Annotated in this window: 113 protein-coding genes (1 of these 113 running past the window's edge); 66 read left to right on the forward strand and 47 right to left on the reverse strand. The window is 56.8% G+C overall.

Annotation, left to right across the window (positions count from 1 at the left end; genetic code table 11):
- The 6 genes in view from ACR0L3_RS12160 to ACR0L3_RS12185 are tightly spaced (at most 40 nt apart) and all read left to right on the forward strand, a layout consistent with a single transcriptional unit that may run on beyond the window.
- Nucleotides 1-1,331, forward strand: the 3' portion of a protein-coding gene (locus tag ACR0L3_RS12160; protein ID WP_480745988.1) for an ABC transporter substrate-binding protein. Its footprint begins 151 nt before the window's first position; 1,331 of the gene's 1,482 nt are visible here — the last part of the coding sequence; its start codon lies beyond the left edge, outside the window; the stop codon is at nt 1,329-1,331.
- 21 nt (nt 1,332-1,352) lie between these two features.
- Nucleotides 1,353-2,462, forward strand: a complete 1,110-nt coding sequence (locus ACR0L3_RS12165) for a ligand-gated ion channel (protein WP_480745989.1) — start codon at nt 1,353-1,355, stop codon at nt 2,460-2,462.
- 40 nt (nt 2,463-2,502) lie between these two features.
- Complete coding sequence (locus tag ACR0L3_RS12170) at nt 2,503-3,450, forward strand: ABC transporter permease (protein WP_480745990.1); 948 nt, start codon at nt 2,503-2,505, stop codon at nt 3,448-3,450.
- Entirely contained in the window at nt 3,447-4,262 is an 816-nt protein-coding gene (locus ACR0L3_RS12175) for an ABC transporter permease (RefSeq protein ID WP_480745991.1), read from the forward strand. Before ACR0L3_RS12170 ends, ACR0L3_RS12175 begins: the two co-directional genes overlap by 4 nt.
- Complete coding sequence (locus ACR0L3_RS12180) at nt 4,259-5,869, forward strand: ABC transporter ATP-binding protein (protein ID WP_480745992.1); 1,611 nt, start codon at nt 4,259-4,261, stop codon at nt 5,867-5,869. The genes ACR0L3_RS12175 and ACR0L3_RS12180 overlap by 4 nt, the downstream gene beginning before the upstream one ends.
- Before the next feature lie 19 nt (nt 5,870-5,888).
- Entirely contained in the window at nt 5,889-7,340 is a 1,452-nt protein-coding gene (locus ACR0L3_RS12185) for an aldehyde dehydrogenase family protein (protein ID WP_480745993.1), read from the forward strand.
- A 3-nt stretch (nt 7,341-7,343) separates the two neighbouring features.
- On the opposite strand, the gene pncB is transcribed toward ACR0L3_RS12185, so the two are convergent.
- On the reverse strand, nt 7,344-8,636 hold the full coding sequence (pncB, locus tag ACR0L3_RS12190; protein ID WP_480745995.1) for a nicotinate phosphoribosyltransferase: 1,293 nt from the start codon (nt 8,634-8,636) through the stop codon (nt 7,344-7,346).
- A 165-nt stretch (nt 8,637-8,801) separates the two neighbouring features.
- Here pncB and ACR0L3_RS12195 point away from each other — a divergent pair, with 165 nt between their 5' ends.
- A complete protein-coding gene (locus tag ACR0L3_RS12195; RefSeq protein ID WP_480745996.1) occupies nt 8,802-9,335 on the forward strand; it encodes a hypothetical protein in 534 nt (177 codons plus the stop codon).
- Here ACR0L3_RS12195 and pncA read toward each other — a convergent pair.
- A complete protein-coding gene (gene pncA / locus ACR0L3_RS12200) occupies nt 9,332-9,925 on the reverse strand; it encodes a bifunctional nicotinamidase/pyrazinamidase (RefSeq protein ID WP_480745997.1) in 594 nt (197 codons plus the stop codon). The two genes, ACR0L3_RS12195 and pncA, sit on opposite strands and share 4 nt — an antisense overlap.
- Before the next feature lie 115 nt (nt 9,926-10,040).
- On the opposite strand from pncA, the gene trhO reads away from it, so the two are divergent.
- Both trhO and ACR0L3_RS12210 read left to right on the forward strand, forming a co-directional pair.
- The gene (gene trhO, locus ACR0L3_RS12205) at nt 10,041-10,946 is read left to right on the forward strand and encodes an oxygen-dependent tRNA uridine(34) hydroxylase TrhO (protein WP_480745998.1); all 906 of its coding nucleotides are present in this window, start codon (nt 10,041-10,043) and stop codon (nt 10,944-10,946) included.
- A gap of 75 nt (nt 10,947-11,021) precedes the next feature.
- Nucleotides 11,022-11,525, forward strand: a complete 504-nt coding sequence (locus ACR0L3_RS12210; protein ID WP_480745999.1) for a potassium channel family protein — start codon at nt 11,022-11,024, stop codon at nt 11,523-11,525.
- 2 nt (nt 11,526-11,527) lie between these two features.
- Here the strand turns inward: ACR0L3_RS12210 and ACR0L3_RS12215 are convergent, their stop codons facing one another.
- Nucleotides 11,528-11,857, reverse strand: coding sequence for a hypothetical protein (locus ACR0L3_RS12215; protein WP_480746000.1), 330 nt, complete (start codon nt 11,855-11,857; stop codon nt 11,528-11,530).
- Between the two features lie 179 nt (nt 11,858-12,036).
- Here ACR0L3_RS12215 and betB point away from each other — a divergent pair, with 179 nt between their 5' ends.
- Nucleotides 12,037-13,491, forward strand: a complete 1,455-nt coding sequence (betB, locus tag ACR0L3_RS12220; RefSeq protein WP_480746001.1) for a betaine-aldehyde dehydrogenase — start codon at nt 12,037-12,039, stop codon at nt 13,489-13,491.
- Between the two features lie 168 nt (nt 13,492-13,659).
- Here betB and ACR0L3_RS12225 read toward each other — a convergent pair whose 3' ends face one another.
- From ACR0L3_RS12225 to ACR0L3_RS12245, 5 genes are read right to left on the reverse strand one after another with little or no spacing between them, the layout of a single operon-like run.
- Entirely contained in the window at nt 13,660-15,804 is a 2,145-nt protein-coding gene (locus tag ACR0L3_RS12225; RefSeq protein ID WP_480746002.1) for a hypothetical protein, read from the reverse strand.
- Nucleotides 15,801-16,670 (reverse strand): flagellar motor stator protein MotA, encoded by an 870-nt coding sequence (motA, locus tag ACR0L3_RS12230; RefSeq protein WP_480746003.1) that lies wholly within the window; start codon nt 16,668-16,670, stop codon nt 15,801-15,803. Before motA ends, ACR0L3_RS12225 begins: the two co-directional genes overlap by 4 nt.
- A gap of 38 nt (nt 16,671-16,708) precedes the next feature.
- On the reverse strand, nt 16,709-17,284 hold the full coding sequence (locus ACR0L3_RS12235) for a MotE family protein (protein WP_480746004.1): 576 nt from the start codon (nt 17,282-17,284) through the stop codon (nt 16,709-16,711).
- The gene (locus ACR0L3_RS12240; protein WP_480746005.1) at nt 17,281-17,793 is read right to left on the reverse strand and encodes a hypothetical protein; all 513 of its coding nucleotides are present in this window, start codon (nt 17,791-17,793) and stop codon (nt 17,281-17,283) included. Before ACR0L3_RS12240 ends, ACR0L3_RS12235 begins: the two co-directional genes overlap by 4 nt.
- 9 nt (nt 17,794-17,802) lie before the next feature.
- The gene (locus ACR0L3_RS12245; protein WP_480746006.1) at nt 17,803-18,300 is read right to left on the reverse strand and encodes a flagellar basal body-associated FliL family protein; all 498 of its coding nucleotides are present in this window, start codon (nt 18,298-18,300) and stop codon (nt 17,803-17,805) included.
- A gap of 119 nt (nt 18,301-18,419) precedes the next feature.
- On the opposite strand from ACR0L3_RS12245, the gene fliF reads away from it, so the two are divergent.
- From fliF to fliP, 4 genes are read left to right on the forward strand one after another with little or no spacing between them, the layout of a single operon-like run.
- Nucleotides 18,420-20,009, forward strand: coding sequence for a flagellar basal-body MS-ring/collar protein FliF (fliF, locus tag ACR0L3_RS12250; RefSeq protein WP_480746007.1), 1,590 nt, complete (start codon nt 18,420-18,422; stop codon nt 20,007-20,009).
- Nucleotides 20,009-20,605 carry a FliH/SctL family protein gene (locus ACR0L3_RS12255; RefSeq protein ID WP_480746008.1) on the forward strand — a complete coding sequence of 199 codons (597 nt, stop codon included), beginning with the start codon at nt 20,009-20,011 and terminating at the stop codon, nt 20,603-20,605. Before fliF ends, ACR0L3_RS12255 begins: the two co-directional genes overlap by 1 nt.
- Nucleotides 20,598-20,885, forward strand: a complete 288-nt coding sequence (locus ACR0L3_RS12260) for a FliM/FliN family flagellar motor switch protein (protein ID WP_480746009.1) — start codon at nt 20,598-20,600, stop codon at nt 20,883-20,885. The genes ACR0L3_RS12255 and ACR0L3_RS12260 overlap by 8 nt, the downstream gene beginning before the upstream one ends.
- The gene (gene fliP / locus ACR0L3_RS12265; RefSeq protein ID WP_480746010.1) at nt 20,885-21,616 is read left to right on the forward strand and encodes a flagellar type III secretion system pore protein FliP; all 732 of its coding nucleotides are present in this window, start codon (nt 20,885-20,887) and stop codon (nt 21,614-21,616) included. Before ACR0L3_RS12260 ends, fliP begins: the two co-directional genes overlap by 1 nt.
- A 7-nt stretch (nt 21,617-21,623) precedes the next feature.
- On the opposite strand, the gene ACR0L3_RS12270 is transcribed toward fliP, so the two are convergent.
- Nucleotides 21,624-23,075 carry a sensor histidine kinase gene (locus ACR0L3_RS12270; RefSeq protein ID WP_480746011.1) on the reverse strand — a complete coding sequence of 484 codons (1,452 nt, stop codon included), beginning with the start codon at nt 23,073-23,075 and terminating at the stop codon, nt 21,624-21,626.
- Nucleotides 23,072-23,809 (reverse strand): response regulator transcription factor, encoded by a 738-nt coding sequence (locus tag ACR0L3_RS12275; RefSeq protein WP_480746012.1) that lies wholly within the window; start codon nt 23,807-23,809, stop codon nt 23,072-23,074. The genes ACR0L3_RS12270 and ACR0L3_RS12275 overlap by 4 nt, the downstream gene beginning before the upstream one ends.
- A gap of 219 nt (nt 23,810-24,028) precedes the next feature.
- On the opposite strand from ACR0L3_RS12275, the gene ACR0L3_RS12280 reads away from it, so the two are divergent.
- The 4 genes from ACR0L3_RS12280 to ACR0L3_RS12295 are packed head-to-tail and all read left to right on the forward strand — an operon-like array spanning nt 24,029 to nt 28,205.
- Entirely contained in the window at nt 24,029-25,273 is a 1,245-nt protein-coding gene (locus ACR0L3_RS12280) for an ABC transporter substrate-binding protein (RefSeq protein ID WP_480746013.1), read from the forward strand.
- A 58-nt stretch (nt 25,274-25,331) separates the two neighbouring features.
- A complete protein-coding gene (locus tag ACR0L3_RS12285; RefSeq protein WP_170488259.1) occupies nt 25,332-26,204 on the forward strand; it encodes a carbohydrate ABC transporter permease in 873 nt (290 codons plus the stop codon).
- Nucleotides 26,197-27,102, forward strand: a complete 906-nt coding sequence (locus ACR0L3_RS12290; RefSeq protein WP_480746014.1) for a carbohydrate ABC transporter permease — start codon at nt 26,197-26,199, stop codon at nt 27,100-27,102. The genes ACR0L3_RS12285 and ACR0L3_RS12290 overlap by 8 nt, the downstream gene beginning before the upstream one ends.
- A gap of 5 nt (nt 27,103-27,107) precedes the next feature.
- The gene (locus tag ACR0L3_RS12295; protein ID WP_480746015.1) at nt 27,108-28,205 is read left to right on the forward strand and encodes an ABC transporter ATP-binding protein; all 1,098 of its coding nucleotides are present in this window, start codon (nt 27,108-27,110) and stop codon (nt 28,203-28,205) included.
- 66 nt (nt 28,206-28,271) lie between these two features.
- Here the strand turns inward: ACR0L3_RS12295 and ACR0L3_RS12300 are convergent, their stop codons facing one another.
- Both ACR0L3_RS12300 and ACR0L3_RS12305 read right to left on the reverse strand, forming a co-directional pair.
- Nucleotides 28,272-28,880, reverse strand: a complete 609-nt coding sequence (locus ACR0L3_RS12300) for an MlaC/ttg2D family ABC transporter substrate-binding protein (RefSeq protein WP_480746017.1) — start codon at nt 28,878-28,880, stop codon at nt 28,272-28,274.
- Complete coding sequence (locus ACR0L3_RS12305) at nt 28,870-29,685, reverse strand: MlaA family lipoprotein (RefSeq protein ID WP_480746018.1); 816 nt, start codon at nt 29,683-29,685, stop codon at nt 28,870-28,872. Before ACR0L3_RS12305 ends, ACR0L3_RS12300 begins: the two co-directional genes overlap by 11 nt.
- Before the next feature lie 291 nt (nt 29,686-29,976).
- Between ACR0L3_RS12305 and ACR0L3_RS12310 the strand changes: the two genes are divergently transcribed.
- From ACR0L3_RS12310 to ACR0L3_RS12325, 4 genes are read left to right on the forward strand one after another with little or no spacing between them, the layout of a single operon-like run.
- Nucleotides 29,977-30,432 carry a RidA family protein gene (locus ACR0L3_RS12310; protein ID WP_480746019.1) on the forward strand — a complete coding sequence of 152 codons (456 nt, stop codon included), beginning with the start codon at nt 29,977-29,979 and terminating at the stop codon, nt 30,430-30,432.
- Nucleotides 30,429-31,196 carry a glycerophosphodiester phosphodiesterase family protein gene (locus ACR0L3_RS12315; RefSeq protein WP_480746020.1) on the forward strand — a complete coding sequence of 256 codons (768 nt, stop codon included), beginning with the start codon at nt 30,429-30,431 and terminating at the stop codon, nt 31,194-31,196. The genes ACR0L3_RS12310 and ACR0L3_RS12315 overlap by 4 nt, the downstream gene beginning before the upstream one ends.
- A 45-nt stretch (nt 31,197-31,241) precedes the next feature.
- Nucleotides 31,242-32,429 carry a GNAT family N-acetyltransferase gene (locus ACR0L3_RS12320; protein WP_480746021.1) on the forward strand — a complete coding sequence of 396 codons (1,188 nt, stop codon included), beginning with the start codon at nt 31,242-31,244 and terminating at the stop codon, nt 32,427-32,429.
- A complete protein-coding gene (locus tag ACR0L3_RS12325; protein ID WP_480746022.1) occupies nt 32,426-32,719 on the forward strand; it encodes a 4a-hydroxytetrahydrobiopterin dehydratase in 294 nt (97 codons plus the stop codon). Before ACR0L3_RS12320 ends, ACR0L3_RS12325 begins: the two co-directional genes overlap by 4 nt.
- Here ACR0L3_RS12325 and ACR0L3_RS12330 read toward each other — a convergent pair.
- The 4 genes from ACR0L3_RS12330 to ACR0L3_RS12345 all read right to left on the reverse strand — a co-directional run bounded on the left by ACR0L3_RS12330 (nt 32,716) and on the right by ACR0L3_RS12345 (nt 34,229).
- Nucleotides 32,716-33,021, reverse strand: a complete 306-nt coding sequence (locus ACR0L3_RS12330; protein ID WP_480746024.1) for a hypothetical protein — start codon at nt 33,019-33,021, stop codon at nt 32,716-32,718. The two genes, ACR0L3_RS12325 and ACR0L3_RS12330, sit on opposite strands and share 4 nt — an antisense overlap.
- Before the next feature lie 15 nt (nt 33,022-33,036).
- A complete protein-coding gene (locus ACR0L3_RS12335; protein ID WP_480746025.1) occupies nt 33,037-33,384 on the reverse strand; it encodes an EF-hand domain-containing protein in 348 nt (115 codons plus the stop codon).
- An 11-nt stretch (nt 33,385-33,395) separates the two neighbouring features.
- Nucleotides 33,396-33,641, reverse strand: coding sequence for a glycine zipper 2TM domain-containing protein (locus tag ACR0L3_RS12340; RefSeq protein ID WP_480746026.1), 246 nt, complete (start codon nt 33,639-33,641; stop codon nt 33,396-33,398).
- A gap of 102 nt (nt 33,642-33,743) precedes the next feature.
- On the reverse strand, nt 33,744-34,229 hold the full coding sequence (locus ACR0L3_RS12345) for a redoxin family protein (RefSeq protein WP_480746027.1): 486 nt from the start codon (nt 34,227-34,229) through the stop codon (nt 33,744-33,746).
- A gap of 99 nt (nt 34,230-34,328) precedes the next feature.
- Between ACR0L3_RS12345 and ACR0L3_RS12350 the strand changes: the two genes are divergently transcribed.
- Genes ACR0L3_RS12350 through ACR0L3_RS12365 form a run of 4 tightly spaced genes read left to right on the forward strand, consistent with a single transcriptional unit; the run spans nt 34,329 to nt 36,929 of the window.
- On the forward strand, nt 34,329-35,540 hold the full coding sequence (locus ACR0L3_RS12350; RefSeq protein WP_480746028.1) for an NAD(P)/FAD-dependent oxidoreductase: 1,212 nt from the start codon (nt 34,329-34,331) through the stop codon (nt 35,538-35,540).
- Nucleotides 35,537-36,097, forward strand: a complete 561-nt coding sequence (gene rsmD, locus ACR0L3_RS12355; protein ID WP_480746029.1) for a 16S rRNA (guanine(966)-N(2))-methyltransferase RsmD — start codon at nt 35,537-35,539, stop codon at nt 36,095-36,097. The genes ACR0L3_RS12350 and rsmD overlap by 4 nt, the downstream gene beginning before the upstream one ends.
- Nucleotides 36,090-36,725: an HAD family hydrolase gene (locus ACR0L3_RS12360; protein ID WP_480746030.1), complete on the forward strand. Its 636-nt coding sequence runs from the start codon at nt 36,090-36,092 to the stop codon at nt 36,723-36,725. Before rsmD ends, ACR0L3_RS12360 begins: the two co-directional genes overlap by 8 nt.
- Before the next feature lie 24 nt (nt 36,726-36,749).
- Nucleotides 36,750-36,929 (forward strand): hypothetical protein, encoded by a 180-nt coding sequence (locus ACR0L3_RS12365; protein WP_480746031.1) that lies wholly within the window; start codon nt 36,750-36,752, stop codon nt 36,927-36,929.
- Here the strand turns inward: ACR0L3_RS12365 and map are convergent.
- On the reverse strand, nt 36,917-37,729 hold the full coding sequence (gene map / locus ACR0L3_RS12370) for a type I methionyl aminopeptidase (protein WP_480746032.1): 813 nt from the start codon (nt 37,727-37,729) through the stop codon (nt 36,917-36,919). The two genes, ACR0L3_RS12365 and map, sit on opposite strands and share 13 nt — an antisense overlap.
- A gap of 179 nt (nt 37,730-37,908) precedes the next feature.
- Between map and ACR0L3_RS12375 the strand changes: the two genes are divergently transcribed.
- Nucleotides 37,909-39,585 carry a sulfotransferase gene (locus ACR0L3_RS12375; RefSeq protein ID WP_480746033.1) on the forward strand — a complete coding sequence of 559 codons (1,677 nt, stop codon included), beginning with the start codon at nt 37,909-37,911 and terminating at the stop codon, nt 39,583-39,585.
- Nucleotides 39,586-39,941: 356 nt separating this feature from the next.
- The gene (locus ACR0L3_RS12380; protein ID WP_480746034.1) at nt 39,942-40,433 is read left to right on the forward strand and encodes a hypothetical protein; all 492 of its coding nucleotides are present in this window, start codon (nt 39,942-39,944) and stop codon (nt 40,431-40,433) included.
- Between the two features lie 106 nt (nt 40,434-40,539).
- Here the strand turns inward: ACR0L3_RS12380 and sfsA are convergent, their stop codons facing one another.
- Entirely contained in the window at nt 40,540-41,235 is a 696-nt protein-coding gene (gene sfsA / locus ACR0L3_RS12385) for a DNA/RNA nuclease SfsA (RefSeq protein WP_480746035.1), read from the reverse strand.
- 52 nt (nt 41,236-41,287) lie between these two features.
- Here sfsA and ACR0L3_RS12390 point away from each other — a divergent pair, with 52 nt between their 5' ends.
- Genes ACR0L3_RS12390 through ACR0L3_RS12410 form a run of 5 tightly spaced genes read left to right on the forward strand, consistent with a single transcriptional unit; the run spans nt 41,288 to nt 44,971 of the window.
- On the forward strand, nt 41,288-42,010 hold the full coding sequence (locus ACR0L3_RS12390; protein ID WP_480746036.1) for a competence/damage-inducible protein A: 723 nt from the start codon (nt 41,288-41,290) through the stop codon (nt 42,008-42,010).
- Nucleotides 42,007-42,717, forward strand: coding sequence for a GNAT family N-acetyltransferase (locus tag ACR0L3_RS12395; RefSeq protein ID WP_480746037.1), 711 nt, complete (start codon nt 42,007-42,009; stop codon nt 42,715-42,717). Before ACR0L3_RS12390 ends, ACR0L3_RS12395 begins: the two co-directional genes overlap by 4 nt.
- A 14-nt stretch (nt 42,718-42,731) precedes the next feature.
- Nucleotides 42,732-43,304 carry a peroxidase-related enzyme gene (locus ACR0L3_RS12400; protein ID WP_480746039.1) on the forward strand — a complete coding sequence of 191 codons (573 nt, stop codon included), beginning with the start codon at nt 42,732-42,734 and terminating at the stop codon, nt 43,302-43,304.
- Nucleotides 43,301-44,203: an OmpA family protein gene (locus tag ACR0L3_RS12405; protein WP_480746040.1), complete on the forward strand. Its 903-nt coding sequence runs from the start codon at nt 43,301-43,303 to the stop codon at nt 44,201-44,203. The genes ACR0L3_RS12400 and ACR0L3_RS12405 overlap by 4 nt, the downstream gene beginning before the upstream one ends.
- Before the next feature lie 48 nt (nt 44,204-44,251).
- On the forward strand, nt 44,252-44,971 hold the full coding sequence (locus ACR0L3_RS12410) for an SDR family NAD(P)-dependent oxidoreductase (RefSeq protein WP_480746041.1): 720 nt from the start codon (nt 44,252-44,254) through the stop codon (nt 44,969-44,971).
- 330 nt (nt 44,972-45,301) lie between these two features.
- Here ACR0L3_RS12410 and ACR0L3_RS12415 read toward each other — a convergent pair whose 3' ends face one another.
- On the reverse strand, nt 45,302-46,216 hold the full coding sequence (locus ACR0L3_RS12415) for a LysR family transcriptional regulator (protein WP_480746042.1): 915 nt from the start codon (nt 46,214-46,216) through the stop codon (nt 45,302-45,304).
- A gap of 228 nt (nt 46,217-46,444) precedes the next feature.
- Between ACR0L3_RS12415 and ACR0L3_RS12420 the strand changes: the two genes are divergently transcribed.
- Together ACR0L3_RS12420 and ACR0L3_RS12425 are read left to right on the forward strand one after the other, a co-directional pair.
- Entirely contained in the window at nt 46,445-46,885 is a 441-nt protein-coding gene (locus ACR0L3_RS12420; protein WP_480746043.1) for a DUF4399 domain-containing protein, read from the forward strand.
- Between the two features lie 76 nt (nt 46,886-46,961).
- Nucleotides 46,962-47,570: a LysE family translocator gene (locus ACR0L3_RS12425; RefSeq protein ID WP_480746044.1), complete on the forward strand. Its 609-nt coding sequence runs from the start codon at nt 46,962-46,964 to the stop codon at nt 47,568-47,570.
- Here the strand turns inward: ACR0L3_RS12425 and ACR0L3_RS12430 are convergent, their stop codons facing one another.
- Complete coding sequence (locus ACR0L3_RS12430) at nt 47,571-49,598, reverse strand: FAD-dependent oxidoreductase (RefSeq protein WP_480746045.1); 2,028 nt, start codon at nt 49,596-49,598, stop codon at nt 47,571-47,573.
- 136 nt (nt 49,599-49,734) lie between these two features.
- On the opposite strand from ACR0L3_RS12430, the gene ACR0L3_RS12435 reads away from it, so the two are divergent.
- The 5 genes from ACR0L3_RS12435 (at nt 49,735) to ACR0L3_RS12455 (ending at nt 53,819) form a co-directional block, all read left to right on the forward strand.
- Nucleotides 49,735-50,220 carry an RNA pyrophosphohydrolase gene (locus ACR0L3_RS12435; RefSeq protein WP_480746046.1) on the forward strand — a complete coding sequence of 162 codons (486 nt, stop codon included), beginning with the start codon at nt 49,735-49,737 and terminating at the stop codon, nt 50,218-50,220.
- 6 nt (nt 50,221-50,226) lie between these two features.
- The gene (sigZ, locus tag ACR0L3_RS12440) at nt 50,227-50,766 is read left to right on the forward strand and encodes an RNA polymerase sigma factor SigZ (RefSeq protein ID WP_480746047.1); all 540 of its coding nucleotides are present in this window, start codon (nt 50,227-50,229) and stop codon (nt 50,764-50,766) included.
- A gap of 64 nt (nt 50,767-50,830) precedes the next feature.
- The gene (locus ACR0L3_RS12445) at nt 50,831-51,541 is read left to right on the forward strand and encodes a glutathione S-transferase family protein (RefSeq protein WP_480746048.1); all 711 of its coding nucleotides are present in this window, start codon (nt 50,831-50,833) and stop codon (nt 51,539-51,541) included.
- A gap of 71 nt (nt 51,542-51,612) precedes the next feature.
- Entirely contained in the window at nt 51,613-52,986 is a 1,374-nt protein-coding gene (locus ACR0L3_RS12450; protein WP_480746049.1) for a radical SAM protein, read from the forward strand.
- Nucleotides 52,983-53,819: a DUF547 domain-containing protein gene (locus ACR0L3_RS12455; RefSeq protein ID WP_480746050.1), complete on the forward strand. Its 837-nt coding sequence runs from the start codon at nt 52,983-52,985 to the stop codon at nt 53,817-53,819. The genes ACR0L3_RS12450 and ACR0L3_RS12455 overlap by 4 nt, the downstream gene beginning before the upstream one ends.
- Before the next feature lie 4 nt (nt 53,820-53,823).
- Here ACR0L3_RS12455 and ACR0L3_RS12460 read toward each other — a convergent pair whose 3' ends face one another.
- Entirely contained in the window at nt 53,824-54,813 is a 990-nt protein-coding gene (locus ACR0L3_RS12460; protein WP_480746051.1) for an adenosine kinase, read from the reverse strand.
- Nucleotides 54,810-55,454, reverse strand: a complete 645-nt coding sequence (nth, locus tag ACR0L3_RS12465; protein ID WP_480746052.1) for an endonuclease III — start codon at nt 55,452-55,454, stop codon at nt 54,810-54,812. The genes ACR0L3_RS12460 and nth overlap by 4 nt, the downstream gene beginning before the upstream one ends.
- 118 nt (nt 55,455-55,572) lie before the next feature.
- Here nth and ACR0L3_RS12470 point away from each other — a divergent pair, with 118 nt between their 5' ends.
- On the forward strand, nt 55,573-56,424 hold the full coding sequence (locus ACR0L3_RS12470; protein ID WP_480746053.1) for a bifunctional helix-turn-helix domain-containing protein/methylated-DNA--[protein]-cysteine S-methyltransferase: 852 nt from the start codon (nt 55,573-55,575) through the stop codon (nt 56,422-56,424).
- A 72-nt stretch (nt 56,425-56,496) separates the two neighbouring features.
- On the forward strand, nt 56,497-57,372 hold the full coding sequence (locus ACR0L3_RS12475; RefSeq protein ID WP_480746054.1) for a cation diffusion facilitator family transporter: 876 nt from the start codon (nt 56,497-56,499) through the stop codon (nt 57,370-57,372).
- 44 nt (nt 57,373-57,416) lie between these two features.
- Here the strand turns inward: ACR0L3_RS12475 and ACR0L3_RS12480 are convergent, their stop codons facing one another.
- Nucleotides 57,417-58,856 (reverse strand): aldehyde dehydrogenase family protein, encoded by a 1,440-nt coding sequence (locus ACR0L3_RS12480; protein WP_480746055.1) that lies wholly within the window; start codon nt 58,854-58,856, stop codon nt 57,417-57,419.
- A gap of 183 nt (nt 58,857-59,039) precedes the next feature.
- Here ACR0L3_RS12480 and ACR0L3_RS12485 point away from each other — a divergent pair, with 183 nt between their 5' ends.
- Nucleotides 59,040-59,690, forward strand: a complete 651-nt coding sequence (locus ACR0L3_RS12485) for a peroxiredoxin (RefSeq protein ID WP_480746056.1) — start codon at nt 59,040-59,042, stop codon at nt 59,688-59,690.
- Between the two features lie 249 nt (nt 59,691-59,939).
- A complete protein-coding gene (locus ACR0L3_RS12490) occupies nt 59,940-60,575 on the forward strand; it encodes a DUF1326 domain-containing protein (RefSeq protein ID WP_480746057.1) in 636 nt (211 codons plus the stop codon).
- Between the two features lie 66 nt (nt 60,576-60,641).
- Here ACR0L3_RS12490 and ACR0L3_RS12495 read toward each other — a convergent pair whose 3' ends face one another.
- Nucleotides 60,642-61,574 carry a hypothetical protein gene (locus ACR0L3_RS12495; protein ID WP_480746058.1) on the reverse strand — a complete coding sequence of 311 codons (933 nt, stop codon included), beginning with the start codon at nt 61,572-61,574 and terminating at the stop codon, nt 60,642-60,644.
- 197 nt (nt 61,575-61,771) lie between these two features.
- Nucleotides 61,772-63,922 (reverse strand): polyribonucleotide nucleotidyltransferase, encoded by a 2,151-nt coding sequence (gene pnp / locus ACR0L3_RS12500; RefSeq protein ID WP_480746059.1) that lies wholly within the window; start codon nt 63,920-63,922, stop codon nt 61,772-61,774.
- 282 nt (nt 63,923-64,204) lie between these two features.
- Here pnp and ACR0L3_RS12505 point away from each other — a divergent pair, with 282 nt between their 5' ends.
- From ACR0L3_RS12505 to ACR0L3_RS12515, 3 genes are all read left to right on the forward strand, one after another.
- Complete coding sequence (locus tag ACR0L3_RS12505; protein WP_480746060.1) at nt 64,205-64,969, forward strand: DUF3299 domain-containing protein; 765 nt, start codon at nt 64,205-64,207, stop codon at nt 64,967-64,969.
- Between the two features lie 218 nt (nt 64,970-65,187).
- Entirely contained in the window at nt 65,188-66,789 is a 1,602-nt protein-coding gene (locus ACR0L3_RS12510) for a BCCT family transporter (RefSeq protein ID WP_480746061.1), read from the forward strand.
- Nucleotides 66,790-67,079: 290 nt separating this feature from the next.
- Entirely contained in the window at nt 67,080-68,000 is a 921-nt protein-coding gene (locus ACR0L3_RS12515) for an ABC transporter ATP-binding protein (RefSeq protein ID WP_480746062.1), read from the forward strand.
- A gap of 175 nt (nt 68,001-68,175) precedes the next feature.
- On the opposite strand, the gene rpsO is transcribed toward ACR0L3_RS12515, so the two are convergent.
- From rpsO to rbfA, 6 genes are all read right to left on the reverse strand, one after another.
- Entirely contained in the window at nt 68,176-68,445 is a 270-nt protein-coding gene (gene rpsO / locus ACR0L3_RS12520; RefSeq protein WP_050605082.1) for a 30S ribosomal protein S15, read from the reverse strand.
- Nucleotides 68,446-68,589: 144 nt separating this feature from the next.
- Nucleotides 68,590-69,612, reverse strand: coding sequence for a calcium-binding protein (locus ACR0L3_RS12525; RefSeq protein WP_480746063.1), 1,023 nt, complete (start codon nt 69,610-69,612; stop codon nt 68,590-68,592).
- Between the two features lie 91 nt (nt 69,613-69,703).
- Nucleotides 69,704-70,210, reverse strand: coding sequence for a DUF1643 domain-containing protein (locus tag ACR0L3_RS12530; protein WP_480746064.1), 507 nt, complete (start codon nt 70,208-70,210; stop codon nt 69,704-69,706).
- 21 nt (nt 70,211-70,231) lie between these two features.
- Nucleotides 70,232-71,137 carry a tRNA pseudouridine(55) synthase TruB gene (truB, locus tag ACR0L3_RS12535; protein WP_480746065.1) on the reverse strand — a complete coding sequence of 302 codons (906 nt, stop codon included), beginning with the start codon at nt 71,135-71,137 and terminating at the stop codon, nt 70,232-70,234.
- Between the two features lie 60 nt (nt 71,138-71,197).
- Nucleotides 71,198-71,935, reverse strand: coding sequence for a phosphodiester glycosidase family protein (locus ACR0L3_RS12540; RefSeq protein ID WP_480746066.1), 738 nt, complete (start codon nt 71,933-71,935; stop codon nt 71,198-71,200).
- The gene (gene rbfA, locus ACR0L3_RS12545) at nt 71,932-72,327 is read right to left on the reverse strand and encodes a 30S ribosome-binding factor RbfA (protein WP_010438628.1); all 396 of its coding nucleotides are present in this window, start codon (nt 72,325-72,327) and stop codon (nt 71,932-71,934) included. The genes ACR0L3_RS12540 and rbfA overlap by 4 nt, the downstream gene beginning before the upstream one ends.
- Nucleotides 72,328-72,419: 92 nt before the next feature.
- On the opposite strand from rbfA, the gene dapB reads away from it, so the two are divergent.
- Nucleotides 72,420-73,229, forward strand: coding sequence for a 4-hydroxy-tetrahydrodipicolinate reductase (gene dapB, locus ACR0L3_RS12550; protein ID WP_480746067.1), 810 nt, complete (start codon nt 72,420-72,422; stop codon nt 73,227-73,229).
- A 6-nt stretch (nt 73,230-73,235) separates the two neighbouring features.
- Here dapB and ACR0L3_RS12555 read toward each other — a convergent pair whose 3' ends face one another.
- The 4 genes from ACR0L3_RS12555 to tmpA form a co-directional block, all read right to left on the reverse strand.
- Nucleotides 73,236-74,093, reverse strand: a complete 858-nt coding sequence (locus tag ACR0L3_RS12555) for a hypothetical protein (protein WP_480746068.1) — start codon at nt 74,091-74,093, stop codon at nt 73,236-73,238.
- A gap of 87 nt (nt 74,094-74,180) precedes the next feature.
- On the reverse strand, nt 74,181-74,849 hold the full coding sequence (locus tag ACR0L3_RS12560) for an ureidoglycolate lyase (protein ID WP_480746069.1): 669 nt from the start codon (nt 74,847-74,849) through the stop codon (nt 74,181-74,183).
- Nucleotides 74,846-75,436: a (R)-1-hydroxy-2-trimethylaminoethylphosphonate oxygenase gene (gene tmpB / locus ACR0L3_RS12565; RefSeq protein WP_480746070.1), complete on the reverse strand. Its 591-nt coding sequence runs from the start codon at nt 75,434-75,436 to the stop codon at nt 74,846-74,848. Before tmpB ends, ACR0L3_RS12560 begins: the two co-directional genes overlap by 4 nt.
- Nucleotides 75,433-76,569 (reverse strand): 2-trimethylaminoethylphosphonate dioxygenase, encoded by a 1,137-nt coding sequence (tmpA, locus tag ACR0L3_RS12570; protein ID WP_480746071.1) that lies wholly within the window; start codon nt 76,567-76,569, stop codon nt 75,433-75,435. Before tmpA ends, tmpB begins: the two co-directional genes overlap by 4 nt.
- Before the next feature lie 99 nt (nt 76,570-76,668).
- Between tmpA and ACR0L3_RS12575 the strand changes: the two genes are divergently transcribed.
- On the forward strand, nt 76,669-77,523 hold the full coding sequence (locus tag ACR0L3_RS12575; RefSeq protein ID WP_480746072.1) for a LysR family transcriptional regulator: 855 nt from the start codon (nt 76,669-76,671) through the stop codon (nt 77,521-77,523).
- Between the two features lie 4 nt (nt 77,524-77,527).
- Here the strand turns inward: ACR0L3_RS12575 and ACR0L3_RS12580 are convergent, their stop codons facing one another.
- Complete coding sequence (locus tag ACR0L3_RS12580) at nt 77,528-77,710, reverse strand: DUF1674 domain-containing protein (RefSeq protein WP_480746073.1); 183 nt, start codon at nt 77,708-77,710, stop codon at nt 77,528-77,530.
- An 89-nt stretch (nt 77,711-77,799) separates the two neighbouring features.
- Here ACR0L3_RS12580 and ACR0L3_RS12585 point away from each other — a divergent pair, with 89 nt between their 5' ends.
- The 7 genes from ACR0L3_RS12585 (at nt 77,800) to ACR0L3_RS12615 (ending at nt 86,267) form a co-directional block, all read left to right on the forward strand.
- Nucleotides 77,800-79,056 (forward strand): RsmB/NOP family class I SAM-dependent RNA methyltransferase, encoded by a 1,257-nt coding sequence (locus ACR0L3_RS12585; RefSeq protein WP_480746074.1) that lies wholly within the window; start codon nt 77,800-77,802, stop codon nt 79,054-79,056.
- A 90-nt stretch (nt 79,057-79,146) separates the two neighbouring features.
- The gene (locus ACR0L3_RS12590; RefSeq protein ID WP_480746075.1) at nt 79,147-80,886 is read left to right on the forward strand and encodes a heparinase II/III family protein; all 1,740 of its coding nucleotides are present in this window, start codon (nt 79,147-79,149) and stop codon (nt 80,884-80,886) included.
- A 22-nt stretch (nt 80,887-80,908) separates the two neighbouring features.
- A complete protein-coding gene (gene purH, locus ACR0L3_RS12595; protein WP_480746076.1) occupies nt 80,909-82,498 on the forward strand; it encodes a bifunctional phosphoribosylaminoimidazolecarboxamide formyltransferase/IMP cyclohydrolase in 1,590 nt (529 codons plus the stop codon).
- Complete coding sequence (gene lspA, locus ACR0L3_RS12600) at nt 82,498-82,968, forward strand: signal peptidase II (protein ID WP_480746077.1); 471 nt, start codon at nt 82,498-82,500, stop codon at nt 82,966-82,968. The genes purH and lspA overlap by 1 nt, the downstream gene beginning before the upstream one ends.
- A gap of 50 nt (nt 82,969-83,018) precedes the next feature.
- Nucleotides 83,019-83,537, forward strand: coding sequence for a DUF3035 domain-containing protein (locus ACR0L3_RS12605; RefSeq protein ID WP_480746078.1), 519 nt, complete (start codon nt 83,019-83,021; stop codon nt 83,535-83,537).
- An 82-nt stretch (nt 83,538-83,619) separates the two neighbouring features.
- Entirely contained in the window at nt 83,620-84,960 is a 1,341-nt protein-coding gene (locus ACR0L3_RS12610; protein WP_480746079.1) for a M16 family metallopeptidase, read from the forward strand.
- A complete protein-coding gene (locus ACR0L3_RS12615; protein WP_480746080.1) occupies nt 84,957-86,267 on the forward strand; it encodes a M16 family metallopeptidase in 1,311 nt (436 codons plus the stop codon). Before ACR0L3_RS12610 ends, ACR0L3_RS12615 begins: the two co-directional genes overlap by 4 nt.
- Nucleotides 86,268-86,288: 21 nt before the next feature.
- Here ACR0L3_RS12615 and ACR0L3_RS12620 read toward each other — a convergent pair whose 3' ends face one another.
- The 3 genes from ACR0L3_RS12620 to deoC are packed head-to-tail and all read right to left on the reverse strand — an operon-like array spanning nt 86,289 to nt 90,471.
- The gene (locus ACR0L3_RS12620; protein ID WP_480746081.1) at nt 86,289-87,104 is read right to left on the reverse strand and encodes an SDR family oxidoreductase; all 816 of its coding nucleotides are present in this window, start codon (nt 87,102-87,104) and stop codon (nt 86,289-86,291) included.
- A 24-nt stretch (nt 87,105-87,128) separates the two neighbouring features.
- Nucleotides 87,129-89,462, reverse strand: a complete 2,334-nt coding sequence (locus ACR0L3_RS12625; RefSeq protein ID WP_480746082.1) for an aldehyde dehydrogenase family protein — start codon at nt 89,460-89,462, stop codon at nt 87,129-87,131.
- Between the two features lie 10 nt (nt 89,463-89,472).
- The gene (gene deoC, locus ACR0L3_RS12630) at nt 89,473-90,471 is read right to left on the reverse strand and encodes a deoxyribose-phosphate aldolase (protein ID WP_480746083.1); all 999 of its coding nucleotides are present in this window, start codon (nt 90,469-90,471) and stop codon (nt 89,473-89,475) included.
- 198 nt (nt 90,472-90,669) lie between these two features.
- Here deoC and ACR0L3_RS12635 point away from each other — a divergent pair, with 198 nt between their 5' ends.
- The 6 genes from ACR0L3_RS12635 to ACR0L3_RS12660 all read left to right on the forward strand — a co-directional run bounded on the left by ACR0L3_RS12635 (nt 90,670) and on the right by ACR0L3_RS12660 (nt 97,991).
- On the forward strand, nt 90,670-91,623 hold the full coding sequence (locus ACR0L3_RS12635; RefSeq protein WP_480746084.1) for a metal ABC transporter solute-binding protein, Zn/Mn family: 954 nt from the start codon (nt 90,670-90,672) through the stop codon (nt 91,621-91,623).
- Nucleotides 91,624-91,626: 3 nt separating this feature from the next.
- On the forward strand, nt 91,627-92,430 hold the full coding sequence (locus ACR0L3_RS12640; protein ID WP_480746111.1) for a metal ABC transporter ATP-binding protein: 804 nt from the start codon (nt 91,627-91,629) through the stop codon (nt 92,428-92,430).
- A gap of 3 nt (nt 92,431-92,433) precedes the next feature.
- A complete protein-coding gene (locus ACR0L3_RS12645; RefSeq protein WP_480746085.1) occupies nt 92,434-93,639 on the forward strand; it encodes a metal ABC transporter permease in 1,206 nt (401 codons plus the stop codon).
- The gene (locus ACR0L3_RS12650) at nt 93,636-94,565 is read left to right on the forward strand and encodes a metal ABC transporter permease (protein ID WP_480746086.1); all 930 of its coding nucleotides are present in this window, start codon (nt 93,636-93,638) and stop codon (nt 94,563-94,565) included. Before ACR0L3_RS12645 ends, ACR0L3_RS12650 begins: the two co-directional genes overlap by 4 nt.
- Before the next feature lie 281 nt (nt 94,566-94,846).
- Nucleotides 94,847-96,709: a DNA mismatch repair endonuclease MutL gene (gene mutL / locus ACR0L3_RS12655; RefSeq protein WP_480746087.1), complete on the forward strand. Its 1,863-nt coding sequence runs from the start codon at nt 94,847-94,849 to the stop codon at nt 96,707-96,709.
- Nucleotides 96,710-96,761: 52 nt separating this feature from the next.
- The gene (locus tag ACR0L3_RS12660; protein ID WP_480746088.1) at nt 96,762-97,991 is read left to right on the forward strand and encodes a DNA recombination protein RmuC; all 1,230 of its coding nucleotides are present in this window, start codon (nt 96,762-96,764) and stop codon (nt 97,989-97,991) included.
- A 3-nt stretch (nt 97,992-97,994) separates the two neighbouring features.
- Here the strand turns inward: ACR0L3_RS12660 and ACR0L3_RS12665 are convergent, their stop codons facing one another.
- The 3 genes from ACR0L3_RS12665 to ACR0L3_RS12675 are packed head-to-tail and all read right to left on the reverse strand — an operon-like array spanning nt 97,995 to nt 99,776.
- Nucleotides 97,995-98,399 (reverse strand): hypothetical protein, encoded by a 405-nt coding sequence (locus ACR0L3_RS12665; RefSeq protein ID WP_480746089.1) that lies wholly within the window; start codon nt 98,397-98,399, stop codon nt 97,995-97,997.
- A gap of 59 nt (nt 98,400-98,458) precedes the next feature.
- Nucleotides 98,459-99,109, reverse strand: coding sequence for a ChrR family anti-sigma-E factor (locus ACR0L3_RS12670; protein ID WP_480746090.1), 651 nt, complete (start codon nt 99,107-99,109; stop codon nt 98,459-98,461).
- Between the two features lie 10 nt (nt 99,110-99,119).
- Nucleotides 99,120-99,776 (reverse strand): sigma-70 family RNA polymerase sigma factor, encoded by a 657-nt coding sequence (locus ACR0L3_RS12675; protein ID WP_480746091.1) that lies wholly within the window; start codon nt 99,774-99,776, stop codon nt 99,120-99,122.
- Nucleotides 99,777-99,922: 146 nt separating this feature from the next.
- Here ACR0L3_RS12675 and ACR0L3_RS12680 point away from each other — a divergent pair, with 146 nt between their 5' ends.
- From ACR0L3_RS12680 to ACR0L3_RS12695, 4 genes are all read left to right on the forward strand, one after another.
- On the forward strand, nt 99,923-100,696 hold the full coding sequence (locus ACR0L3_RS12680) for a DUF1365 domain-containing protein (protein ID WP_480746092.1): 774 nt from the start codon (nt 99,923-99,925) through the stop codon (nt 100,694-100,696).
- An 85-nt stretch (nt 100,697-100,781) separates the two neighbouring features.
- The gene (locus tag ACR0L3_RS12685) at nt 100,782-101,099 is read left to right on the forward strand and encodes a DUF3775 domain-containing protein (RefSeq protein ID WP_480746093.1); all 318 of its coding nucleotides are present in this window, start codon (nt 100,782-100,784) and stop codon (nt 101,097-101,099) included.
- Between the two features lie 275 nt (nt 101,100-101,374).
- Nucleotides 101,375-101,611 carry a DUF1127 domain-containing protein gene (locus ACR0L3_RS12690; RefSeq protein WP_480746094.1) on the forward strand — a complete coding sequence of 79 codons (237 nt, stop codon included), beginning with the start codon at nt 101,375-101,377 and terminating at the stop codon, nt 101,609-101,611.
- 43 nt (nt 101,612-101,654) lie between these two features.
- On the forward strand, nt 101,655-101,855 hold the full coding sequence (locus ACR0L3_RS12695) for a DUF1127 domain-containing protein (RefSeq protein WP_480746095.1): 201 nt from the start codon (nt 101,655-101,657) through the stop codon (nt 101,853-101,855).
- 70 nt (nt 101,856-101,925) lie between these two features.
- Here the strand turns inward: ACR0L3_RS12695 and ACR0L3_RS12700 are convergent, their stop codons facing one another.
- From ACR0L3_RS12700 to ACR0L3_RS12720, 5 genes are read right to left on the reverse strand one after another with little or no spacing between them, the layout of a single operon-like run.
- Entirely contained in the window at nt 101,926-103,068 is a 1,143-nt protein-coding gene (locus ACR0L3_RS12700; protein WP_480746096.1) for a saccharopine dehydrogenase family protein, read from the reverse strand.
- Between the two features lie 23 nt (nt 103,069-103,091).
- Complete coding sequence (locus ACR0L3_RS12705) at nt 103,092-103,340, reverse strand: SemiSWEET family sugar transporter (protein WP_480746097.1); 249 nt, start codon at nt 103,338-103,340, stop codon at nt 103,092-103,094.
- 12 nt (nt 103,341-103,352) lie between these two features.
- On the reverse strand, nt 103,353-104,399 hold the full coding sequence (locus ACR0L3_RS12710; protein ID WP_480746099.1) for a saccharopine dehydrogenase: 1,047 nt from the start codon (nt 104,397-104,399) through the stop codon (nt 103,353-103,355).
- A gap of 14 nt (nt 104,400-104,413) precedes the next feature.
- Nucleotides 104,414-105,028, reverse strand: coding sequence for a glutathione S-transferase family protein (locus ACR0L3_RS12715; protein WP_480746100.1), 615 nt, complete (start codon nt 105,026-105,028; stop codon nt 104,414-104,416).
- Between the two features lie 15 nt (nt 105,029-105,043).
- A complete protein-coding gene (locus ACR0L3_RS12720) occupies nt 105,044-105,694 on the reverse strand; it encodes a histidine phosphatase family protein (protein WP_480746101.1) in 651 nt (216 codons plus the stop codon).
- Nucleotides 105,695-106,121: the final 427 nt, after the last annotated feature.

Below are 106,121 nucleotides of genomic sequence, written 5' to 3' on the forward strand. Positions count from 1 at the left end.
CGGTGGTTTACACCAATGTCTTTGAGGGCTTGACCCGGTTCATGGGCGACGGATCGGTTGTACCCGGATTGGCTGAAAGCTGGGAGATTTCCGACGACGGAACCGTTTATACCTTCAAGTTGCAAGAGGGTGTGACATTCCACGACGGTACTGCAATGGATGCCGAAGACGTAAAGTTCAGCCTTGATCGTGCCAAGGCCGATGACAGCGCAAATGCGCAAAAGGCTCTGTTCGCGGGCATCCAAAGTGTCGAAGTCGTCGATCCCCTGACCGTCAAGGTAACCCTGTCTGAACCAAACGGTAATTTCCTGTTCAATATGGCTTGGGGCGATGCGGTGATTGTCTCTTCCGACAGCATCGAAAACATCAAAACTAATCCAGTGGGAACCGGAGCTTTCACTTTTGGCAATTGGGTACAAGGCGACAGCATCACGCTGAATCGCAACCCGAACTACTGGGGTGATCAGCCTGAGTTAGAGACTGCAACGTTCAAATTCATCTCAGACCCGACAGCTGCCTTTGCCGCGATGATGGCTGAAGATGTGGACTATTTTGACAACTTCCCAGCGCCAGAAAACCTACCGCAATTTGAGGCCGATCCCCGTTTTCAGGTGCTTGTTGGTACAACCGAAGGTGAGACGATCCTGTCGACCAACAACAAGCAACCACCTTTTGATGATATCCGTGTTCGGCAGGCTTTGGGCCATGCAATTGACCGACAGGCCATCATCGACGGAGCAATGTTTGGTTATGGGACACCGATTGGCACTCATTTCGCGCCGCATAATCCAGCGTATGTCGATCTGACTGGCGATTCCGCCTATGATCCGAAAAAAGCGGCTGAATTGTTGGCTGACGCTGGTTATGAGCAAGGGTTTGAGACCACCTTGCATCTACCGCCGCCTTCTTACGCCCGACGCGGAGGCGAGATTGTTGCCGCGCAACTGGCTGAGGTTGGCATCAAAGCTGAGATTCTGAATGTTGAATGGGCGCAGTGGTTGGAGTCGGTGTTCAAAGGCAAGGATTATGGCCTGACAATTGTTAGCCACACTGAGCCTATGGATATCGGCATATATGCGCAGCCCGACTATTATTTCCAGTATGATAGCTTGGACGCCCAGACTCTGATGGACACCCTGAACGGAACCACCGACCCCGAGGGGCGCAAGAAACTACTAGGTGAGATGCAGCGTCTGATCGCCAATGATTTCGTCAATGGCTACCTGTTCCAACTGGCCAAGCTGGGGGTCGCCAAGGCCGGTGTTCAAGGATTGTGGGAGAACGCACCCACCGCCGCAATTGACCTGACACAAATCAGCTGGTCCGAATAACTTTTCCCGGGGCTGCAAGCCGTGGCCCCGGTATTCAAAGCCTACTATCGTAGCCTTAACATGACCTTGGTCCGCGCCATATGCTTCGTTGCTTTGTGTGTTTGCCTGAACATCTTTGCTGGCGGGCAAGCGATAGGGCAAAGCGGATTGGAAGGCGGGTTGGGCAGGTTGGTTGGCACACCTGATAACCCGCTGAAGGTGGGGATCGGTATCCACATCGATCAGGTCACCAGTGTGGATCAAAAGGCAGAAAACTACGGCGCGGTTGTTATCTTGCGAGTCGAATGGACAGACCCAGCGCTGGCTTTTGATCGCGCCGAGGTCGGACGGGAAATCCAGGTGTTCAACCCTTCGGCATTGGCCAACCATGCGCGCGGTCTTAACGCGATTGTGCCTGCCTTTGTCATCCACAACCAACAATCCAACAAGTGGATTCACGAATCCGCTGCCTCGCTGCGGTATGACGGACATGTGGTCTATGTCGAGAAATCGTCGCTGACCTTGCAGGCCCCGCATTTCGATTTCCGCCGATACCCGTTCGACACGCAGGAATTCTTTTTCGAAGTCGTCTCGGTTTTTCCTTCCGAATACGTCACTTATTATCCGCTAGAAGACTTTTCCGGCCTTGGTGACTTGCTGGGCGAAGAAGAGTGGATACTGGAAAACGCGCAGGTTGAACATTCCAAGGTTATCGGCCTTTCCGGCAGAGAAAGCGACCAGATCGCTTTGGCGTTCGAGGGCCACCGACACCTGACTTACTATGTGATCCGGGTGTTCCTGCCGATGCTGGTTTTGGTTTCCGTCGGCTGGGCGCTGTTTTTCCTAGACGAATACCGCCGCCGGATCGAAATCGCCGGTGGCAACTTGCTGGTTTTCGTTGCCTTCAATTGGGCCATCTCTGCCGATTTGCCAAAACTGGGCTACCTGACCTTTCTGGATTTCATCTTGCAGTGCATGTTCCTGATGACCGGAGCGTTGATCGTGTTCAACGTCGCTCTGCGTAAATTGAAGGTCTCAGGGCATGAAGAGGCGGCCAGAAAGCTGGACAATTACGCGATCAAATGGATCTATCCGCTGGGTTACGCCGCCATCGTTGGGTATGCGATTTTTGCCTATCTGCTGAGGTCTTAGGTGCTGGACCCGCGCTTTATGTGACCCTAACGTGGCCTCTATGCTCCGCTATGTTCTCAAACGTCTGATGTCCCTTCTGATCAGCCTCGCGGTTGCTTCAGTTGTCATCTTTGCAGTGATCGAGGTGGCACCAGGCGATCCAGCATCATTCATGCTGGGGGTAAACGCGCAAGAGGACACATTGGCGGCCTTGCGGGCCGAGCTTGGGTTGGATGTGTCAAAGGCTCAGCGCTATTTCGATTGGATCGGCGGTATGTTGGTTGGGGATTTCGGTACGTCTTATACCTACCGAACACCAGTATCTCAGATGATCGCGGATCGGCTGTGGGTATCTCTGCCGCTGGCGCTGTATGCGCTGGCTCTGTCCACTTTGATTGCTTTTCCCGCCGGGATTTACGCTGCCGCTCGTCGGGGTAAACCCGGAGATTTGACGGTGATGGGGGCCACGCAGTTGGGCATTGCCGTGCCGAATTTCTGGTTTGCGATGATGTTGGTTCTGATCTTCGCTATCAATCTGCGTTGGTTCAACGCCGGTGGGTTCGCTGGCTGGAACAAAGGTTTCTGGACCGGGATACACTCGTTGACATTGCCCGCCATAGCTTTGGCCCTGCCACAAGCCGCAATTTTAGCGCGGGTCATGCGCTCGTCTTTGCTGGATATATTGGGTGAGGATTTTATGCGTACCGCCCGCGCCAAAGGGTTGTCACGCCGTCAGGCACTGTGGCGGCATGGCGTTCGCAATGCGCTAATACCGGTGTTGACCATCATTGGACTTCAATTCTCGTTCCTGCTGGCAGGGTCGATCATCATCGAACAAGTGTTCTATCTGCCCGGTTTAGGGCGGTTGGTGTTTCAGGCGATTTCAGCGCGGGACCTGATCGTGGTGGAATCCGTAGTGATGTTGCTGGTCTTTGCGGTCATCACTGTGAATTTTCTGGTCGATCTGGCCTATGCCGCCGTTGATCCGCGGCTGAGGAACAGGACATGAGCCGCAATCTGATCCTCGGCACGGCGCTGTCTTCGCTGGTTCTGCTGGCGGCTTTGGTGTCCTTTGTTTGGACGCCTTATGACTATGCTGTTCTGGATATCCCCAACAAATTGCAGACACCCAATGCACAGCACTGGTTTGGAACAGATCATTTCGGGCGGGATATGTTTTCGATGATCATGGTGGGCGCCCGCACGTCCATCGCCGTTGCGCTGGTTGCAGTGGGCATCGGCATGGCGCTGGGCGTACCGCTGGGTTTAACTGCTGCGGCGCGCAAAGGATCCTGGCTGGACGAGGTGATCATGCGGGGCAATGATCTGGTCTTTGCTTTCCCTTCGCTGGTCATCGCCATTCTGATTACCGCAGTTTTTGGTGCCGGGGCGATCAACGCCATTATCGCCATCGGTATCTTCAATATTCCCGTATTTGCCCGCATCACCCGAGGTGCCGCTTTAACGCTGTGGGAACGCGAGTTCATCCTCGCTGCCCGTGTCTCGGGCAAGGGCGCGGCTCGTATATCGGCAGAGCATATCCTGCCCAATGTAGCGAACTTGCTGATCGTGCAGGGGACGATCCAATTCAGCTTGGGAATTTTGGCCGAGGCGGGACTGTCCTATGTTGGTCTTGGCGCTCAACCACCCACGCCCAGTTGGGGGCGCATGCTTGCAGATGCGCAGACAATGGTTAGTTTTGCCCCACATTTGGCTCTAACTCCCGGGTTGGCGATCATCGTTACAGTTCTGGGGCTAAATCTGCTGGGTGACGGATTGCGCGACTGGTTGGACCCCAGAATACGGGTAGCGCGTGCATGAGCCTGTTGCAGATTGAGAACCTGTCACTGTCGATCAACAATGCGGATATTCTGCGTCAGGTCAGCCTGTCCGTTGCACCGGGGCAAATCGTGGCTGTGACCGGTGAGAGCGGTTCGGGCAAGTCAATGACTGCACTGGCCGTGATGCAATTGCTACCAAACGGAGCTGAGGCGACAGGCGCGATCCGGTTTCAGAGTACCGATCTGCTGAACGTCTCAGAAACTGAAATGTGCGATCTGCGGGGTGGGTCCATCGGAATGGTGTTCCAAGAACCGATGACCGCGCTAAATCCGGTCAAAACCATTGGCTATCAGGTGATGGAGACGATCCTGATCCACAAGGCCATGCCCCGTGCTCAAGCCCTGGAACGCGCGAAAGAGGTGCTGACTCGTGTCGGCCTGCCACCCGATCGCTTTCCTCTATCGCGCTACCCGCATGAGCTGTCCGGCGGCCAGCGCCAGCGCGTAGTCATTGCCATGGCGATTGCGTTGCGTCCCAAATTGCTGATCGCGGATGAACCGACAACGGCTCTGGATGTCACTACTCAGGCTCAAATTCTTGATCTTCTAAAAGGGTTGGTCAGGGAATATGGAATGGGCCTGCTGATGATCACGCATGATTTGGCGGTTGTAGCAGATATGGCAGACAAGATTGTGGTTATGCGTCGCGGCGAAGTGGTAGAGCGCGGCGCGACCGGCGATCTGATGCGAAACATGCAGCACCCTTATACGCGGATGCTGTTCGAGGCATCTGGTCATCAGGTGGCGCTGCCGCCACCACCACCACCGCACCCTTTGCTTAAGGTCAAAAACGTCGTCCGAGACTATCGCTTGCCGCGGAAACGCCTTTTCGGAAGGCCGGATCGACATCGTGCGGTGGATAACGTCAGTTTTACCCTCAACCGTGGTGAGCGTTTGGGGCTTGTAGGTGAATCAGGGTGTGGAAAATCGACCCTAACGCGGGCTATTCTTGGCCTGGAAGGCGTACAGTCCGGCGAAATTCGGTTGGATGGTCAACCTGTGTATTCGGGGCACAGTCCCGACCGAACCGTGCGCCGCAAGATGCAGGTGGTGTTCCAAGACCCCTACGGCAGTTTCAACCCCCGTCACCGCGTCGCTCGTTTGATAACCGAGCCGTTTCACCTGCTGGACGAAGCCCCGGTTGGGGCCGAGCGGCAGGATCGCATCGCTGAGATGCTGAACGCTGTGGGTCTCAGCCCCGATGATGCAGGCAAGTACATTCACGAGTTTTCAGGCGGGCAGAGACAACGAATTGCCATCGCACGTGCTTTGATGATCCGTCCGGAATTGATCTTGTTTGATGAGGCTGTCTCGGCCCTCGACGTTTCGGTGCGTGCGCAGATCCTAGATCTACTAGCCGAACTATGCGCAACCTATGATCTGACCTACCTGTTCATAAGTCACGACCTGAGCGTCGTGCGAACAATCACGGACCAGGTGATGGTGATGCAGGCAGGCCGTATTGTGGAGCAAGGGGGGACTGAACAGGTCTTTTCCGATCCACAACACCCGTATACCCGAACTTTGATCGAAGCCGCGCCAACCTTGCCAACTTTTGGCGCGAATGCTCATAAAGTCCTTAATTAGAGCCTAAATGGAGGCATAAATGTCCAATCCTCTCTGGTTCAATCCCAGCCTTTGTCTCATTGGCGGCGCGTGGATCAACCCTGCTTCGCAAACAACCCTTCCGCTGATCAACCCGTCAGATGGTTCGGAAATTTGTCATATTGCGCGTGGGGGTTCAGCCGATATCGACGCAGCGGTTCAAGCTGCACAAGCCGCCCTGGACGGCGATTGGGGTCGCAAAACAGCTTTGGAGCGGGGACGAATCCTAACGCGTTTAGGGCAGATGGTGTTGGAGCGCGTTGATGATCTGGCCACGTTGGAGGCGATGGATGTGGGCAAGCCCCTGACCCAGGCGCGGGCCGACGCAATCGCTCTGGCGCGGTATTGCGAGTTTTACGGTGGAGCTGCGGATAAGGTGATGGGGGAAACCATCCCCTATTTGGACGGCTACACCGTTTACACACTTCGCGAACCACATGGGGTGACGGGCCACATCGTGCCGTGGAACTATCCGATGCAGATCATTGGCCGCTCGGTCGGGGCGGCGTTGGCGATGGGCAACGCCTGTGTGTTGAAACCAGCGGAAGAAGCCTGCCTGACCGCGTTGGCCTTTGCCCATATGGCGCAACATGCTGGCCTGCCTGCCGGAGCTTTGAACGTGGTACCGGGGTTGGGGGGAGAGGCCGGGGCGGCCCTGTCGGCTCATCCGGGCGTGAACCATGTCTCTTTCACAGGTTCGGTGACTACCGGTGCGCTTGTTCAGCAGGCCGCGGGTCGAAATGTGGTGCCGGTGACACTGGAATTGGGGGGTAAGTCCCCGCAATTGGTGTTTGACGACGCTGATTTGGACGCCGCGCTGCCGTTCTTGGTGAATGCAGGCATCCAAAACGCGGGTCAGACCTGTTCTGCCTCGTCCCGTATTCTAGTTCAACGTGGTGTGTATGAGCAGGTCAAAAACCGCATGGCGGCGGCCTATGCCGATCTGACGGTTGGCCCGGCGCATGATGATTTGCGGGTTGGTCCACTGATCTCGGCTCGTCAGAAAGAGATTGTTGAGGGATTCCTGGCCAAAGGAGCCGACCTAAACATCGCTGGGAAGGGACATATCGTTGAACACGCACCCAAAGAAGGGGCTTATGTGCAGCCGACACTGTTTGCAGATGTCCCGTCGGATCATGTTCTGGCGCAGGACGAAGTATTCGGCCCAGTGCAGGTTCTGATCCCGTTCGACACCGAGGAAGAAGCCATTCAGATCGCAAACGCCACTGACTATGGGCTGGTTTCCAGCATCTGGACCCGCGACGGTGCGCGGCAGATGCGGTTGGCGAAGCAGCTGCGATCCGGTCAGGTATTCATCAACAACTACGGTGCCGGCGGCGGTGTAGAGCTACCTTTTGGCGGCGTTGGAAAATCCGGACATGGGCGCGAGAAAGGGTTTGAGTCGCTTTATGGATTTTCGCAGCTGAAAACGGTGGCTGCATACCATGGTTAGGGTCTAAACGATCACCTCAATCGGTTTTTGCGCGCCAACGCCAAACACGCGTTTGTAGCGTTCGATCTCGTCCTTTGGACCCATGGCCTTTTCAGGGTTGTCCGACAATTTTACGGTTGGGCGACCGTTGGCGGAAACCGCCTTACACACCAATGAAAACGGGGCCAGAGCGTCATCAGGAACCAGTCCGCGGAAATCATTGGTCAGCAAAGTGCCCCAACCAAATGAGACCTTGGTCCGGTGGGCGAACTGGCTGTGCAACTCGCGGATTTTGTCCACGTCCAGCCCGTCAGAGAAGATTACCCGCTTATCCATCGGGTCTTCGCCGCGCGATTTCCACCAGTTGATGGCAATTTCAGCCCCTGCCGCTGGATCGCCACTGTCCACCCGAATTCCGGTCCAGCCTGCCAACCAATCGGGCGCGCGGTCGAGAAACCCTTGGGTTCCATAAGTGTCGGGCAGAATGATGCGCAGATTGCCGTCATGCTCCTCGTGCCAGTCGCTGAGCACGTCGTAAGGGGCTTGTGCCAACTCTTCATCTGAACCGGCAAGTGCGGAATAGACCATAGGCAGCTCATGCGCATTGGTTCCGATCGCCTCGACCTCGCGCCGCATGGCAATCAAGCAATTAGACGTACCGGAAAACGCAGGTCCCAGCCCTTCGATCATCGCCTGGACACACCAGTCTTGCCATAAGAAGGAATGACGCCGCCGTGTACCGAAATCTGCGATACCCAGCCCATCAATATTACGCAGTTGTTCGATCTTTTCCCAAACGCGGGTCATGGCACGGGCGTAAAGGACCTGTAATTCGAACCGCCGCATGTCGTTGAGAACGGCCCTTGAGCGTAGTTCCATCAATACGGCAAGAGCTGGGATTTCCCAAAGCATTACCTCGTGCCACTTGCCTTCAAATGTCAGCTCGTATTGGTCACCCCTGCGTTCCAGATGATACGGCGGCAAGCGCATATTCTCGAACCATTCCATGAAATCCGAGCGGAACATCTGCCGTTTTCCGTAAAAGGTATTGCCGCGCAACCAAGTGCTTTCCCCTCGGCTAAGGCTAAGCGACCGAATATGATCCAACTGCTCGCGCAGCTCACTTTCATCGATCAATTTGGCCAAAGGGAAGTGATTCGACCGGTTAATCAGCGAAAAAACCACATCCGTTTGGGGCTTATTTCGAAACACTGACTGGCACATCAGCAGTTTGTAGAAGTCTGTGTCGATTAAAGACCGGACAATCGGGTCAATCTTCCATTTATGATTGTACACGCGCGTCGCAATATCGACCATGGGGAACTCCTGCGATTTCCGTTGTTAGATCAATAGGTGCGCGAATTGGCAAGAGTCGCTAGATTAGGGACAATGACAATGTCAGGTCACAAATCGAGCATATTGTGAGTTCTTTTCACCAGTTAGTGGAAAGAGAGGGTTGGAAGGACAAGGTTTAGTTAGTGAATGGGTCTCGAGTACGACTTTGATATTGTAGAGATTGCACCGGACGAAGTGGATCCCGAGCACGGTATGGCCGCTATGACCGGCCATCGTGCCGTGCGCGCGTCGTTTCGCAATACTCGCACAGTTCAGGCTCTGCACAGCGCCTCACCCAAGATACGTCGAATTTTCACTGAGTCAGGATTTAGTCTTGAGCCAAAAGGCAGCCGCCTGCCGCATGGAATTTACCTGCCGGAAGATGCGCAGGACCGTGAACGTATCCTAAAGCGATTGTTTGCAAATATCCGTAATATGGGTGTGCAAGGTGAATACTGCGGCGATTTCGATTTCTGGCAATTTCTCGATGATGTGAAAACGGCGCGTCCGCAGACAAAAATTGCTCAAGAAATCCCGGATCGAACGCCAAAGTCTGCTCAGCCTACACCGCCCAAACCCAAAAAGCGTTCTCTTCAGTGGCGTATTGGGGTCGCGTTAGGTCTGGCCGTTCTTGTGATTGCTATCCTGAGATATCTGGCTGCGATGGGGGCTACCCCCTAAGCCAAACTGACACCTGCGGCCCGCATTGCATTTTCAGCAGCGGCTAGCGACCCGTCCAGATCAATCGCCCGGCAAGCGTCCATTCGTACAGTTACGTCAAACCCCAATCGGGCGGCGTCTATGGCCGAATAGTGTACACAAAAATCGGTGGCTAATCCGACCAGTGTTAACTTTGTGATGCCACGAGTCTTAAGGTACCCTTCCAAGCCGGTCGGGGTGTTCTGGTCATTTTCGAAAAAAGCCGAATAGCTGTCGACGCCTTTGCGAAAACCTTTGCGAATAACAAGGTCAGCATGGGTGTTCAGGTCAGGGTGGAAATTGGCACCGTCGGTGCCTTGAACGCAGTGATCAGGCCAAAGCACCTGCGGACCGTAGTGCATATCTGTCACGTCGAAGGGGCTCTTGTCGTCGTGGCCGCTTGCAAATGAGGAATGATCTGACGGGTGCCAGTCTTGTGTCAGAATTACCGCGTCGAAGTCTTCCATCATGGCGTTGATAAGTGGGACGATCTCGTCCCCTTCTGGTACCGCCAACGCGCCACCGGGACAGAAATCGTTCTGGACGTCGATTACAAGCAGGGCATGGGCCATCGGGGTCTCTCCTCTGATTGCCTTATCGGTACGGGGCAGAGGTGCGATCGTCAATCTTGCGAGGGTGTCAATCCGATCCCTTGCGACTCTGCGCCAGCGGGTTTAGACCGCGCGCATGTATACTATCGCTGCTCTTTATCACTTTACCCGTTTCCCGGATCACGTTGCCCTACGCGAGCCGCTGCTGGAGCTGTGCCGCGCGCAATCGGTCAAAGGTACACTGTTGCTGGCGCAAGAGGGGATCAATGGCACCATTGCAGGTCCGCGCGCAGGGATTGACGCCGTTTTGGCGCACATCAAGGCGCTGCCTGGGTGTGCTGATTTGGAATGGAAAGAAGCCACCGCCGACCATCCACCCTTTGGCAAGATGAAGGTTCGCCTGAAGAAAGAGATCGTGACAATGGGCCAGCCGGATGTCGATCCGCGCGCGCGCGTTGGGAACTATGTCGAGCCTGAAGACTGGAACGACCTGATCCGTTCAGACGATGTGGTGGTGATCGACACCCGCAACGATTACGAGGTGGCGATTGGCACGTTTGAAGGCGCAATAGACCCTGAAACAGCCAGTTTTCGCGAATTCCCGACCTGGTGGGAAGAAAACAAGGATCGCTTTCACAACAAGCGCGTCGCCATGTTCTGCACCGGCGGCATCCGTTGCGAAAAATCCACCAACTTCCTGCTGGGGCAAGGGGTTGAGGATGTGTACCACTTGAAAGGTGGCATTCTGCGATACCTCGAAGAGATGCCTGCCGAAGACAGCACGTGGCACGGCGAGTGTTTTGTGTTCGACAATCGCGTCTCGGTCGGGCATGGCTTGGTTGAGGGTCCGCACAACCTGTGCCACGGTTGCCGCCGACCGATCCTGCCCGAGGATATGAAACGCCCCGAATACGAACATGGCGTGTGCTGCCACCGTTGCGTCAACGAAACCTCAGAGGCAGACAAGATGCGTTTCCGCGAGCGGCAAAAACAGATCGTTCTGGCGCGCCAACGCGGACAAGAGCATCTGGGCGCAGACTAACTCTCTGATAAATAAGGTTGCGGGCACAGTCGGGAAAGCCGATCATTGTGCCCGTATCGTTGTATCGGAGTTTCTATGCATCGCGATCCGACATCACTGGAAGAGTGGAAATCGACTCTGGTCGCGGCCTTGGGTCTTGTATTCGTCAGTTTTCTTGCGTGGTACGGTCTGTCGCGGCTGAGCGAGACCACCGCCGGTGACAAGATCGGCACCGCGACAACCGTGTTGCTTTCGATTTGGCTGGTGTCGCAGACTTGGTACTACATGACACAGGTGAAATCCCCGAAACGCCAGCTTTTGCTTATGGGGATTTCCTTTATTCAAGTCGTGCCATTCCTGTTTGCCGCCGTCTATGGTTCGTTCGGATACTACGATTTGTGTGTGGTCGGGGCCAAAGGACCATCAGACGTTCTGTATTTCTCTTACGTCACATTCACGACGGTGGGATTTGGGGATTTGCATCCCGCAGGCCTGTGCCGTGGATTGGCCGTCGCCGAAGCGATCACTGGGTATATCCTGTTGGGACTTTTTGTGGCGGCCGCTGTCGGAGTGTACGCGCGCAAGCATGGTCAGCACTGACTTTACTTGTTGTGGTCAATCCACAAAGACATTGCGTGCTTGTCCCGGAAACACTCTGACGGGATCGGTCTGCGTTTCTTCCGCGAAATCCGCTCGGCAAAGGCCACCTGTTTGCCGGTAGGGTAATTGGCAAAAGGTGATGGATCATTTGGTTTATGTTCTGAAATCCAAGCGGACATCGACTTGCGGTCGCGCTGCGCTTCGACCGGAATTTCAAGCGCTGACTGTTCGGCTATGGCGCGAGCGTAGCGCATTTGCCGATCTGTGACGGGCAGCAGGTGATAGTCGTTTGACGGACCGCTTAAGGCGGAATTTCGCGAGTACTGGGCCATCGGGTGTTCCTCTGACTATGTAGAACATATGTGGAACATTAACTATTTTTTTCAAGAGGGGCAGTCGGGACTGGGCAGGAAATTGCCGGCCTCACGTTTTATTGACTGACCAATCAATAATAGATAAGTCCGAGAAAACTCTTTGCCCGCTCGGGGCGCATATAAGAAAAGGACGCGGCATGAAGTTTCAGCCCAAGGCCAGTCATTTTATCAACGGCGAATACGTTGAGGACACCAATGGTGCGCCAATCGATGTCATCTACCCAGCCACTGGAGAGGTTATCGCCAGGCTGCATTCCGCCACGCCTGAGATCATTGAACAGGCTCTAAACAGTGCAAAAGTGGCTCAATCGCAATGGTCTGCAATGTCGGGTACAGAACGCGGCCGTGTCCTGCGCCGCGCCGCTGACATCATGCGCGAGCGCAATCGCGAGTTGTCGATCCTGGAAACTCACGACACCGGAAAACCCCTTCAAGAAACACTGGTTGCGGATGCGACCAGCGGTGCGGACGCATTGGAATATTTCGGTGGTTTGGCGGCTTCACTGACCGGTGAGCACATCCCGCTGGGCGGCGGAGACTTCGTTTATACAATCCGCGAGGCGCTGGGCGTCTGTGTTGGTATCGGCGCATGGAACTATCCGACCCAAATTGCCTGCTGGAAGGGTGCGCCTGCATTGGCTTGCGGTAATACGATGGTCTTCAAACCGTCCGAGACAACGCCGCTATCCGCGCTTCAAGTAGCCGAAATACTGATTGAGGCTGGAGCACCAAAAGGTGTCTACAACGTCGTCCAAGGCTATGGCGACGTCGGCGCGTCGCTGGTTACAGATCCGCGCGTGGCCAAGGTGTCGCTGACCGGATCAGTACCGACAGGTCGCAAGGTCTATGCCGCTGCAGCAGAGGGTATGAAACACGTGACCATGGAACTGGGCGGCAAGTCCCCGATGATCGTGTTTGACGATGCCGACATAGAAAATGCCGTCTCGGGCGCGATTCTGGGCAACTTCTATTCTTCCGGTCAGGTCTGTTCCAACGGCACTCGTGTCTTTGTTCAAAAAGGTATCAAAGAGGCATTTCTGACACGCCTGTCCGAACGCCTGGCTACTGCGAAAATCGGTGATCCTTTGGATGAAGAGGTCAATTTTGGCCCCATGGTCAGCGAAAACCAGATGAACATCGCCCTGGGCTATGTCGAAAAAGGTAAGGCCGAGGGCGCGCGCCTAGTCTTTGGCGGTAAGCGGATCGAAGGTCAGGGTTTCTATATGCAACCTACTGTCTTTGCTGATGTGACAGACGACATGACCATCGCGCGCGAGGAAATCTTTGGCCCGGTAATGTCGGTGCTTGATTTTGATACCGAGGAAGAGGTTCTGACCCGCGCCAATGATACCGAATTCGGGCTAGCTGCTGGCGTCTTTACCAATGATCTGACCCGTGCTCACCGCATTGTGGCCGGATTTGAGGCAGGCACCTGCTATATCAACACCTACAACCTTGCCCCGGTTGAAGCACCGTTTGGTGGGTCGAAAATGTCAGGTGTTGGCCGTGAGAATTCGAAACTGGCGATCAACCACTTCAGCGAGATGAAAACGGTTTATGTTTCGATGAACGACGTCGAAGCGCCCTACTGATCTAATCCGAATAACTTTGCTCTGCTCCTCAGAAAATCCTGTGTGGGGCAGAGCGGTCCACATTTGACCCGTGGTTGAAATTACAGTTGGACCGAAGACGTTTGAACACCAACCTTGAGAGATTGTTTTGATCCAAGTCCCTATTATTGCTGTAATTTAGAACCACGTTCAATTCAGTTGTAACGTTCGGAACATCTTGGCGATTTCTTGTCGAACTTCTGCGCTGTGGCGTAACAGTTGTTCCGCATCGGCCAGTGGCTTGTCATGCAGGCGCGGTTGCGGCGATGTGAGCCTTTGGGTCATTTCAACAACTCGGCTGAACTTTGCACCGTTTTGTAAGTTCACCTCATTGGGCTGATCCGCCAGCCAAAACAGTCGGTTTGCTTCGTCAACACGGCCTGACTCGCGCATCAGAGCACCCGCTTTCGAAAAATCCCCAGCCGCGATTAAGGCTTCTGCCCGCAACGCGATGGCCTCAGCCGTTTGGTCGTCGGCAAGTTCTAGCATTGCTTGATTTGGGCGTTGGGACAACAGAGCCGCTTTGGCGCGAAGCCGGGCGCGTTCACCGCGCCTGACCCTGTCCTGAGGTCGTTTTGCCAACGTATGCGCCTGTCGCGAAAAACCAAGATCGGCCAATCGTTCTGCAACCGTAACCGCAGCGTCCGTTGTCAGTTTCGACGACTGTTCTGGCGACATATTTAAGATGCGGCGTAGAAAAGTGGTATCGTCGGCGCGCTCGGTCAAAACAGTCACCGCGCGGTTCAGCGCTTCAACGCTTTCCTCGTTTTTCGACCGTTCTCCAATAAGGTCGAGAGCGGCGTCGAATTCCTGCCCTAGGCTTAAAGCAACAGCATGGGCCCCAAGCATCATGGGACCAATTTCAGTCCTACGGAGCTCAATCGTGTAGGAAGCGGCCAGGTCAATCTCGTTCGGTGCGATTGATCCACGTTCGATCCAGCGTTTGTCGATCAATCGGGCCAAAGCCAGCGGGGCTTCCACAGTGGCGTCCGAAGCCTCAATTATTTCGGTTAACAAGATTTCGGTCTGGGATGTATCACCCTCAGCCGAAGTAACTTTGGCCTTAGCCTGCGCGACACGTGCGCTGGTTTGTGTCTTCACGCGATCCACTGAACGCAATACCCGGCGGGCCGCTTCCAATTCTTCCCCGTCCGTAAGGATTTCCGACAGCGTTGGTCCAATATGGCGCCGCAAGTGATTAGGCAATCGCGCGAAAGTTTGTTCGATTGCATTCAGGTTGGCGTCGTCTAGCAAACGGCCTTCGGAAAGTGCTGCCCACAAGGCTGCGTCGCTTTCGCATCGCTGTAGTCCCGCGAATGGGTTTTCTCCTGCCAGTGGACCGTGATCCAGAACGCGAGCAACAGCTGCAATCCGACTTGTTTCTGCAGTTTGCTCACCCAACAGGTCGAGAGCTGATTGTGCTTCGGCCCCGAACCCGTAATGGGCGTAAAGCTTGGCCAATTGCAGCATGTGCGTCGCGTCGACGATATCGAATTCTTGAAAAAGACCGGACCGTAGCTGCGCAGCCTGTTCGGAAAACGGGCGACCATCGGACCATTCATCAAATCCTAGTTCGGCATTGGATATACACGGGGGGCGGCGTTCGACTTGCGGTACATCCGGACCCAAGAGCCCATTCAGTTCATCCAAAATCGATGTCACTTGGACGTTCAGTTCCAAGTCTGACGGGAAAAACAGACTCTGATTAAGAGGAGTCGCGCGTGGTCCTACCGGCGCAAGATTCAGATCAACGATACTGCGGTCCGCGCCTTGCAATAATCGCGTTGAAAGTTGGTTCTCAAACCCGTTTGCATTCAAGTTAAGCAACGGTAGAGACAGCGCGTTGAGTTTGTTTTGAGCTTCGGGTGCTGTGCTTTCCGTCAGATTTTTGGGGGATTTAGGGGCCGGGATGTTGCTGGTCAGAGGCGGCACAAAAGTTCCGGGCGTGATGTCCACCACGATCATTGTCTGCTGGAACAAGAAGGCCGAAGCAACGCATTCGCAACCAAACTCTAACTCAAGGGCTGCGCCCGGTTCCGGTTGGGAAATTGCTGACAATCGGTTTTGAGTCAGCCGCCGAAAAACTGAACTGGTCTCAAATACCCCATTCTCCAGCGCGACGTTAAGGCGGGCGCCGTTTTTCGTCTGTTTCAACACCCACCCAGTGTCCGGCGGAACCTGAACAACCAGTCTGGTATAGCCGTCATGTTCGCCCGAGCGCACCGTAAGATCTTGGGCTGCAGTGCTGCCAGCCGCTGCAATCAAGGCCGAGACAAGTATCACCAACCAGATCATGCCGCCGCCTGCTTGAGGTCTTTCAGCGCTTTTTCAAGTTCGGTGAAGTCAGGGCGGTAGTGCGTTGGTGTGTTCTGGCGTCCGACCTCAATACACATTGCGGCATTGTGATCATGTAGATTGGCGACAAGGACCTCTTTGATCAGCTGATAGAAATGGTTGTCTTCTTCCACGACGGCTTTCAATTTGCCTGCAAATGGGCCGACTAAGCCATAGGCCAAGAATACGCCCAGAAACGTCCCGACCAACGCGCCACCGATCAATTTACCCAGGACTTCAGGTGGTTGATCGATCGAACCCATCGTCTTGATTACCCCAAGAACCGCGGCCACGATGCCCAAGGCAGGCAAACCGTCGGCAACGGTCTGAAGGGCGTGACTTGAATGCATGGCGTGGTGGAAATTTGCCTCCATCCGTTTCTCAAGAACTTCTTCCACCTGATGTGGGTCGTCAAAGTTCATCGATGCCGATCGCATTGTGTCGCAGATCAAGTCGATCGCCTCTTTGTCGGCTTTTATTTTCGGGTAGCCAGAGAACAGAGGCGAATTTTCCGGATCTTCGATATGTTGTTCGACCTCAACTGGGTTGGATCTGGCGACCTGGATCAGTGAAAACAGCAAGCAAAGCAGATCGCGGTAGTCTTCGGGCTTCCATTTCGGACCCTTGAACACCTTTCCCATGTCCTTGGCGGTGTGTTTAACGGCGCTCATGTCATTGCTGATTAGAAACGCGCCTATAGCAGCACCGCCGATCATCATCATTTCAAAAGGAAGCGATTTCAGAATGATGGCCATCTTGCCACCCGCGGCCAAGTAACCGCCGAAAACCATGGCGAAAATGATGACAATTCCGATAATTCCAATCATGGAGGATCTCCAGCAAAGTCCAGCGCTAGGTTAGCGGGTTATTCCTGAGGGGCCGCCGCGTTGCGGCCTGCCATCATGACGCTGATTGTGTATGCGGCTTCGGGGCTAAGACCGGCTAGAATACCAGCAGCAGCATCAGGAGACATGCGCGACAGGAAACCTGCGGCAAAACCAGAATCCATCGTCTCGAACAGCGCTGCGGCGTCTTTCGGCTTCATGCTTTGATAGACGTCCGTCAGGCGCGTCAGGTCAGTCTCAGCAGCTTTCTCAGCAATGGTAAGGGTCTCACGCAAAGATTCTTCTGCCCTTTGTAAGGCTGAAAGTTGCTCTTTAATCACCTGATCGGCGATGGCCAGCGCTTTTTCTTTGTCTAATACCGCCGCCTCACGCTGTTTTAATACTTCTTCCCGGCGCAGTAATTCGGTTAGTAAAACCTGGGCACCTGGCAATTCAGTTTGTGCTTGTTTCGCCGTGGGTTCAGAGGCATCTGATGATTTTGCCAATGCAGGCCCAGTTTCGAGACCCAGTCGGATTGTCGCTGACCCGATCATAAGCAGCGAGATAACCGCCAGCACGCCGCCTCTCGGGCGCTTATCAGTTTGCCTTCGGGTCATGTTGTAGGTTGACCGTTAGAGCGGTCATGCCGGAAAAACATTAAACCGCTGGGCCGCTTGACCGAAACTGAGGTAGCGACCTCTTTTTTCAGGTCCGCAGTGGGTTCCGTTGTCTGGATATCTTCATCGTCACCAGGATTGTTAGCTTCTTTAACCTCTTCAAATACTTCGCTGGAGCTTTGCTGAGAGGCGGCGACCTCAGACCTTGTTGCAAGTTCTTCGGGTGGCACCACGTCGTGCATGGAGGCCATCATCAATTCTAACCGCTGCGCGACTGCCTCGGCGCGTTTTGTTAAATCCTTTAGAACCGTTCCGGAGTGGTCCGAAGCGTCCCGAGCGGAATCCAGTGACTTTTTCAATTCATCCGCTTGCGTCGACAGAACCGCGACCGCGCCGCCAACGCCTTTTTCCAGATTGGTAAAGCGCTTGAGCCTGCGAGACAGCACAAGGCAATACAGACCTGCACCCAACGCGCCGGCGACCAGTAAAATATCGGCTATAAGCTCCAAACCCGTCTCCTAATTCAGTATAAATTGCATCACGAGAACGTCGCGCACGCGGCCTTCTCCGACAACGATTTCAATGCGACGCAGCAAGTGTCCGCGGATACGCATCAAGGCCAGTGAATCCTCAAGATCGGACACTTCAACCGCGCGCAGGTAACCGTTCAGGATATCCATGATTCGGGGCTTCAGTTTGTCGACTTCGGCCGCATGTTCGGCATTCACTTCGAGCTGAGCGTGAAATTTCAGATGCCGAGAATCACCAGCGTTCACCGAGACGATTACGGGTGGCAGGTCGATGTATTCCACTTTGGGCAAAGCCTTTAGCGCTTTGCCCTGATCCATTGTTGCTGTGTCATCCGTCGTGGGAGTATCCCCAAGGGGCAGCATGCCTGAGGTGGTCAGGAAATACCCGCCCACTGCCCCGACGGCGGCCAAAATCACCGCGATAATCGGTCCCTTTATCCCGGTTTTTTGGGGGGCCTCTGCCTGTTCTGCAGTCGCGTCAGTCATGACATCCTCATTTGTCCGTTCTGCAGTCGTCATAACCCGGCAGGGACTAACCGATTGTTAAGGGCAATCGTCCAAACAAGGGGTGCGTCGGACAGAATGTCGGCGAGTTGGAGGTGAGCGTGCAGCAGATCGGAACTGTCTGGGCAAGTTTGGACAGGCGTAAACAAATCATCGTCGCCGGTGCTGTCGTACTGGTGTTTCTTGGGGTCCTTGCGATGTCACGTCTTGTGACGGCACCTTCGATGACCTTGCTCTATGCGGGTCTGGAAAGCGGTGCCGCGGGGGACATCGTCCGCTCGTTGGAACAGCGTGGAGTTCCGTATGAGATTCGCGGCGGTTCGATTTACGTGCCCGGATCGCAAAGGGATGAACTGCGCATGACCCTGGCCAGTGAGGGGCTGCCGGCGAATGGCAATCAGGGCTATGAGCTGTTGGATTCACTCAGCGGTTTTGGCACCACGTCGCAGATGTTCGATGCCGCCTATTGGCGTGCGAAAGAGGGTGAGCTGGCCCGAACGATCGTCGGCAGCCCTCATGTCAGCCAGGCGCGAGTGCATATCGCCAACGGATCGAACAACCCGTTTCAGCGCAGCGTCGCTCCGACGGCTTCTGTTTATTTAGTGCCGTCGAGAGCTCAGATCACACCAGATCAGGCTAAAGCGATACGGTTTCTGGTAGCCTCGGCCGTTAGCGGCCTTGCGGCCGAGAATGTAACGGTAATTGATTCCAATGGTACGGTGGTCGGGGCGCAGGAAACAGCTGTGGCTGCCGATACAGCAGATGAAAAGGCGCGTCAGCTACGCGAGCGGGCGTTGCGACTAGTAGAGGCTCGCGTAGGCGTCGGAAATGCCGTGGTTGAAGTCAGCGTTGATACTGTGACCAAGACTGAATCGATCCGCGAGCGTCGTTTTGACCCAAGTAGCCGCGTCGCCATAAGCACTGATATCGAGGAGCGGTCCGATAGCGCACGAAACCAGTCTGCCGAAGTTACAGTTGCGTCAAACCTGCCGGATGGTGACGGTGCCGGCGGAGACGAGTCGAACTCTAACGCCACGCAGACGCGCGAACGGGTGAACTATGAGGTCTCGGAAACCGAGCTTGAGGTGCACAACGCGCCGGGGGCGATCAAACGGCTGACAGTGGCAGTTCTGGTCAGCGGTACACGAAGCATTGATGCCACTGGGGTTGAAATTTTTGAGCCGTTGTCAGCCGCTGAGATGGATGCCTTGAAAGAGCTGGTTGCGTCTGCCGTGGGTTTCGATGAAGCACGCGGAGACGTCATCACGTTGAAGTCCCTGGACCTACCAGCCATTGAACCGCAAGGCACACTGGCGTCATCGTCGATTTGGCAGAACGTGTATGTCGATGCAATGTCGCTGATTCAGATGGCGGTTCTGGCACTTGTTTCTCTGGCGCTGGGACTGTTCGTAGTTCGTCCGATTCTGATGAAACCGGCAACAGCTCCGGCGTTCTTGTCCACGGACATAGCTTCGGAACCAAAGACTGTTTTAAATGGGGAAGTTGCAACCGGCGAGAATGGCCAATTCACGCCTCTTTCCGGGCAAGTAACCAACGGTGATGTCCCTGTGCTGGCCGCGCAGCCGGGTGCTGATCCTGTCGACCGATTACGTGTCATGATCGGCGACAAACAGGAAGAAACCGTCGAAATTCTGCGCAGTTGGCTTGAAGAAGGCGAGGAGCGCGTCTGATGTCGATCGCCCATCTTCTTGAAGATTTCACGCTCCAAGCCGAGGGTGGCAAGCTGCACTTGCTGAACGAGGACGCGCTTGAAGAACAGCGACTGGCCGCGTTTGAGGCAGGTTATGGTGCTGGTTGGGAAGATGCGGTTCAGGCACAGGAGCAAAGTCGGGGTCAGATTTCGGACGGGCTGGCCAGGTCGTTGGAGGACATGTCCTTCACCTATCATGAGGCTTTTACCCGAATGACCCTGTCACTGGAACCGATGTTCCAGAGCTTGGTGGATGCCGTGCTGCCCGAAACACTGGATCGTGGATTTGCCCCCCGGTTGGTCGAGCAACTGACCGAAATGGCGCGGGAACAGATCGACCAGCCAATGCAGATCTTGGTGCCCAAGGATCGGGCGGCTGAGGTAGAGGCTTTGCTGCCGCAGGAGCTTTCCTCACCGACCCGCGTGATCGAAGACCCCTCGCTGAAGCCGGGACAAGCCCGGTTGCAAGTTGGCACATCTCAGCGCGAGGTGGACTGCAGCGGTCTGCTTGCCGCGGTCGCGGGTGCATTTGACGCATATGTATTTGAGGCAAAAGAGGCAGTAAACCATGAGTGATCCCCAATCACCGAAACCTGAAAAAGCCAATCCTTTCGAAGCGGTTCCAATTGAGGTCACCGTATCGGTCGGGCGTGCGCGTCCGCTGATCCGCGATCTGCTCAATATGGGTGAGCATGCTGTTCTGATTTTGGATAAGCGAGTCGAAGATCCGGTTGATCTTTATGTGGGTGATCAACTGATCGCCCGCGGCCTGCTGGAGGAATTGGAGGGTGATCAAGCCGGACAACTTGCTGTTCGCCTGACCGAAATCGCGGATCTGCAAAACGGGATCGGTTGATGCGGGGCGGTGTTTGGCTGGTTGTTGCGCTCGTGACGCTGCACCCCTCGTTAGCCGGGGCGCAAGAACTGTCGTTGTCCTTGGATGACAGCGGTTCAATCTCGGCGCGAACCATCCAGCTTATCCTGTTGATCACGATCCTCAGCCTCGCACCGGGGCTAGCGATCATGATCACCTGTTTTCCGTTTCTGATCACTGTTCTGGCCATTCTGCGACAGGGCATCGGACTGCAGCAATCGCCGCCCAACATGCTGATCGTCAGTCTGGCGCTGTTCTTGACCTACTTCATCATGGAGCCAGTTTTCTCTGAGGCTTGGACAACCGGAATCCGCCCGATGGTTGAAGAATCGATGGAGGTTGAGCCAGCGTTGCAGATCGCCATTCAACCTTTTCGCGCATTTATGGCCGCGCGCTTAGATCCAGATACGTTCCACGCCATGGCAGCCCTGCGCCCCGGCGGTGATGCCGTTGCGCTGACGCCCGAAGCGCCACTTTCGATCCTGATGCCGTCCTTTATGCTATCCGAGATCGCCCGAGCTTTTCAGATCGGGTTCCTAATCTTCCTGCCTTTTTTGATCATTGATCTGGTGGCGGCCGCAGTGTTGATGTCGATGGGGATGATGATGGTACCGCCCGCGACCGTGTCATTGCCATTCAAACTGGCCTTCTTCTTCATTGCTGATGGCTGGTCACTGATTGCTGGCGCTCTGGTGCGCAGCTACATGAGCTGAAGAGCCGTTATTGTCGGGTTATCTTTAACTGGGCGCGTAAACCCTGGTCTCCTGCCTCGAAACTCAGCGACCCACCATGCTGTTCGGCAATCGTTGCGACGATTGTCAGGCCGAGACCGAACCCGTCTGACGACCCGATATTCGAGCCGCGCCGGAACGGGGCCATTAGCGCCTCGATATCCGATACAGACAGATCGGCGCCCTTATCCTCAACTGTGATGGTCGCGGTGCGTGCGTCGGTTTCCAGCTGAACCTCGGCGTGGCGACCATATTTTAACGCGTTGTCGATCAGGTTGGTCAGCGCACGTTTCAGTGAAATCGGCCGTCCCATTACGAGCATCCGGCGTGTTTCCGGCAGTGACCCATGCCCGCGCCGTGACATAAAAACCGAAGGTGCACCTTCGACCGCAACGGGCGCAATTTTCTTCAGTGTGACCGGCAGATCCATGTCCTGGTAATCGGCGACCAAAGACTCGACCAGTGCGGTCAAGGATATCTGCTGCGGTTCCTCAATACTAAGCTCCGACCTCGTGTAGGTCAGCACGCTTTCGATCATTCCGGTCATCTGATCTACATCAGCCTCGAGCTTTTCACGCAGCTCGTCATCAGCAATCAAAGCCGCACGCAAACGGACCCGTGTGGCCGGGGTTCCAAGATCGTGACTGACGCCTGAAAGCACTGTCGCGCGTTTTTCCAGCTGTATGCGTTCATCATCCAGATGCGCGTTTACGGCTGAGACGATCTCACGCAGTTCCGCGGGGCCATCAGCGTCATAGCTGTTTGGTCCACCGCGGCGCTTTCGGTCGCGAAGTGCGCTCGAAAAGCGGGTGAAACTGTCCGAGACATTGCCGACCGAGGTGAGAATGACCGCTAGCGCCACGATGACGGCCAGAATCGCTGGCAGGCGCAGGTCGGCGGGGGCCGCCTTGCAGCCCCAGATTTCGGTGCCATCAACCCGCTGCCAGTCATTGCGCCCATACTGCGCAATCAGGATTGGTTCGCTGCAATAGGTGGCCAGCAGGCGCGTCAGGTTGCCCATCTTTTCGGGGCCTGTCTGGTCGATGCGCGACAGGATGTCTGAGACCGGATAGACCAGCCGGTCGGACATGACTGCAAGAGTCAGCTCGCGCCCCGTCAGGGGGTCGGTGTTGTCGGTCAGGATCGATAGGTTGGTGACAAAACTGCGATCCGACAGGCCCGGCAATTGTTCGAAACGACCGACCTCTGCCAGCTGTGCAACGTCGGGGGGCAGAGGCGTGATCGTGATCCCGGGCGGCGGTGTTTGACCTACGCGCAAATCTTCATAGACGGCAAAACCTGCGACATACGCGCGGGTCAGGAAGTCGTCCCATGCGCGCGCCGAGGCGAACCACAAGCCCGCCGCAAGCAGGCCCGAGGCAAAGGCGGCGCCTGTCCAGATCCAGCCCAGGCTGCGCAAGCGCGGCGCACGCCCTGTCATGCGCCTTCTTCCACCGAAACTTCGGCGGCAAAGACATAGCCGACTCCGCGTTCGGTCCGCAGCATCTGCGGGTCTTTCGGGTTAGCTTCGATCTTGGACCGCAGCCGCCCAACCAGCATGTCGATGGCGCGGCCCTGCGCCTCGGGTTTATCAGTGCTGCCGGTGACATCCAATGCCGCTGCGATCTCATCCCGTGTCAGGGGGATATGCGGGTTGGCCAGCAAAACCTTGAGAAGCGCGGTTTCCCGTTGCGACAGTGAAACCAGATAGCCCTCGGGCGAATGTACTTCGTCCCGCTTGCCGTCATAGCTCCAATCGTTGAACCGAAAACTACGCGTGCGGCGACGATAGGCCAGCGATGGTGTGCGCCGGGCGCGCTGCATCACCGCGCGGACTCGCGCCAGCATGAGCTGCGGGTTAAAGGGCTTGGCGATATAGTCATCGGCACCAACTTCATACCCGGCCATCCGTTGGTGATCAGCAGATAGAGCCGATACCAAAATGATCGGCACATCCTGCTCGACACGAAGGCGGGCGCAGATTTCAACCCCGTTTTCGTCGCCCAACATCACGTCCAGCAGGATCAGGTCGATCCGACCCGACGTCAGATGGGACCGGATTTCGCTCTCCGAGCTGGCGGGCAGGGCGATGAAACCGTTCTGCTGCAGAAACTGAGTCATCATCGACCGCATCTCGGGGTCGTCGTCCACCACCAAAAGTCGCGGAATGCTCACGCGGTTTGCCCTCCCAATTTCTGCTCCTCCGACATCATGCATTGTAACGAATGGAAACAGATTCAATGTCAACGTAACACGCTGTAACAAAAGCGGTGAATTTTTGGGCGGAGGCTGGGATTTGCTTCGGATTAGGCGTTGCCAGACACCATTCTAGTCGCAGTATGGCGGTCATCGCTGCTGTTGCAGTCACAAAGTTCTCTAGGGAGGAGACACAAAATGAAGCGTTTTGCATTCGCGACCGTTTCGACTTTGGCCGTCGTGGCCGGGTCGTCGGTTTTGGCCGGTCCCCAGGCCGAAGTTCTGCATTGGTGGACCTCGGGCGGTGAGGCCAAATCGGTGGCCGTATTGCAGGAAGAGTTTGCCTCGAACGGCGGCACTTGGACAGATATGCCTGTGGCCGGTGGTGGCGGTGATGCAGCCATGACCGCTCTGCGTGCTCGCGTTCTGGCTGGCAACGCACCGACTGCTGTTCAGTTGAAAGGCCCCGCCATTCAAGAATGGTACGAAGAAGGCGTTCTGGCCGATATCTCTTCCGTTGCTGCAGCCGAAGGATGGGCCGACGTGCTGCCTGCGTCCATCGCAGGTCACATGATGTGCGAAGGCACATGGTGTGCGGCACCGGTGAACGTACACCGTGTCGACTGGATTTGGGCCAACGCGGATGTTCTGGCGGCCAACGGCATCGAAATGCCGACCACTTGGGACGAGTTCAACGCGGCTGCAACCAAGCTGATGGATGCCGGTGTGATCCCACTGGCCCATGGCGGTCAGGCGTGGCAGGACGCAACCGTGTTCGAAGCCGTTGTTCTGGGCATCGGCGGCCCCGAGTTCTACCAGAAAGCATTGGTCGATCTGGACCCCGAAGCGCTGACCTCGGACACGATGGTTCAAGCCTTTGACCAGATGCGCACGATGCGCGGCTTTGTCGACGAAAACTTTTCGGGCCGCGACTGGAACCTTGCTACCGCCATGGTCATGAACGGCGAGGCAGCCTTCCAGATCATGGGCGACTGGGCCAAGGGTGAGTTCCTGGCGGCGGGCAAGAAGCCCGGCGAAGACTTCCTCTGTGCCTCGACCCCCGGTGACGGCTACCTGTACAACGTCGACAGCTTTGCCATGTTCGACGTGGACGGCGACGACAAGAAAGCTGGTCAGGACCTGCTGGCCAAGCTGATCGTGGCGCCGAACTTCCAGAAAGTGTTCAACCTGAACAAAGGTTCCATCCCGGCACGCACCGACGTGGCACTGGATGACTTCGACATCTGCGCCAACCTGTCGGCGGAAGATATGGGTTCGACCTCGGACGCAGGCTCGCTGCTGCCGTCCTATGCCCACGGCATGGCGCTGCGCGGATCGCAATCTGGCGCGATCACCGACGTTGTGACTGCGCATTTCAACTCGGAAATGTCCTCGGCTGACGCAGTTCAGCAACTGGCGGACGCAGTGGCAAACAGCTACTGATCCATCACGCTCTGCCCCTTACAATTACGGGGCAGAGCACCTTTCCCCGGAGGCTAAAATGTCCGAATGGCTGGAAAACCACCTGCCCAAGGTGGTGCTGGCACCGTCGTTCATCGCCGTATTGATCTTTGTCTACGGATTTATCGGATGGACTGCATGGGTGTCGCTGACCCGATCGAAACTATTGCCGAAATACGAGATCAAGGGCTTCATCCAGTATGAACGCCTGTTCGACTCCCCTCGCTGGGATACGGCAATCAACAACCTGTATATCTTTGGCGCGCTGTTCATCGTAATCGCGATGGTGCTGGGCCTGCTGCTGGCGATCCTGCTGGATCAGAAGATCCGCGTCGAAGGCGCGATCCGCACGATCTACCTCTACCCGATGGCGCTGTCGATGATCGTGACCGGTACTGCGTGGAAGTGGATTTTGAACCCCGGTCTGGGTATCGAGTCCATGGTGCAGGGCTGGGGCTTCCCGAATTTCAAGTTCGACTGGTTGGTGAACCCCGATTACGCTATCTACACCATTGTAATGGCCGCGATCTGGCAAAGCTCGGGCTTCGTCATGGCGCTGTTCCTGGCTGGGCTGCGTTCGGTGGATGGAGAGATTATCAAGGCCGCGCAGGTCGATGGTATCCCCACATGGCGCATCTACACGGCGATCATCATTCCGTCGATGGCTCCGATTTTCCTGTCTGCCTTCATCGTGCTGGCCCACCTTGCAATCAAGAGCTTTGACCTGGTCATCGCCCTGACAGGGGGTGGACCTGGTTACGCGACCGATCTGCCGGCCACATACATGTACGCCATGGCGTTTTCGCGCGGCGATATCGGTCAGGCGGCCTCGTCCGCGATGATCATGATGCTGGTCGTCTTTGCCATCGTGGTTCCTTACCTTTACTCAGAGCTGAGGGCGAAAAATGACTGATCTGTCCATGCCCCAAACCCAATCTCAAACCCGCACCCAAAGTGCCGCTGGCAAGACTGCCCTGCGCTGGTTGCTGTACGTCTTACTAGGTTTGTTCGCGCTGTATTACCTAATGCCGCTTTTCGTGATGTTGACCACTTCGCTGAAAAGCCTTGAGGAAATCCGCACCGGCAGCCTGATTTCCCTGCCGCGCGAAGTTAGCTTCGATGCCTGGAAAACGGCATGGTCCGGCGCCTGTACCGGCATCCAGTGTGAAGGTCTGCGTCCCTACTTCTGGAACTCGGTCCTGATCGCAGTGCCTGCGGTGGCCATTTCGACCCTTCTGGGTGCGCTGAATGGCTATGTGGTGGCGCAGTGGCGGTTCAAAGGGGCCAACATCATCTTCTCGCTGATGCTGTTTGGATGCTTTATCCCGTTTCAGGTGGTTCTGCTGCCAATGGCGCGCCTGCTGGGCATTATGGGTATTGCTGGGACCATTCCGGGCCTGATCTTTGTCCATGTGATCTACGGGCTGGGCTTCACCACGCTGTTCTTCCGCAACTACTATGTCACCATCCCGTCCGAGCTGACCAAGGCCGCGCGTGTCGATGGTGCCGGGTTCCTGCGGATTTTCTGGTCGATCTTCCTGCCGCTGTCGCTGCCCATCATCGTGGTGACCGTGATCTGGCAGTTCACGCAGATCTGGAATGACTTCCTGTTCGGCGTGTCGTTCAGTCAGGCGGGAACGCAGCCCGTGACCGTAGCGCTCAACAACATCGTAAACTCCACCACCGGCGTCAAAGAATACAACGTCGACATGGCTGCCGCGATCATCGCGGGGCTGCCGACGCTGCTCGTCTATGTCGTTGCCGGTAAGTATTTCATCCGCGGTCTGACCGCCGGCTCAGTGAAGGGATAAGACCCATGGCTCCCATCCTTGATATCAACAAACTCTACAAGAATTACGGCGCGACCGAGATTCTGAAGGACATCAACATCTCAATCGAACCGGGCGATTTCCTGGTGCTGGTCGGCCCTTCGGGTTGCGGTAAATCCACCTTGCTGAACTGTATTGCGGGGCTGGAGGAGATCACCGGTGGGACGCTCTCCATCGGCGGCAACGACATGACACATGTCAGCCCCAAGGACCGCGACATTGCGATGGTGTTCCAGTCATATGCTCTGTACCCGACCATGACCGTGGCCAAGAACATCACTTTCGGCATGAAAGTGCGCGGGGTCGATCAGGCGACACAGGACGCCAAACTGAAAGAGGTTGCCTCGCTGCTGCAGATCGAGCCGCTTCTGAACCGCCGCCCCAGCCAGCTTTCGGGTGGGCAGCGCCAGCGGGTGGCCATGGGTCGGGCACTGGTGCGTGATCCCAAGCTGTTCCTGTTTGACGAGCCGCTGTCGAACCTGGACGCCAAACTGCGGGTCGAGATGCGGACCGAGATCAAGAAGCTGCACCAGACATTGGACGCGTCCATCGTTTACGTGACCCACGACCAGATCGAGGCGATGACGCTGGCCACCAAGATTGTGGTTCTGAAAGGCGGTATCGTGCAGCAGATCGGTACGCCGGCCGAGATCTATAACAACCCGGCCAACCTGTTCGTAGCGGACTTCATGGGTTCACCTGCGATGAACCTGATCCCGGCGCAAGCCAGTAAAAACGGGTCGGGCACGCAGATCGCCATCTCGCGTGAGGCAGGTGACACGCTGGTACTGAATGATGCCCGCGACCTGTCGCTGCCCAAGGACGTTATTCTGGGCTTGCGCCCCGAGGATATCGCGGAAGCCGGGTTCCGTGCTGGCGACGGCGTGCAAGAGGCGCCCTGCATGGTCGATATGGTCGAGCCTGCTGGGGCGGATACCTATGTGGTATCGGAGCTTGGCGGAAAGCAAGTCACAGCGCGCTTGCACGCGGAAACCAGTGCGCAGGCGGGCGAAATGCTGAACCTCGCCTTTGACATGAGCAAAGTGTCTTACTTCGCTAAGGAAACCGGTGAACGCTTAAACTGAAGCCATTAGAACAAAAAAAGCCGCGCGATCAACATTGCGCGGCTTTATTGTAGTTCCTGAACGGGATCAGCCGACCTTGTTCTGGTTCATATCCTTGATCAAACGATTAAGGTCGCCACCGCGGGCATCCAGCATGGCGCCGACCTCGGTGCGCTCGGTCAGCAACATGTTTACCCCTTCGATGAACATGTTGAAAAATTTGTCGCGCCCTGACTTGTCCGACACCAAGAATGTCACTTCAAACGGAGACGAGCCCTGCAGTTTGACCGAGGTGCGCACTTCGTAGCCCGCCTTGATCTTTCGGGCGTTGCGAACGGTGACCTGACCACCAATGAATTCGCGGAAGCGGCGGCCATATTTGTTGGAAATATAGCCCTGAAACGCTTTGGTGAATTGTTTGATTTGCGAGGGGCTGGCTGAACGACCATCGGCACCCAACACATAGCGCGCCATGATCGGAACATCGGCATACTGCACAAAGATTTTCTCGAAGTCGCGAATCATGGCTTTTTCGGATTTACCAGAGGCGATCACGCGGTTGATGTCGTCGACTACGCTGACCACCAACGCCTTGGCGCTGGCTTCAGTTTGGGCAAATGCGGGCAGGGCGGTCAGCATTGCACCGGCCAGGCCAGTGGCGATAAAACCGCGTCTGTTCAAATGTTTATTCGGCATAGGGGTCCTCGTAGGGGTCTAGGTAGGGGTCCCTGACAGGGTCGGTCCCGGTTTCGGCATAGGGGTCGTCATACAGACCCAGATAGGCATCTTCATCATCCCGTGCCAGTTCGAAGCGGCGATTTTGGATGTAAATTGTCTGTGCCTGCGCATAGCTGTCGGCGCTTTCATACAAGATCGAATCGACAGTGTCCGAGAACCGACCCCTGTCGCCCATTCGGCGCACGACCTCGGCGTAAACACCGATATTGTCGACCGGGCGGACCGGGGTGAAATTGATTGGGTTCGAGAACAGATTGACGATCACGCCGATAGAATCGCGTTGCGTTGAGGGGCCATAGAACGGGAGTTCGACATAAGCGCCCTCTCCAACGCCCCAGACATGCAGGGTCTCACCGAAATCTGTATCCACCGGCGGTAGGTTCAGCTCGGCCGCTGGGTCCGACAGGCCCAAACCGCCTACAGTGGTGTTGACAACAAAGCGCAGCAAAGCGTTGCCGGATTGTTTGATATTGCCCTGCAGCAAGTAGTCCAACGCCTGCCCGGGCATCGTCAAGTTTTCGGCGAAATGGTTGAAGCTGGTCACCATAGGATCGGGAACAATCTTCACATAACCTTTTGAGGCCGGACGGAACAGGAACCGGTCGACGCCCAAATTAAATTTGTGAATGCCACGATTGGTGTTTTCGTAGGGATCGAACACTTCATTCGGCGGCAGGCTTTCCGGAGGGCGCGTGGCGCAGGCGCCAAGGACTGCCAGCAGGGGCAGAACAATCAAATACTTTAGGCGGGGTCTGCTCAACACGGTCTTTGCCACTCCAAACCATTCGGATTTGTTTGCCCGAACGCTTAATCAATACTGCTTTTGGCCATTTAGTATGGCCTTATCCGATGTCACATACTCGTTTCACACTCAATATGAAACTGTTTGCGTTTAACCTGCGCGACGGTTGCAGGTAAAGCGGCACAGGTTCAACTCTTCGGAATAAGTAGAGTTACGCCCACCATTTGGGCGCGTCCATCCCCGTTTTCGTACTTTTCGAACCCGCCTGTCCCGGTTAGCTTCGCCGCGACTCAAAGATTTGGAGGAAACCTCATGAGCATCGCAGCGAAACTGGAAAGTTTGGGCGTCAGCCTGCCAGACGCGCCAGCACCAGCGGCAAATTACGTGCCCTTCGTTCGGGTAGGAAACATCGTTTACGTCTCGGGCCAGATTTCCAAGGCGGATGATCTGATCACCGGTAAGCTGGGCGATAACATGGAGGTCGAGGCCGGTGCGGACGCGGCAAAGGTGTGCGCCATCAACCTGCTTGCGCAAGTGAAGGCAGCCTGTGGCGGCGATATCGAAAAGCTGGTGCGGGTCATTAAACTGACTGGATTTGTGAACTCGACCGCGGATTTCACCGCTCAGCCGCAAGTAATCAACGGTGCGTCGGACTTCTTGGTTGAAGCGCTCGGTGAGGCTGGCCGGCACTCTCGTTCGGCCGTCAGTGCGGCCTCATTGCCGTTAGGTGTGGCCGTCGAAATCGAAGGCATTTTCGAGGTCAAATGACACCGCCCTTACCGTCCGTGTTCCTGCAGGTCCCGATCTCGCATCGGGCGCTGCATGACAAGACCGACAACCGCCCGGAAAATAGCCGGGCGGCCATTCGTGCCGCTATTGAGGCTGGATATGGAATCGAAATCGATCTGCAACGGACGTCGGATAACCGGGCGATGGTGTTTCATGATTACGACATGACCCGCCTGACCGGGCAGTCTGGTCCGATCCAGCAAATTTCGGCTGAACAGGCGCAGGCGACCCAGTTGCTGCACGCCGATGACGGTATTCCGACGCTGGACGAAGTGTTGGAAATGGTGGACGGCAAGGTGCCGCTGTTGATCGAGTTCAAGGACCAGGACGGTGCGATGGGTACTGAAGTTGGCTTGTTAGAGGCTGACGCGGTGCGCGCTCTGCAAGGTTACGAAGGGCCGGTGGCGCTTATGTCGTTTAACCCCCATAGTGTGGCCGAACTGGCGCGTATTGCCCCGCATCTGCCACGCGGGCTAGTGACCTGTTCCTACCAGCCAAAGGTAGAACTGTTACCGCAGGCGGTTTGTGATCACTTGCGAGACATTCCCGATTTTGACCGGGTCGGTGCCAGTTTCATCAGTCACGAAGTTGCGGATCTTAGCCGTCCTCGGGTGGCTGAATTAAAGGCGCGAGGAGTGCCAATCCTGTGCTGGACCGTACGATCGCCGGAACAAGAGGCAGAAGCCCGCTCTGTTGCGGATAATGTGACCTTCGAAGGGTATTTGGCCCCGCACCCGGGTTGAACCCTGTCTCCACGGTCACAGATAAAGATCAGACGCGGAGGGCACATGGATCAGGCGCAAATAGAAGTACAGGTTCTGGGTTCGCTCTCGCAGGTTTCTGCCGAGGAGTGGGACGCCTGCGCTTGTCCCGAGACCGCCGATGGTGGAGGCCCGCTTGATCCCTTTACCACCCATCGGTTCCTGCTGGCATTGGAAAACAGTGGCTCTGTCGGGCCAGGCACAGGGTGGCAGCCGCAATACCTGACAACCTATCTGGATGGTATGCTGATCGCAGCTGCCCCCATGTATGCCAAGTCGCACAGCCAAGGTGAATATATCTTCGACCACAACTGGGCCCATGCCTATGAGAATGCAGGCGGTCGGTACTACCCAAAACTTCAAATAGCAGTGCCTTTCACGCCCGCCACGGGGCGGCGCTTTCTGATACGACCGGGGTACGAGGCTTTGGGAATGCCGGCCTTGGTGCAAGGGGCGGTGCAACTGGCGGCGGAAAATCAGGTATCTTCGCTGCACGCCACCTTCTGCACCGAGGATGAAGCGCTGGCAGGCGAACAGATGGGCCTTTTGGTTCGCCAGTCGCAGCAATTTCACTGGCTCAATGACGACTACACTGATTTTGACGGGTTTCTCGCTGCGCTGTCCTCACGTAAACGCAAGAACATTCGCAAAGAACGCGCACAGGCCTGCAGTTTTGGCGGCGAAATCCGTACTCTGTCTGGCGATGACTTGCGTCCCGAGCATTGGGATGCTTTCTGGCGGTTCTACCAAGACACTGGCGCGCGGAAATGGGGATCGCCGTATCTGACACGGCAATTCTTTGATATCGCTCAGGAAACCATGGCTGATGACATGGCATTGGTGCTGGCGGAACGCGATGGTTATCCAATTGCAGGTGCGCTGAACTTTATTGGTCGCGAAACGCTCTTTGGCCGTTATTGGGGCAGCCTTGAATACCACGCCAGTCTGCACTTCGAACTGTGCTATTATAGGGCGATCGACTTTGCCATTGCCCAAGGTCTCAAACGGGTCGAGGCGGGCGCGCAGGGCGAGCACAAGCTGGCGCGGGGTTACCTGCCCACACGCACGCACAGCTTGCACTGGGTGGCTGATCCCGGCTTTTCCGATGCGATCAAGAAATATCTGGACGCCGAGGCCCACGCAGTGGGACAAGAGATTGAGATTCTGACGGAATACGGTCCGTTCAGGAAATCAAACCCGGAGGAACAGCAATGACCGAACTACTGTCGCCCGAGACCCGCGGACCGCTTTTGGACCCGCTGTTCAATAACGGCTGGACCATGGTCGAAGGCCGGGATGCGATTACCAAAACCTTTATCTTCGAGGATTTCGTGCAGGCTTTCGGTTGGATGACCCAGGTGGCGATCTTTGCGGAAAAATGGAACCACCACCCCGAATGGTCAAATGTCTACCGCACGGTCGAGGTCACATTGGCTACCCATGATGTGGGTGGGCTGTCTGCGTTGGATGCCAAATTGGCGCGCAAGATGGACAGCCTCTGCTAACGGTTACCGGAACCGACACCGCCTGCAAGAGACGCAGTAATCCCCATTTGTTCAAACTCCGCAGGAGTGACAGTGCCGTTGCTGACATCAATACCCGCAGGAATGCCGGTCGTGCGGTTGCCGATCTGACGAACACTGCGCGCAGCAGGGTTAATGTCCAGACAGCGATTGTTGTAACAGGTCAGCCCAGATGTGTTGATTTGAATGCGCGTCTGGCCGTCTGGGCCAGTGACTACGGGGGCTTGCGGCGCATCGCAGGCCGCAAGCAGTACAAGTACTCCGAAGCCGATCCATTTGTTCATGTCACGTCCCAGAAACTAGTCGAGCAGACCATTGCCGTCCTGATCCGCAGTGTTGAAATCGTTGTTCATCTGCGCGTCGTATTCCGCCCTTGAAATAAAGTCATCATTGTTCCGGTCAACATCTTGGAACTGCTTTATGTCCAAAAACGGCTTGGCTTCGTCCAACCCAAGCGTTCCGTTCTTGTCATCATCCATTTCCTGAAAGGCATAATCTGAAAAGGCGTTGAACTCATCCCGAGATAGGAACCCATCGTTGTTCGCGTCGATGGCGTTTAGTTCGTTTTCGTGCAGCTCGCCTACGGTTTCGGCCGATGCCGCACCCGCCGTCAGAGCGACCGCCGCTATCAAAATTCCACGTGTCATCCCAATTCTCCTCAGCATGCGAATCTGTTGCCTTGAACGGCGCCGGTGGCTGCGCCAGCTCCTGTCAGGATGGCTTTGCCGGATCCGCCGCCGAACTGGTTGCCGATGGCACCGCCGATAAGTGCCCCGCCCAATGTCCCGCTGAGGCAGGCAATTTCATGCTGGCGTGCTGCTTGTTGTTGTGGCGTAGGTGCAGGGCCGCAAGCAGCAAGCGCGCCTGCCGTTCCCAACGCCAAGGTAAGAACCTTTAGTTTCATAAATGAACTCCCTGATTATATACCACAACTATTGGCGGATGAGGGCGTTGCATCAAGTAAATTAGTGCTTTTGGCCCCGAGGTACCCCGGGGCCATACGCGATCAGATCGCTTCTAACAGGCTCTCACCCGCGGAAACTTCGCAGGCACCGGGGCTTTCTTCCAGGTTCAACGCAGTTACTTTTCCGTCCTCGACCAACATCGCATAGCGCTTGGACCGCGCGTACAACCCGGCGGGAGGGGCATCAAACTCCATTCCGATCGCTTTGGTGAATTCGGCCGAGGAATCACCCAGCATGGTCAGACCCGCCTCGGTGGCACCCGTGGCCTCACCCCAAGCTTGCATCACGAATGGGTCGTTTACCGATACGCAGATGATTTCATCTACACCCTTGTCGGCGAACTGATCCTTGGTGCGGATAAAGCTGGGCACATGGGCCGAGCTGCAGGTCGGTGTATAAGCACCGGGCACGGCAAAAATCACGACTTTTCGCCCATTGGTTTTGTCTGAAATCCGCACCTCCTCGGGGCCTTCTGCACCCAATTTAGTTAGTGTGGCGTCGGGCAGTGTGTCACCTGTTGAAATCATTTTTAAGCTCCTGTCGTTTGGATTTGCAGAGTCGGGCTCAGCCGCAATATAGGTGGTCGCGTGGATGAGACCACGGGAATTCGACAGGGTGGGAGGAACATGAGCCATATTGTCGTGATTGGTGCGGGTCAGGCGGGATCTTCGCTTGTCGCCAGACTTCGTAAAGACGGGTTTGAAGGGGATATCACCTTGATCGGGGCCGAGCCGCATTTGCCCTATCAGCGCCCACCGCTATCCAAGGCCTATCTGCTGGGCGAAATGGAGTTGGAGCGTCTGTTCCTGCGGCCCGAAAGTTTTTATTCTGATAACAACGTCACCCTGCGTCTGGGAGAGCGCGTTACCGCGATTGATCCGCAAGCCAAGACCGTGACCGTGGGCGATGAGGTGATTTCCTATGACGAGTTGGCCCTGACCACCGGTTCCGACCCACGTTACCTGCCCGCCGCAATTGGTGGTGATCTGGAAGGCGTACATGTGGTTCGTGATTTGGCCCATATCGACGAGATGGAGCCCAAAGTGAAAGACGGTGCCCGCGCCTTGATCGTTGGCGGCGGCTATATCGGGCTTGAGGCCGCAGCGGTGTGCGCCAAGCGCGGGGTTCAAGTGACCTTGGTCGAGATGGCCGACCGTATCCTGCAACGAGTGGCCGCACCTGAGACCAGCGATTACTTCCGCGCTCTGCACAGCGCATACGGCGCTGATATCCGTGAAGGTGTTGGGTTGGACCGACTGGTCGGCGAAAACGGTAAGGTAGTTGGTGCGGTTTTGACTGACGGCACCGAGATCGAGGTTGATTTCGTTGTCGTCGGTGTAGGTATCGTCCCTTCGACCCACCTGGCAGAGATGGCAGGGCTTGAACTGGACAACGGCATCAAGGCCGACGCGCATGGTCGCACTTCCGATCCGTCAATCTGGGCGGCGGGGGATTGCGCGTCCTTCCCACATGGCGATGCGCGCATTCGTCTGGAAAGCGTTCCGAATGCGATTGATCAGGCTGAGATCGTGGCCCAGAACATGCTTGGTGCCGCCAAGGATTATGTGGCGACGCCATGGTTCTGGTCGGATCAGTATGACGTCAAGTTGCAGATCGCGGGCCTTAACACTGGCTATGATCGCGTCGTGACCCGTAAGGGAGAAGGCCAGACCGTCTCTTTCTGGTACTACAACGGAGATCAGTTGATTGCGGTGGACGCAATGAACGATCCACGTGCCTATATGGTCGGCAAACGCCTGATTGACGCGGGCAAGACTGCTGATCCGGCCGTAGTGGCCGACCCGGGTGCGGACTTGAAGCCGTTGCTCAAGGCGTGAGGATCATTGCCGGAGAATTCCGGGGCCGAGCCTTGGCCTCGGTCGGAAAAGGTGATGTGGGCGCACATTTGCGCCCCACCACCGACCGGGTGCGCGAAAGCCTGTTCAACGTCCTGACCCACCAGATCGACTTTGACGGGCTGCGCGTGCTGGACCTGTTTGCAGGCACTGGCGCGCTGGGGCTCGAGGCGTTGTCGCGTGGGGCGGCGCATGTGACCTTTGTGGACGACGGTCGTGTGGCGCAGGGTCTGATCCGAAAGAATATTGACCTGACCCGCTGTGCTGATCGCACCGATCTGATCCGCCGGGATGCCGCTCGGTTGGGAGAGAATCCGGTCGCACCGTATGATTTGATCTTTCTGGACCCGCCTTACGGCAAGTCCATGGGCCAGAAAGCCATTGCTACCCTGTCGCAAGGCTGGATCGCCGATGGCGCCTTGATCGTGTGGGAGGAAAACGCCCCGATGCATCCGCCCGACGGTTTTACCTTGCAGGACAGCCGCAAATATGGCGACACGCATATCACGCTGATGTGGAGAACAGCCCCGAATGCATGATCTGGTGATATTTGATTGCGACGGTGTTCTGGTCGACAGCGAACCGCTGTCCAATCAGGTGCTGGTCGAGAATCTGGGTCGTTATGGGCTGGACTTGACGCTGGAGGATAGCGTGGAGTTTTTCGTAGGCGGCACCATGACCGGCGTTCGGGAAAAAGCCCGGGAACTGGGTGCGGACCTGCCGGACGACTGGATCGATCAGGTTTATGCCGAAACCTACGACCGACTTCGGCAGGGTGTGGAGCTGATGCCGGGAGTTTCAGGCTTGCTGACCACGCTGGACTCCTGCGGCGTCCCTTTCTGCGTTGCCTCAAATGGCAGTCCGGACAAGATGAAGATCACGTTGGGCCAGAACGGGCTATGGGATCGTTTTCAGGACGTGATGTTTTCGGCGCATGTGCTGGGCACAGCCAAGCCTGACCCGACGATGTTCATGACTGCAGCGGAAAAGTTCGGCGCCTCACAGCCCGTCGTCATCGAAGACAGTGCCAACGGAGTTACCGCTGCGATCCGGGCCAATATGCGCTGTTTGGCTTATGTGCCCCATGGGGGTGGCGAAAAACTGGTCGATCTCGGCGCCGAATTGTTCACCGACATGGCCGAAGTTCCTACGCTTTTGGGTGTTTGATCTGGTTGTGCTATTATCCGGGTTATGGACCGCGCCCTGACCCCTCCGCTCTGGACTGTTTCACAGGATACCGACGCTGCCACCGGGCCTGAGCGTAAACCGATGCGCGCGCCAGTGTTCATCCATGACGCGGTCACGCCATGGGGGTGCGAAACCCTGCTGTTGAAACTGCTGCGGGATCAGGCCGCGGATCAGGACGAATAGGTCGGGTGGAACTTGTTACCTGGTGAAAGGGTGAAGATCTCAACCCCATCTGCGGTCACACCTACCGAATGTTCAAACTGTGCTGACAGCGACTTGTCGCGGGTCACGGCGGTCCAGTCATCAGACAGCGTTTTGGTCTCGGGGCGGCCCAGATTGACCATCGGCTCGATGGTGAAGAACATGCCCTCTTCCAAAACGGCACCGGTGCCTGGGCGGCCATAGTGCAGCACGTTCGGCGGCGCGTGGAAGACACGGCCCAACCCGTGGCCGCAGAAATCGCGCACAACACTCATCCGGTGCGCCTCGACATAGGTCTGAATCGCATGACCAATATCACCAAAGGTATTGCCCGGTTTGACCATCTCGATGCCTTTGAAAAGGGCGTCGTGGGTCACTTGGATCAGGCGTTCTGCTTTGCGTGGCAGTTTACCCGCCACATACATGCGCGAAGTGTCGCCGAACCAGCCGTCCACGATAACCGTGACGTCGATATTCAGGACATCGCCTTCCTTCAGTCGCTTGTCTCCGGGAATACCATGGCAGACCACGTGATTGACGCTGATACAACTGGCGTGCTGATACCCTTTGTAGCCGATGGTCGCTGAAGTCGCGCCAGCGTCTTCGACCATCTGAGTGATCAGACCATCAATCGCCCCAGTTGTTTGGCCGGGAAAGACATGCTCGGCTATGTCATCAAGAATCCGCGCAGCCAAGGCCCCTGCCGCTTGCATACCGACAAAGTCTCCCTGTTCATAAATGCGGATGCCGTCCTTGGTCAGGCGGCCACGATGTTCTTTCATCGGTGCGAGGCTCCAAAAGTTTCGCGCAGCACTCCTTTTACGCTGCTTGTGCAGAAAGTACCAGAGGGCGCGCGACCGCAATGTCAAGTTTGCGCCTGATCGTATGTAGACCATCAGGTAATTTTGAACTAGCAAATGACAAGTCCACGCCGGTGCGGAAAACAATGAAGGGCATGCAAATGCAAAGAAAAGCTGACCAGTTGAGGGCAGAGGTTGCCAGCATCAGTGAGCTTCTCAAGGCTGGCCGCCCCGAACGAGCCTTCAAACGGGCGGTTAAGGCCGCCAAGAAATGGCCAAACGCTGCGGCTTTGCCCAGACTTGCCGGCTTATGCGCGATTCAGCAGCAGAATTTCCAGCAAGCCCAAACGCACTTCGAACGCGCGTGGCAGTTAGATCCCGGCAACGCCGAGTTAATTCAAAACTACGCACTGAGTTTGGTCCAAGGCGGTAACCCCGCGGCGGCTTCGAAGTTTTTGGAAAAGGTCAGTGCACGTGGCCCGCTCAACCCTGCCCAGCAATTCATAAGCGCGCTGGCATTGTTGCAGCAGCAGGAACCCCAGAAAGCCCTTACCATCATTGATCAGGTGCTGAAACGTGAACCCGCCAATCTTCAAGCGCAGATTTTGAAAGCCGATTGTTTGGATGCGATGCATCAATGGGGCAGCGCTGTCGATGTTCTTACGGGCATGGTCAAAAAAGCCCCCAAGTTCAGTCCCGGTTTGACACGCCTAGCTAGATCACAAATTGGGCTCGGCCAACTGAATGACGCGTTGAAAAATGCGCGCGCGGCATTGGCGGCAACGCCGGGTCACCCCGAAGCGCTTGAGATTATTGCCGGGCTGCCAAACCTGACTTTCGATGATATCGCAACGCTGAAACCTCAGGTGTCAGGTGCGCTTGAGCGCGGCATAGCAAATCCACAAGATGCGGTGAAGCTGCGGTTTGCAGCAGCAAACCTAGCCCGCCGAGAAAAAAACACGCAGTTGGAAATGCAGCATCTGGCCGAAGCGCACAGGGTGCAGTGCAATGGGTTCGAGCCTTGGGAGGCACAAAGCGAACGAGATTGCGCCAAGCGGCTAGCCGCACCACTGCCTGCAATTGAGTCCAAGCGGACAGACGCTGCCCGACCGATTTTCGTAGTCGGCTTGCCGCGTTCGGGCACCACATTGGTTGAACGTATACTGGCCCGGCATTCCAGCGTTCAGGGGTTGGGTGAGCTTGCCTCTGTGCATCAATGGGCCAGACAGGTTGAAGCGCAATCGCCAGAGTGGCGTGTGGATCATAAGTTGGCGGATTTCTATTTTGATAAACTACCAACCGTATCTGAGGACGCTGTGGCCTTCGTTGATAAGGCCCCCGGCAACTACGCTTATTTGGGGGATATCGCGCAATCGTTTCCCGATGCGGTGATCTTGAACGTGATGCGTGACCCGCGCGACGTCGCCCTGTCCATGTGGCGCGCAAATTTCGGCGCGGGTGGACTTTACTATACCCACGACTTGAACTGGATGGCGGCCGAGGCCAACCGGTATCAACGCTATATGCGGCACTGGCGCGAAGTTCTGCCAGGGCGTATCCACGACATCCGTTACGAGACGTTGGTCGGCAATCTGGAAGACACTGCGAAGGAACTAGCCCAAATCTGTGGACTAGCTTTCGAAGAGGATATGCTGTCGCCCGACAAATCCTCGGATGCGATTAGAACGGCGAGTAATCTGCAGGCCCGTAAGCCGGTCAACGCCTCTTCGGTCGGCGGGTGGCGGGCGGTCGCGGATCATATAGATCCGTTCATGAAGGGATTGGACGCAGAGCTGTGGCCAGACATTCAGGATCAGGCGTTCGACGCACCGAAATGACCCGCGGAAAAGCTCACCCCAACAAGAGTCCTGGGCCATTGTTGCATTAGTTCGCAACTCAAGGGTTTTTCACCTCATTGCTCCGAGTGTGCTTTGCGGGAATAGCTGGCAATCAAAAACGCTCAATATGAATAAGCCCTAGGGTGCTCTATTCACTCGTATTGGCTATGTTTCGCTTAGTTGCCTTGTTCAACGTATGAAATCTCGGAAGAAAAAGTCGCTGTGCGTTACGAAGAAGAAACAATCCTACCTTCTACTCAATTGGATGTTCAAAGACAGAAAAACTGAACGAGCGGTTTAAAATCATCTGCTAAGAAAACTCAATACAGACTTTTGGACGAACCGCTGGAGGACACATGAGACATCTTATCACCGTACTTATAATCGCCGGTTCTCCTGTTCTGGCTGATGATCCGTCGTTGACCGGGACCTATAGTGGCGTCGTTGCCTGCGAACGAACGGAAAACGGATTGCCAGGCGTATTCCAACTTAATCTGGACATTCGCGTTCTTCAAAACGGCGATCGCCTCGATATCGCGACCTGGACGGCAGAGGATGAAGAGTTACAACGGCGGACGGCATCTCTCTACTCTGGAAAAGCCGCGGTCGCCAACGGGCAGGTATCTGGTTACGTCACCGCTTGCCGACCAGATTTCGACTACATTGAAACAATCCGGATCGTTCCCTCTGTCGAGACCCCCACGGGCTTCAGTTTCGCTGCCGACACCGTATTCGTTACCGAAGCTCTACCCGGACGCGAAGGACACTTGATCGTCGAGAGTTGTCGCTGGGTTATGACTCGTAACAGCGCCGAGGTTCCGGAAATGGAGACATGTAACGAAAACTGATATTAACGCGCTGAAATTTCAGATCCCATTCAATAAGCGGTTCAAACATCGCAGGAAATGGGAGGATTTTTGTGAAGTATGATCTGTGGCAGTTAGTCTGACTTGCCTATTTGAAAGCTAAATCCACCCAAACGCCGTCGGGTGAAATTCGTGTCCCATACACCAATCGTTCGACTCCTTTCGCCTGCGCGGTTTCGAATGCCGAAGCATAGGTCGGGTCAATATCGGCTGCCAGCGTAAACCGGTCACAATCGGTGCGCTGAACCAGATACAGCATGATCGCACGATGGCCCTGCGCTGTCATCGCGGCCAACTCACCCAGATGCTTGGTGCCGCGCGCAGTCACGCTGTCGGGAAACTCGGCCAGACCGGGTTCACGAGAAAGGGTGACGCTTTTGACCTCAACATACGCATCGGGAAGGCCCGGTTGGGTAAGAAGAAAGTCGATGCGGCTGTTTTCGCCGTATTTTACTTCGGGGCGAACGGTTTTGTAGGCGGCCAATTCAGGTATCTCGCCCGCCTCTAACGCCGCGCGCAGGGCTTTGTTGGGCACCGACGTATCGACCCCCGTGAAATGCCCGTTTTCATGATCGACAAGCCGCCAGCCGTATTTCAGCTTTTTCTTAGGGTCGTCATTCGGCTCAAGCCAAATTTTTTCACCCGGTTCCGCCAGCCCCATCATCGAGCCCGGGTTGGCGCAATGGGCAGTCACCTCGCGCCCATCCTCCAGCGTGCAATCAGCCAGAAAGCGTTTGTAGCGCCGTATCAGGCGGGCGGGGACAAGGGGGGTTTCAAATTTCATGCCCCCCGGCCTATACCTGCCCCAGAGGTCGATCAAGAGGGGGGCACGCGCCATGGCCAATCCAACCGCAGCAATGCTTGTGATCGGGGATGAGATCCTCTCGGGCCGGACCCGCGATGCGAACATGCACTATCTTGCCGGTGAGCTGACCAAACATGGCATCGACCTGAAAGAGGTGCGGATCGTCAGCGACGATGCACGCGCCATTGAAACGGCGGTCAAGGCGTTGTCACAGGCCTATGACACCGTCTTCACCAGCGGTGGCATTGGTCCGACCCATGATGACATTACAGCGGATAGTATCGCCCGCGCCTTTGACACACCCATCGACATACGCGAGGACGCCCGCGCACTGTTGCAAGCCCGCTATGACAAATCCGGTCAAGAGCTGAATGAGGCGCGCCTTCGGATGGCGCGTATCCCGGACGGGGCGGCGCTGATCGACAACCCGGTCTCAACCGCGCCTGGGTTTACGATCCAGAATGTGCATGTGATGGCCGGGGTGCCTTCGGTGTTTCAGGCGATGGTCGCAAGCGTTCTGCCAGGCCTGACCGGCGGCAGCCCTCTGCTATCGCAGACTCTGCGCGTGAATCGGGGGGAGGGTGATATCGCCGGACCTTTGACCGCGCTGGCAGGTGATTTTCCAGACCTCTCCATCGGCAGCTATCCGTTTCAGATTAACGGGGCATTTGGTTCGAACGTGGTTGTACGCGGCACAGACGGCGCGCGCATTGACGCAGCCGTGACTCGGTTGGCGAAAGAGCTGGATCTGTGAGCATCAACTGGCCAGACGTTGTGGACGGCACTTGGCCTGCCGCGCAGTATGAACGGCTGGGGCCGTTCCAGCTGCGGCAAGGGCAGGGGGGTGGTTCACGCGTGTCTGCCGCCAACGCACTGGGTCCCGCAACCGAGGCTGATATTGATGCCGCCGAAGCGGCGATGCAAGACTTCGGACAAAAACGCATCTTCTGCCTGCGTCCCGGGGACGAGACGCTGGATGCGCAATTGGCCGCGCGCGGTTATGAGATACTAGACCCTGTTAATATCTACGCATGCCCTGTGGAACGCCTGACAGACCAGCCGATCCCGAGTGTTACTGTATTCAGAACAAATGAGCCATTGGCCATCATGCGCGAGATTTGGGCCCAAGGCGGGATCGGGCCCGAACGGGTTGCAGTAATGGAACGTGTGGAGGGATCAAAATTTAGCCTGCTGCTACGTCACAATGATCAGCCTGCTGGCGCGGGTTTTGTGGCACAGCAGGGTAGCGTGGCTATGGTTCACGCGCTTGAGATTTTACCTAACCACCGCCGCCAAGGCTTGGGAAACTGGGCGATGCGTGCCGCCGCCTTCTGGGCGCGGGATAACGACGCCCAGACGCTCAGTGTGATTTGCACCAAGGTGAATGACGGGGCCAACGGCCTTTATCGCGCCCTTGGGATGGAGATTGTCAGCGAATACCACTACCGTCAGCTTGTCTAAGGAGAGAGCCTGACGTGACAGACCAGACCATGCCCACCGCTCTGAACCTGCCAATGGTGGAACCACTTCCGCCCGAGACGCAGAAATACTTTGATATTTGCGTGGAAAAACTGGGTTTTGTACCGAACGTTCTGCGCGCCTATGCGTTTGATGTCGATAAGTTAAATGCGTTCACGGCGACGTATAATGACCTGATGCTGGGCGACAGCGGCCTAAGCAAGCTTGAACGGGAGATGATTGCTGTCGTCGTGTCGGCGATCAACAAATGTTTTTATTGCCTGGTGGCCCACGGTGCGGCTGTGCGTCAACTGTCTGGTGATCCTCAGTTGGGCGAAATGCTGGTGATGAACTACCGTGTGGCTGCTTTGGATCGGCGTCAGCGCGCGATGCTGGATTTCGCGGCCAAGATGACGACAGCCAGTTCCGAAATCGAAGAATCCGATCGCCAATGTCTGCGCGATGTGGGCTTTACCGACCGCGACATCTGGGACATCGCCAATGTCACCGGCTTTTTCAACATGTCGAACCGGGTGGCCAGCGCTACGGCAATGGCTCCGAACGACGACTATCACGCGCAGGCCCGATGATCCGAATTGCCTCTCTGATACTATTGTTATTGGCGGGACCGTTGGCTGCGCAGGATTTGGTCCTGCCCACAGGTACGCGCCAGATCAGCAGCCGCGTTAGTCCGCTGGACAGTTATGATTTGCCCACCGGCCCCTTTACCGACGGCAATCTACCAGTGCGTCAAGTCGAAGGGCAGGTCGAGCGCACGACGTGGCGGGTGCAGTCTGGGTCAAGTACCACTTTGCAACTGTTGGCCCCTCTGCGTGAACAGATCGTCGCGCAAGGCTATGACGTTTTATTCGAATGTGAGGCCCACACTTGCGGTGGCTTCGACTTTCGCTTTGCGACAGAGGTGGTGCCAACCCCTGACATGTATGTAGCCATTCAGGACTACCGTTTTTTGTCGGCTGTGCGCGGTGAGGAGGTGCTGAGCTTACTGGTTAGTCGCAATCCACCCAGTGGCTATTTGCAGATGATCCGCGTTACTCCGGTTGACGCCGAGGCTCCGCCGCCACTGGTGATCGAAGAGACGGTCGAGCCTGCAGGAGGTCTTTTGGCGGCGTTGACCCAGAACGGGCATGTCATTCTCGAGGACCTGCACTTTCAAACTGGAGAGATCACGCTGGGCGAGGGGCCGTTCGCATCACTGGCCCAGATCGCAGCCTATATGGCCGATAACCCGGATACACGGCTGGCGCTTGTGGGGCATACAGATGACACTGGCGCGCTGGATGCCAATATCTCGGTTAGCACCGGCCGGGCGCAGGCGGTGCGTGTTCGCCTGATCGAAGCGCATGGGGTGGCTGCAGACCGGCTTGAGGCGCGCGGCATCGGTTATCTTGCCCCGCTGACCTCAAATTCTACACCCGAGGGGCGTGAATTGAACCGTAGGGTTGAGGCGGTTTTACTGGTCAACTGAGCGTACCGACATAGGTCAGGAAAAGGATCGCGACCAAAGGAGCCTAACATGGCCGAACATATGCATTCCCCACAGGCATTGATCGTCGGCGCAGGGGCGGGCTTGTCGGCCTCATTCGCGCGGGCACTGGCGCAGGACGGCTACGCGGTGCATCTGGCTGCACGCGATGTTTCGGACTTGGGGGCTTTGGCCGCGGAAACGAGCGCAACTCTGCATCAATTGGATGGGACGGATGCCAAGGGCGTGGCAGCACTGGTCGCGGGTCTGCCGGGTGAACTGCGCGTTGCCTGTTACAACCCCTCGGCTCGTCAACGCGGTTCAATCACTGAATTGGACCCTGAAACCGTCCGCAAAGCAGTTGAGGTCACTGCGCATGGCGCTTTCCTGTTGGGTCAAGCTGCTGCTCGTCGCATGTTGGATCAACCCATGCGCAACAATCGGCGCGGGACGATCCTGTTCACCGGTGCCTCGGCCGGGGTCAAGGGCTTTCCGCTTTCGGCGCCGTTTGCAATGGGTAAGTTTGCCCAACGCGGCTTGGCCCAATCCATGGCGCGGGAACTACACCCCAAAGGCGTCCACGTCGCATGGATAAATATAGATGGGGGTATCCGCAACGTCGCGCGTCCAGAGCGCATTGATGCCGCAGACAACCCCGACAGCATGTTGGACCCCGATGCCATTGCGCGGGAATATATGCATTTGGTGAACCAAGACCGCTCAGCTTGGAGCGACGAACTTACATTGCGGCCTTGGGTCGAAAAGTTCTGAATTGATAAAAAAAGCCCACGCTTTCGCGTGGTCATTCGAGGTTCACCGGGGGAGATATTGCCAGTTGGTTTTAGCTTTTCATTGGAAAGCGTCAGCTTGTTGACAAAACAAAGACGATCTGTGGTCAATTCATAAATTTGTTCTCAGCGGTAGCGTCGTCCTGAGTGCATCCGATGAAGCATGTATGCCCCTATCGGCGATTTTTTGTGTCAGAGCTTTGTGATGAGTCATCTGAAGGCGAATTCCGAAGTATTCCGGCTTCAGCCAAGTACCTTAATTGAACACTTCAGACCAAAGCTCGTAGAGCCATGATCAGAAGCATTTCGAGATTTACGAACCCGTCCAGTCCATCAGACCTTTGTCCGAAAAGGATTCTACAAGGAAATCGATAAAGGCGCGTACTTTGGGCTGGGTAAAGCGGCCTGGCGGATAAACAGCGTAAATACCTTGCATTTCGTCCGGCAGTGAAGGCATCGCGTCAAGTACCGCGCCGGATTTCAGCGCGTCGGCGTACAGGTAGCTAGGCAGATACGCGATTCCTAGGCCCGAGATGGCCGCATTCAGCAAGGATTGCCCATCATTGACGCTCAGCCAACCGGCCGTGCGCACCTGACGTTTTTCACCCGATGGTGCGGTCAGTCGCCAAACGTTACCAGATGACTGGCTGGAATAATGCAGCAATTTGTGTTCGTTCAGATCGTCAATTTTCTGCGGGCGTCCAAATTTCTCGACATAGCTGGGTGCGGCCACCATCCGTTTGACAGTCTCGGTCAGCTTGCGCGCGCGCAGTGTGCTGTCTTCCAGCTCGCCAATTCGCACGGCGACGTCGAATCCTTCCGAGATCAGTTCCACATAGCGGTTGTTCAACACCATGTTCACCGTGATGTCCGGGTAAGCAGCCAGAAAATCAGATAAGACCGGAGACAGGTGATTTACGCCGAAATCAGTTGCAACACTTATTCTTAGCAGACCAGATGGCGCAGATTGCATCGAAGTCACCAGCGCGTCCGCCTCGCCCGCGTCGTTCAGAACACGGCGCGCGCGGTCATAGTAAGCCAGTCCGATTTCAGTCGGTGAAACGCGCCGGGTCGTGCGATTCAGCAGCCGCGCACCTAACCTCGCCTCAAGGCTGGAAACGTGCTTAGAAACGGCCGATTTGGAGATGCCCATCTTTTTCGCCGCATCGGTGAAGCCACCCTGGTCCACCACATTGGCGAAGGCTTCCATTTCGGTCAGTCGGTCCATTCTCGTACCCCAGGTGTTTTTTTGATTGTCTCACTATTGAGGTCAATCTGGGCGGAAACTGGGCGGACATGGGATAATATCGGGGATTTTGTTGGGATCGTTTGCACCTAGGAAACGCGGAAACAGTGGTTTCCGACAGCGCCACAACCCAATTCATAAAGGGATTTTGGGGGTTTGACGCATATCTGCTAGGATGAGGATGGCAAATTTGTGACCACGGAGGAGATTATGAAAGCCTTTTTCACCCTTGCAGCACTTTTCATGACGGCCACCCTTGCATTGGCTGCAGGAGAGACGCCTTCCAACCCCGATGCAAAGGTTTATTTTGTGAATCTGTCCGACGGTGACACAGTCCAGTCGCCCGTTACCGTGGTCTTTGGATTAAGCGGAATGGGCGTGGCTCCTGCCGGGACCGAGGCGGAAAACACCGGGCACCATCACTTGTTGATCGACCGCCCACCATTGGGTGAGGGCGAAGACGGAGCGGATGAGCTTGCCTATGGCTTACCTGCCGACGACAACCACCTGCATTTTGGCGGCGGTCAGACAGAAGTTACGCTGGATCTGCCTTCGGGTGAACACAGTTTGCAGCTCGTGCTGGGCGATGCGGGTCACGTGCCGCACAACCCGCCGATTGTGTCAGAGGTGATTACGATTACGGTGGAATAAACGCCAAGACAGTGGGTGATTACGGTTTACATTGATTTGAATGTCGGAAACCCTGCCTCCTAGCATAGGGGGCAGTATGTCGATTGAGTTTTTTCTGACTTCGTTAATTGTCGTGTTGTTGCCCGGAACCGGTGTGATTTACACGTTGGCCGTCGGTCTCGGTCGTGGGTTTCGCGCAAGTCTCGCGGCAGCCGCGGGGTGCACTTTGGGAATCGTTCCAGCGGCCCTCGCCAGTATCATCGGCCTAGCGGCCTTGTTACACACCAGTGCGATCGCCTTTCAGGTCATCAAGTACCTAGGCGTGTTGTACCTGTTCTACATGGCCTGGGGCATCGTCAAAGATGGAGGTGCCTTGGAGGTCAACGCTGACAAATCCTCGACCGGTTACTTAAAGATCGCGATAACCGGAACATTGATCAATGTTCTTAACCCAAAACTGTCTTTGTTCTTTCTGGCGTTCCTGCCGCAGTTTTTGCCAGCCGCAAGCCAAAATGCAGGTTTCGCACTGGCAAAACTGGCCCTTGCCTTCATGGTTATGACGTTTGTGGTTTTTGTCGGGTACGGGGCGTGCGCAGCGCTGGCGCGTGATTATGTTGTTCGCAGGCCATCTGCGATGGCCTGGATCAAAAGGTGTTTTGCTACAGCTTTCGGCGCTCTGGGCGTCAAGCTCGCGTTGTCGGAGTGATCAGATTGCAGCCGCCAACCGCGTCCCTTGATTGATAGCACGTTTAGCATCCAATTCCGCGGCCACATCTGCGCCGCCGATCACGTGCGGGGTGATGCCCCGCTCGATCAATGCATCCGCAAGGCTACGCTCCGAGACCTGACCGGAACACAGAACAATCGTATCTGCGGCGATCAACGTGGGGTCCGCGCGCTCTTCACCGAAGCTGATATGCAAACCTTCGTCATCTATGCGTTCATAATTCACACCACCGACGAAATTGACGCCTTTCATTTTCAAGGTCGTGCGGTGAATCCAGCCAGTGGTTTTGCCCAGTCCTTTGCCGTGCGCCTGCTTCTTACGCTGCAGAAGGGTCACTTGACGTTTGGGTGCTTCAGGTTGCGGACCTTCGGGCGCCAAGCCCGAGCGGTGCTCGGCGGGGTCCGTAACGCCCCATTCCTTCATCCATGCGGGCAGGTCGGTCGTTGGACTGTGACCTTCTTCGACCAGAAACTCAGATACGTCAAAACCGATACCGCCCGCGCCAATCACGGCGACTGATGCGCCAACCTCTGCTTTGTTTCGCAGGACATCGACATAATTCAGGACGTTTTCACGTTCCTGCCCCGGAATCTGCGGATCACGTGGGGTGACACCGGTGGCGATGACCACTTCGTCAAACCCGGACAGATCGTCTGCGCTGACGTCGCGGTTCAGTTCTACCTTCACGCTCAGATCGGCCATCATGGTGCGGTACCAATCTACCAATCCCCAGAATTCTTCTTTGCCCGGCACTTGCTTTGCCATGTTCAATTGACCGCCGATCTCACTGGCGCGGTCGAACAATGTCACGTCATGGCCGCGCTGGGCAGCGGTCATTGCGGTGGACAAACCGGCCGGACCTGCGCCGACGATGGCGACGGTTTTGGGTGTTTCGGTTTCCGAGATGGTTAGCTCTGTTTCGTGGCAGGCGCGCGGATTCACAAGGCAGGACGTCAGCTTGCCGCTGAACGTGTGGTCCAAACACGCTTGATTGCATGCAATACACGGCGCGATTTTCGCGGCATCCCCGGCAATCGCCTTGTTCACAAAATCCGCATCTGCCAGCATCGGACGAGCCAAAGACACCATATCAGCGCAACCTGTCGACAGAACCTCTTCTGCCACTTCGGGCGTGTTGATCCGGTTCGAAGTGATCACCGGAATCGACACCTTGCCCATCAGTTTCTTGGTCACCCAGGAAAAGGCTGCGCGTGGCACGCTGGTGGCGATGGTCGGTATGCGCGCCTCGTGCCAACCGATACCGGTGTTGATGATCGTGGCGCCAGCTTCTTCTATCCGCTGCGCCAATTCCACCACCTCGTCATGGGTCGACCCATTTGGCACCAGATCAATCATGGACAAGCGGTAGATGATGATGAAATCGGTCCCTACGGTTTCCCGCGTGCGGCGCACCACTTCGATGGGCAGACGCATCCGGTTCTCGTATGACCCGCCCCAGCGATCCTCGCGCTTGTTGGTATGGGTCACAAGGAACTGGTTCAGGAAATACCCCTCGGACCCCATGATCTCGACACCGTCATAACCGGCCTTTTGGGCCAGAACAGCCGCGTTGACGATGTCGCTGATCTGCTTCTCGATGCCCTGTTCGTCAAGTTCATGCGGCGGAAACGGAGAAATCGGAGATTTTACCGGGCTGGGGGCCACGCATTTCGGCCCATAGGCGTACCGCCCAGCATGCAGGATCTGCATGGCGATCTTACCACCTGCTTCATGCACCCGCTGCGTCACGATGGAATGGTTCGCCACCTCTTTGTCGTTGGTCATCATCGCCGCCCCGGGCAGCACCGAGCCTTCAAGGTTCGGCCCAATCCCTCCGGTAACCATAAGCGCCACACCGCCGCGTGCGCGGTCGGCATAGAATTCCGCCACACGGTTCCAATCGCCGGTTTCTTCCAGACCGGTATGCATCGAACCCATAAGCACGCGGTTCTTCAACGTGGTAAAGCCCAGATCCAGCGGTGCCAGCATATTTGGGTACGCAGTCATGACGAAACTCTCCCTCCCGAATTTGGCGTTAGATTGACGTGCGCGTCAACTTTGTCACGCGAAACCTAACGTCACCCCCTTTGCTGCCGCATCTGCGCTTGTTAGAGGTTGCCTGAACAATTCCACGAGGCCGCGCATGACCCCCGAAGAGATCGCCAAACTGCCTTATCGTCCCTGCGTGGGACTTATGATGATGAACGCCGAAGGCAAGATTTTCGTCGGTCAACGCAATGACCGTCACAAGAATGCTTGGCAGATGCCTCAGGGTGGGGTGGATAAGGGTGAGGATCCGCGCGATGCGGCACTGCGTGAGTTATGGGAAGAAACCGGCGTGACCGCTGACCTGGTCGAAGTGATGGCCGTGACCCCCGGTTGGCTGCCCTATGATCTGCCGCGCGACATCGTGCCCAAGATCTGGAAGGGGCGCTATCGCGGGCAAGAGCAGAAATGGTTCCTGCTGCGCTTCACTGGTCGGGACGATCAAATCAATATCGATACCGACCATCCGGAATTTACCCGCTGGAAATGGCAGGATGCTGATCGCTTGGTTGACGAAATCGTACCGTTCAAGCGCGAGGTCTATGTGCAGGTAGTGGACGCGTTTGCTGACCATCTGTCATAAAACTGCATGCGTATCGAAGATATCTGGCCCAAATACCGCGCCCGGCTAAAAGCTTTCCTTCATTCGCGCGTGTCCAACGCGGCAGATGTTGACGACCTGCTGCAAGAGATCTCGATCAAGGTGTTTAAGGGCCTGCCATCTTTGAACGACCCGGCCAAACTGCAATCGTGGTTATTTCAAACCGCAGACCGCACCATCATTGACCATTACCGCAAATCGAGCCGCGCAACAGCGCACCCGAATGATCTGTGGTATCACCGGGATGATCCCGAAACCCGTCAAGACCTTGAGGGGTGTGTCGAGCCGTTCATTCGTGGGCTTCCTGCAGAAACCGCGGATATGCTGATTGCCATCGACATTCACGGTATGTCTCAGCGCGACTACGCACAGGCGCATGGGCTTTCTTATTCAACGCTCAAATCCCGCGTTCAAAAGGGCAGGGCCGAGTTGCGCAAAGCGTTCGAAGATTGCTGCAACATCTCGATGGATGTGCGCGGGAACATTTCGGACGTGCAGGAAAAATCCACTGGTTGCAAAAAATGTTGATCTGATCGTCGTCTTTTTGGCGCGGGCTTCGTCTGACAGGTGAAGCAACCAAAAGGAAAGACCAATGATCCGTATCATAAGCTTTAAAATCTGCCCATTCGTGCAACGCGTCACCGCGCTGCTTGAGGCTAAGCAGTTGCCTTATCAGATCGATTATATCAGTCTGAGTGACAAGCCGGACTGGTTTCTTGAGTTGTCGCCCACCGGCCAAGTGCCGGTGCTGGTGACCGAAGACGGCGCGCCCCTGTTCGAGTCCGACGCGATTGCCGAATACCTCGACGAAGTGACAACGCCACTGCAACCCGATTTGTCACCGGAAGACCGCGCCCTGAACCGCGCTTGGAGCTATCAGGCCAGCAAGCACTATTTGGTTCAATGCAGTGCCATGCAAAGTGCCGACAGCGCAGTGTTTCAAGAGCGTATCGCCAAATTGAACGCCTCATTCGCCAAGGCCGAGAAGCACTTGGGAGAAGGCCCATTCTTCGCGGGCAAGACGATTGGGAATGTGGATATGGCTTGGCTTCCCTTACTGCACCGCGCGGCGATTGTGGCCGATCACAGCGGGCATGACATGCTGGCCGACTATCCCAAGGTGAAAGCGTGGCAACAGACCCTGGTGGCCACGGGCATTCCGCAAAAATCTGTGGCCGAGGATTTCCACGCCAGATTCTCAGACTTTTATCTGGCCGAACGCACCTGGTTGGGTCGCGGAGCGAATGCGAACGAAGCACCATTGGCGCCCAAGGTGAATCAATCCAGCGGCTGTTGCGGTTGATCGTTCACCGGCCAGCACGTTGGCGTGAAGGGGCGTAGCCGCATGGCAGAGCCCCCTCTAGCTTGGCGGGTATGAAGGATATTGCACCTCACCCATCCGCCATTGCCCCCGCCGGTCGCGCATTCATCGGAACGGATCGTCGCGCACCCTTGCGCAACGGGCTGCAAAGCTGTGGTGAATTTGGGCCAGGCCAGACTGCCGGGCGGTTTTATCCTATTGCTTGCGTTGCGCTTGAGGTCACGCAGCGCTGCAATCTGGACTGTACGCTCTGTTACCTCTCGGACCGGGCCGAGATGACCTACGACCCACCGCTGTCGGTCTTGTTTGCTCGGCTGGCCACGATCCGCAGCCATTATGGTCGAGGTGTTTCGGTGCAATTGACCGGTGGCGATCCGACCCTTCGAAAGGTCGAAGACCTTGAGAAGCTTTGTGCTGAGATCCACCGTCTTGGCATGCGGTCTTGCCTGATGACCAACGGTATCCGCGCCAGTCGAGCCATGTTGACGCGGCTGGCTGCGGCAGGGTTGGACGATGTTGCCTTTCACGTGGACATGACGCAGGAACGGAAAGGATTCAGTTCTGAAGTTGATCTGAACACTGTCCGCCGCGCCTATATCCGTAGGGCCCGAGGGTTGGGGCTTCGTATTCTGTTTAATTCAACCGTTTTCGGCGGCAATTTCCGCGAATTGCCTGCTTTGGCGCGGTTTCTGCGGGATTGCCCCGAGGTGGCTTTTGTATCGTTTCAAATGCAGGCCGACACCGGACGGGGTGTCCTGCGCGCAAGGCCTGATGCGATCACGCAGGATAGTGTGGCACGGGCAATCGAGGCCGGTTACGGCACGTCGCTGCATTTCGATTCTGCAGCGGTCGGGCATTCCAAATGCAACCGTTATGCCAGTGTTATTGCCGCCGGAGGGCGCGCGGTATCGCTGTTGTCGAACCAACGTCTTGTGCATCAAGTGATCGCGGCACTGGAGGCGGTGGATGACCAACAAGATGCGCATATGCGCATCCGCCCCAAAGTGCGACGCATGATCCGAAGTCATCCTATTTTGGCATTGCAGGTGCTAAGCCAATTGGTGCTGAGCGTGGCGCGCTTGGGAACAGGCTTGTTGCGCGGTTCGGTGCGGCGGCAGGCCATATTCATCCACAACTTCATGGCGGCGGATGCACTAGAGGACGACCGCTGTGCTTCATGCGTGTTTATGGTGGCCACGGCGAATGGCCCATTGTCGATGTGCGTACACAACTCACAGCGCGATCTGCATCTTAACAGCCCAGACCGGATCAACGGATCAAGCGGGCCAAGCTGGTGGAACGCCGCCGTTCCAAGTCTGTCCAACAGTCCTGATCTACCTGGGTTGAGCGATCCGGCGTTGGCTCCGTTGAAAAGGTTGAAAGGCCAGATGAGGGCGATGCGACAAAACCAAAAGGACGTGTCATGAAAACGCTTTTGATTTTGCTGCTGCCTTTGTTGGTGGCTTGCGCAAGTGTAGAGCGTTTGGCGTTGCCCGCACCCGAAGTCCTGCCGGGGCAGAGTTTGACCAACTACGTAATTCTGCCGGGGCGAGAGGTTAATCACCAAGATTGGAGCAACTTCCTGTCTCGCTACGTCGCTACGGATGCACAAGGTGTGAACAGGGTGGCCTATAGTCAGGTGTCACAGGCCGACCGGAAGCAGTTGGATGCATATCTGTTAGACTTGCAAGCCATCGACCCCGCTGAACTGACCCGTAACCAGCAGCTGGCGTATTGGATCAATCTATATAATGCCGCGACGGTGGACCTGGTTCTTGAAAATTACCCGGTCGCCTCGATCCGCGATATCAAGGACGGACCGTTTTCGATTGGCCCATGGAACCGTCCCTTGTTGCGGGTGGCGGGCCAAGCACTGACCTTGAATGACATCGAACATCGCATCATTCGCCCCACCTTTAACGAGCCGCGCATCCACTATGCCCTGAACTGCGCCGCTGTGGGCTGTCCTAACCTAATGGACCGCGCTTGGCGGGCCGAAACGCTAGAAAGCGACTTTGCTGCCGCCGAGCAAGCATATGTCAATGACCCACGTGGGGTGCATTTTGACGACCGTGGGCGGTTGATCGTGTCTAAAATCTACGTTTGGTTCCGCGAGGATTTCGGTCCGAATGAGAAGGCCGTGATCGCCTATCTCGAAACGGCAGCAGACCCTGAATTACGCGCGCAATTGCAGAAAACGCCACGTGTCAGCGCCTATGACTACGATTGGGCGCTGAATGATGCCGCCTTCGGATCATAGCGGTTTAGAGCAACCCTTCGGAGCGCAGCAGTTCCTGCATGTTCGCCTCGGGACGCGGGCCGATGTGGCTGATCACTTCACGCGCGCAGACATTGCCGATACGGGCGCAGGTTTCGTAATCGCGGCCGGTTGCCATGCCGAATAGGAACCCAGCGGCGAATTGATCGCCAGCGCCAGTTGCGTCCACGGGAACAACTTTTTCCACGGGAACGTCAACACGCTGGTCACCATTCAAAACCGTCACGCCATCACCCGAGCGGGTGCATACGACCAGAGGGCAAATTTCTGCAGTTTTCTTCAGTGCTTCCTCAAGATCATCCGTTTCGAATAGCGATTTAATCTCAGCCTCATTCCCGATGACAAAATCCAATTCATTCTCGATGAGCAGCAGGAAGTCGATCCGATGGCGTTCGACGCAGAATGGATCGGAAATCGCAATCCCGGCCTTACCGCCACCCTTGTGGCAGTTGCGCGCGGCTTCAAGGAAAGCTGCCTTGCCCTTTTCCTTGTCGAACAGGTACCCCTCAAGAAACATGATCTGGCTGTTTCCAGCCACATCTGACGAGACATCCTTTGAGGACAGTTCTGACGAGATTCCCAGATAGGTGTTCATCGACCGCTCGCCATCGGGCGAGACGAATATCATCGAACGCGAGGTCGGCAGCTCGCCACCAGGCACCGGCGGGTTTACGAAATCCACGCCATCCTCGTTCATCGCATCCGCGTAAAACCGGCCCAAGGCATCGTCGTGCACCCGCCCTATGAATGCTGCGTCTAAACCTAGCGTACCAGCGCCCGCAATCGTGTTGGCGACAGAGCCGCCTGGTGTCTGCACACGACCCTCCATCGAAGCATAGAGAACCTCGCCACGTTCCTGTTCGATCAGTTGCATGATGCCCTTCTCGATACCCATCAGTTCCAGGAAACTGTCATCGGCTTGGGAAATCACATCCACAACGGCATTTCCGATGCCGACAAGCTGGTAAGTCTTCATAGGTTCTTGTCCTCAAATTCGCAGAGATCGCGGATGATGCAGGTGCCACACATGGGTTTGCGCGCCTTGCAGTGATAGCGGCCATGCAGGATCAGCCAGTGATGCGCATGTAGCTGGAAGTCGGTTGGAATGTTGTCCTCGATGGCACGTTCAACAACATCAACATTTTTACCTGGGCAAATACCGGTGCGGTTGCCGACGCGGAAAATATGCGTGTCCACCGCCTGCGCGGGATAACGCCACCACATGTTCAAAACCACATTCGCCGTCTTGCGCCCCACGCCCGGCAGCGATTGCAACGCGGCGCGGGAATTGGGCACCTCGCCGCCATACTCCTCGACCAGAATGCGGCTGAGTTTGATGACGTTCTTGGCTTTCTGGCGGAACAGCCCAATGGTCTTAATATGTTCGATTAGACCTTCTTCGCCCAGGTCCAACATCTTTTGCGGTGTGTCGGCTATCTTGAACAGTTCTTTGGTGGCCTTGTTCACGCCTGCATCGGTCGCCTGTGCCGAAAGCGCGACGGCCACGACCAGAGTATAGACGTTCACATGATCCAACTCGCCCTTTGGCTCGGGGTCGGCCTCCTGAAAGCGGGTAAAGATCTCGCGGATCTTGTGATATCCGAGTTGTTTTGCCATCCGAGCCTTAATGCCGCCGGCTGAGCCGTGACACAAGCCCAAAGCCAATGCGCAAGTTCCGGGTCGATTGGGCGTGACCTCCGCGCTATGGTTTATTCAAGACAAAGAGGTGAGAGACATGAATGTTCAGACCCCTGAAAGCGGATACCACTACAACGTCATGCGCCGCGCGATCGAGTTGATTGACCAGGGCGATGAAACCCTCAGCCTTGAGGTGCTTGCACGTCAGATGGACATGAGCCCCGCGCATTTCCAGCGCCTGTTCTCGCGCTGGACCGGCGTTTCGCCGAAACGGTTTCAACAATACTTGACGTTGGGCCACGCCAAAGCATTGCTCCGCGAACGTTTCACAACGTTGGAAACCGCTCATAATGTCGGTCTGTCCGGCAGTGGGCGCCTGCATGATCTGTTTCTGAAATGGGAATCCATGAGCCCCGGTGAATACGCCCGCAAGGGTGCAGGGCTGACGATCTATTGGGGATGGTTTGAAAGCCCCTTTGGCCCGGCGCTGGTAATGGGCACTGACAAGGGTATCTGCGGCATGGCGTTCGGGGCCGAAACCGGTGAGGAGGAAGCTATGGAGGATATGCTCTCACGCTGGCCTCAAGCGGAGTTCGTCGAGGACCCGATGCGGTTGCGCCCATGGGTACTGAGCGCTTTCGGGTCTGTCAGTGATCGGTTGGAACCGACGCCGCTGTACCTGATTGGCTCGCCCTTGCAGATCAAAGTATGGGAGGCGTTGATGCACATTCCTTCCGGCCAGGTCACTACTTATTCCGAGATCGCTGAACGCGTAGGGTCACCGCAAGCGGTCAGGGCTGTGGGAACCGCTGTTGGGCGTAACCCCGTTAGCTGGCTGATCCCGTGTCATCGAGCGTTGCGGAAATCGGGTGGTCTTGGCGGTTATCACTGGGGCTTGCCTGTGAAACGCGCGATGTTGGCCTATGAAGCAGCGCAGGCTGATGCCTAAATACCAAGAAAAGAGACGAAGATTTTTGGACAAAGTGCTAGACCTCAATTGAGGTAGCAAGAAATCCCACTGATGATCCAAAAATTCGCTCTTTGGTCGATTCCGATTTCAATCGTCGTGCTGACGTTGAAACTCGTGGCTTGGTGGCTGACGGGGTCCGTTGCGCTGTTGTCAGATGCAATGGAATCGGTCGTCAATGTTGTTGCCGCGCTATTGGCTTATTTTGCCGTCTCAATCGCTGGCAAGCCGCCGGATGAAAAACACCCGTTCGGCCACAAAAAGGCGGAATACCTGTCGGCGGTTGTCGAAGGCACGCTGATCGTGTTGGCTGCAGTGTTGATCCTACGCGAGGCCATCATAGCCTTGCCGACGCCGCATCTTGAACAAGCTCCGATGCTGGGCATTGCGATCAACTTGTTGGCAACCGGAGTAAATGGTGCGTGGGCCTTTGTTTTGCTTCGGATAGGACGACAGCAAACGTCTCCGGCCCTTGAAGCCAGTGCAAAGCACATTTTCACCGATGTCCTAACTTCGGTTGGAGTGGTTGTTGGTGTATTGCTCGCGCTTGCAACCGGTTGGCTGATCCTTGATCCGCTTCTCGCCATCGTCGTGGCGCTGAATATCCTGTGGGAGGGGTGGAAAGTCATTCGGAACTCGGTCGACGGGCTGATGGACGTAACGCTGTCCGATGAAGACCTGCATGCGGTGCGCAGCACCATTGAGGCCAATCTTGGCCCAGCGTTGGAGTATCACGATCTACGCGGTCGCAGATCTGCCAACATGATATTCGTCGAGTTTCATCTGGTCGTTGATGGGGGCATGTCCGTCTTTGCCGCGCACGATATCTGCGATGACATTGAGGTCGCGTTGACCGAAAAATACCCCGGCTCTGTTTTTGTGATTCATCTTGAGCCGGACTCGGAAGGCAAAGGTTTGAAGCACCAGTAGGAACCGAAGCGCTTTTCGCGCTTCGGTCTTTGATTTATTGCGGTTTACTCGGCGGCCCAGCCGCCGACGGCTTTGACCTCAAGGAAATCTTCCAATCCCCAAATGCCGCCTTCGCGTCCGTTGCCGGATTGCTTCATCCCTCCGAACGGAGAGCCCGGGCTGCGCGATTGACCATTCATCTCGACCATGCCCGAGCGCAACACCCGCGCCATGCGATTGGCGCGTGCACCGTCCTGCGTCTGTACATAATTGGTCAGGCCATAGGGCGTGTCGTTTGCGATTTCGACGGCTTCGTCCTCGGTATCGAAGGGGATCATGGTCAAGACAGGACCAAAGATTTCTTCGCGGGCAATTGTCATCTGGTTATTGGCGTCGGCAAAAACCGTAGGGCGCACGTAGTAACCTTTGTTCAAACCCTCGGGCCGACCTGTGCCCCCGGCCACCAGACGAGCACCTTCATCAATGCCCTTCTGGATCAAATCTTGAATTTTAGTCCACTGGACTTCGTTCACCACGGGGCCGATATGGCGACCTTCTTCAAGCGCCGGTCCGACAGTGACTTTGTTGGCCACTTCTGCGGCGGTTTCAACCGCTTGATCATAAATCGCGCGCTGAACCAACATTCGGCTGGGGGCGTTGCAGCTTTGGCCCGTGTTTTGCATCATATGCAGGACGCCGCGTTTTACCGCCTTTTCATCCGCATCAGCGAAGATCAGATTGGCGCCTTTGCCACCCAGTTCCAGATGCACTTTCTTCAACGTGTCAGCGGCCGCTTTTGAAATCGCTGTCCCCGCGCGGGTTGAGCCGGTAAAGCTAACCATGTCCACGTCAGGGTGCGACGAAAGTTGTGAACCCACGCCAACACCATCGCCGTTTACCAGATTGAACACACCGGGTGGGAAGCCGGCCTCATCCATCATCTCGGCAAAGATTATCGCGTTCAGCGGGCTTTGTTCCGAAGGTTTCAGCACCATCGTACAACCCGCAATCGCCGCAGCACCCACTTTCAGCGTGATCTGGTTCATCGGCCAGTTCCACGGCGTGATCAGGGCGGCAACGCCAACCGCCTCATAGATGATCCGGTCGTTTGGAGCGTGATCACCCAAGGGGCGTTCAAACTGAAAGTCTTTGGCTGCGCGGATGAAGTTCTTGAGATGATAAATCCCCGCACCCGATTGTGAGCTTCGCGACATGTCAATCGGTGCGCCCATCTCAAGCGACATGGCCTGCGCCAGATCTTCGGAACGGGTTTGGTAAACCTCGACCAGTTTTTCGACCATTGCGATTCTGTCCGCAACCGGTGTCGCCATCCAGCCGGGCAGGGCGGCCTTCGCGGCAGCCACGGCAGCGTTCGTGTCGGCCTGTGCGCCCAACGAGATCACTGCGCAGGGCTCCTCGGTCGAGGGGTCGATTACGGAATAGTCGTTCGTTGCCGATGGGGTCACCCATTGACCGTTAATGTAGAACTCGCGTTTTTCGATCATGGCGCAGTCTCCTGTGACAGGTACCCGATATCAATAATTTGCGGTCACTCTGTCATCGGGATCAGAGCGCGGCAAGAAGAAATTTGATCAAATTATTTGACGCCCATCTGTGGTTTAACAATTGCGCAAAGTGTTTAAGTTTAAGGCGACCGACTCGGTTTATTTCAAGGAGGGAGATACATCATGGGCTTGCGCATCAACGATACGGTTCCGAACTTCACCGCAGAAACGGATCAGGGCACTATTCAGTTTCACGATTGGATTGGCGACAACTGGGCCATTCTGTTCTCGCACCCCAAAGATTTTACCCCCGTGTGCACGACCGAGTTTTCGGCAGTCGCGCAGCTGAATGACGAATGGGCTGCACGCGGCACCAAGGTGATCGGTGTGTCCGTGGACAATGTTGAGGACCACAAGAATTGGAAGAAAGACATCGAAGCCTATGGCAATGCCAATCCCGGTTTCCCGATTATTGCGGATGACGGTCTGGCCGTGTCGAAAGCTTTCGATATGTTGCCCGCCGAAGCCTACCTGCCAGATGGGCGGACGCCTGCAGACAGCGCCACAGTGCGGTCTGTCTTTATTATTGGACCGGACAAGCAGCTGAAACTGTCGATGACTTACCCAATGACTGTTGGCCGCAACTTTGCCGAAATTTTGCGGGCTCTGGACGGTCTGCAGATGTCGGCCAAAGGTGTTGCGACACCTGCCAACTGGGTGCCGGGTGAGGACGTCATAATCCCGCCAGCCGTTTCTAACGAAGACGCGAAAGAAAAGTTTGGCGAGTTCGAGACGATCTTCCCTTACTTACGCAAAACCAAGGCACCGTCGTAAGGCATGGCCGGTTCAGGGGGGCTGTTTGCCCCCCATCGCGCCTTGAGGCGCGATTCCCCCCAAGGATATTTGCAGCCAGATGAAGCGGGCGGGAGTTGTGGAATCCCACCTGTCTGACTCAGCGTTGTGAGGCTTAAGAAGTGGCGGCCTCAGGTCCTCGGTTCGTGAAGTGACGAAAATGTGTTAGGGTAACGCAGGCAGGCAACCATAAACATCGAGCATTCAGACTGTGCATTACAGGAGAAGACGATGGCATTTACAGATTGGTATATTGAAGGCGATGCTTTTGGAAACTGCAATTGCGGCTATGCCTGCCCCTGCCAGTTCGAGGAATTACCGACCCATGGCAATTGTCGTGGTTTCGAAGTGCTGGAAGTCAAAAAGGGGCATTTTGGCGATACAGATTTGAGTGGTACGAAGGCCGCCTTGATATACGCTTGGCCGGGTCCGATATTCGAGGGCGGTGGTGAGATGCAGGTGATTATCGACCCCAGCGCCACCGAAGCGCAGAGGGACGCTTTGGAAAAAGTGTTCCACGGTGAAGAGACCGACGAAATGGCCACACATTGGTTTGTCTTCCGGGCGATGTGCGACAACGTACATGAGACGCTGCATCTACCGATAAACTTCGAGATGGATATGGAAGAACGCACCGCAAAGGTGACGATAGGGGATGTGCTGACCTCGACCGGAGAGCCGATTCAAGCGCCGCATGGGGGTGGCCCTCATCGCGTGCGGATAGATATTCCGGGCGGTATCGAATTCACCCTGGCGGAGATTGGCAGTGCTTCGACCAAAGCTGATGCAGCAATCAAGCTGGATTTGAACGATAGCTATGGCCAATGGCACGTCATGAAGCACGGGCCGTCGGGGGTGGCGAATTAAGTGAACGGAAACCAAGACGGGCGGTGTTCAACGGCACCCCTCTTGGTTTTCGAAGATACTGAAAATCTAGACCAACCAATCCGACTCGAAGGTCACAATATCGGTAGAGCCGTCATTGCCGGCGATCTCGATTTGCATCAGTCCGCCGATTTCATTTACAGTCACGTTTTCGATCTGATCCGCCAGTTCCACAATGCCTGCAAGATCTTGTACTTTCAGCGACCCGCCTAAAGGATCGGGCTCACCTGGAGCTGCCACAGCATCCGTGCCTATACCGATCTTTTTGCCCGGTGCATCATCGGCTGAGACGAACACGAACTGATCATCAGGGTTTTTCGGATTGATAAGCGAGTCCGGGCCGAACACATTTGCGATGATGCCGCCCGCGTCCTTCACCAGAAAAGTATCGCTTACGTCATTTCTATTCACTTGGATCGTGAAGCTTTCACCGTCGATGTCCACAAGAGTCACGCGTGGATCGCCGTCCAGTGCCGCTTGCAAAAGCGCTTGATAGTCGCTTTCACCTTTTGCCGAGCCGCCAACCAGATCACCAATCCCACCGACCGCTCCCAGCTCATCATCTACATAGTTTTTACTGGTTCCGATGATCTTACTGTTTTTGGTATTGTCTGTGGCTGATACCACGTTGAAGGACTCGCGATTGTCGCCGACATTTCCTCCGAACCCGTTGTTCTGGTCCAGAGACGACATATCTGCATTCACCCGGAGCGTATCCGTTTTGCCAGAGTCATTAGTGATCTCCAACGTGTAGCCGTCGCAATCCAACCCGGTGACTTTAACTCCGTCAACATTTCCACCCAGAGCCTGATAAAACAGTTCGACCATATCATCGTAAGTCGAATTGGTGTCCATGATACTGTCAAAATCATCGCTGGCGGTACTGACGTTGCCGAAAAAGTACTTATCGCCTTCAACCAGTGTCACAGTGTTCGATTTTTCAACACCATCGCCCACATCCACTGCGATTTGCTTAGCCATTTTTTACCCCTTAACATAGCAACTATACGCGAAATTTAACTCACAGCGGCTGTCGGGCTCACGTTAATTCCGGGTGCGTTTAAATTAAGATTTCCTAAAGCAGTTTAAGGTTTGTCAGGTGTGTGCTGGCTTACAGCTTTAAGCAAAAAGGCCCCGATGTTTCCATCGGGGCCTTCTTTCAGGAAAGGGTGCTCAGATTACTCTGCGCTTTCCTCTTTCTTTTCTTTCTTCTCGGGAACGATCTCTTCGCCGGTTTCCTGATCGACGACTTTCATCGACAGGCGGACCTTGCCGCGATCGTCGAAGCCCAGCAGCTTGACCTTCACTTCCTGACCTTCCTTCAGAACATCCGACGGATGGTTCAGGCGGCGGTTTTCGATCTGGGACACGTGGACCAGACCGTCGCGCTTGCCAAAGAAGTTCACGAAGGCACCGAAGTCGACGATCTTGACCACTTTACCGGTGTAGATCTGGCCTTCTTCCGGCTCGGCCACGATCGAATAGATCATGTCATAGGCCTTTTGGATCGATTCACCATCGGGTGAGGCGATCTTGATGACGCCGTCGTCGTTGATGTCGACCTTGGCACCCGAAACCTCGACGATCTCACGGATGACCTTACCGCCTGAGCCGATCACTTCACGGATCTTGTCGGTCGGGATGTTCATGGTTTCGATGCGCGGTGCGTGGACCGAGAATTCGTTGGTCTCGGAGAGCGCCTTGCCCATCTCGCCCAGAATGTGCATCCGGCCCTCTTTGGCCTGTGCCAGAGCAGTTTCCATGATCTGCGGCGTGATGCCTGCGACCTTGATGTCCATCTGCAGCGAGGTGATGCCGTTTTCGGTACCTGCCACTTTGAAGTCCATGTCGCCCAGGTGATCTTCGTCACCCAGAATGTCGGTCAGAACAGCGTATTCGCCGTCATCTTCCAGGATCAGACCCATGGCGACACCGGCAACCGGTGCTTTCAGCGGAACACCTGCGTCCATCATCGACAGCGAGCCGCCACAGACGGAAGCCATCGAGGACGAGCCGTTGGATTCAGTGATCTCCGACACCACGCGAACGGTGTAGGGGAAGTCGGTCGGCGCAGGCAGAACCGCCTGCAGTGCGCGCCATGCCAGCTTGCCGTGGCCGATTTCGCGGCGACCGGGCGAACCAACGCGGCCAACTTCACCAACCGAATACGGAGGGAAGTTGTAGTGCAGCAGGAAGTTCGATTTGAAGTTGCCGTGCAGCGCGTCGATGAACTGCTCATCATCGCCGGTGCCCAGCGTGGTCACGGCCAGCGCCTGTGTTTCTCCACGGGTGAACAGGGCAGAACCGTGCGTACGCGGCAGCAGCGAAGTTTCCGCTTCGATGGCGCGAACATCGGTGGTCGAGCGACCGTCGATGCGCTTGCCGCCTTTGACGACGTCGCCGCGCAAAATGCCGGCTTCCAGCTTTTTCATCGCGGAACCAAGGTTCGCGTCTTCCAGCTGTTCCTCAGTCAGCGCTTCCTTGATCGCTTCACGGGCAGCGGCAACAGCAGCGGTGCGCTCTTGCTTGTCGGTGATTGCGAAAGCAGCGCGCATCTGCTCTTCACCAGCTGCCGAAACAGCGGCGTACAGCTCCGAGTAATCCGGTGCGACGAAGTCGAACGGCTCTTTCGCGGTCTCTTCGGCCAGATCAATGATCAGGTCCAGAACCGGCTGGATCTGCTCGTGCGCGAAGGTCACGGCGCCCAGCATTTCGGCCTCAGAGAGTTCGTAGGCTTCGGATTCCACCATCATCACGGCGTTCTTGGTGCCGGCAACAACCAGGTCCAGACGCTGTTCAGGGTTCAGGCGCAGGTCCTGCATGTCGTCCACGGTCGGGTTCAGAACGTATTCGCCATCCACGAAACCAACGCGGGCACCGGCGATCGGGCCCATGAACGGCGCGCCGGAAATGGTCAGTGCAGCCGAAGCGGCGATCATTGCAACGATGTCGGGGTCGTTGACCAGATCGTGGCTCAGCACGGTGCACATCACCAGAACTTCGTTTTTGAAGCCGTCAACGAACAGCGGGCGGATCGGACGGTCGATCAGACGCGCGGTCAGCGTCTCTTTTTCGGTCGGGCGCGCCTCGCGCTTGAAGAAGCCGCCCGGAACTTTACCGGCGGCATAGTATTTTTCTTGGTAGTGCACGGTCAGCGGGAAAAAGTCCTGACCGGGCTTTTGTTGCTTGGCAAAAGTCACGTTCGCCATGACGCTGGTTTCGCCCAGCGTCGCGATCACGGTGCCGTCGGCCTGACGGGCAACCTTGCCGGTTTCCAGCGTCAGCGTCTCTTCGCCCCACTGAATCGATTTCTTTGTTACATCAAACATATGCGTATCCTAGAAGGGAGCACTCCCGGCCCTCCGGGTCTCCCGTTTGCTTGGCGGCCCCATTGCCGCCGACCCCAATTTATCTTCCGTTCGAGTGCCGGGGTCAGGTCACAACGTCTCAGATATCGCGCGCATACATGAGAATGGACCCAAAGGAAAGCGAAACCGAACCTGTTGTGCGGTCTGGTGCCCTGCCGCAGTTGTGACAATCCGGGCATGGACCTTGGGCCTGTAGCGTCGCTAAGATGCAAGTGCAGTGCGGGTTTCTAGTGGAGGCTGCCGATGAAGAGCTGGTTGAAGGCAGCATCTCTGGTTCTAGTAGGCCTTTCGGGGCCGTCGGCACTTGCCGCACCGGCTACGCCAATGGACTGGGCTGCCCTTCCGGACCCGGCGGCGCAGAACTTCGACGACCCGTTCCGTGACCTGACCCCGGAACAGTTTGATGATCTTCTGTTCGCGATACGCCTGCGTGGCAGGTTGCAGCAAGATGTCGGCAGCTTAGAAGAGCGTCAGAAATGGCAGGAACTTCTAACCGAAACCGAAGACGCTCTGGCGGCTGATCAGATCGACATCGACTGGCTTCTGTCCCAGCGCGAGGCTGTATCTGAGAGACGCAGTACGGCCGATACCAGCGGAAACCCCGGCCTCGACGGCCAAACCGTGACCATGATGGGTTTTGCGCTGCCTGCACCGCCGGATGAAGACGGGCATTCGGTGGCTTATCTGGTGCCCAAAGCTGGCATGTGCAGCCATTTACCGCCACCGCCGCCAAACCAGATGATCCGTGTGAGGCTGCGTGATGATTGGACACCGGCCTATGCGCATGAGCCGGTGCGCCTAACAGGCCGATTGGTCATCGATCCCTCGGAACGTGAGATGAATGTGGTCGATGGTGTGATGCCAATGCGCGCGACATTTCGACTGGACGCTGATCTTGTCGAGACGATGCGGGCACATGACGGTCAGATGACCTGGACACCCAGCCTAAAGGACCGGTTGCGCGCAGCGGGCAGCCGCAAAACGGGTGGCGCTACAATTCTGGAATAAGGGTTTTTCCTATCGGATGCGCATCGCTGGCAGTCTCGCCGTTGCGAACATTATTCAAAAATATGAATGAATTTTGCGAATTTTTGAAGCCGGTGTAAGCTCTTACCACGAAGGATGTGGTCGAAAGGGCAAGAAACGCGCCAGGGAAAACCAAAAATACTGATGTCCAATGACCCAAGACCTTGGCGTTTGCATGTAGCAAACTGAGGGAGAGTCGAATGACTCAAACAAAAAAAATGTTGGATCCGGATCCCCGGATTTATGACTTTGAGACCGAATATGAACTGGGTCAGGACAACGTCCGGCCATTCGGTCTGGACATTCACAACCCGGTCTTTCTGATCTCAAGTATCCTGATCTTCGCGTTCGTTTTGATCGCATTGGCCAACCAAGAAGCAGCAGCCACCTTTTTTGGCTGGCTCAGACCATGGTTGACAAGCACGTTTGACTGGTTCCTTGTTCTGTCCGTGGACGCGATCACCCTGTTTTGTCTGGTGCTGATCATCCTACCGGTGGGCAAGGTCCGGATCGGCGGCAAGGATGCCAAGCCCGATTATTCCTATGCTGGCTGGATCGCGATGATGTTCGCGGCTGGCATCGGTATCGGTCTGCTGTTTTTTGGCGTGATGGAGCCTGTGTATTACAACTTTGCCGAGGACGGTAATGCGCGCCCATTGGGCCTAGACATCGCTGTGCCGGGCAATGAATACATTGGTATCGTGGGTACCATCCACCACTGGGGCCTTGAGGGCTGGGCGGTTTATGCCGCTGTGGGCCTGGCTCTGGCGATCTTCAGCTATAATCTCGGACTGCCTTTGACACTGCGGTCAGCCTTTTACCCGATCCTGGGCGAGCGCGTCTGGGGTTGGTGGGGCCATATCATCGATACATTGGCCGTGTTTGCGACGCTGTTCGGGCTGACCACTTCGCTGGGTCTGGGTGCGCAACAGGTTGCAGCTGGGCTGTACGAAGTGTTTGGCATCGAACCTAGTCCGACAGTGGTTGTCCTGCTGATCATCGGCATCACCATGATCGCGCTAGGCTCAGTCCTGCTGGGCATGGATGCAGGGGTTAAACGGCTGAGTGAGATCAACATGATCATGGCCGTGGGCCTGTTCCTGTTCGTGATCGCCGTAACCGGTATCGGCACAGCTATCTCGCGTTACTTCAATGTGATGACGGATTACGTGCTGCACTTACCTGCATTGTCCAACCCGTTCGGGCGTGAAGATACCAGTTACTTCCACGGCTGGACCACATTCTACTGGGCTTGGTGGATTGCATGGTCACCTTTCGTGGGCATGTTCATTGCCCGCATTTCCAAGGGTCGCACAGTGCGTGAGTTTGTCATCTGCGCCTTGGTAGCACCCACGGCGGTCTGCGCCCTGTGGATGTCGACCTTTGGCGGTGCGGCCATCGACATGCTGAACGCAGGTGGAGCGGAAGGAGTTCGCGCCACGGTGATCGACAGCTATGCGCCCGAGGGTGCGCTGTTTGGCTTCCTGAAGGAACTGCCGCTTTACGGCATCATCGCCCCCATCGCGCTGATCCTGATCGTGGTGTTCTTTGTCACCTCGTCTGACTCGGGCTCGCTGGTGATCGACACGATCACTGCGGGCGGCAAGATGGACGCTCCGGTGGTCCAGCGGGTCTTCTGGTGCACGCTTGAAGGTCTGGTCGCCATCGCACTGTTGCTGGGCGGAGGCCTTGCGGCCCTGCAAGGCGCAGCGGTGTCCACAGGTATCCCGTTCACGCTTGTGGTTCTGGTCATGTGCTATTGCTTGTGGCTGGCGCTGAAATCGGAACGGTCAAAGATGTAATATCTAAAGCTAGTGAAGATGAGAAATGCCCGCTTTCTGGCGGGCATTTTTTTGGGGAAGCGACTGTCGGCTTTGAGCCCAAAGTAGCCATCGGTGTTCAACATAGCCGGGAAGGTCAGCGCTGAACCTAAAACATTAGACGTGTGTGAGCCTTTCAGTCGGTGTTCGATAGCCCGCAACTGAGAGCATCACGATACTGGCTCCAACCCGTTTGCTAGTTTCAAAACCCAAAATCAGTACACTCGTCTACAAAAATTTTTTGTGGCGTTCATTTTTCGGAGCAAGTCGTCATGATCCAGTTCTATAAATCCATTTGGTTTGCAACAGCTCGGAAGCAGACGATCAACATACTGCTTTCGCTGGCTATTGCCGGGCTGGCCGCGCTGCCGTTGAACTACCAAAAGGAAATCGTAAACGGATTAACTTATGGCTCCATCGATGCACCGGACCTGTGGTCTCTTGGACTGGCAATGGGCTTGGTAATCCTTCTTAGCCTGGCCTTGAAATGGGTACTTGGGTATTTGTCCAGTCGTCTGGGCGAGGGAATGATCCGCAGTCTAAGAAACTCTATTTGCCGCGCGCCAACTAACACCCAGACCAGCGGCGCCTCAATCACTCCCGGGGTGAAGGCAACAATGATGTCGGCCGAAGCAGAACAGGTCGGAAAATTTTCCGGGAGCGCCCTTTCCGAGCCACTGCTGCAAGCAGGAACGCTGGCGGTTATCATCGGTTACATTGCGTCGAACGACCCCGCGTTAGGGCTGATTGCCCTTGCAATGATTGTGCCGCAGGTGATCATCGTCCTGACGGCTCAAAGCCGGGTCAACGTGCTTGTTGCGGAACGCGTTCACACCCTTCGGGACGCCACCAACAAACTGGTGTCTGACGAAATCCCAGCTTCAGAGATATCGACGAAATTTGACGACATCTTCGAAACCCGACTACAGATTTTCAAATGGAAACTATCCTCCAAGTTCGTGCTTAGCGCAATTAACGGGGCCGGAACCGTCGGGGTTTTGCTTGTGGGCGGCTTGCACGTGCTGGACGGCACCACCGACGTCGGCACTGTGGTTGCGGCAACTATCGGTTTGGCTCGCCTGCAAGGCCCGACCAAGCAATTGGTGGCCTTCTATCGGCAGGTCAGTGCAATTGCTGTAAAGTTCAATCTGTTGCAGGACGCGGATTTTCACCTGGACCCAAAAACATCCTAAACCATTCAATGAATGTTGATACTGTCCGCATCGCTGACATCTATTAGCGCTGCCATCGTTTTGACGTGACGATGGTGTTGTCGACTTTTGTGAACCGCTAATCAAAAAAACGCCCACCAAATTGGCGGGCGTTCAAATCGGATAAATCCGGCTTCAATTTTTGCGCATAAAGCTGTTAGCGGCGGATGCCCAGCTTTTTGATCAGGTCCTGATAGCGCGCTTCTTCTTTGCCCTTCAGGTAGTCCAGCAGCTTGCGGCGCTGGGCAACCATCTTCAGCAGACCGCGACGACCGTGGTTGTCTTTCTTGTGGGTCTTGAAGTGCTCAGTCAGGGTGTTGATGCGCGAGGTCAGGATAGCAACCTGGACTTCAGGCGAACCGGTGTCGCCGTCCTTGGTTGCGAATTCTTTCATGACGCGTGCTTTATCAGCGGCAGTAATCGACATCGGGGTCTCCTTTAAAAGGTTAGAGTTAATGGCGCAGGCCGGGATGTCGTCCAGCACAGGCCCATGGAGAAAACCGCACCGATTCCAGTGCGGATGCGCGCGTATAAGCGTATTTCAAGCAAATGGCAAAAGGATTCTAGGTGGTCAATCCAAAGCCCTTAACTGCGCCAATTCAGCTTGGCCGATCAGTTGAATGTCATCCGCGGTCATGCCTTCGACGCCAAGTAAGTGCGCCACGCTATGCCCGTCGATCTGCACGTGGGTCAGGTTTTGATTGTTGGTGTCTTGCTCAATCCGGATATCGGGGTCGTCTTGACCATCCCATGAAACGAACAATTTGTCTTGACCAGGTTGGAAATCCATCACTGTAACAGCTTCGTCATTGGGTTCGCTTGCGATGACGAAGTCATCGGCATCGTCGCCTCCGGTAACGATATCGCCGCTATCGGCCAGGATCGTATCCTGTCCTGCGCCACCGTTCAGAAAGTCAGTGGACTGTTCATTTTCGCCATCGTCGCCGTGCAAGGTATCATCACCGTCCCCGCCGAATAGAACGTCGTTCCCAGAACCGCCGAGCAGATTGTCGTCGCCAAAGCCCCCGTGCAATGCGTCGTCGCCGTCACTCCCGATAAGAATGTCATTGTCCTGACCGCCATACAGGTCGTCATCTCCCTTACCACCATCCAATTGATCCTGTCCAAAATGGCCATACAGCGTATCGTCTCCGGCGTCCCCGGTTAACAGATCGTTGCCTTCTTCACCGTGTAGGATGTCGTCGCCTTCGCCGCCCCAGATGGCATCAGCGCCTTCGCCTCCGTACAAAACGTCATTACCTGCGCCGCCGTCGATGGTGTCTTGAGCACCGTAGCCGTTTATTTGATCGTCACCGTCCAAGCCTGTTAGCACGTCGGTTTGATCGGTGCCTGCTATGACCAGATCACCTTCGAATTCGGACAATATGGTTCCCTCCGAAGGTTCTTCTTCGGCGCTGTCTTCCGGCGTGTCGGGGTCTTCGTCAATTTCCAGAAACTCTCCTTCAGAGATCTTTTCTGGCTCGTCTTCGATCCTGTCGTCCTCAAGTGGCTCGACTTCCGTCGTGAATGCATCGCTCATGGCATAGGCGGCACCGCCAACAGCGGCCAAGCTTAGGAAACCGAACAGAAACATTAGACTCTTCCCTGAACACACCGCAACGAGGGTAAACATTCCATGCAATCAATTGCTTGGTCAAAACGAAGCTGACTTTGTGGTTAATACTTTATCGCCAAGGTTCAGGTTGCTGAGTGTAAGCGATATATAGCGGATGTTTTGGATGCCCGTCCTTGGTCAGCCCCAAGTGAAACAAGGGTTGGTCGGTGCTGCGGAGCAGGGTCTCGACCGCTGGGCCGCGCTCCAAATGTGCGCCATGTGTGCCCCAAGCTGCGATAACTTGATCGGCCCATTCGACACCGTCCAGAATGGCCGCGTCATTCGCCGGACCAACAGGATCGGCAGCGGCGCGCATTTTGCGCGGGTCGGTATCGCGCCAGGCAAAGATGTTCGTCACCTGAAACGCTCCGAACCCCAACGTCCGGGCGCGGCGTTCGCAGCGTTCAACTGTAGGGTCGTTTTGCACCTCGGTCGCGGTTGAGGGGTTCAGCATTACAAATAATGCCTTGCGTCCCGCCGGATCCCAGACGCGGGTCAGGCTGTAGCGATAGTTTTCGCAATCGGAGTATATGGCGGTCGAAGGCGCGTCGCCCTTGGTGTGCGTTCTGGTAATCATGCCTTTCGCCTAACACGGCTGTCAGGCGGCGAACACCCGGCTCGGGTGTAATTCACCCGATTTGTAGATGCCCACGGCCACGGCTTTCCCATCCAGCGAGGCCCATGCCTCATCGCCGTATTCAACGTCCGAGGCGAGCACCATGCCCGGATTGCCGTTGCGCAGGCGGGTTGCGCCTTCGGGTGTGCACTTCAATTCAGGCAGGTCGGCAAGACCGGTTTCCAACGGGTGCAGATACTCGTCCAGTGCGGTTGTCTTGGCCATTTCGTCGATCTGTTCGATGCTGAGGCCGTCCTCAGCTTCGAACGGGCCCGACCAGATCCGGCGAAGTTCCTTGACGTGACCGTGGCATCCCAGCGCGGCACCCAAATCGCGCGCGATCGAGCGGACATAACCACCTTTGCCACAGGTCATTTCCAGCACCACATGGTCCTCGTCTGGGCGGTCAGCCAGAACCAGTTCTTCAACCCACAATGGGCGGGCGGACAGTTCCACATCTTCGCCGTCGCGGGCCAGTTTGTAGGCCCGCTGGCCGGCGATTTTCACGGCCGAGAATTTAGGAGGGACTTGCATGATGTCGCCCAGAAACGGCGCCAAAGCCTGTTTGATGTCCTCATCCGAAGGGCGCGCATCGCTTTGTGCGATCACTTCACCCTCGGCATCGTCAGTGTTGGTGGCCTGACCCAGACGCACGGTGAAGGTATAGGCCTTTAGCGCGTCGGTTATGTAAGGAACGGTCTTGGTCGCTTCGCCCAACGCCACGGCCAGAACGCCGGTTGCCTCGGGGTCCAGCGTGCCCGCGTGGCCTGCCTTTTTCGCGTCCATCGCCCAGCGCACCTTGTTGACCACCGCAGTCGAGGTCATGCCCGCAGGCTTGTCCACCACCAGCCAACCGGAAATGTCGCGGCCCTTGCGTTTGCGTCCCATATCACACCTAGAATCTTGCTGAGGCGCGCGACCTAGCGGATCGTTTCGGCGCTGTCAAACTCAGGGCGCGTCTTCGACTACGCCTACTATTGGTCCCAGCGAGAATCCGATATCCGAGCGGTTGCTGGCGCGCTCATACATGCGAGAGATATTGCCGTCCAGGAACAGCGCATTCGGGGTTTTCAGTACATCGCGGAACAAGCTGCCGAACTCGTGGAAGGTGACATAATCGTCCGAGATCGCAAACACCGCACGTGTGCCATCCGCGCTGGTGCCGACGCCATTGCGCACATAGCGTGACGTAGAGTCGATCAGAAAGCGCGGGTGCAATTCGCCGTCGATCACCAGCATTGGTCCGGATTGGGTTGCGAAACGGCACTCGGGGGTTTTGTCGACGAAATCCAGTGTTTCGAATACATCTGCGCGGCCGTTACGAATGCAGAAAACGCCATTTGGCAGCAGGCCAAAATTACCGGGGCCCGGGTTGGCGATCACGCGCATATGCTCTTGGCCATCTTCGACGTAATGGCCGACAGGTGAGCGGTCGTCGTGATACATGCCTGCGTTCATCGCAAAGGCCAAACGCTTGCCGCTGGGGGCCAGCGCCTCGTTGACCGAGGAGAAATGCCCCAAAAGATCGCCACTGTCGTCGTTTAGAAACAGACGCAGGTCTTCGTTTGCGGCGTCGACCTCGCATACAGTGTACCGCTTGTCGTCGTGGGTGACTTTTTCACAGCTCACCGCGCCAGCCTGCGCGGCCCACAGGAGCGCGCCCAATGTGGCCAGCGTGCGGATCACTCGTCCAGATCGCGGCGTACCGCGTCCTGTTCGAACATGCGGCGGGTGTCGTCCAGACGGTCAAACGTGTCGTCCAGACGGAACCGCAGATCAGGCGAAAACTTCAGCCCGACCTTCTTGCCGACCATGCGCCGCAACTCGCCTTTGTTTCGGGCTAGCAGTTCGATCACATCCTCTTGCCCTTTGCCGCCCAAGGGCAGGACATAAGCTGTTGCGATTTTCAGATCGGGCGAGGTGCGCACCTCACCCACAGTGATCGACATACGGTTCAGGTCGGGGTCGTGGACATCTCCGCGCGCCAGAACTTCGGACAGGGTGCGACGGATCAGTTCGCCGACACGCAGCTGTCGTTGGGACGGGCCGGGGCCATCGTGGAATTTGTTCTTTGCCATATCCCCGATCTAAGCCCAAAGCAGGGCTTTGCCAAGCGGGCGCGAACGGGGTAGGAGGCTTTGAGCCGACTTAAACAAAAAGGACCAGCGCAATGACCCATATTCCGGGGATCGTCATCACAGGGGCTTCGGGCCGTATGGGGCAGATGCTGATCAAAACCGTGAGCGACAGCGATCAGGCACGTCTGGTTGGTGTGGTCGAGCGAACGGGTCATGACTGGATTGGTCAGGATGTGGGTGAGGCGATGGGTGGTCAGGCGCTGGGCGTTAAAGTCACCGACGATCCGCTGGAGGCGTTTGCACAGGCGCAGGCGGTCATCGACTTCACTGCGCCCCAAGCAACATTGGAGTTTGCCGCGCTGGCGGCGCAGGCGCGTTGCGTTCACGTTATTGGTACCACCGGAATGACTGATGAACAGATCGCGGCGCTGGAACCGGCCTCGCGCCACGCGGTCATCGTGCGGGCAGGCAATATGAGCCTCGGTGTGAACCTACTGGTGCAACTGACCAAAAAGGTGGCGGCCGCGCTGGATGAGGACTTCGATATCGAGATCATAGAAGGGCACCACCACCACAAAGTCGATGCCCCCTCGGGCACTGCGCTGATGCTGGGTGAGGCCGCTGCCGAAGGCCGTGGCGTCAAGCTGGCCGATGTTGCGGATCGGGGTCGCGACGGGATCACGGGCGCGCGTGAACGCGGTAATATCGGTTTCCACGCCATTCGCGGTGGCGACATCGTTGGTGAACATGACGTGTTGTTTGCTGCACCCGGAGAGCGCATTGTCCTGCGCCATCTGGCCACCGACCGCGCCATCTTTGCCCGCGGCGCGCTGAAAGCGGCGTTGTGGGGACAGGGGAAAGCACCCGGTCAGTATGACATGGTGGATGTGCTGGGGCTTTAAGCCTCTTTACCGAAAGGCGGACATTCCGGGCGGCTCAGTGGCCTCTTGTTCGACTTGCGCGAACAGCGCACCAAGCCGCTGGTCCCATGTTGGGTACCGGCCTGTCAGCGCAAAGGTGAGGCGCTCGGCTCCGATGGAAATACCCAGCGGGGCAGCTTCCCCTCCGATCACGATTTCTCCAATTTCGGTCCAGTTTTCGGACGGAGGATAGGCGGTGGGGGCTGGCTCGTCCGTGTCGCCTATTCGGTAGTAGACTCCCATCGTCACGATGTAGTCATCGCCAAATGGATCGGGGAAAAAATAGCCTGATGCGTCGCGTGCGGCCAACGCTTCTTCTTCGTCGCGCAGCAAGACTTTTTCGGTGAAGGGTAGGCCCAACTCGTCCATCACCGGGCGCATACCTTCGGCTTGCGGTACGCTGACAAAGGCAATGCGGGAGGAATCAAGACCAAACACTTCGGTCAGAAGACGCATCATCAGGCGTGTTGTGGCCTGACCGTCGGCATCCGCGGGATGGCAGCCAACCTCGTGGAAAAGTGGTAACACATCTGCGCGAGATTTCTCATCTACATCGGCAACGCGCGCCAAAGGCTGGATGACAAAGGCGTTGGATGGCAAAACAGATTGATCGAAATCGTGCCGAAATCCGCCATTGTAGTCATTGATCCCGGATACAATCGAAAGGGCGTCCGCTTCGGTGAATCCAAGTTCCGAGAATGCGGTTCTCAGTTGATTGAGCGTATCAGCAAGGTCCTGCTCGAACCCCTCATCCTGGTCTGTTGCCGCAATCGTCATACGCGGCAGCAACGTTCCAACTGTTGCCGCGGTTCCCAACTGGACAACCTTGCGCCTGTTCAATCCCATGTGATGCTTCCCGTAGCTGCTGGATGTTGTTCAACAGTATCACAGAAGTTTCCGACAAAGGTTAAGGGTTTCTGAAAGCTCCTGTCGTCAAAGGTCCCTGATCTTGTCTTCACTTAAAGGACAGGCGAGATAGACGCCGAACTCTTTGCCGATATCCGCACTGACCCGCGCGTGAACACGTCCTTGCCGGTCGAGAAACCGTTGTTGGTCTTCAACAGGGAATATGCCTTCGTGCCAGATGCCGGGATGAATATAGAGGCCGCGCGATCCGTCACACCAGAAGGCCACTACCTTGTCGGGGCTCAGGTTGTCTCCGGGCAGGGCAACTGGGACGATAAACGGCTTGTTGTCCAGCGGCCAGAACATCTGCCCCCCATCTGGGTGGTAGTTCATGTGCCATAACAGAACTTGATCGCGGGGTGCCGTCTGCCGATCAGTCCGCGCGGTTTGCGGATCGGTGGACCAGCCGAGAACATAGTGGCCTTTGACCGCCTCGTTCTCGCCATACAGCACGTCGCCCTGCCAATCGCATTTGAACGTGCCCTCGACCCAGCCGCCTTCGTCGCCGGTGCCTTCGTCGATGGGGCGCCAGCCTTGCTGTGGCCAGCGCACGATCTCGATCTCAAAGCTGTCGGGGTCGTTGACCAGACAGCCATAGCCTTTGACCGACGCGTCCGTGGCGCGGATCAGCGGGACCTCGTGCCAAGGCAGAGAGGGTTTTGTGCTGGCTTCAAAAATGTACTCAGGCGCGGTCATGCGCTGCCCAAGTGTATATCAACCATACGCTGCACCATCGGTGCGAAATGGGCGAAACCTGGGGTTTCCATGTCGGCGCGTTTGCCTGCCTCGTCCAGATAACGGACCTGAATGATTTCTTTCAGGTTCGGGTTGGTTTCGAAAGCGGCGACCTCTTCGGCGCTCATCGGACCACCCTGCAATTCCAGCGTATGAACCGAGGCGGCGGAGAGGCGGTTGAAATACTCGGGCTTGGTTGCGCAGAGATAGCGCTTGGCCGCCACGTGGTAACGGCAGCAATCGGTGATGACCGAAGGGAAGAATTGTTCCAGCACTTTTGCGCCCGCGTCTTCGTGATGCCGATCCTCGGTGTCGTCGGGGTGGTAGGTGCCAAACTCGGACGTGAAATGCCCTATATCGTGTAGCAACGCGCCGACGATGATTTCGTCCGGCTGGCCGTTCTGCTCGGCGATGGTGGCGCCTTGCAGCATGTGCTGGGCCATGGTGACGGGTTCACCGAGGTATTCCTCACCACCGCGGCGGTCGAAGATATCGCCAATGAAGGCCACGATGTTGTCCCGGTTCAGGGTCGAGAAGTCAGGTTTCATTCCGCTGCCTCCGGCTGCGCCATCTCCATTGCCGCTAGTGTGGACAACAGGCCATCCTTGTCCGCGTAGCAACCCTGCAACCAGCGTGAACCAACGCCGGAATAACCCAGACGTGCGTGCAGAACGCGGGTGTTGTCGACAATGAAGCTCTCACCGGGCTCCAGCTTGAACGACACGCCCATGGCCGGATCGTCGATGATCTCGCCCAATTGGCGATAGGCGGCATAGTAGGCCTCCATCTTATCGAACGGGATATCGACCAAAGGCGCGGTCGAGCGGTTATTGAAGCGGATGCCAATCAGTTCTCCGTCCGGTGAAAGTTCGATCATCGGGCGACGAGACCGCAGGCACACACCATCTGATCCTTTGTATTCGAACCGCGCCGGGTAACCTGCCAGCAGGGCAAAGCCCGCGGGGTTTTGGCCACGCAGCTTTTCGGCGGCGCGGAAACCGTCAACGACGATGGAATCGCCGCCTTCGGCGGAGTTTTCCAGACAATATAAGATCTGCAGCGTCGGCACTGGATCGCGATAGGGGTTATCCGTGTGGGCCTGCAGACCGAGGCCGGTGTATGCGAGGTTGGTCGGGTTCACCTCGGTCCGAACTTCGAAATAGGGGCCATAGTTGGTTTCGCGGACGAACCCGAACAGATCGGCCACTTGCAATAGCGATTCCGGTTCGGTCGGGCCACCGGTCAGCTTGGCAAAGCCGAACTTGGTTACAGCAGCCAGCCAGTTGCGTTTGGCAACAGGGTTGGTGTGGACCTCGGCCCAGTCCGCGCTGGGCGCATCGATGCCGCGTTCCCAAGTGGTGATGCCGGTGGCGGTGCGACCGGTTTTCTGCGTTTGATCGCGGTCATAAACATGATCGGCTAACCACGCGGCGGGGAAGGTGACGGACTTGCCTTCTGGCTTGAACGTGACCTTTAGGTCGCCGCTCACAACCTCTGCCGCGCCGATCGAAACATCCACCGGAATGTCCCCGATGGTGATCAGTCTTTGACCGTTACCCGGCGCGCGGGTTTCGGGGTCCAGCGCATTGTCGCGCAGCCAGATGGCGTGGAAGCGGGCCTGGGTTCCGGTGTCGAACTCGACGGTCACGACCGAAGCGTCATGGGTGGCGGTGCGCAGCATGGGGGGTCTCCTGTTCAGCGCGGGCTTTGGTTGAGCAGATACGACACATGTGGCATTACGACAATTAATGCTTCTTTCGGCTGAGGCTTGGAAAATCTTATGGTTAAGAAAAAGATCGGATTGCCGCCTCTGGACTGGCTACGCGTGTTCGAGGCTGCTGGACGACTGGGCGGGTTTTCGGCGGCGGCGCGCGAGTTTGGGCTGACTCAGGCGGCGGTCAGCCAGCGGATCGGAAACCTTGAAGCATGGCTGGGTCGGACGTTGTTTGTGCGCGAGGCACGCGGCGTGTCGCTGACTGTCGAAGGGGAAAGCTATCTACCGTTGGTGCAAGACAGCTTGCAAGCGTTGGAACGCAGCACCGAGGATTTGTTTGGTAAATCCCCGCGTGAGTTGCGGGTGGCGGGGCTGTCCTCGAATATCCACGCCCTCGTTGTGCCTGCCTTGGTAAAGTTTCAGGAGGTGCAGCCCAAAGTGCGTGTGATGACTGATTCCGTGGCGCGCCGGTCGTCGTTGGACGAGGAGCGGACATGGCTGCAAATCCGCTATGGGCGCGGGGCGTGGCCCGGGCGTGATGCGTCTCTGATTACGCGCGAGGTGCTGGTGCCGATGGCCGCACCCGGCGTGAACTGGGGCGCGCCGCTAATTGATCTGCGCGGCGAACGTCCTGCTTGGCGCGACTGGGCGCGTAAAACGCAACAGACGGATTTGCCGCCCTCAACGATCAGCTTTGATTCGATGGAACACGCTATTTCTGCGGCTAGGCAGGGTTTGGGTGTGGTACTGGGATCAGTGCCTTTGGCCAATGCGGATTTACAGTCCGGGCGGCTACGTCGGTTGGGTCTGCCAGAACTGAAGACCAAAGATGGTTATTGGCTGACATGGCCCGAGGATCGGGCCAAATCGAAAAAGCAGCGTGCTTTGATCGCCGATTTTCTACAGGCCTTGCAAGGCTGAGCACCTAAAAGTCGATTGCCAGACCCTTCTTTTCCCAATCACCATAACGAGCCGGATCGGGGCCGTCGCGTCCACCCAGCTCCTTGGGCCGCTCCTTGGCTTCGGCATCGGCCTTTTTACGACGCTCCTCGGCCTCGGCCAATGCACGCTGGGCGGCAGGGGGCAGGTCTTTACGGTCGTCACTCATGACTTCGGGTTCCTTTCCGTGCTGGGGCTTGATATACGCTCGCGTCCGCCATTGGCAATGCGGGCGGGGATTTAATCAAAGGCGGTTCCATGTCCGATAACGCAACGGCGGCGCGACGCAGCGCGATCTATCTGTTGGATCAGATATTGGGCGAAGGGCGGCTGTTGTCCGAATGCATGGCAGCAGGTGCGCTGGACCGGCTGGACCCCGAGGATCGCGCAAGGGCGCAACGCCTGACATTGGAAACTCTGCGAGGGTTGGAACGCGCTGACCGACTGCTTGGCAACCACCTAAACCGGACACCCGCACTGACCGTCCACAACGCGTTGCGTTTGGGCGCTGTGGAGCTGTGTCACGGCGAGGCGGCGCATGGCGTGGTCAATTCCATGGTCGAGATTGTGGGCCGCTCGCGCAAGCACGGGCGCTTGAAGGGGCTGGTCAACGCAGTTCTGCGCAAAGTGGCCGCCGAAGGCCCAGAGGCTTGGCCGAAGATGCGGGTGCCACGCATGCCCGAATGGCTGCGTGAACCTTTGGTTATGGCGTGGGGTAATGAGGCCGTGGCAGATATGGAGCAGGCTCATTTCACCGCTGCGCCACTGGATATTACGGTCAAGCCGGGTGCTACTGGACCTGGAGAGGCATTGCCTACTGGATCACTGCGGATAAACGAAGCAGGACAGGTTTCGACCCTGCCGGGGTTTGATAAGGGCACTTGGTGGGTACAGGATGCTGCCGCTGCGGTGCCGGTGCGTATTTTGGCACCGCTGGCCGGCGAGAAAGTTCTGGACCTTTGCGCTGCGCCCGGTGGCAAGACGCTTCAGATGGCAGCAGCTGGAGCCGAAGTGACTGCACTGGACATATCCGAGGCGCGTTTGGAACGGGTCCGGGAAAACCTTACGCGCACCAAGTTGAACGCGAGTGTTATCGCAGGCGATGCGCTAGAGCATCAGGGCCAATACGATGCGATCTTGTTGGATGCACCCTGTTCGGCCACGGGCACCATCCGGCGTCACCCGGATTTACCCTTTGCCAAGGACGGTTCTGAGTTCGGAGGGCTGATTGATTTGCAGGCAAAAATGCTGGCTCACGCGTGGACTCTTCTGCGGCCAGGCGGGCGGCTGGTTTATTGCACCTGCTCGCTGCTGCCGGACGAGGGTGAGGTGCAGGTCGAGGAAGCCTTGGATCAATACCCTGATATGGTGGTGAATCGCGACGCATTGAACATTGCCGGGATCGAACCTGATTGGATCACCGAAGAGGGCGGCCTGCGTCTGCGGCCCGATTATTGGGCGGATCGCGGCGGGATGGACGGGTTCTACATTGCCTGTCTAAACAAATCGGCCTGAGCGCATGCTTTTCGGTGACTTGACGATCGCACCGGGCTATCGTTGGGTCTCAGGCGCCAGCAGAGCGCGAGGGGCAGAGTAACGAGCGTCATGTCGAAATCTCAAACCATGGCCGGTAGATGGACTCGGTTTCAAAATCGTTTGTACGCGCGGTTAAGCCAGCGGCGTAAAGCGGTAGTTGGCTTCGTGCGCGAACCTGAGCCGCGGACTGTCGGCTCGTTCGCGCGTGGGCGGCAATTGGTGGCTGGGAATTTACTGTTTGCAGGTTACCTTGTTGAGGCAGAGGATACCGGCCTGTGGGATGTCACCGCCCCCAGCATTGGCTTCGATAACGAGCGTCATGGATTTGCATGGCTGGATGATCTGGCGGCTGTTGGCGATATGCGCGCGCGCGACAAGGCACAGCGCTGGGTTTGGGGCTGGATCGACGCGCACGGTCGCGGACAGGGACCCGGCTGGGCACCTGATCTGACCGGACGGCGGATTTTGCGTTGGATCAACCACGCTACTTTTTTGCTGCGTGGAGCAGATGAAAAACAGCACCGCCAGTTTTTCCGCGCGTTGGCTCAGCAAACCTGGTTTCTGTCCAAACGCTGGCATGTCGCCACACCGGGCTTACCCCGGTTCGAGGCGTTGGCAGGTCTGGTTCAGGCTGGGTTGGCTTTAAAAGGTCTTGAGCAGATGGCTGATCCGGCGCTGCGAGCCCTTGCGAAAGAATGCGAGAAACAGATCGACCCGCAGGGTGGGATATCTACGCGCAACCCCGAAGAGCTGCTTGAGGTGTTCACTCTCTTATCCTGGACCTCGGCCTCGCTGAGCGATTTGGGGCGCGGAACACCCGGCGCGCAGGCTGATGCGATCAAGCGTATGGCACCGACTTTGCGCAGTTTGCGCCATTCTGACGGTGCGCTGGCCCGGTTTCATGGCGGCGGGCGCGGAGTCGAAGGACGGTTGGATCAAGCGCTGGCTCAAAGCGGGGTCAGGCCGCAGCACGCCACAGGTTTGGCGATGGGATTTGCTCGGCTGTATGCGGCCCGAACCAGTGTTATTGTTGACGCCAGTGCACCGCCCAAGGGGGCCGCATCATTTAACGCGCATGCCTCGACCCTGGCTTTTGAGCTGACCTCGGGGCGGCGACCATTAATTGTGAATTGCGGCTCGGGTGAAAGCTTTGGTTCAGAATGGCGTCGCGCAGGGCGCGCGACTCCGTCGCATTCGACCCTTTGTTTGGACGGCTATTCCAGCGCCCGGCTGGCGGATGCGGGGAACGGCAGTGAGAACGAGGCATTGGTTGATGCGCCCCGGGATGTTCCAACCGAGTTTGAAGAGGCCTTCGAGGGCAACCGCTTTATGGTTGGTCATGATGGCTATACCAAAACCTTCGGCCTGACCCACGCCCGCACATTCGAGCTGCGTTTTGACGGGCGCGAACTGATTGGCGAAGATATTCTGTTGACCGCAACCGATAAGGCCAAGCGGCAATTTGATAAGGCGTTGGATGCCTCTGGCTTGAATGGCATCGACTTTGATATTCGATTTCACCTGCATCCTGATGTGGATGCGGCCATTGATTTGGGTGGAGCGGCGGTGTCTATGGCGTTGAAAAGCGGAGAGATATGGGTTTTCCGTCACGATGGCGTAGGAAAATTGACCGTTGAACCAAGCGTTTACCTTGAAAAAGGCCGTTTAAAGCCACGCGCGACAAAACAGATCGTTCTATCTGGCCGCGCAATGGAGTATGCGACGCGCATCCGGTGGACGCTGAGCAAGGCACAGGATACAGCCTATGCCGTGCGCGATCTGCACCGGGACGAGCCCGAATTCGACTGACGCCAAAAGGACCTTTGGACCCATGACCGACTTTCACCCCGTGCGCCGCGCGCTGCTTTCCGTTTCCGACAAGACCGGACTGATCGAGCTGGGAAAGGCGCTGTCCGAGCGTGGGGTTGAGCTGCTGTCGACCGGCGGAACGGCCAAAGCTTTGCGTGATGCCGGGCTTGAGGTGAAGGATGTAAGCGAAGTTACCGGCTTTCCCGAAATGATGGATGGCCGCGTAAAAACCCTGCACCCGATGGTGCACGGTGGCTTGCTGGCCCTGCGCGACAATGACAGCCACGTGGCAGCAATGAATGAGCACGGCATCGGTGCAATCGACTTGCTGGTGGTGAACCTTTATCCGTTCGAGGCAACCGTTGCCAAAGGCGCGGGCTACGACGAATGCATCGAGAACATCGACATCGGCGGCCCGGCGATGATCCGCGCGGCCTCGAAGAACCATGCGTTTGTGAACGTAGTGGTCGATGTCGAGGATTACTCGTCGCTGCTTGATCAGTTGGAAGAGAATTACGGCAAGACGTCTTATGGTTTCCGCCAGTGGCTGGCGCAGAAAGCCTATGCCCGGACTGCCGCCTATGACACCGCTGTGTCCAATTGGATGGCCGATACGCTGCAGCTTGAGGCTCCTAAACGCCGTGCTTTCGCGGGTGAGCTGAAACAAACCCTGCGCTATGGTGAGAACAGTCACCAGCAGGCGGCGTTCTACACCGATGGCACCAACCGTCCCGGCGTTGCGACTGCCGTGCAGCATCAGGGCAAAGAACTGAGCTACAACAACATCAACGACACCGACGCAGCGTTTGAACTGGTGGCCGAGTTTGACCCATCGCAAGGCGCGGCCTGCGCCATCATCAAACACGCCAACCCTTGCGGCGTAGCCACGGGCGCGACACTGCTGGAGGCGTACAAGTCGGCGTTTGACTGCGACCGCACCTCTGCCTTTGGTGGCATCGTGGCGCTGAACCAGCCGCTGGATGCTGAAACCGCGCAGGAAATCACTGGGATTTTCACCGAAGTCGTAATTGCTCCGGGCGCGTCGGATGAGGCCAAGGCGATCTTCGCCGCCAAGAAGAACCTGCGCTTGTTGACCACGGATGGCCTGCCGGATGTGACTGCAGGCGGCAAAACCGTGCGTCAGGTGGCCGGTGGTCTGTTGGTGCAAGACAAGGACAATGGCTTTGTCGGCATGGATGATCTGCAAGTCGTCACCAAGAAGGCTCCGACAGATGAGCAGATGCGTGACCTGCTGTTCGCTTGGAAAGTGGCGAAACATGTCAAATCAAATGCCATCGTTTATGTCAAAGACGGCGCGACCGTTGGTGTCGGCGCTGGTCAGATGAGCCGGTTGGACTCAGCCATGATTGCAGCTAAAAAAGCCGAACGTATGGCCGACGCGCTGGGCCTGCCGCAACCGCTGACAATCGGATCAGCCGTCGCTTCGGATGCGTTTTTCCCCTTCCCCGACGGTTTGATGGAAGCTGCCGAGGCAGGCGCGACTTGCGTCATTCAGCCCGGTGGCTCGATGCGCGACGACGAGGTGATCGCAGCCGCGGACGAGGCCGGTCTGGCGATGGTCTTTACCGGCATGCGCCACTTCCGTCACTGATGCGCATGCGCCTTCTGCTCTGGGCCGCGCTGGCCGCGTTTTTGATCGATCAGATCAGCAAGTATCTGGTCGTACACGTGATGCGCGTGGCCGAGGGCAATATAGAAGTGTTGCCGCCTCTTCTGGTGTTTAAGTATGGCGAGAATCGGGGCATCAATTTCGGCCTTTTTCAGGGCGATTCAGATGCTGCGCGCTGGGTGCTGATCGGCGTATCACTGGCGATCTCGGTTGGCGTTCTAATCTGGTTGATGCGCTCGGCACCTTCAAAACTCATGCTGTTTTGCGGTGGGTTGCTGATCGGCGGCGCGGTTGCAAATGTGTTGGATCGCGTCCTTTACGGCTATGTACTGGATTTCTTGAACATGTCCTGCTGCGGCATCAATAATCCGTTTGTATTCAACCTGGCAGACGTCTTCATCTTTGCAGGCGCTTTTGGGCTTGTGTTGTTTGACAGCAAAAAGCCCTCGTGACGCGCCGGGTGATATGCGATAAAAGCGGCTGAAACTGGCTGGAGACTCCGATGCGGTTGCCGCGTTCCATATTTGCTGTGACATTTGCCTTTGCGGTTTCCGGCTGCGCGGATATTGGCTTGCGCCATCTTGAGGCGCCTGGGGACGGTCCAGACGAGTTTTCGGTCATGCCGGTTAAACCGCTGACCCAGCCGCAGGATTATTCTTTCCTTCCTGCGCCCACGCCGGGTGGTGCTAACCTGACTGATCCGACGCCTAAGGCTGACGCTGTTGTGGCGTTGGGCGGAAGCGCGGCAGCGCTGAACCCCGGCACTGCGATTCCATCCTCAGACGCGGCGTTGGTTACCGCCTCGAGTCGCTATGGCGTTCCTGCCAACACACGTCAGGTCGTCGACACCGAGGACGCTGAATTCCGTAAAAAGCAGGGTCGTTGGACACGATTGCGGTTGTTCAAAGTCGACCGCTATGAACAGGTCTATCGGCGTGAGGCTTTAGACGCTGATGTGCAAAACGAAGCTGCACGTCGAGCGGGGATTGAGACGCCTTCTGCGCCTCCGGCTGATGAATAAATCTTAACTTTCCGTCATCGGACTTGAACCTGAGCGGTACCGCCGTAGTTTGAACTGCACCAAACGAAACGGAGGATGCCCTATGGTTCGGGCCCTGGCCTTGTGTGCCGCCCTGTTCGCCGCCGCCCCTTTGATGGCTAAGGAAGGCCATGAGGCGGTTACAACATTTACGCTGGATAACGGCATGGATGTCGTAGTGATCGAAGATCACCGCGCGCCAGTCGTGCAGCATATGGTCTGGTATCGCGTTGGGGCCGCAGATGAGCCATCCGGCACGTCCGGCATTGCGCATTTCCTGGAACACTTGATGTTCAAAGGTACAGATACGCTAGCACCAGGAGAGTTTTCTGCCACTGTTGCGGCCAATGGTGGCAACGACAATGCGTTCACCTCCTACGATTACACCGGCTATTTCCAGCGCGTGGCAGCAGATCGTCTTGAACTCATGATGCAGATGGAGGCGGACCGGATGCGCAACCTCCGCCTGACCGAAGAGGATATCGTTACCGAGCGCGATGTGATTCTTGAGGAACGCAACCAGCGCACCGACAATAACCCCCGTGCCTTGTTCGGCGAGCAGATGAGCGCGGCTCAGTACCTCAATCATGGATATGCTATCCCGGTCATCGGATGGCGGCATGAGATGGAGATGCTTGATATGGAGGACGTGCTATCCTTCTACCAGAACCATTACGCGCCCAACAACGCGATTCTAGTGGTAACCGGGGACGTTGAACCTGATGCGGTTAAAGAGCTGGCCGAACAATATTATGGCGTCATTCCCGCAAATCCGGAATTGGTCGAGCGTGTCCGCTCTCAAGAGCCGCCGCAACTGGCTGAACGTCGCCTGACTTACAAAGACCCGCGTGTCGCGCAACCTTATGTCCAACGCAGCTATTTGGCGCCCGAGCGTGACGCAGGTGCGCAGGAGAAAGCCGCGGCGCTATACTTGCTGTCTGAACTACTGGGCGGCGGTACCACATCGTATCTGAATGAAAAGCTGCAATTCGAACAGCAAAAGGTCGTCTACACTGGTGCCTTCTATCGCGGAGTTTCGTTGGATAACACAACCTTTGACCTCTTGGTGGTTCCGGCAGAAGGTGTGTCGCTGCAAGAGGCCGAGGATGCCATGGATCAGGCAGTCGCTGACTTTATTGCCGAGGGTGTAAACGAAGAAGACCTCGATCGGATCAAGATGCAATTGCGCGCGGCGCAAACCTATGCGCGCGACAATGTTGACGGAATCGGGAACCGTTATGGCCGCGCTCTGACCAGCGGTTTGACGGTCGAGGACGTGCAAGCTTGGCCTGATATCCTGCAGGCTGTGACAGGTGAAGAAATCATCGCCGCCGCGCGAGAGGTTCTGCAACCGGAAACCTCGGTCACTGGATGGCTCATGCAAGACGATGAGGTGACACAATGAAGTGGTTTATCGCCCCCCTGATAGCCTTTGTCGTCGCGCTGCCCGCGTGGGCTGAGATTGAGATCAAAGAGGTCACCTCACCTGGTGGTATCACCGCTTGGTTGGTCGAGGATCACTCGATCCCATTCACTGCCCTAGAACTGCGTTTTCGCGGTGGCACCTCGCTGGACGAGCCCGGAAAGCGCGGCGCAGTCTACCTGATGAGTGGGCTAATCGAAGAAGGTGCAGGCGACATGGACGCCCGCACTTACGCGCGTGAGCTGGAGGCGCTGGCTGCTTCATTCCGGTATAATGCATCGGACGACTCAGTTTCGATTTCGGCAAAGTTCCTGACCGAGAATCGTGATGATGTAATCGATCTGCTACAAACGACGATCCACGAACCACGCTTCGACGAGGACGCTGTTGAGCGGGTAAAGGCTCAGGTTGTGTCCGGCCTTCGGTCTGACCAAACCGACCCGAACGATATTGCAGGGCGCAGTTTTGCGCAGATGGCCTATGGCGATCATCCCTACGGCACCGAGGGCAAGGGCACGGTTGAAAGTGTCTCTGCACTGACGCGCGATGATGTGGTTACCGCCTATGACAATGTCTTCGCCAAGGACCGGCTTTATGTTGGTGCCGTGGGTGATATCACTGCCGAAGAACTGGGCGCGCTTCTGGACAAGCTGCTGGCGGAGCTGCCTGAAACTGGTAAGCCTATTCCCGATCGCGCTGATGTGAACATCCCCGGTGGTATCAGCGTGGTGGACTTTGATACGCCACAGTCCGTTGCCTTGTTTGGCCATGCAGGGATTGACCGAGACGACCCGGATTTTTTTGCGGCCTTTGTTCTGAATCACATCTTGGGCGGCGGCGGGTTCGAAAGCCGCTTGATGCAGGAAGTTCGTGAAAAACGTGGGCTGACCTATGGCGTTTCAACCTATTTGGTGCCCAAGGATCTGGCTTCGGTCTATTTGGGATCAGTTTCTTCGGCCAATGACCGCATCGCCGAAACGGTCGAAGTTATCCGCGACGAATGGGCACGCGCCGCGTCCGAGGGTGTGACGCAGAAAGAGCTGGACGACGCCAAGACCTATCTGACTGGAGCTTATCCGTTGCGTTTTGACGGCAATGGTCGGATCGCCGGGATCATGGTGGGTATGCAGATGGAGAACCTTCCCATCGACTACATCGCCACCCGCAATGACAAGGTGAACGCGGTGACCCTGGATGAGGTGAACCGAGTAGCGAGCGAATTGCTCGACCCTGATGGGCTGCATTTTACGGTTGTCGGAAAGCCGGTAGGGCTGGAAACCACAAACTGATCAAAGGGGGCTGAGTTGCACTCAGCCCTTTTTCCCCGCTGCCGCGCGCAGCATCTGCCCCATCATTTGTCCAAACTTGCCCGAGCCGCGCTGATACAGCGCCCCGTCCACGGACAAAACCGTGCCGCTGATATAGCTGGCCATGTCCGAACTGAGGAAAAGGCAGGCATTGGCCACGTCTTGCGTTGTGCCCCAACGCCCCAAGGGAACGTCACCGCGAATTTCTTCGTGGGCGTTTTCTGTTGGTGCCAGACGCCGTGCGCCTTCGGTACCTTCTATAAAGCCGGGAACGACGGAATTCACGCGTATCCCTTCGACCCCCCATTCCATCGACAGCGTCCGGGTGATCTGATCCACGCCTGCCTTGGCGGCGCAGACATGCGCCTGACCCTCATAGGGCAGAAACGCTTGCGGGGCTGAGATGTTGATGATGCTGGCACCGGGGCGTTTCAGGAAAGGGTAGGCCCCCTTCATCACATGGACCGTGCCCATCAGGTCGATATCCACCACCGTCTTGAACGCATTGACCGACATCTCAGAGGTCAACGCAGGGAAGTTCCCTGCTGCACCGGACACCAGAACGTCAAAGTCGCCCAAAGCCTCATGGAACTTTTTGAGGCCCTCTGCCACAGCCTCGGGGTCGCGTACGTCAAAGGCCGCTCCGACAACTTCGGCTGCACCGGCGTCGTTCAGCGCTGCGATGGTATCGTCCACCTTTTCCTGCGACCGGCTGGCAACGGCCAGTTTGGCCCCCGAGGCCGCAAAGGCCTCAGCAATACCGCGATTGATACCGCTCGTTCCGCCTATGACGATGACGGTTTGTCCTCTAAAATCCACTTGGGCCTCCCAGATGCGGGAGCCCTACTCGCCGTAGGGCACCCAGATGTTTTTCACCTCGGTCGCAGCCTGCAGGAAGCGGCGCGAATGGTCCACGCCCCAGTCGAATGCCGTCGCGTTATTGACCCAGGTTCGTTTGAGGTTTCCGGCCGAGACGACCTCGATCTCTTTCGACACGTCCGTCGATGAGAACGACCAGACCGCATCGACGTTCAGGTGCGAGGCCAGCGGTTTCGCCAGCTCCGCGTGGCTGCCGGTCAGGATGTTGACCACACCAGCGGGCACGTCCGAGGTTTCAAGAACTTGATAGAAATCGGTCGCCGCCAGTGGGTACGGTTCGCTTGCCGCCAGCACCACCCGGTTGCCCATAGCAATCGCAGGCGCCATGACCGAGATCAGACCCAGCAACGGTGCCTCATCCGCACAAAGCGCGCCAATCACACCGACCGGTTCTTTCATGGCAATGGCCACACCCCGTATCGGCACACCATGAACCTGACCGTCATACTTGTCGGCCCAGGCAGCAGCGGTGAACAGGCGCTGGATCGAGGCGTCGACCTCTTTCGCGCCATCCTTCTTGCCGGTCATGGCATCGATGCGTGTCGCGAATTCATCGGCACGGGCCGATAGGTTCTCGCCGATGTAATAGAGTATCTGCGCCCGCAGGTGGCCGGTAGTCTTGGACCAGCCTTTAGCACCGGCCGCAGCCTCGACTGCGTTGCGGACGTCCTTGCGGTTGGCGAGCCCCACATGGCCCAGCAGGCCGGGCTTGCCCCAGACGGGTTTTGAATAACCGCCGTCAGGCCGAGCCTGCTTGCCGCCAACATACATTTTGGCGGTGCGGTCAATCGGATCGACCGGAGCACCTTCGCCCATCACGGCTTCGACCTTGGTCAGCGGCTTGGCCTTGCTCTTGGGTTTGGTGTACGCCGTAAGACCTTCCCAACCGCCTTCACGGCCAAAGCCGCTTTCTCGCAAACCGCCGAATCCGGCCGCCGCGTCGAACAGGTTGGTGGCATTCACCCAGACCACGCCCGCGACCAGCTTGGGCGCGATATCCAGCGCGAGGTTTACATTCTCGGTCCAAACAGTCGCGGCCAGCCCGTAGCGGGTGTTGTTGGCCAGTTCGACCGCTTCTTCTGGCGTGCGGAAGGTGGACGACACCAGAACCGGGCCAAAGATCTCTTCCTGCATCAGCGGATCAGATGTCTCCAGCCCCGAAATCAGTGTCGGTGGGTAATAGCAGCCGTTCTCAGGCAGATCACAGGCGGCTTGGTGCACGTGACCGACAGTGTTGCTTTCCACCATGCTCTTGATGGTCTGCAACTGAACTGGGTCCACAACCGCACCCACGTCGATGCATTTGTCCAGTGGGTCGCCAATGCGCAGCTTATCCATCCGGGCACGCAGTTTGTCATGGAAGCGATCCGCGATGCCTTCCTGCACCAACAGGCGCGAACCCGCACAGCAGACCTGACCCTGATTGAACCAGATCGCGTCGACCAGACCCTCGATGGCTGAATCAATATCGGCGTCGTCAAAGACGACGTAGGCAGACTTGCCGCCCAACTCCAATGTCAGTTCCTTGCCCGAGCCTGCGGTCGCCTCGCGAATACGTCGGCCAACGATGGTCGAACCGGTAAAGGCGATTTTGTCCACGTCCGAGGCGACGATCATCTCACCCACGGCGCCATCACCGGTGACGATGTTCACCACGCCCTTCGGCAGCCCGGCCTGCGAGCAGATGTCAGCAAACAATAGCGCAGTCAGCGAGGTATACTCAGCCGGTTTCAGAACCACCGTGTTCCCCATCGCCAACGCCGGTGCAATTTTCCACGCCAGCATCAGCAGCGGGAAGTTCCAAGGGATGATTTGCCCGCATACACCCAACGCCTGCGCGTCGGGCAATTCGTTTTCCATCAGCTGCGCCATGCCTGCGTGATAGTAGAAATGCCGCTGCGCAAGAGGGATGTCGATGTCCCGCGATTCACGGATTGGTTTGCCGTTATCCAGGCTTTCCAGCACCGCAAACAGGCGCGCGTGTTTCTGCAACAGCCGCGCGATTGCATAAAGATACCGCGCACGGCCCGCACCGCCCAGCTTCTCCCATTTCGGTTGCGCCTTGCGCGCGGCGGCAACGGCGGCGTCCACATCACTCTGTTTTGCTTGTGTCAACTTGGCCAGAACTTCCCCGGTCGCCGGGTTGCGGCTCTCAAAACCTTTGCCGGGCTTGGTAAAGGCACCGTCGATGTAGTGACCAAACTTGTCGCCTTGATCGACCAACCAAGCCAGCGCCTCTGCCGCGCTTTCGGGGGCAGGGCCGTAATCCATGGTTTCGAAGATTTCTTTGACTGTCATTATTCTTTCCTCAGCCCATGGAGTGACGGTAACCGGCGGAATACGCGCCTGTCACGTAGTGTTCCAACTGCCGCTCGATATCGCCAAGTAGCGACGATGCGCCAAAGCGGAACAGGTCCGGTTCCAGCCAACGGTCGCCCAACTCGTCCTTGATCAACGAAAGATAAACCAGCGCGTCCTTGGCCTTGGAAATCCCACCCGCAGGCTTGTAGCCAACCCGATACCCTGTGCGGTCATAGTAGTCGCGGATCGCGCGGATCATGACCAGAGATACGGGAAGGGTCGCGTTGACGCTTTCCTTACCGGTTGAGGTCTTGATGAAATCAGCGCCCGCCATCATGCACACCAGCGAGGCGCGCGCGACGTTGCGCAGGCTGCCCAGCTCTCCGGTGGCGAGGATGGCTTTGACATGCGCATCGCCGCAGGCCACACGGAAGGCCTTCATCTCTTCATACAAAGCTTTCCAGTCGCCCGACAGCACGTGGCGGCGAGAGATTACGATGTCGATCTCTTCGGCGCCGACTTTCACGCTTTCCTCGATCTCGGCCACGCGCAGGTGGAACGGCGATAGACCGGCAGGAAAACCGGTTGAAACAGCCGCGACCGGAATGCCGATGCCCTTCAGCGCCTCAACAGCGGTTTCGATCATGTCATGATAGACGCAGACCGCACCGGTGGTAATCGGCGGCATGTCCAGCGCCTGCAAGACTGCAGGAGCAACTGGTTGGCGCGCTTTGGCGCACAGGCGGCGGACGCGACCCACCGTGTCATCGCCCGACAAGGTGGTCAGGTCGATCATCGTGATCGCCTTCAACAGCCACGCGGCCTGATAGTCTTTCTTCACCGACCGCCGACCGGGAAGGGTCGCCGCGCGGCGCTCAATTGCCGAAGTATTGGCCTGCACGGCCCTTACCCAGTCCAGATCAAGATCCATACCGGGGTTTCTGGGCTCGGTTACCTGTGGCAGATGCGCGGTGCGCACGGGGCTGTCTGAGCTCTGCGTATCCATAGTCACGTCCTTTGGGAGGTTTGCGTCAAAATCGCACGGGCCGCGCATAAATGGAAGGCATAGCAGAGGTTCGACGTTCTATTTTTTGACCAAATGGACAAAATAGGCGTTTTGTTGCGAATAATTCTCAATAGCATTGACATAGTTGCGAATGGTTCGCATATTCATTCTGAACTGACTTGTAGATCGAGGTCTGACATGATTCGTCGCAACTTTTTTGCAGTATTGGCATTTGCCGCTGCTTTGCCGTTGGCGGCTTGGGCCGAGGCACCTTTAAAAGTGGTCGCCACCACCGGCATGATCGCAGACGCTGTGCGACAGGTTGGAGGCGATCAGGTTGAGGTAAAGGGCTTGATGGGCCCCGGTGTTGACCCTCACGCCTATCGCCAGACCCGTAGCGATATTGTTGCAATGACCCGTGCCGACCTGATCTTGTGGCATGGCTTGTATCTTGAAGCGCAGATGGAGGGTTTCTTCCAAGATCTTAGCCGCAAACGCACCGTTGTTGCGGTGGCAGAGGGGATCGACAGGTCAAAGCTGCGTGCGCATGATGACTATGCTGATAAATACGACCCGCATGTTTGGATGAGCCCGGCGCTGTGGCGTGAAGTGGTGGTTGTAGTGCAAGAGGCCCTGACCTCGGCGCGCCCCGAGGCTGCGGACATCTTCGCGGCAAACGCACAAACGCATCTGGCGGAAATCGATCAGTTGGAAGCCTATGCCGCTCAAGCTTTGGCGTCTGTGCCGGAAAACAACCGTCTTCTCGTCACGGCCCATGACGCCTTCGGATACTTCGGCGCCGAATACGGCTACGAGGTGATGGGTATTCAAGGGATTTCGACCCAGTCCGAAGCCGGTCTGAACCGGATCGGTGAACTGGTGGATACGCTGGTCGAAAAACGACTGAAAGCGGTGTTTGTGGAAAGCTCGGTCTCTGACCGCTCGATGCGTGCATTGATCGAAGGGGCATCGGCCAAGGGCCATGATGTGAGCGTCGGAGGTGAGCTTTATTCGGATGCCATGGGAGAGCCGGGGACTTATGAGGGCACCTATGTCGGCATGCTGGATCACAATATCACCGTTATCGCCGGAGCGCTGGGCGCAGACGTGCCCGATCGCGGCGTGAACGGCAGATTGTCCGCGGGGTTTTGAATGATGCTGGAACTGGCCGCGGATCAGGGACTATCGATTTCCGAAAACGGTATTGAAGACAGCCCGCTGGCTATTCGCGGCCTCACTGTTTCCTACGGTCAGAAACCGGCAGTGTTTTCGGTGGACATGACCGTGCAACCCGGCGCGATGACGGCCATTATTGGTCCGAACGGGGCGGGCAAGTCGACCTTGTTGAAAGCTGCCTTAGGGATCGTGTCACCGTTGTCTGGACACGTCACTGTCTATGGAAAACCACTGGATCAGCAACGCGCTCGGATCGCTTATGTCCCGCAGCGCGCCAGTGTAGATTGGGATTTCCCGACCCGCGTAATTGACGTGGTGCTGATGGGATTGTCCCGGCAGCTGGGCTTGCTGGGTCGCATCCGTGCGCGACATATGGCCCGGGCGATGGATTGCCTGAACCGCGTTGGTATGCGTGATTTTGCGGATCGCCAGATCGGGCAACTTTCCGGTGGCCAACAGCAAAGGGTGTTTCTGGCCCGCGCTTTGGCACAGGAAGCGGACCTGTACCTGCTTGATGAACCCTTTGCCGGGGTCGATGCGGCCACGGAAAAGGCCATCATTGCAGTGCTGAAAGGGCTGAAAGAAGCAGGCAAGACCGTTGTTGTGGTGCACCACGATCTGGCCACTGTTACCGATTATTTCGACCATGTCTTCCTGATCAATACCCGCAAGGTAGCCGAAGGCCCTGTTGCCGAAGCTTTCACTGCCGAAACCCTGCAATCCGCGTACGGAGGTCGTCTGGCCACAGCTCAGATCGATCAGATCTCACGCGCATTGGGGTAAGCCATGCTTTGGGACGCACTGACCCTACAGCTGGGTTACAATGCCACGCTGGTCGCTATAGGTGCGACCTTGTTGGGCGTATCCGCTGGGGTTACTGGCACTTTCCTGTTTCTGCGCAAACGTGCTCTGGTCAGCGATGCGATCAGCCATGCAACCCTGCCGGGCGTGTGCCTGGCCTTCATGATGATGGTCGGCTTTGGTGGCGACGGGCGAAACCTGATTGGACTACTGGCAGGGTCCGCCATCTCGGCATGGATTGGGCTGTTGTGCATGAACTGGCTGACGCGCCGCACACGGTTGGCCGAAGATGCGGCGATCGGGGCAGTTCTGTCCGTGTTTTTTGGTTTTGGCATCGTTCTGTTGACCATCATCCAAACCATGGGTGTCGGGCGTCAGGCTGGGCTCGAAGGATTTCTGCTGGGGTCTACCGCAGGAATGCTTTGGGACGACGCACTCATCATCGCAGTTGGAGGGGCGGCGACGTTGGCTTTGGTAATGATCATCCGGCGTCCCATGACAATGGTCGCCTTTGATCCGGAATATGCTGCGGCGCGGGGTTTGCCGGTCCATCAGATTGACCTTGCGATGATGGGGTTGGTGATGGCCGTCACCGTGGTTGGCTTGAAAATCGTCGGGCTGATCCTGATCGTGGCACTTCTGATTATTCCTGCGGTTACAGCGCGGTTCTGGACCGAACGTTCAGACCGAGTGGTGTTGTTGGCAGGTCTGGCAGGAGGGCTGGCGGGATATTTGGGGGCGGCATTGTCGGCTTCGGCCCCGAACCTGCCAACAGGCCCCATAATCGTGCTGGTAAGTTTTGGATTTTTTGCACTGTCGTTGATGTTCGCTCCGGTCCGAGGTGTTTTGGCAGCGATCTTGCAACACCTAAAATTTCAGCGCCGTGTCCACATACGGCAGGGGTTGCTGGCGCTCGCGCAAGGTCAAAAAATTTACGAGCCTCTGACCTTACGCCTGTTGAAACGCGCCGGGTTTGCCCGTGCCGATGGGGTTGCCACAGAGGCCGGCAAAGCCCACGCGGCCAAAGCGCTGCGCGACGAAAAACGGTGGGAGATCGTGCGCGCCGATCAGGCACATGAGGCAACGGCTGCGCTTTACGATGGGCTTCGGGATATCGAAACCGTTCTGACCCGCGACCAGATCGTCGAGATCGACCGCCAGATCGGCGGCCCGCAGGGAGTACCGTCATGAGTGGCGAGGAATTTGTCCCTCTGTCCCTGACCCCGTTGCTGATCGGCACCTGTGCGGCGATTGCCTGCGCGCTGCCCGGCAACTTTCTGGTGCTGCGCAAACAGGCCCTGATCGGCGATGCGATCAGCCATGTGGTGCTGCCGGGTATCGTGGTGGCCTTCATCCTGACCGGAGCGATCTCGACCTGGCCAATGATGCTGGGCGCGGCCGGTGCAGCGGTTGTCTCTGTGTTGATGATCGAGGCGATCCGGCGATTGGGAAAGATCGAACCGGGGGCTGCTATGGGGGTGGTTTTTACGACAATGTTCGCGGGCGGCGTGCTGCTTTTGGAACAGACCGATACTTCAGCCGTGCATCTGGACGTGGAACATGCGCTTTACGGCAACTTGGAAAGCCTGATTTGGCTGGATGCTGTTGGGTGGTCATCACTACTGGACCTGACAGCGCTGGCAGGGCTGCCGCCTGAACTGCCGCGCATTGCGCTGACGCTGGTTGGGGTGACTCTGTTTGTCTGGCTGTTCTGGCGTCCGCTCAAGATCTCCACCTTTGACGAAGGTTTCGCCCGCACCATCGGTATTCGTACCAGTACATTGGGCATGGCTTTGGTGATAGTTGCAGCAATTTCTGCCGTAGCCGCCTTTGACGCGGTCGGATCAATCATCGTGATCGCGATGTTCATCTGCCCTCCGGCGGCTGCGCGGATGATGACCAACCGGCTAGAAACCCAGATCGTGTGGAGTGTCATCTTCGCCGCCTTGTCCGCGATCTTGGGTTATGTGCTGGCAGGCTACGGGCCGCTCTGGCTTGGGGGTGCAGACGCGGTCAGTGCCGCGGGGATGATTGCGACCGTGTCCGGCTTGATCCTCGCCTTTGCCGCGCTTTGGGGGCCATGTCGTGCCCGAGCGGGAGCACCCAGCGCGGCTTGACACGGCGTGATCCCGCTGTTGCCGCGTGCGGCCTTTCGGCTGAAAATCGCCCAGATTCCAAGTGCTGACAGAGTTAATAACTGTCCTATTGGCTTTCGTGCTAGTTCCCCTGCAATTAATTTCTGAATGACCACCACTCACATCGGATCGTTCGGACAATCTCGGTCAAGTTTGTCAGCTGTTCGCGTTGGCGCGGCGAGATTGTTCGAACGCCCCCTCCGCAAAAATAGAGCATCCTAACCAGTGGCAGAATCGCGCCTGCCTGTGCTAGGTCTGGTAGTATGACACAGGCAAACCCCAATATCAGCGAAAACCGCCCCGTGATACGGCAGCTCGACGATGCAGCAATCAACCGTATTGCAGCGGGTGAAGTGGTGGAGCGCCCGGCTTCGGCGGTTAAGGAGCTTGTGGAGAACGCAATCGACGCCGGGGCAACTCGGATTGCCGTCGACATCGCCGACGGCGGCAAGACATTGATTCGTGTAACCGATGATGGCTGCGGGATTTCGGCTGCAGATTTGCCGCTTGCGTTGTCACGCCATGCCACGTCCAAGATCGACGGCTCGGATCTTTTGAACATTCACACCTTTGGCTTCCGGGGGGAGGCGTTGCCTTCGCTGGGCGCGGTTGGCCGGCTGACCATAACCAGCCGGGTACCGGGGGCAGAGGCTGCCTCGATCAATGTATCAGGCGGCAAGATGGAGGCGGTAAAACCGGCCGCTCTGCGTACAGGTACCGTTGTCGAACTGCGCGATCTGTTCTTTGCGACACCCGCCCGGTTGAAGTTTATGCGCACGGATCGCGCCGAAGCGCAGGCGATTTCAGATACCGTCAAACGTCTGGCAATGGCCGAGCCTGCCATTTCATTCACGCTGCGCGATGTTTCGGGTGGGGGCGAAGGGCGTGTGACCTTCCGCGCCGACCGCGAGAACGGTGATCTATTCGATGCACTGCACGCGCGGCTGGCTCGCGTGATCGGGCGTGAGTTTGCCGAGAATGCCTTACAGATCGACGCCACGCGCGACGGCATTCGGTTGTTTGGCTATGCCGCTCTGCCGACGTATTCGCGCGGCGCGGCAGTGGCGCAATACCTGTTCGTCAATGGCAGGCCCGTGCGGGACAAGATGCTGACAGGCGCTTTGCGGGCGGCCTATTTCGATTTCTTAAGTCGCGACCGCCATCCGGCAGCCGCGCTGTTCATTGACTGCGACCCGACGCAGGTGGACGTGAATGTCCACCCCGCCAAGTCAGAGGTGCGTTTCCGTGATCCGGGTGTGGCACGAGGGCTGATCGTCTCAGCCCTTCGACATGCATTGGCCGAGGCAGGGCATCGGGCTTCGACCACCGTTGCCAATGCAACGCTGGGTGCAATGCGGCCTGAACCAGCCCAAACCTCACCCGCGCGGGTTTATCAGATGGATCGTCCATCCCCTGCGGCCAGGCAAGCAGCTTTTCAAGCGCAAGCGCCGGGTTTTGCCGAGATTTCGCGCGACTACAGCGGCAGCGTTGTTGAGCCTGCTCCGACGCCTGTCCCGGTTGAGGTTGACGAACTGTCGCCACAAGATTTGCCGCTGGGTGCAGCGCGCGGACAAGTTCATGAAAACTACATATTCGCCCAAACCGCCGATGGTATGGTGATCGTGGACCAACACGCCGCGCATGAAAGGCTGGTCTATGAAAAGCTAAAAGCACAAATGGCCGAAAACGGTGTCGCAGCGCAGGCGCTGCTGATCCCCGAAATCGTTGAACTCTCCGAAGGTGACTGCGCGCGCCTGATGGCAGTCTCCGAAGATCTTTCGCGTCTTGGGTTGACGCTCGAACCCTTTGGCGGGGGTGCTATCGCAGTGCGTGAAACGCCTGCGATACTTGGTGAAGTCGATGCCCGCGCAATGATTTTGGATATTCTCGATGAGCTCGCTGATCAGGGGGAAAGCCAGACCGTACAAGCTCGGATCGAGGCGATCCTAAGCCGAGTAGCCTGCCACGGTTCGGTTAGGTCAGGTCGCCGGATGCGGGCCGAAGAAATGAACGCCCTGCTGCGCGAGATGGAGGCGACCCCTCATTCCGGGCAGTGCAACCACGGGCGGCCAACCTATGTGGAATTGAAGCTGAGCGATATTGAACGTCTGTTCGGGCGCAGTTGATCCAACGGCGCTGCCGCGCTAATAAGAATAAAACAAGAACATTCGAGGCGACATGATCGAGATTTTTGGAACCCAAGTTGCATTGAACGACCCGGTGATCCTAATCGGTGGTGGGGTTGTGGCGTTGATCCTGCTGTTGTTGTTCCTGTCGTTGCGCGCCGCTAATCGTTCAGTTCAGATGGCGGAACCCTTGGCCCGGCAGATGGCTAATCTTGGTCAGCATGTGCAGCAGCTGGGGCAGGGGCAAGAGCAGTTGCGCGGCGGCTTGCAGCATGTTTCAGACACACAGGCAAATGCGCAGGTGCAGGTTATCCAGACGGTCGAGGCGCGATTGTCCTCAGTTCAGCAGCAGATGAATGACCGGCTGGCGGACAATGCGATGAAGTCGGCGCGGGCGTTGGCCGAGATGCAGGAGCGGATGAAGGAATCGCTGCATGGCTCGTCGAAACAGACCGCGACTTCGCTGACCCAATTGCAGGAGCGGCTCGCCGCCATCGACAAGGCGCAGGACAATATCACCAAACTGTCGGGCGATGTGCTGTCGCTGCAGGACATCCTGTCAAACAAGCAGACACGCGGTGCGTTTGGTGAGATTCAGCTGAACGATATCGTGTCCAAGGCGTTGCCTTCGGACAGTTTTCAGCTTCAGGCCACACTGTCGAACGGTCGGCGTGCAGATTGCTTGATCCACCTACCCAACCCCCCGGGGCCGATTGTGATCGACAGTAAGTTCCCGCTAGAAGCTTATGAGGCGCTGATCGGATCCACCAACGATGCAGAATTGAAAGCGGCGGTGCAGATGTTCCGCAGCACAGTGCGCAAACACATCAACGACATTGCTGAGAAGTACATATTGGACGGTGAAACTGCCGATGGTGCGCTGATGTTCCTTCCGTCCGAGGCGGTTTATGCAGAACTGCACGCCAAGTTTCCCGAACTTGTACAGGAAAGTTTTTCCAAACGCGTTTGGATCGTCTCTCCCACCACCTGTATGGCGACGCTGAACACCATGCGGGCGATTTTGAAAGACGCACGTATGCGAGAACAAGCCGGGGCTATCCGCAAGGAACTGGGCGCGCTCCACAAGGATGTAGAGCGTTTGGGTGATCGGGTGTCCAACCTGGACCGGCATTTCGGGCAGGCGGCCAAGGATATTTCAGAGATCAAGATCAGCGCCGAAAAAGCCGGACGCCGCGCTCAGCGGTTGGATAACTTCGATTTTGAAGAGCTGGCCCCGGAAGATCACACCAACGTCGTGCCCTTGGGCAAGACCGAAGGCTAGACCCTATTGGATCGATAGATCTAGGTTGTACCCGACTGTCTTACCGGTATCCCGATCATTGCCCATTAGATAAACGCGGATCGTATAGTTCCCGTTCTCGGGTAAATCGATGCGGGCGGTGTTTCCATTTATTGAGCCGTTATAGATCGCCTCGCCGTCGCTACCCGGCGGTAGGATGTTGAAATAAATAACGCCATTGCCGTTGGTGTCGCTGACCTTGAGGTCGGCAAACATTTCCTGCCCCGCCTGCGCACCTAGGGTATAGTCGAAATATTCGTCTCCGGTGATGGTTCCGTTGACCATTGTGCCAAAGTTGCCCGGCTCAAACTTCACCTCGGCTACCCGTTGCGCGTTGACTGCTGTGGCCAAGGCGGCCCACGCGGTGATGATGATCAATAGTTTTCGCATAGCCTGCTCCTCGACCAAATGCACAGTCAGGTCACTTTAGCACGGAATTGTCCGAGCGCTCAGATACGAAGGAATGGCTGGAACAGCCGCGGCATCAGCTTGTTAAACTTCAGCGGCGCGTCGGTAACTGCCAGACAAATGCAATCCTCGGTGATATCCGCAGTGGGCGTATGGTGCAGATCTTCATCTGCAATCTCCACATCGCCGCGGGCGAAGTGATCAACTTCATCAGAAAATGCGCCCTGTAGCACCATCGTCAATTCCATGCCGTTGTGGCTATGGTCAGGCACGGCAGCGCCTGCGGGAATGAATAGAAGGCGGGCAGAGGCCTCGCTTGTAGTTGGCAGGATCGCCTGCTTCACTCCCATCCCGATCGGGCGCCATTTGATATCATTTACGTCGCCACCAACGTAGTCCCGTAGTGGCGCTGGCAGGACCGAGCATTCCGGAAGTGCGGGTTTCGCAACAGGTGCACCTTGGGCAATCAATGCCATCGTCGCGGCCAAGGACCCATCGCTCATGCTTGCAGAGGTGTCTTGATCCTGCAGAACGCAGCCCCCAACAGCGTCAAAGCTTTCAGCCCGCGCACGGCAGTGGTCACACAGCGACAGATGCGTCGCGACCATCAGGTCGAACGCCTCAGGCAGCGAACCCGCAGCATAAGCCATCAGCAGGTCGTCTGTCAGGTGATGTTTGATCTCGTTGCTCATAGTTGCCATCTCAATTCATCGAATGACGCAAGCGGTCCAGCGCCAATCTAATCCGTGATTTTATCGTGCCCAGCGGCAACCCGGTCTCAGACGCAATCTCGCGGTGGCTCAGGTCGCCAAAATAGGCCTTCTCGATCAGTTCTCGTTGCGCATCGGGCAACGCCGCCATGGCGTCACGCAGCTGCGCGGTTTCTTGTTGCAGCGCCAGAACGTTTTCCTGCTCTGGCTCTGCCTCGGGGCCCCATCCCAAATCTTCGGGTTCGGGGCGACGTTGTTTGCGCAGAGCATCAATGCGTTTGTTCCTGGCGATCGTGAACACCCAAGTGGCCACGGTCGCGCGGCTTGGATCAAACAGATGCGCCTTGTGCCACAAGGTCGCCATGACCTCTTGCGCGCATTCCTCCGCCAGGGTGGCATCCGACCCTGACTTGATCAGGAACGCCTTGATACGCGGCGCAAAGTGCTGAAACAGCTCGGCGAAAGCCGCCTGATCTTGCGAATCTCTTATGCGCCTGACGTGGAGCACCCACTCAGCCCTGGTATCGCAACTGCTATCCCCTTTGTTCACCGGCTTGCCCCTGATGCGTTTTTTTGCGCGCCAAGGTTTGAGTGCAGGCCTATCGGCCGCCGGTTCATCCAAGGTCACGGTATCGATCTCGGTAAACATAACCACATTACGCGCGTCGGCCCAAGGCGGATCACTTTATCTGCTGTTTTTGATCCGCACAGGGCTATTTTTCGTATTATCTTGTACACAGGCGTTAGGAAAAGAATGCCGTTTGAACGGTTTACTGGCACATTGGGGAAAATCGCGTGAACAGGGTCGACCATATTGCGGGTCATACGTTTCACGGACGTAAAGGCACGATTCAAAATGCGTTTCGATACTCGGTCGACTATATTTTGCTGGACCCAGAAGCACAGCCCAAGACGCCTGCGCTGTTTTCAATCAATAGGCGCAACATTACCAACTGGCGAGACAGCGACCACGGCGGTGCGCCAAAACAGGGACGTGGCGCCGCTTGGGTGCGCGAACAATTCGACCAGATGGGCGTGACCCAGCCTGACCGTATTACTTTACTAACCCAACCGCGCGTGTTTGGTCACGTTTTCAACCCGGTCAGTTTCTGGTTCTGTTTCGATGCAATCAGTCAGCTTTACGCAGTGGTGGCGGAAGTAACGAACACCTATGGAACGCGCCACAGCTATCTGTGCCACAATCCCGGTTTTGCGCCGATCCAGCCTTCGGATCGAGTTGTGGCTGACAAACTGATGCATGTCTCGCCGTTTCAAAAAATCGAAGGACACTATACGTTCCGTTTCGATTACCGTCCTGACAGAGTGGGCGTTTGGATCGACTATGAGCGTGAGAGTGGCGGGTTGATTGCAACACTGACTGGCCCTCGGGCACCTCTGACCAACCGCGCCATTCTTTGGTCGCTTATGCGCCGTCCGTTTGGTGCACGCCGCGCGTTTTTTCTGATACTGTGGCAGGCGCTGAAACTTTGGGTGAAAAAGGCCCGCTTCCGTCCGTTTCGCGCCGCCCCCGTTCCCGATCATCCGATTTCCCGCGTTCGCGAACCCTGAGGCAACTTTGTTTGAGTAAGATCAAAGACTCAGGTGCCCAAGAGTGGTTGTGGTAGGATGAAACCGCGAACACGAGGAGTTGGTCATGTTGGAAATCTCGGCAAGAAAAATCGCTCAGGTCGCCATGATGGGGCGCGAATTGGATCGCGCCGAGGGCGAACTGCGCGCGTTTATTGATCGCATGGGCGAAGATGAGCAAGCCGAACTGGTCGCCGTTATGTGGATCGGGCGCGAAAGCTTCTTTGCTGAGGATCTGGCCGAAGCCATCGCAACCGCCAAGTCCGAGGCGTCGACCCCTTGCGCCGACTACCTGATCGGCACGCCGCACCTGTCGGACCACCTAGAGAACGGCTTGGATGCGTTGGGAATTTCGGCCGAGGACGTGGAAAACGGCCTGATGTAGGCGCGGCTGGCGGCAATTAACCTCCAACAACATGATCCGCGCCTTGCCAAGGAACTGCTAGCTACGGGTCAACTTCGACAGGCGTGCTGCGACGGATGCGTTCGCGCGTGAATAACTGCGGCAACATCTGTTCAATTTGCCTCATATGTTTCTGAACAGCTGACCGTAGGCCGACACATTAACCAGTTTTAATCTGTCCCTACGGCAGTGTTAATCCCGACCCCTTTAGTCTGTTTTGCAACAACAAACGCAATTCAGAGTTAAAGGAGAAAGTCATGGGATACGCACAAACAGTTACCCCTCAGAAGGGGCTCTTCTTCGGTATGTTCTCGAATTACGCCGAAGCACGGGTCGAGCATTTCCGCCGCGGAATTTTGGCCAAGACCGTTCGTGAGCTGGAAAGCCTGAGCGACCAGCAACTGGCCGACATCGGCGTGCCGCGCGACGAGATCAAAGAGCGCGCCTACCAGAGTGTCTATCACCAACAGCCCTACAAGCGTCCCGCTCACTGACCCGAGGGTCGCACTAGATGCGGCAGGATAAAAGGAGGAGAATATGCTGGATTCAAAACTGAACCCCGAGCCGAAAGTAAACGCCAGTTCTGTCTTATTGTTCGACCGGGCGATGCGTCTGCAAGCGATCAGATCGAACATCGTGTGCGCCGCGCAGGACTTGAATCGCCTCTCCGATCGAGAATTGGCCGACCTGGGCATCAACCGCAGCGACGTCGAGGACGTTATAGAGCGCTATATCTGACAATATTATAGATGTAAAAAGCCACTCCGAAATCTCGGAGTGGCTTTTTCATAGTTTAGGCACGTGCCATTCAGGACGTATGATCCACTATTTGCAGATGCTGGGCCAGTTTATCGATCTCAGCCATCCAACTTTGCACCAGTTTCGGGTCGCTAGGCGCGGCGTGCACGCCAGCCGGTATAGCGCGGTTCAGAACCGCCTCGACCGCCAGCGAAACCGGGATTGAGACCAGTCGCGCCATCGCAGTGCCGCGCGCATCGCCCCAGGCATCCATCACATATGTCTTGTGCCAAACTGGAATACCGTCTTTTTCCGCCTTTAGGCCGACGCACAAAACCACGCGGTCCGGCTCACCTTCTTCATAGGCGTTTTCTTCCCAGAACTGATCCGACATTTCCTTCAGGCGCGCGTCGCCTTCGGGGCCAGACAGGGTTTCGATCTCGGCAAACACATCCGACCAGGCATCGGCCCAACCGTTCAGACGCAGGGTGCCGCGGACAAATTCTTTGACCGGCCAGTGATCTTCGAAATGATACTGGGCCCTGAAGGGAATGGAGTCGCGGTTCGGATAAACCTCAAAGCTTTCTGGTGTGGGCAGCGGTGCGATATAGCTTGTGATCGCGTCCCAAGGCCGCGCGACGTCCAGCGTCACGTAGTCTCGGATCGAGCGTGACGGCGAACGCAATGCCTTAAGAACCCCCAGCGGCGACCAACTAAACTTGTAGCGGAAAGGGTTTGGGTTTTTCGGAATGCCACCGCAATATGAGATGAAGCTCAGGTGGTTTTGTGGATCGAATTCATCTGAGGCGCGATAATCGTCCACAAGTGCATGTGCCATCAGATGGTCGATGCCGGGATCCAGACCGACCTCGTTAACCAACGCAACACCGGCCTCGCGCGCCTTGTCGTCCAACGCGCGCATTTCGGGTGCGATGTAGGAGGACGATACAAAGTTCGACTCTTTCGAAATCGCCAATTCGGCCAGCGGCACGTGCCAATCGCCCGGCAGCATCGAGACGATCACATCGCCCTTTTCCAGTACCGCGCCCAGAGCGTCGATGTCGAAGGCGCGGATGTCGTCAGTTAGGTCTCCGACCTCGGCCTTGGCTTTTTCAACGGTCCTGTTCCAGATGGTGACCTTTTGCCCGCCTTCAATTAGGCGGCGCAGGCCGGGGATAGCCGAAAGGCCAGTGCCACACCAATGGATAGTCATGCGTAAGCTCCTGTTTTGGCCATTCAGCCGAATTTCAGTTTTGCGGTCACAATCGCACCGACAAGAAGAATAGATATCACGTTGCCCAAGATCAGGGGCCAGGCCGCAATCAGCAATCCATAAATCAGCCACAGGGTCAGCGTGGCCAGGATGAGCAGGTTCGCGGGCAGAGACAGGTCTTTGGTTTCGCGCGTGCGCCATGTCTTAAGGGTCTGCGGCAGCCAGCAGATTGTGCCGAGCACAGCCGCCGCCGCTCCGATCAGGTGTTCCATATGAGGTCCTGGTTAAACATGTTTCCGGAATTCGTCCCGCGCGCGGCCCCAAACACCGTTGTCCAGATCGGCTAAGCTCAGCAAAGAGGGCAGGAGTTGTGCTGCGTAATCTTCCGAACTTTCGACCGGTAACATCGACGGCAGATTGTCAATTGCGATCACGTCCAACACTGGGTCAGTGGCCACACGAAGTGCGGGGTGATCCCACGTTGTTGCGCGGTCATAGACGGGCACCGGATTGTAATCGCTGTCCGGGTCGCAAGCCACGTCGCCGATAGCTGTCAAATTGCGAGGGGCAGTCAGTGCTTCTTTTGGGACAAAGACCGGGGTGCCGGGACGTGCAAAGATACAATTCAGGAACAAGTCATGGTCAAGTATCTCTGGGAACGGGCCACCGCTGGCGGTTTCGTCCATATCCCATTTGGTCACTTGCACGCCCATGGCCTCACACAAGTCCGCAGCTCCGGTTCCCACACGACCCAATGCACCGATCACAATGGCGCTGGGGCGGTCGGATCTGGCGGTGTCCAACTCGGATAAGAGTTCCTCGTTTAAAGCGTCTTTGCCTGAATACACACCCACAGAAGGGCACTCTTCGCCCCGTTGCTGTGCGGCCCACGTTTTCAAAGTGACAGCCGCCCCGGCGTAGCCGGCCCAGTAACCAAAAGCGGCAACCCGGCGGCCATCTGCGTCCACCAGATACTCTAGATCATACAGCGTGCCGCCCCCGGCCTTGAACCGGTCCAGAAGCGCACGACCAGAATGCTGACCTTTGTAGGCATGGCCGAACATGATGTGACGGTGGGGAAGGGCCGTGCCGTCCTCGGGCAGTTCCTTGAGGCCGAAGATGATCGCATCCAACGGGGCCTCGGGCCATGAGTTTTCAGCCGCTATTTCGCACCCTGCCAGTTTGTAGCCGTCAATTGGAATGGCGCGGACGGAACTTTCTTCGACCGTCACGCGAATGCCCGCCGCGATCAGCGCCTGCGCGCCTTCGGGGGTCAAACCAACCCGTTCTTCATTGGGGCGCTGTTCTGCCCGGACCCAGAGATGTGTCATGTCTTTTCTTTCAATCAGAGCATACCAGCGGCCCGAACCGCTTGAACCGACGGACGAGCCTCCATCGCTTTGCGGAAGGCGAGGATTTTGGGGAAGGTTGAAACATCAACGCCGTCGCCTTCCAGCCAACTGCATACTACGTACAGATAGGCATCGGCCAGCGAGATCGTCTCGCCCAGAACAAACGGACCGCGCAATCCGTTCGACGAGATATAGTCGCAGGACTCGGTCATCGTCTGGGGAACTTTATCCTTCATGTCTTTCCAGCTGGATTTCTTGTCGGCCCACCGAGGCCCACGCATCTTGTGCGCGTGGTTCACATGCATTGTCGAGGCGAGATAAAACATCACTTCGCGCATCCGCGCTGCCATAACCGGGTCGGCGGGTACCAGCTTGGCCTCTGGTGCTTTGGCCGCGATGAACTCAAGCAGAGCGCCGGTCTCGGTCAGGATGCCGCCATCGACTACCAGGGCAGGAACCCGCCCCTTGGGATTGATTTGCTTGTATGCGGGTTTGGTCTGTTCTCCATCCGCGAAATTCAATTGGATCGCCTCATATTCCAGCCCTGCCTCTTCCAGAGCAATTGCCACTGCAATCGAAATTGTGCGAGGGGCATAGTAAAGCTGCATAGGATCTCCGAAGTTTTACAAGTGTGTTTGGGCGAATTGCCGGTCGGGTGCTTCCAGGTGCGGGACGGCGTTGAACAGAACCGGGCTCAACTGCGCGCCAATCGGGTGCAGACGATGCATGGACGTGTTCATGATGGCAAGCGCTACCCGTGCCATTGCCGGGATGTCCAACCCCATCGCCTGCCGAACCACCATCGAGATCAGCCCGCCCGAAGTCACAACGATGGCTGGCCCGCCCTCGGTTCCGATATCGCGCAGCACGTCGCGAACACGGGTTTCGAAAGCTTCAAAGGATTCCGGGGGATCGGCGATTTCTCCATTGGCCCAGGCAGCAAAGGTGCGCGGCAGATGTTCTACAAACCCTTCGCGATCCATGGGAACTTCTACGCCGTGTTGATGTTCGTATAACTGAGCGAGATTGAAATACTCGATCTCATTCAGGCGCGGGTCCTGAATCGGATTGGGTAAACCCATGCTGGCAGCTGTTTCCACATGCCGCTGCAACGTACCGCAGTAAACCCGCGGGTGGTGCGCCCGCGTCTCTTGCAGATGCGTCCCCAGCCAGCGCGCCTGCTGATGACCCAAATCGCTGAGTCGATCGTAGCTTCCTTCATCACGCGCGGCGGTATTGGCCTGACCGTGACGAACCAGTGTAATATGTGACATTGCGGTCCCTCTTGGGCGAAGTCTTAGGGCAGGATTCGGGCAGGGACCAGAGGTGTTGAGCAGGCTGAGATCAAAAACCAAGCCTAAATTACGAGTTCCCTTGTGCACAAATGATCTTGGGCAATCGACATTTTAGATGTTGCCTAAAGGGGAAAAGTTTCCTATAGGATACAAAAGCGCTGCATACGGCCGTATACGCTTTGCATCGAATGCTGGGCATATCCTGTTGACTTGCAATGGCGTCCCGGGAACGTTGGAGACGACTGTCTATCGTGCAGTTCTGCCACAGCGACCTGCGCAGCGTTTTTTAAGAACCGCATTTGAGGGGCACTGGTTATGACCGAACTGAATCGCACTCCGCTTTATTCATTGCATGTTGAGTTGGGTGGTAAGCTGGTTGATTTTGCGGGTTGGGAGATGCCTGTTC

Source organism: Ruegeria sp. CK1 (genome assembly GCF_056536545.1).

Coding starts and splice junctions, on each gene's coding strand:
- trhO (WP_480745998.1), top strand. CDS start 10,041: ATGTATACTATCGCTGCTCTTTATCACTTTACCCGTTTCCCGGATCAC.
- ACR0L3_RS12175 (WP_480745991.1), top strand. CDS start 3,447: ATGAGCCGCAATCTGATCCTCGGCACGGCGCTGTCTTCGCTGGTTCTG.
- ACR0L3_RS12435 (WP_480746046.1), top strand. CDS start 49,735: ATGACCCCCGAAGAGATCGCCAAACTGCCTTATCGTCCCTGCGTGGGA.
- lspA (WP_480746077.1), top strand. CDS start 82,498: ATGCGCATGCGCCTTCTGCTCTGGGCCGCGCTGGCCGCGTTTTTGATC.
- ACR0L3_RS12715 (WP_480746100.1), bottom strand. CDS start 105,028: ATGCAGCTTTACTATGCCCCTCGCACAATTTCGATTGCAGTGGCAATT.
- ACR0L3_RS12700 (WP_480746096.1), bottom strand. CDS start 103,068: ATGACTATCCATTGGTGTGGCACTGGCCTTTCGGCTATCCCCGGCCTG.
- ACR0L3_RS12530 (WP_480746064.1), bottom strand. CDS start 70,210: ATGATTACCAGAACGCACACCAAGGGCGACGCGCCTTCGACCGCCATA.
- fliP (WP_480746010.1), top strand. CDS start 20,885: ATGCGGGGCGGTGTTTGGCTGGTTGTTGCGCTCGTGACGCTGCACCCC.
- ACR0L3_RS12675 (WP_480746091.1), bottom strand. CDS start 99,776: ATGTTTACCGAGATCGATACCGTGACCTTGGATGAACCGGCGGCCGAT.
- ACR0L3_RS12470 (WP_480746053.1), top strand. CDS start 55,573: ATGAATGTTCAGACCCCTGAAAGCGGATACCACTACAACGTCATGCGC.
- ACR0L3_RS12710 (WP_480746099.1), bottom strand. CDS start 104,399: ATGACACATCTCTGGGTCCGGGCAGAACAGCGCCCCAATGAAGAACGG.
- ACR0L3_RS12515 (WP_480746062.1), top strand. CDS start 67,080: ATGATCCAGTTCTATAAATCCATTTGGTTTGCAACAGCTCGGAAGCAG.
- ACR0L3_RS12335 (WP_480746025.1), bottom strand. CDS start 33,384: ATGACACGTGGAATTTTGATAGCGGCGGTCGCTCTGACGGCGGGTGCG.
- ACR0L3_RS12285 (WP_170488259.1), top strand. CDS start 25,332: ATGTCCGAATGGCTGGAAAACCACCTGCCCAAGGTGGTGCTGGCACCG.
- sfsA (WP_480746035.1), bottom strand. CDS start 41,235: ATGAAATTTGAAACCCCCCTTGTCCCCGCCCGCCTGATACGGCGCTAC.
- ACR0L3_RS12720 (WP_480746101.1), bottom strand. CDS start 105,694: ATGTCACATATTACACTGGTTCGTCACGGTCAGGCCAATACCGCCGCG.
- ACR0L3_RS12450 (WP_480746049.1), top strand. CDS start 51,613: ATGAAGGATATTGCACCTCACCCATCCGCCATTGCCCCCGCCGGTCGC.
- ACR0L3_RS12290 (WP_480746014.1), top strand. CDS start 26,197: ATGACTGATCTGTCCATGCCCCAAACCCAATCTCAAACCCGCACCCAA.
- ACR0L3_RS12195 (WP_480745996.1), top strand. CDS start 8,802: ATGGGTCTCGAGTACGACTTTGATATTGTAGAGATTGCACCGGACGAA.
- ACR0L3_RS12625 (WP_480746082.1), bottom strand. CDS start 89,462: ATGACAGTCAAAGAAATCTTCGAAACCATGGATTACGGCCCTGCCCCC.
- ACR0L3_RS12685 (WP_480746093.1), top strand. CDS start 100,782: ATGTTGGAAATCTCGGCAAGAAAAATCGCTCAGGTCGCCATGATGGGG.
- ACR0L3_RS12560 (WP_480746069.1), bottom strand. CDS start 74,849: ATGACCGCGCCTGAGTACATTTTTGAAGCCAGCACAAAACCCTCTCTG.
- ACR0L3_RS12365 (WP_480746031.1), top strand. CDS start 36,750: ATGGACCGCGCCCTGACCCCTCCGCTCTGGACTGTTTCACAGGATACC.
- ACR0L3_RS12580 (WP_480746073.1), bottom strand. CDS start 77,710: ATGAGTGACGACCGTAAAGACCTGCCCCCTGCCGCCCAGCGTGCATTG.
- ACR0L3_RS12430 (WP_480746045.1), bottom strand. CDS start 49,598: ATGACTGCGTACCCAAATATGCTGGCACCGCTGGATCTGGGCTTTACC.
- mutL (WP_480746087.1), top strand. CDS start 94,847: ATGACACAGGCAAACCCCAATATCAGCGAAAACCGCCCCGTGATACGG.
- ACR0L3_RS12315 (WP_480746020.1), top strand. CDS start 30,429: ATGACACCGCCCTTACCGTCCGTGTTCCTGCAGGTCCCGATCTCGCAT.
- ACR0L3_RS12505 (WP_480746060.1), top strand. CDS start 64,205: ATGAAGAGCTGGTTGAAGGCAGCATCTCTGGTTCTAGTAGGCCTTTCG.
- ACR0L3_RS12405 (WP_480746040.1), top strand. CDS start 43,301: ATGATCCGAATTGCCTCTCTGATACTATTGTTATTGGCGGGACCGTTG.
- ACR0L3_RS12650 (WP_480746086.1), top strand. CDS start 93,636: ATGAGTGGCGAGGAATTTGTCCCTCTGTCCCTGACCCCGTTGCTGATC.
- ACR0L3_RS12690 (WP_480746094.1), top strand. CDS start 101,375: ATGGGATACGCACAAACAGTTACCCCTCAGAAGGGGCTCTTCTTCGGT.
- ACR0L3_RS12615 (WP_480746080.1), top strand. CDS start 84,957: ATGAAGTGGTTTATCGCCCCCCTGATAGCCTTTGTCGTCGCGCTGCCC.
- purH (WP_480746076.1), top strand. CDS start 80,909: ATGACCGACTTTCACCCCGTGCGCCGCGCGCTGCTTTCCGTTTCCGAC.
- ACR0L3_RS12295 (WP_480746015.1), top strand. CDS start 27,108: ATGGCTCCCATCCTTGATATCAACAAACTCTACAAGAATTACGGCGCG.
- ACR0L3_RS12360 (WP_480746030.1), top strand. CDS start 36,090: ATGCATGATCTGGTGATATTTGATTGCGACGGTGTTCTGGTCGACAGC.
- ACR0L3_RS12185 (WP_480745993.1), top strand. CDS start 5,889: ATGTCCAATCCTCTCTGGTTCAATCCCAGCCTTTGTCTCATTGGCGGC.
- ACR0L3_RS12375 (WP_480746033.1), top strand. CDS start 37,909: ATGCAAAGAAAAGCTGACCAGTTGAGGGCAGAGGTTGCCAGCATCAGT.
- ACR0L3_RS12260 (WP_480746009.1), top strand. CDS start 20,598: ATGAGTGATCCCCAATCACCGAAACCTGAAAAAGCCAATCCTTTCGAA.
- ACR0L3_RS12345 (WP_480746027.1), bottom strand. CDS start 34,229: ATGATTTCAACAGGTGACACACTGCCCGACGCCACACTAACTAAATTG.
- ACR0L3_RS12575 (WP_480746072.1), top strand. CDS start 76,669: ATGGTTAAGAAAAAGATCGGATTGCCGCCTCTGGACTGGCTACGCGTG.
- rpsO (WP_050605082.1), bottom strand. CDS start 68,445: ATGTCGATTACTGCCGCTGATAAAGCACGCGTCATGAAAGAATTCGCA.
- ACR0L3_RS12325 (WP_480746022.1), top strand. CDS start 32,426: ATGACCGAACTACTGTCGCCCGAGACCCGCGGACCGCTTTTGGACCCG.
- tmpB (WP_480746070.1), bottom strand. CDS start 75,436: ATGAAACCTGACTTCTCGACCCTGAACCGGGACAACATCGTGGCCTTC.
- ACR0L3_RS12490 (WP_480746057.1), top strand. CDS start 59,940: ATGGCATTTACAGATTGGTATATTGAAGGCGATGCTTTTGGAAACTGC.
- ACR0L3_RS12480 (WP_480746055.1), bottom strand. CDS start 58,856: ATGATCGAAAAACGCGAGTTCTACATTAACGGTCAATGGGTGACCCCA.
- ACR0L3_RS12455 (WP_480746050.1), top strand. CDS start 52,983: ATGAAAACGCTTTTGATTTTGCTGCTGCCTTTGTTGGTGGCTTGCGCA.
- ACR0L3_RS12340 (WP_480746026.1), bottom strand. CDS start 33,641: ATGAAACTAAAGGTTCTTACCTTGGCGTTGGGAACGGCAGGCGCGCTT.
- ACR0L3_RS12495 (WP_480746058.1), bottom strand. CDS start 61,574: ATGGCTAAGCAAATCGCAGTGGATGTGGGCGATGGTGTTGAAAAATCG.
- ACR0L3_RS12245 (WP_480746006.1), bottom strand. CDS start 18,300: ATGACTGACGCGACTGCAGAACAGGCAGAGGCCCCCCAAAAAACCGGG.
- ACR0L3_RS12460 (WP_480746051.1), bottom strand. CDS start 54,813: ATGAAGACTTACCAGCTTGTCGGCATCGGAAATGCCGTTGTGGATGTG.
- ACR0L3_RS12310 (WP_480746019.1), top strand. CDS start 29,977: ATGAGCATCGCAGCGAAACTGGAAAGTTTGGGCGTCAGCCTGCCAGAC.
- pncB (WP_480745995.1), bottom strand. CDS start 8,636: ATGGTCGATATTGCGACGCGCGTGTACAATCATAAATGGAAGATTGAC.
- pncA (WP_480745997.1), bottom strand. CDS start 9,925: ATGGCCCATGCCCTGCTTGTAATCGACGTCCAGAACGATTTCTGTCCC.
- ACR0L3_RS12235 (WP_480746004.1), bottom strand. CDS start 17,284: ATGACCCGAAGGCAAACTGATAAGCGCCCGAGAGGCGGCGTGCTGGCG.
- ACR0L3_RS12705 (WP_480746097.1), bottom strand. CDS start 103,340: ATGGAACACCTGATCGGAGCGGCGGCGGCTGTGCTCGGCACAATCTGC.
- ACR0L3_RS12610 (WP_480746079.1), top strand. CDS start 83,620: ATGGTTCGGGCCCTGGCCTTGTGTGCCGCCCTGTTCGCCGCCGCCCCT.
- ACR0L3_RS12670 (WP_480746090.1), bottom strand. CDS start 99,109: ATGAGCAACGAGATCAAACATCACCTGACAGACGACCTGCTGATGGCT.
- ACR0L3_RS12445 (WP_480746048.1), top strand. CDS start 50,831: ATGATCCGTATCATAAGCTTTAAAATCTGCCCATTCGTGCAACGCGTC.
- ACR0L3_RS12425 (WP_480746044.1), top strand. CDS start 46,962: ATGTCGATTGAGTTTTTTCTGACTTCGTTAATTGTCGTGTTGTTGCCC.
- motA (WP_480746003.1), bottom strand. CDS start 16,670: ATGATTGGAATTATCGGAATTGTCATCATTTTCGCCATGGTTTTCGGC.
- ACR0L3_RS12415 (WP_480746042.1), bottom strand. CDS start 46,216: ATGGACCGACTGACCGAAATGGAAGCCTTCGCCAATGTGGTGGACCAG.
- ACR0L3_RS12170 (WP_480745990.1), top strand. CDS start 2,503: ATGCTCCGCTATGTTCTCAAACGTCTGATGTCCCTTCTGATCAGCCTC.
- sigZ (WP_480746047.1), top strand. CDS start 50,227: ATGCGTATCGAAGATATCTGGCCCAAATACCGCGCCCGGCTAAAAGCT.
- ACR0L3_RS12380 (WP_480746034.1), top strand. CDS start 39,942: ATGAGACATCTTATCACCGTACTTATAATCGCCGGTTCTCCTGTTCTG.
- rbfA (WP_010438628.1), bottom strand. CDS start 72,327: ATGGCAAAGAACAAATTCCACGATGGCCCCGGCCCGTCCCAACGACAG.
- ACR0L3_RS12555 (WP_480746068.1), bottom strand. CDS start 74,093: ATGGGATTGAACAGGCGCAAGGTTGTCCAGTTGGGAACCGCGGCAACA.
- ACR0L3_RS12585 (WP_480746074.1), top strand. CDS start 77,800: ATGTCCGATAACGCAACGGCGGCGCGACGCAGCGCGATCTATCTGTTG.
- tmpA (WP_480746071.1), bottom strand. CDS start 76,569: ATGCTGCGCACCGCCACCCATGACGCTTCGGTCGTGACCGTCGAGTTC.
- ACR0L3_RS12390 (WP_480746036.1), top strand. CDS start 41,288: ATGGCCAATCCAACCGCAGCAATGCTTGTGATCGGGGATGAGATCCTC.
- ACR0L3_RS12510 (WP_480746061.1), top strand. CDS start 65,188: ATGACTCAAACAAAAAAAATGTTGGATCCGGATCCCCGGATTTATGAC.
- ACR0L3_RS12280 (WP_480746013.1), top strand. CDS start 24,029: ATGAAGCGTTTTGCATTCGCGACCGTTTCGACTTTGGCCGTCGTGGCC.
- ACR0L3_RS12255 (WP_480746008.1), top strand. CDS start 20,009: ATGTCGATCGCCCATCTTCTTGAAGATTTCACGCTCCAAGCCGAGGGT.
- ACR0L3_RS12485 (WP_480746056.1), top strand. CDS start 59,040: ATGGGCTTGCGCATCAACGATACGGTTCCGAACTTCACCGCAGAAACG.
- ACR0L3_RS12180 (WP_480745992.1), top strand. CDS start 4,259: ATGAGCCTGTTGCAGATTGAGAACCTGTCACTGTCGATCAACAATGCG.
- ACR0L3_RS12210 (WP_480745999.1), top strand. CDS start 11,022: ATGCATCGCGATCCGACATCACTGGAAGAGTGGAAATCGACTCTGGTC.
- betB (WP_480746001.1), top strand. CDS start 12,037: ATGAAGTTTCAGCCCAAGGCCAGTCATTTTATCAACGGCGAATACGTT.
- map (WP_480746032.1), bottom strand. CDS start 37,729: ATGAAAGAACATCGTGGCCGCCTGACCAAGGACGGCATCCGCATTTAT.
- ACR0L3_RS12695 (WP_480746095.1), top strand. CDS start 101,655: ATGCTGGATTCAAAACTGAACCCCGAGCCGAAAGTAAACGCCAGTTCT.
- ACR0L3_RS12300 (WP_480746017.1), bottom strand. CDS start 28,880: ATGCCGAATAAACATTTGAACAGACGCGGTTTTATCGCCACTGGCCTG.
- nth (WP_480746052.1), bottom strand. CDS start 55,454: ATGGCAAAACAACTCGGATATCACAAGATCCGCGAGATCTTTACCCGC.
- ACR0L3_RS12410 (WP_480746041.1), top strand. CDS start 44,252: ATGGCCGAACATATGCATTCCCCACAGGCATTGATCGTCGGCGCAGGG.
- deoC (WP_480746083.1), bottom strand. CDS start 90,471: ATGGATACGCAGAGCTCAGACAGCCCCGTGCGCACCGCGCATCTGCCA.
- ACR0L3_RS12645 (WP_480746085.1), top strand. CDS start 92,434: ATGCTTTGGGACGCACTGACCCTACAGCTGGGTTACAATGCCACGCTG.
- ACR0L3_RS12590 (WP_480746075.1), top strand. CDS start 79,147: ATGTCGAAATCTCAAACCATGGCCGGTAGATGGACTCGGTTTCAAAAT.
- ACR0L3_RS12215 (WP_480746000.1), bottom strand. CDS start 11,857: ATGGCCCAGTACTCGCGAAATTCCGCCTTAAGCGGTCCGTCAAACGAC.
- ACR0L3_RS12320 (WP_480746021.1), top strand. CDS start 31,242: ATGGATCAGGCGCAAATAGAAGTACAGGTTCTGGGTTCGCTCTCGCAG.
- ACR0L3_RS12660 (WP_480746088.1), top strand. CDS start 96,762: ATGATCGAGATTTTTGGAACCCAAGTTGCATTGAACGACCCGGTGATC.
- pnp (WP_480746059.1), bottom strand. CDS start 63,922: ATGTTTGATGTAACAAAGAAATCGATTCAGTGGGGCGAAGAGACGCTG.
- ACR0L3_RS12605 (WP_480746078.1), top strand. CDS start 83,019: ATGCGGTTGCCGCGTTCCATATTTGCTGTGACATTTGCCTTTGCGGTT.
- ACR0L3_RS12270 (WP_480746011.1), bottom strand. CDS start 23,075: ATGACAGGGCGTGCGCCGCGCTTGCGCAGCCTGGGCTGGATCTGGACA.
- ACR0L3_RS12350 (WP_480746028.1), top strand. CDS start 34,329: ATGAGCCATATTGTCGTGATTGGTGCGGGTCAGGCGGGATCTTCGCTT.
- ACR0L3_RS12525 (WP_480746063.1), bottom strand. CDS start 69,612: ATGTTTCTGTTCGGTTTCCTAAGCTTGGCCGCTGTTGGCGGTGCCGCC.
- dapB (WP_480746067.1), top strand. CDS start 72,420: ATGACCCATATTCCGGGGATCGTCATCACAGGGGCTTCGGGCCGTATG.
- ACR0L3_RS12225 (WP_480746002.1), bottom strand. CDS start 15,804: ATGATCTGGTTGGTGATACTTGTCTCGGCCTTGATTGCAGCGGCTGGC.
- ACR0L3_RS12330 (WP_480746024.1), bottom strand. CDS start 33,021: ATGAACAAATGGATCGGCTTCGGAGTACTTGTACTGCTTGCGGCCTGC.
- ACR0L3_RS12640 (WP_480746111.1), top strand. CDS start 91,627: ATGCTGGAACTGGCCGCGGATCAGGGACTATCGATTTCCGAAAACGGT.
- truB (WP_480746065.1), bottom strand. CDS start 71,137: ATGGGACGCAAACGCAAGGGCCGCGACATTTCCGGTTGGCTGGTGGTG.
- ACR0L3_RS12665 (WP_480746089.1), bottom strand. CDS start 98,399: ATGCGAAAACTATTGATCATCATCACCGCGTGGGCCGCCTTGGCCACA.
- ACR0L3_RS12475 (WP_480746054.1), top strand. CDS start 56,497: ATGATCCAAAAATTCGCTCTTTGGTCGATTCCGATTTCAATCGTCGTG.
- ACR0L3_RS12420 (WP_480746043.1), top strand. CDS start 46,445: ATGAAAGCCTTTTTCACCCTTGCAGCACTTTTCATGACGGCCACCCTT.
- ACR0L3_RS12635 (WP_480746084.1), top strand. CDS start 90,670: ATGATTCGTCGCAACTTTTTTGCAGTATTGGCATTTGCCGCTGCTTTG.